100 protein-coding genes, 2 pseudogenes and 1 riboswitch (2 of these 103 cut by a window edge) are annotated in these 115,343 nt (G+C 71.0%); of the genes and pseudogenes, 30 read left to right on the forward strand and 72 right to left on the reverse strand.

What is annotated here, in order from left to right:
- The 8 genes from EDD93_RS01030 to EDD93_RS01065 all read right to left on the reverse strand — a co-directional run.
- Window positions 1-546, reverse strand: the 5' portion of a protein-coding gene (locus EDD93_RS01030; RefSeq protein WP_123523357.1) for a discoidin domain-containing protein. The gene continues 1,326 nt to the left of window position 1, outside the view; 546 of the gene's 1,872 nt are visible here — the first part of the coding sequence; its start codon is at window positions 544-546; its stop codon lies beyond the left edge, outside the window.
- 51 nt (window positions 547-597) lie between these two features.
- The gene (locus EDD93_RS01035) at window positions 598-2,016 is read right to left on the reverse strand and encodes a GH1 family beta-glucosidase (protein ID WP_123523358.1); all 1,419 of its coding nucleotides are present in this window, start codon (window positions 2,014-2,016) and stop codon (window positions 598-600) included.
- Between the two features lie 31 nt (window positions 2,017-2,047).
- Window positions 2,048-3,061 carry an ABC transporter ATP-binding protein gene (locus tag EDD93_RS01040; RefSeq protein WP_123523359.1) on the reverse strand — a complete coding sequence of 338 codons (1,014 nt, stop codon included), beginning with the start codon at window positions 3,059-3,061 and terminating at the stop codon, window positions 2,048-2,050.
- A complete protein-coding gene (locus EDD93_RS01045) occupies window positions 3,058-4,056 on the reverse strand; it encodes an ABC transporter permease (RefSeq protein WP_123523360.1) in 999 nt (332 codons plus the stop codon). The genes EDD93_RS01040 and EDD93_RS01045 overlap by 4 nt, the downstream gene beginning before the upstream one ends.
- Before the next feature lie 4 nt (window positions 4,057-4,060).
- Complete coding sequence (locus EDD93_RS01050) at window positions 4,061-5,041, reverse strand: ABC transporter permease (protein ID WP_123523361.1); 981 nt, start codon at window positions 5,039-5,041, stop codon at window positions 4,061-4,063.
- A complete protein-coding gene (locus EDD93_RS01055; protein WP_123523362.1) occupies window positions 5,038-6,096 on the reverse strand; it encodes an ABC transporter ATP-binding protein in 1,059 nt (352 codons plus the stop codon). Before EDD93_RS01055 ends, EDD93_RS01050 begins: the two co-directional genes overlap by 4 nt.
- 24 nt (window positions 6,097-6,120) lie before the next feature.
- On the reverse strand, window positions 6,121-7,794 hold the full coding sequence (locus tag EDD93_RS01060; RefSeq protein ID WP_123523363.1) for an ABC transporter substrate-binding protein: 1,674 nt from the start codon (window positions 7,792-7,794) through the stop codon (window positions 6,121-6,123).
- Between the two features lie 163 nt (window positions 7,795-7,957).
- The gene (locus EDD93_RS01065) at window positions 7,958-8,932 is read right to left on the reverse strand and encodes a LacI family DNA-binding transcriptional regulator (RefSeq protein WP_123523364.1); all 975 of its coding nucleotides are present in this window, start codon (window positions 8,930-8,932) and stop codon (window positions 7,958-7,960) included.
- A gap of 290 nt (window positions 8,933-9,222) precedes the next feature.
- Here EDD93_RS01065 and EDD93_RS01070 point away from each other — a divergent pair, with 290 nt between their 5' ends.
- A complete protein-coding gene (locus EDD93_RS01070) occupies window positions 9,223-10,683 on the forward strand; it encodes a glycoside hydrolase family 30 beta sandwich domain-containing protein (RefSeq protein WP_123523365.1) in 1,461 nt (486 codons plus the stop codon).
- Between the two features lie 95 nt (window positions 10,684-10,778).
- Here EDD93_RS01070 and cimA read toward each other — a convergent pair whose 3' ends face one another.
- From cimA to ureA, 6 genes are all read right to left on the reverse strand, one after another.
- Complete coding sequence (gene cimA / locus EDD93_RS01075; RefSeq protein ID WP_123523366.1) at window positions 10,779-12,386, reverse strand: citramalate synthase; 1,608 nt, start codon at window positions 12,384-12,386, stop codon at window positions 10,779-10,781.
- A gap of 277 nt (window positions 12,387-12,663) precedes the next feature.
- Window positions 12,664-13,998, reverse strand: a complete 1,335-nt coding sequence (locus tag EDD93_RS01080; protein WP_123523367.1) for an MFS transporter — start codon at window positions 13,996-13,998, stop codon at window positions 12,664-12,666.
- A gap of 81 nt (window positions 13,999-14,079) precedes the next feature.
- Window positions 14,080-14,685, reverse strand: coding sequence for a TetR/AcrR family transcriptional regulator (locus EDD93_RS01085; RefSeq protein ID WP_123523368.1), 606 nt, complete (start codon window positions 14,683-14,685; stop codon window positions 14,080-14,082).
- 57 nt (window positions 14,686-14,742) lie between these two features.
- Complete coding sequence (locus EDD93_RS01090) at window positions 14,743-15,768, reverse strand: agmatine/peptidylarginine deiminase (RefSeq protein WP_123523369.1); 1,026 nt, start codon at window positions 15,766-15,768, stop codon at window positions 14,743-14,745.
- Window positions 15,769-15,829: 61 nt separating this feature from the next.
- The gene (locus EDD93_RS01095) at window positions 15,830-17,512 is read right to left on the reverse strand and encodes an urease subunit alpha (protein ID WP_123523370.1); all 1,683 of its coding nucleotides are present in this window, start codon (window positions 17,510-17,512) and stop codon (window positions 15,830-15,832) included.
- Complete coding sequence (ureA, locus tag EDD93_RS01100; protein WP_123523371.1) at window positions 17,512-18,210, reverse strand: urease subunit gamma; 699 nt, start codon at window positions 18,208-18,210, stop codon at window positions 17,512-17,514. The genes EDD93_RS01095 and ureA overlap by 1 nt, the downstream gene beginning before the upstream one ends.
- A gap of 158 nt (window positions 18,211-18,368) precedes the next feature.
- On the opposite strand from ureA, the gene EDD93_RS01105 reads away from it, so the two are divergent.
- On the forward strand, window positions 18,369-19,805 hold the full coding sequence (locus EDD93_RS01105) for a cytosine permease (protein ID WP_123523372.1): 1,437 nt from the start codon (window positions 18,369-18,371) through the stop codon (window positions 19,803-19,805).
- Window positions 19,806-19,826: 21 nt separating this feature from the next.
- On the opposite strand, the gene EDD93_RS01110 is transcribed toward EDD93_RS01105, so the two are convergent.
- Window positions 19,827-20,915 (reverse strand): branched-chain amino acid aminotransferase, encoded by a 1,089-nt coding sequence (locus EDD93_RS01110; protein WP_123523373.1) that lies wholly within the window; start codon window positions 20,913-20,915, stop codon window positions 19,827-19,829.
- A gap of 241 nt (window positions 20,916-21,156) precedes the next feature.
- Window positions 21,157-22,197 (reverse strand): 3-isopropylmalate dehydrogenase, encoded by a 1,041-nt coding sequence (locus EDD93_RS01115; protein ID WP_123523374.1) that lies wholly within the window; start codon window positions 22,195-22,197, stop codon window positions 21,157-21,159.
- 130 nt (window positions 22,198-22,327) lie between these two features.
- Here EDD93_RS01115 and EDD93_RS01120 point away from each other — a divergent pair, with 130 nt between their 5' ends.
- Window positions 22,328-23,899 (forward strand): metallophosphoesterase family protein, encoded by a 1,572-nt coding sequence (locus tag EDD93_RS01120; protein WP_123523375.1) that lies wholly within the window; start codon window positions 22,328-22,330, stop codon window positions 23,897-23,899.
- Between the two features lie 34 nt (window positions 23,900-23,933).
- Here the strand turns inward: EDD93_RS01120 and EDD93_RS40020 are convergent, their stop codons facing one another.
- Together EDD93_RS40020 and EDD93_RS01125 are read right to left on the reverse strand one after the other, a co-directional pair.
- Entirely contained in the window at window positions 23,934-24,062 is a 129-nt protein-coding gene (locus EDD93_RS40020; protein WP_260255582.1) for a hypothetical protein, read from the reverse strand.
- Window positions 24,063-24,245: 183 nt separating this feature from the next.
- Window positions 24,246-24,554: pseudogene (locus tag EDD93_RS01125) on the reverse strand (LysR substrate-binding domain-containing protein); the annotation flags it as partial.
- A 226-nt stretch (window positions 24,555-24,780) separates the two neighbouring features.
- Between EDD93_RS01125 and EDD93_RS01130 the strand changes: the two are divergent.
- Genes EDD93_RS01130 through EDD93_RS01140 form a run of 3 tightly spaced genes read left to right on the forward strand, consistent with a single transcriptional unit; the run spans window position 24,781 to window position 27,415 of the window.
- Window positions 24,781-25,353, forward strand: coding sequence for a CDP-alcohol phosphatidyltransferase family protein (locus EDD93_RS01130; protein WP_123523376.1), 573 nt, complete (start codon window positions 24,781-24,783; stop codon window positions 25,351-25,353).
- On the forward strand, window positions 25,350-26,210 hold the full coding sequence (locus tag EDD93_RS01135) for a phosphatidate cytidylyltransferase (RefSeq protein ID WP_123523377.1): 861 nt from the start codon (window positions 25,350-25,352) through the stop codon (window positions 26,208-26,210). Before EDD93_RS01130 ends, EDD93_RS01135 begins: the two co-directional genes overlap by 4 nt.
- Window positions 26,210-27,415 carry a 1-acyl-sn-glycerol-3-phosphate acyltransferase gene (locus EDD93_RS01140; protein ID WP_123523378.1) on the forward strand — a complete coding sequence of 402 codons (1,206 nt, stop codon included), beginning with the start codon at window positions 26,210-26,212 and terminating at the stop codon, window positions 27,413-27,415. Before EDD93_RS01135 ends, EDD93_RS01140 begins: the two co-directional genes overlap by 1 nt.
- 145 nt (window positions 27,416-27,560) lie before the next feature.
- Here the strand turns inward: EDD93_RS01140 and pruA are convergent, their stop codons facing one another.
- Window positions 27,561-29,192 (reverse strand): L-glutamate gamma-semialdehyde dehydrogenase, encoded by a 1,632-nt coding sequence (gene pruA / locus EDD93_RS01145; protein ID WP_123523379.1) that lies wholly within the window; start codon window positions 29,190-29,192, stop codon window positions 27,561-27,563.
- 41 nt (window positions 29,193-29,233) lie between these two features.
- Window positions 29,234-30,160 (reverse strand): proline dehydrogenase family protein, encoded by a 927-nt coding sequence (locus EDD93_RS01150; RefSeq protein WP_123523380.1) that lies wholly within the window; start codon window positions 30,158-30,160, stop codon window positions 29,234-29,236.
- A 189-nt stretch (window positions 30,161-30,349) separates the two neighbouring features.
- Between EDD93_RS01150 and EDD93_RS01155 the strand changes: the two genes are divergently transcribed.
- The gene (locus EDD93_RS01155; protein WP_123523381.1) at window positions 30,350-31,492 is read left to right on the forward strand and encodes a CdaR family transcriptional regulator; all 1,143 of its coding nucleotides are present in this window, start codon (window positions 30,350-30,352) and stop codon (window positions 31,490-31,492) included.
- Window positions 31,493-31,523: 31 nt separating this feature from the next.
- Here the strand turns inward: EDD93_RS01155 and EDD93_RS01160 are convergent, their stop codons facing one another.
- The 7 genes from EDD93_RS01160 to EDD93_RS01190 form a co-directional block, all read right to left on the reverse strand.
- Window positions 31,524-32,144, reverse strand: coding sequence for a TetR/AcrR family transcriptional regulator (locus tag EDD93_RS01160; RefSeq protein WP_123523382.1), 621 nt, complete (start codon window positions 32,142-32,144; stop codon window positions 31,524-31,526).
- Window positions 32,145-32,243: 99 nt separating this feature from the next.
- Window positions 32,244-33,836, reverse strand: coding sequence for a phosphoglycerate dehydrogenase (gene serA / locus EDD93_RS01165; RefSeq protein WP_123523383.1), 1,593 nt, complete (start codon window positions 33,834-33,836; stop codon window positions 32,244-32,246).
- 275 nt (window positions 33,837-34,111) lie between these two features.
- Entirely contained in the window at window positions 34,112-35,113 is a 1,002-nt protein-coding gene (gene ilvC / locus EDD93_RS01170) for a ketol-acid reductoisomerase (RefSeq protein WP_123523384.1), read from the reverse strand.
- Between the two features lie 98 nt (window positions 35,114-35,211).
- Complete coding sequence (gene ilvN, locus EDD93_RS01175; RefSeq protein WP_073738667.1) at window positions 35,212-35,739, reverse strand: acetolactate synthase small subunit; 528 nt, start codon at window positions 35,737-35,739, stop codon at window positions 35,212-35,214.
- A gap of 23 nt (window positions 35,740-35,762) precedes the next feature.
- Window positions 35,763-37,619, reverse strand: a complete 1,857-nt coding sequence (locus tag EDD93_RS01180) for an acetolactate synthase large subunit (RefSeq protein ID WP_123523385.1) — start codon at window positions 37,617-37,619, stop codon at window positions 35,763-35,765.
- Between the two features lie 217 nt (window positions 37,620-37,836).
- Window positions 37,837-40,677, reverse strand: a complete 2,841-nt coding sequence (locus tag EDD93_RS01185; protein WP_123527526.1) for a bifunctional diguanylate cyclase/phosphodiesterase — start codon at window positions 40,675-40,677, stop codon at window positions 37,837-37,839.
- Between the two features lie 284 nt (window positions 40,678-40,961).
- Window positions 40,962-41,924: a 2-hydroxyacid dehydrogenase gene (locus tag EDD93_RS01190; protein WP_123523386.1), complete on the reverse strand. Its 963-nt coding sequence runs from the start codon at window positions 41,922-41,924 to the stop codon at window positions 40,962-40,964.
- A 134-nt stretch (window positions 41,925-42,058) separates the two neighbouring features.
- Here EDD93_RS01190 and EDD93_RS01195 point away from each other — a divergent pair, with 134 nt between their 5' ends.
- From EDD93_RS01195 to EDD93_RS01210, 4 genes are all read left to right on the forward strand, one after another.
- Window positions 42,059-43,015 (forward strand): aldo/keto reductase, encoded by a 957-nt coding sequence (locus EDD93_RS01195; protein ID WP_185092444.1) that lies wholly within the window; start codon window positions 42,059-42,061, stop codon window positions 43,013-43,015.
- 257 nt (window positions 43,016-43,272) lie between these two features.
- Window positions 43,273-44,472 carry a sorbosone dehydrogenase family protein gene (locus EDD93_RS01200; RefSeq protein ID WP_123523388.1) on the forward strand — a complete coding sequence of 400 codons (1,200 nt, stop codon included), beginning with the start codon at window positions 43,273-43,275 and terminating at the stop codon, window positions 44,470-44,472.
- 31 nt (window positions 44,473-44,503) lie between these two features.
- The gene (locus EDD93_RS01205; RefSeq protein WP_123523389.1) at window positions 44,504-44,752 is read left to right on the forward strand and encodes a DUF6191 domain-containing protein; all 249 of its coding nucleotides are present in this window, start codon (window positions 44,504-44,506) and stop codon (window positions 44,750-44,752) included.
- A 93-nt stretch (window positions 44,753-44,845) separates the two neighbouring features.
- On the forward strand, window positions 44,846-45,349 hold the full coding sequence (locus EDD93_RS01210) for a hypothetical protein (protein ID WP_123523390.1): 504 nt from the start codon (window positions 44,846-44,848) through the stop codon (window positions 45,347-45,349).
- 68 nt (window positions 45,350-45,417) lie between these two features.
- Here EDD93_RS01210 and EDD93_RS01215 read toward each other — a convergent pair whose 3' ends face one another.
- The 15 genes from EDD93_RS01215 to EDD93_RS01285 all read right to left on the reverse strand — a co-directional run bounded on the left by EDD93_RS01215 (window position 45,418) and on the right by EDD93_RS01285 (window position 65,473).
- Window positions 45,418-48,582 (reverse strand): helix-turn-helix transcriptional regulator, encoded by a 3,165-nt coding sequence (locus EDD93_RS01215; RefSeq protein WP_185092445.1) that lies wholly within the window; start codon window positions 48,580-48,582, stop codon window positions 45,418-45,420.
- A gap of 57 nt (window positions 48,583-48,639) precedes the next feature.
- Window positions 48,640-48,819: a hypothetical protein gene (locus EDD93_RS01220; RefSeq protein WP_123523391.1), complete on the reverse strand. Its 180-nt coding sequence runs from the start codon at window positions 48,817-48,819 to the stop codon at window positions 48,640-48,642.
- Window positions 48,820-49,053: 234 nt separating this feature from the next.
- Window positions 49,054-49,740 (reverse strand): hypothetical protein, encoded by a 687-nt coding sequence (locus EDD93_RS01225; RefSeq protein WP_123523392.1) that lies wholly within the window; start codon window positions 49,738-49,740, stop codon window positions 49,054-49,056.
- Window positions 49,741-49,822: 82 nt separating this feature from the next.
- Window positions 49,823-52,045 (reverse strand): MMPL family transporter, encoded by a 2,223-nt coding sequence (locus EDD93_RS01230; RefSeq protein WP_123523393.1) that lies wholly within the window; start codon window positions 52,043-52,045, stop codon window positions 49,823-49,825.
- A 222-nt stretch (window positions 52,046-52,267) separates the two neighbouring features.
- Window positions 52,268-53,059 carry a class I SAM-dependent methyltransferase gene (locus EDD93_RS01235; protein WP_123523394.1) on the reverse strand — a complete coding sequence of 264 codons (792 nt, stop codon included), beginning with the start codon at window positions 53,057-53,059 and terminating at the stop codon, window positions 52,268-52,270.
- A gap of 175 nt (window positions 53,060-53,234) precedes the next feature.
- Window positions 53,235-54,494 carry an SLC13 family permease gene (locus EDD93_RS01240; protein WP_123523395.1) on the reverse strand — a complete coding sequence of 420 codons (1,260 nt, stop codon included), beginning with the start codon at window positions 54,492-54,494 and terminating at the stop codon, window positions 53,235-53,237.
- An 82-nt stretch (window positions 54,495-54,576) separates the two neighbouring features.
- Entirely contained in the window at window positions 54,577-56,088 is a 1,512-nt protein-coding gene (gatB, locus tag EDD93_RS01245; protein ID WP_123523396.1) for an Asp-tRNA(Asn)/Glu-tRNA(Gln) amidotransferase subunit GatB, read from the reverse strand.
- A gap of 17 nt (window positions 56,089-56,105) precedes the next feature.
- Entirely contained in the window at window positions 56,106-56,339 is a 234-nt protein-coding gene (locus EDD93_RS01250; RefSeq protein WP_073738655.1) for a hypothetical protein, read from the reverse strand.
- Between the two features lie 5 nt (window positions 56,340-56,344).
- Complete coding sequence (gene gatA, locus EDD93_RS01255; protein ID WP_123523397.1) at window positions 56,345-57,847, reverse strand: Asp-tRNA(Asn)/Glu-tRNA(Gln) amidotransferase subunit GatA; 1,503 nt, start codon at window positions 57,845-57,847, stop codon at window positions 56,345-56,347.
- A 6-nt stretch (window positions 57,848-57,853) separates the two neighbouring features.
- A complete protein-coding gene (gene gatC, locus EDD93_RS01260) occupies window positions 57,854-58,150 on the reverse strand; it encodes an Asp-tRNA(Asn)/Glu-tRNA(Gln) amidotransferase subunit GatC (RefSeq protein ID WP_003966094.1) in 297 nt (98 codons plus the stop codon).
- Between the two features lie 251 nt (window positions 58,151-58,401).
- On the reverse strand, window positions 58,402-60,576 hold the full coding sequence (locus EDD93_RS01265) for a bifunctional diguanylate cyclase/phosphodiesterase (RefSeq protein WP_123523398.1): 2,175 nt from the start codon (window positions 60,574-60,576) through the stop codon (window positions 58,402-58,404).
- Between the two features lie 257 nt (window positions 60,577-60,833).
- Window positions 60,834-63,101, reverse strand: coding sequence for an NAD-dependent DNA ligase LigA (gene ligA / locus EDD93_RS01270; protein ID WP_260255583.1), 2,268 nt, complete (start codon window positions 63,099-63,101; stop codon window positions 60,834-60,836).
- Window positions 63,102-63,131: 30 nt separating this feature from the next.
- Window positions 63,132-64,157: a methionine synthase gene (locus EDD93_RS01275; RefSeq protein ID WP_123523399.1), complete on the reverse strand. Its 1,026-nt coding sequence runs from the start codon at window positions 64,155-64,157 to the stop codon at window positions 63,132-63,134.
- A gap of 34 nt (window positions 64,158-64,191) precedes the next feature.
- Complete coding sequence (locus EDD93_RS01280; protein WP_123523400.1) at window positions 64,192-64,881, reverse strand: SDR family oxidoreductase; 690 nt, start codon at window positions 64,879-64,881, stop codon at window positions 64,192-64,194.
- 52 nt (window positions 64,882-64,933) lie between these two features.
- The gene (locus EDD93_RS01285; RefSeq protein ID WP_123523401.1) at window positions 64,934-65,473 is read right to left on the reverse strand and encodes a TIGR00730 family Rossman fold protein; all 540 of its coding nucleotides are present in this window, start codon (window positions 65,471-65,473) and stop codon (window positions 64,934-64,936) included.
- A gap of 77 nt (window positions 65,474-65,550) precedes the next feature.
- Between EDD93_RS01285 and EDD93_RS01290 the strand changes: the two genes are divergently transcribed.
- The 4 genes from EDD93_RS01290 to EDD93_RS01305 all read left to right on the forward strand — a co-directional run bounded on the left by EDD93_RS01290 (window position 65,551) and on the right by EDD93_RS01305 (window position 67,640).
- Entirely contained in the window at window positions 65,551-65,886 is a 336-nt protein-coding gene (locus EDD93_RS01290; RefSeq protein ID WP_123523402.1) for a DUF427 domain-containing protein, read from the forward strand.
- 106 nt (window positions 65,887-65,992) lie between these two features.
- A complete protein-coding gene (locus EDD93_RS01295; protein WP_123523403.1) occupies window positions 65,993-66,793 on the forward strand; it encodes an alpha/beta fold hydrolase in 801 nt (266 codons plus the stop codon).
- 186 nt (window positions 66,794-66,979) lie between these two features.
- Window positions 66,980-67,423, forward strand: coding sequence for a hypothetical protein (locus EDD93_RS01300; protein WP_260255584.1), 444 nt, complete (start codon window positions 66,980-66,982; stop codon window positions 67,421-67,423).
- Window positions 67,424-67,451: 28 nt separating this feature from the next.
- A complete protein-coding gene (locus EDD93_RS01305) occupies window positions 67,452-67,640 on the forward strand; it encodes a DUF397 domain-containing protein (RefSeq protein WP_260255585.1) in 189 nt (62 codons plus the stop codon).
- A 465-nt stretch (window positions 67,641-68,105) separates the two neighbouring features.
- On the opposite strand, the gene EDD93_RS01310 is transcribed toward EDD93_RS01305, so the two are convergent.
- Both EDD93_RS01310 and mnmA read right to left on the reverse strand, forming a co-directional pair.
- Window positions 68,106-70,745: a KGGVGR-motif variant AAA ATPase gene (locus EDD93_RS01310; protein ID WP_123523404.1), complete on the reverse strand. Its 2,640-nt coding sequence runs from the start codon at window positions 70,743-70,745 to the stop codon at window positions 68,106-68,108.
- An 863-nt stretch (window positions 70,746-71,608) separates the two neighbouring features.
- Window positions 71,609-72,745: a tRNA 2-thiouridine(34) synthase MnmA gene (gene mnmA, locus EDD93_RS01320; protein WP_123523406.1), complete on the reverse strand. Its 1,137-nt coding sequence runs from the start codon at window positions 72,743-72,745 to the stop codon at window positions 71,609-71,611.
- Between the two features lie 61 nt (window positions 72,746-72,806).
- Between mnmA and EDD93_RS01325 the strand changes: the two genes are divergently transcribed.
- Entirely contained in the window at window positions 72,807-73,469 is a 663-nt protein-coding gene (locus tag EDD93_RS01325) for an N-acetylmuramoyl-L-alanine amidase (RefSeq protein ID WP_123523407.1), read from the forward strand.
- A 16-nt stretch (window positions 73,470-73,485) separates the two neighbouring features.
- Here EDD93_RS01325 and EDD93_RS01330 read toward each other — a convergent pair whose 3' ends face one another.
- The 3 genes from EDD93_RS01330 to EDD93_RS39495 all read right to left on the reverse strand — a co-directional run bounded on the left by EDD93_RS01330 (window position 73,486) and on the right by EDD93_RS39495 (window position 75,394).
- Window positions 73,486-74,655, reverse strand: coding sequence for a cysteine desulfurase family protein (locus tag EDD93_RS01330; RefSeq protein WP_123523408.1), 1,170 nt, complete (start codon window positions 74,653-74,655; stop codon window positions 73,486-73,488).
- Between the two features lie 152 nt (window positions 74,656-74,807).
- On the reverse strand, window positions 74,808-75,170 hold the full coding sequence (locus EDD93_RS01335; RefSeq protein ID WP_123523409.1) for a DUF4190 domain-containing protein: 363 nt from the start codon (window positions 75,168-75,170) through the stop codon (window positions 74,808-74,810).
- A 62-nt stretch (window positions 75,171-75,232) separates the two neighbouring features.
- Window positions 75,233-75,394, reverse strand: a complete 162-nt coding sequence (locus tag EDD93_RS39495) for a hypothetical protein (protein WP_185092185.1) — start codon at window positions 75,392-75,394, stop codon at window positions 75,233-75,235.
- A 101-nt stretch (window positions 75,395-75,495) separates the two neighbouring features.
- On the opposite strand from EDD93_RS39495, the gene EDD93_RS01340 reads away from it, so the two are divergent.
- Together EDD93_RS01340 and EDD93_RS01345 are read left to right on the forward strand one after the other, a co-directional pair.
- Window positions 75,496-76,137 carry a TetR family transcriptional regulator gene (locus tag EDD93_RS01340; protein WP_123523410.1) on the forward strand — a complete coding sequence of 214 codons (642 nt, stop codon included), beginning with the start codon at window positions 75,496-75,498 and terminating at the stop codon, window positions 76,135-76,137.
- A gap of 10 nt (window positions 76,138-76,147) precedes the next feature.
- Window positions 76,148-77,011: pseudogene (locus EDD93_RS01345) on the forward strand (alpha/beta fold hydrolase).
- Here the strand turns inward: EDD93_RS01345 and EDD93_RS01350 are convergent.
- From EDD93_RS01350 to EDD93_RS01400, 11 genes are all read right to left on the reverse strand, one after another.
- Window positions 76,959-77,951 carry a YafY family protein gene (locus EDD93_RS01350; protein WP_123523411.1) on the reverse strand — a complete coding sequence of 331 codons (993 nt, stop codon included), beginning with the start codon at window positions 77,949-77,951 and terminating at the stop codon, window positions 76,959-76,961. The pseudogene EDD93_RS01345 and the gene EDD93_RS01350 sit on opposite strands and share 53 nt — an antisense overlap.
- Window positions 77,952-77,988: 37 nt before the next feature.
- Window positions 77,989-78,855 (reverse strand): thioesterase family protein, encoded by an 867-nt coding sequence (locus EDD93_RS01355; RefSeq protein WP_123523412.1) that lies wholly within the window; start codon window positions 78,853-78,855, stop codon window positions 77,989-77,991.
- A 71-nt stretch (window positions 78,856-78,926) separates the two neighbouring features.
- Entirely contained in the window at window positions 78,927-79,586 is a 660-nt protein-coding gene (locus EDD93_RS01360) for a trimeric intracellular cation channel family protein (protein WP_123523413.1), read from the reverse strand.
- A gap of 18 nt (window positions 79,587-79,604) precedes the next feature.
- Complete coding sequence (locus tag EDD93_RS01365; protein ID WP_311318329.1) at window positions 79,605-80,813, reverse strand: dipeptide ABC transporter ATP-binding protein; 1,209 nt, start codon at window positions 80,811-80,813, stop codon at window positions 79,605-79,607.
- A 56-nt stretch (window positions 80,814-80,869) separates the two neighbouring features.
- On the reverse strand, window positions 80,870-81,958 hold the full coding sequence (locus EDD93_RS01370) for an ABC transporter ATP-binding protein (RefSeq protein WP_123523414.1): 1,089 nt from the start codon (window positions 81,956-81,958) through the stop codon (window positions 80,870-80,872).
- Window positions 81,955-82,965 carry an ABC transporter permease gene (locus EDD93_RS01375; RefSeq protein WP_123523415.1) on the reverse strand — a complete coding sequence of 337 codons (1,011 nt, stop codon included), beginning with the start codon at window positions 82,963-82,965 and terminating at the stop codon, window positions 81,955-81,957. Before EDD93_RS01375 ends, EDD93_RS01370 begins: the two co-directional genes overlap by 4 nt.
- A gap of 149 nt (window positions 82,966-83,114) precedes the next feature.
- Window positions 83,115-84,830, reverse strand: coding sequence for an ABC transporter substrate-binding protein (locus EDD93_RS01380; protein WP_260255874.1), 1,716 nt, complete (start codon window positions 84,828-84,830; stop codon window positions 83,115-83,117).
- A 117-nt stretch (window positions 84,831-84,947) separates the two neighbouring features.
- The gene (locus EDD93_RS01385; RefSeq protein WP_123523417.1) at window positions 84,948-85,946 is read right to left on the reverse strand and encodes an ABC transporter permease; all 999 of its coding nucleotides are present in this window, start codon (window positions 85,944-85,946) and stop codon (window positions 84,948-84,950) included.
- 443 nt (window positions 85,947-86,389) lie between these two features.
- The gene (locus EDD93_RS01390; RefSeq protein WP_123523418.1) at window positions 86,390-87,154 is read right to left on the reverse strand and encodes an enhanced serine sensitivity protein SseB C-terminal domain-containing protein; all 765 of its coding nucleotides are present in this window, start codon (window positions 87,152-87,154) and stop codon (window positions 86,390-86,392) included.
- 248 nt (window positions 87,155-87,402) lie between these two features.
- On the reverse strand, window positions 87,403-88,173 hold the full coding sequence (locus EDD93_RS01395) for an enhanced serine sensitivity protein SseB (protein WP_123523419.1): 771 nt from the start codon (window positions 88,171-88,173) through the stop codon (window positions 87,403-87,405).
- Window positions 88,174-88,230: 57 nt separating this feature from the next.
- On the reverse strand, window positions 88,231-88,911 hold the full coding sequence (locus EDD93_RS01400; protein WP_123527529.1) for an AAA family ATPase: 681 nt from the start codon (window positions 88,909-88,911) through the stop codon (window positions 88,231-88,233).
- 155 nt (window positions 88,912-89,066) lie between these two features.
- A riboswitch (glycine riboswitch) is annotated at window positions 89,067-89,159 on the forward strand.
- Between the two features lie 141 nt (window positions 89,160-89,300).
- Here EDD93_RS01400 and gcvT point away from each other — a divergent pair.
- The 4 genes from gcvT to EDD93_RS01420 all read left to right on the forward strand — a co-directional run bounded on the left by gcvT (window position 89,301) and on the right by EDD93_RS01420 (window position 93,703).
- A complete protein-coding gene (gcvT, locus tag EDD93_RS01405) occupies window positions 89,301-90,416 on the forward strand; it encodes a glycine cleavage system aminomethyltransferase GcvT (protein WP_123523420.1) in 1,116 nt (371 codons plus the stop codon).
- Window positions 90,417-90,508: 92 nt separating this feature from the next.
- Entirely contained in the window at window positions 90,509-90,886 is a 378-nt protein-coding gene (gcvH, locus tag EDD93_RS01410; protein WP_123523421.1) for a glycine cleavage system protein GcvH, read from the forward strand.
- Between the two features lie 20 nt (window positions 90,887-90,906).
- Entirely contained in the window at window positions 90,907-92,163 is a 1,257-nt protein-coding gene (gene glyA, locus EDD93_RS01415) for a serine hydroxymethyltransferase (protein WP_123523422.1), read from the forward strand.
- 157 nt (window positions 92,164-92,320) lie between these two features.
- Window positions 92,321-93,703: an L-serine ammonia-lyase gene (locus tag EDD93_RS01420; protein WP_123523423.1), complete on the forward strand. Its 1,383-nt coding sequence runs from the start codon at window positions 92,321-92,323 to the stop codon at window positions 93,701-93,703.
- On the opposite strand, the gene EDD93_RS01425 is transcribed toward EDD93_RS01420, so the two are convergent.
- The 5 genes from EDD93_RS01425 to EDD93_RS01450 form a co-directional block, all read right to left on the reverse strand.
- Window positions 93,700-94,656, reverse strand: coding sequence for an IS481 family transposase (locus EDD93_RS01425; RefSeq protein WP_123523424.1), 957 nt, complete (start codon window positions 94,654-94,656; stop codon window positions 93,700-93,702). The two genes, EDD93_RS01420 and EDD93_RS01425, sit on opposite strands and share 4 nt — an antisense overlap.
- 481 nt (window positions 94,657-95,137) lie before the next feature.
- Window positions 95,138-95,383, reverse strand: a complete 246-nt coding sequence (locus tag EDD93_RS01435; RefSeq protein WP_148083828.1) for a hypothetical protein — start codon at window positions 95,381-95,383, stop codon at window positions 95,138-95,140.
- A gap of 82 nt (window positions 95,384-95,465) precedes the next feature.
- Window positions 95,466-96,014, reverse strand: a complete 549-nt coding sequence (locus EDD93_RS01440) for a YciI family protein (protein ID WP_123523426.1) — start codon at window positions 96,012-96,014, stop codon at window positions 95,466-95,468.
- Window positions 96,015-96,157: 143 nt separating this feature from the next.
- A complete protein-coding gene (locus EDD93_RS01445; RefSeq protein WP_123523427.1) occupies window positions 96,158-96,421 on the reverse strand; it encodes a hypothetical protein in 264 nt (87 codons plus the stop codon).
- A 230-nt stretch (window positions 96,422-96,651) separates the two neighbouring features.
- Window positions 96,652-97,128 (reverse strand): MarR family winged helix-turn-helix transcriptional regulator, encoded by a 477-nt coding sequence (locus EDD93_RS01450; protein ID WP_123523428.1) that lies wholly within the window; start codon window positions 97,126-97,128, stop codon window positions 96,652-96,654.
- 85 nt (window positions 97,129-97,213) lie between these two features.
- Here EDD93_RS01450 and EDD93_RS01455 point away from each other — a divergent pair, with 85 nt between their 5' ends.
- The 5 genes from EDD93_RS01455 to EDD93_RS01475 all read left to right on the forward strand — a co-directional run bounded on the left by EDD93_RS01455 (window position 97,214) and on the right by EDD93_RS01475 (window position 104,403).
- Window positions 97,214-98,113, forward strand: coding sequence for an alpha/beta fold hydrolase (locus EDD93_RS01455; protein WP_260255587.1), 900 nt, complete (start codon window positions 97,214-97,216; stop codon window positions 98,111-98,113).
- Between the two features lie 284 nt (window positions 98,114-98,397).
- Window positions 98,398-99,729 (forward strand): amidohydrolase, encoded by a 1,332-nt coding sequence (locus EDD93_RS01460; RefSeq protein WP_123523429.1) that lies wholly within the window; start codon window positions 98,398-98,400, stop codon window positions 99,727-99,729.
- Between the two features lie 197 nt (window positions 99,730-99,926).
- Complete coding sequence (locus tag EDD93_RS01465; RefSeq protein WP_123523430.1) at window positions 99,927-100,913, forward strand: alpha/beta fold hydrolase; 987 nt, start codon at window positions 99,927-99,929, stop codon at window positions 100,911-100,913.
- Window positions 100,914-101,598: 685 nt separating this feature from the next.
- Window positions 101,599-102,579, forward strand: a complete 981-nt coding sequence (locus EDD93_RS01470; protein ID WP_123523431.1) for a terpene synthase family protein — start codon at window positions 101,599-101,601, stop codon at window positions 102,577-102,579.
- Between the two features lie 315 nt (window positions 102,580-102,894).
- On the forward strand, window positions 102,895-104,403 hold the full coding sequence (locus tag EDD93_RS01475; protein ID WP_123523432.1) for a carboxylesterase/lipase family protein: 1,509 nt from the start codon (window positions 102,895-102,897) through the stop codon (window positions 104,401-104,403).
- A gap of 9 nt (window positions 104,404-104,412) precedes the next feature.
- Here the strand turns inward: EDD93_RS01475 and EDD93_RS01480 are convergent, their stop codons facing one another.
- Window positions 104,413-105,381, reverse strand: coding sequence for a CopD family protein (locus EDD93_RS01480; protein ID WP_123523433.1), 969 nt, complete (start codon window positions 105,379-105,381; stop codon window positions 104,413-104,415).
- Between the two features lie 215 nt (window positions 105,382-105,596).
- Here EDD93_RS01480 and EDD93_RS01485 point away from each other — a divergent pair, with 215 nt between their 5' ends.
- Entirely contained in the window at window positions 105,597-105,998 is a 402-nt protein-coding gene (locus EDD93_RS01485; protein WP_123523434.1) for an STAS domain-containing protein, read from the forward strand.
- Between the two features lie 62 nt (window positions 105,999-106,060).
- Here the strand turns inward: EDD93_RS01485 and EDD93_RS01490 are convergent, their stop codons facing one another.
- Window positions 106,061-106,276, reverse strand: a complete 216-nt coding sequence (locus EDD93_RS01490; protein WP_123523435.1) for an EF-hand domain-containing protein — start codon at window positions 106,274-106,276, stop codon at window positions 106,061-106,063.
- Between the two features lie 144 nt (window positions 106,277-106,420).
- Between EDD93_RS01490 and EDD93_RS01495 the strand changes: the two genes are divergently transcribed.
- Window positions 106,421-107,101: a GNAT family N-acetyltransferase gene (locus EDD93_RS01495; protein ID WP_123523436.1), complete on the forward strand. Its 681-nt coding sequence runs from the start codon at window positions 106,421-106,423 to the stop codon at window positions 107,099-107,101.
- On the opposite strand, the gene EDD93_RS01500 is transcribed toward EDD93_RS01495, so the two are convergent.
- The 7 genes from EDD93_RS01500 to EDD93_RS01530 all read right to left on the reverse strand — a co-directional run bounded on the left by EDD93_RS01500 (window position 107,098) and on the right by EDD93_RS01530 (window position 114,639).
- A complete protein-coding gene (locus tag EDD93_RS01500) occupies window positions 107,098-108,288 on the reverse strand; it encodes a YncE family protein (protein WP_123523437.1) in 1,191 nt (396 codons plus the stop codon). The two genes, EDD93_RS01495 and EDD93_RS01500, sit on opposite strands and share 4 nt — an antisense overlap.
- Window positions 108,288-109,094 (reverse strand): polysaccharide deacetylase family protein, encoded by an 807-nt coding sequence (locus EDD93_RS01505; RefSeq protein WP_123523438.1) that lies wholly within the window; start codon window positions 109,092-109,094, stop codon window positions 108,288-108,290. Before EDD93_RS01505 ends, EDD93_RS01500 begins: the two co-directional genes overlap by 1 nt.
- Before the next feature lie 413 nt (window positions 109,095-109,507).
- Window positions 109,508-110,023: an ATP-binding protein gene (locus EDD93_RS01510; protein WP_123523439.1), complete on the reverse strand. Its 516-nt coding sequence runs from the start codon at window positions 110,021-110,023 to the stop codon at window positions 109,508-109,510.
- Between the two features lie 251 nt (window positions 110,024-110,274).
- Window positions 110,275-111,042, reverse strand: coding sequence for an enoyl-CoA hydratase/isomerase family protein (locus tag EDD93_RS01515; protein WP_123523440.1), 768 nt, complete (start codon window positions 111,040-111,042; stop codon window positions 110,275-110,277).
- Between the two features lie 105 nt (window positions 111,043-111,147).
- A complete protein-coding gene (locus EDD93_RS01520) occupies window positions 111,148-111,579 on the reverse strand; it encodes a cold-shock protein (RefSeq protein ID WP_123523441.1) in 432 nt (143 codons plus the stop codon).
- Window positions 111,580-111,875: 296 nt separating this feature from the next.
- Complete coding sequence (locus EDD93_RS01525) at window positions 111,876-113,129, reverse strand: Ig-like domain-containing protein (RefSeq protein ID WP_123523442.1); 1,254 nt, start codon at window positions 113,127-113,129, stop codon at window positions 111,876-111,878.
- A gap of 277 nt (window positions 113,130-113,406) precedes the next feature.
- The gene (locus EDD93_RS01530) at window positions 113,407-114,639 is read right to left on the reverse strand and encodes an Ig-like domain-containing protein (protein WP_123523443.1); all 1,233 of its coding nucleotides are present in this window, start codon (window positions 114,637-114,639) and stop codon (window positions 113,407-113,409) included.
- A gap of 153 nt (window positions 114,640-114,792) precedes the next feature.
- Between EDD93_RS01530 and glgX the strand changes: the two genes are divergently transcribed.
- Window positions 114,793-115,343 carry the 5' portion of a glycogen debranching protein GlgX gene (glgX, locus tag EDD93_RS01535; protein WP_398902678.1) on the forward strand. It continues 1,726 nt past the right edge of the window, so the window shows 551 of its 2,277 coding nt (coding positions 1-551); it begins with the start codon at window positions 114,793-114,795; its stop codon lies off the right edge, out of view.

A 115,343-nucleotide genomic window follows, 5' to 3' on the forward strand; every position in this document is an offset into this window, starting at 1 on the left:
GGTGGTGGAGGCGGGGGCGGGCTCTCCCCCGTACACCTTGAAGGAGTAGAGGGAGTAGCCCCAGGCGGTGGCGCGCTGGATGCCGCGCATCCGGACGTAGCGGCCGGCCACCTCCTGCGGGTAGGTGTGGGCGGTGACGCTGCCGCCGGTGCCGTCGTCCTCGGTGTAGAAGGTGGTCCAGTCGGTGCCGTTCTTCGACACCTCCAGGACGTACTTCTTGCCGTAGGCGGCCTCCCAGTCCAGGGTGACCTGGCTGATCCGGAGGGTGGCTCCGAGGTCGACCCTGACCCAGGCGTTGTCGGCGAAGTCGCTGGACCAGCGGGTGGTGCCGTTACCGTCGGTGGCGGCACCGGGTCCGGCCGCGCCGTTCTCGGAGCCGGACGCCGTGACGGCCCCGGGATTCGCGGTGTAGGCGGCGGCCGCCCGGTCGGTGTCCCAGGCCGATGCCTGCGCGGCGGCCCGGGGTGCGGGCGCCGCGAAGGCCACGGGTGCGGCGAGGGCGAGCAGGGCGGCGGTGGTGGCTGCCAGAGTCGTACGAGAGGGCACGGTGGGGCTCCCGTTCGTTTCCAGGGGATGCGCGGCCACGCGCGGACGCGGCTACGCGTTGCGGGTGTGGTGGATGGTGTCGCGGTACCACTTGGCGCTGTCCTTGAGCGTCCGCACCTGCGTGTCGTAGTCGACGCGGACGATGCCGAATCGCTTGTCGTAGCCGTAGGACCACTCGAAGTTGTCCATCAGCGACCAGGCGAAGTACCCCCGGACGTCGGCCCCCTGTGCGCGGGCGGCGGCGACGGCGGCGATGTGGTCGGCGAGATAGGTGGTGCGGTCGGCGTCGTGGATCTCGCCGTCCGCGGAGACGGTGTCGTCGAAGGCGGCGCCGTTCTCGGTGATGACCGTCGGGAGACCGTAGTCCTTCTCCAGGCGGACGAGCAGGTCGGTGAGGGCGGTGGGAGTGATCTCCCAGTCCATGGCGGTACGGGGCAGGTCGCGTTCGACGACGCGGGTGACGGGCAGGCCGTCGGCGTCGAGCACCGCGCCCTGTTCGGTCACGCCGGAGAAGAGCGAGCCCCGGTAGAAGTTCACACCGAGGACGTCCAGCGGGGTGGCGATGACCGCGAGGTCGCCGTCCTGGACCGGGAGTTCGATGCCCTGGACGGCGAGGTCGGTGACGATGTCCGCGGGGTAGGCGCCCTTGACGACCGGGTCCAGGTAGAGGCGGGCGCCGAGTCCGTCGGCGCGGCGGCAGGCCTCGGCGTCCTCGTGGCTGTCCGTCTCGGGGGTGGCGGTGCCCAGGTTGAGGGTGATGCCGAGTTCGAGTTCGTTGCCGCGGGCGGCGGCCTGCTCGCGCAGGTACTGCGAGGCGAGGCCGTGGCCCAGCAGCAGGTGGTGGACGGCGTGCATCGCCTCGCCGAAGTTCTGCCGGCCGGGGGCCTGGTTGCCGTAGGCGTAACCGAGCATCGCCGAGCACCAGGGCTCGTTCAGCGTGGTCCAGTGCTTCACCCGGTCGCCGAGGGCGTCGTAGGCGAGGGCGGCGTACTCCGCGAAGCGGTAGGCGGTGTCCCGGGCCGGCCAGCCGCCCGCGTCCTCCAGCTCCTGCGGCAGGTCCCAGTGGTAGAGGGTGACCCACGGGGTGATGCCCTTGGACTCCAGCTCGTCGAGCAGCCGCTGGTAGAAGTCGAGGCCCTTGGCGTTGGCGGGGCCCCGGCCGCCGGGCTGGATGCGCGGCCAGGCCAGCGAGAAGCGGTAGGTGTCGACGCCGAGGTCGGCGATGAGCGAGACGTCCTCGGGCATCCGGTGGTAGTGGTCGCAGGCCACGTCCCCGTTCTCGCCGCGGACGACCATGCCCGGCACCCCGCAGTACGTGTCCCAGATCGAGGGCGTCCGGCCGTCCTCGGCCGCCGCCCCCTCGATCTGGTAGGCGGCTGTGGCGACGCCCCAGCGGAAGTCGGCGGGCAGACCGGGAACGGCCTGGGCGGCGATCTCGCGGGCGTAGGCCTGAGGGGTGACGAGGTTCATGGTTCTCCTGTGGTGTGCGGTGCGTAGGTCGCTACGGGCGGGCGACTGCGGGGGCCGGGGCTTCCTTGTGGAGCCAGCAGGCCACCGAGCGGGAGCTGTCCCCGTCCGGTACGGCGAGCACCGGGACGTGGGTGTCGCAGCCCTCGACCTGCTTGGCGCAGCGGGGGTGGAAGGCGCAGCCGGCGGGCATCGCGGACAGGTGCGGGGGCGAGCCCGGGATGCCGCTGAGTTCGCGCCGGGGGCCGTGCAGCGCGGGGAAGGAGTGCAGCAGTCCGTCGCTGTAGGGGTGGCGGGGGTCGCGGTAGATGTCGGCCGACGCGGCCTCCTCGACGATCCGGCCGCCGTACATGATCGCGATCCGGTCGGAGAACTCGATCAGGAGCGAGATGTCGTGGGTGATGAAGACGACCGAGAAGCCGAGCTCCTCGCGGAGCTTGACCAGCTGGCGCAGGATCTGCCGCTGCATGACGACGTCCAGGGCCGTCGTGGGCTCGTCCATGATGACGATCTCGGGTTCCAGCGCGAGGGCCATCGCGATCATCACGCGCTGGCGCATTCCGCCGGAGAGCTGGTGCGGGTAGGCGCCGAGCCGGTCGGCGGAGATCCCGACGAGCTTGAGGAGCTCCCTGGCGCGTGCGGTGCGCTCCGCCCGCTTCATCTCCGGGCGGTGGGCCTGGAGTACGTCGGTGAGCTGGCTGTGGACCGTGTGCACCGGGTTGAGGGAGTTCATCGCGCCCTGGAAGACGATCGACAGCTCCTGCCAGCGGAAGGCCCGCAGTTCGGGGGCCGACAGGGTCAGCAGGTCGAGTGCCTGGCCGTCGCGCTGGTGGTAGCGCACCTCGCCGCCGGTGATGACGCCGGGCGGGGAGAGCAGCCGGGTGACGGCGTACGCCAGGGTGGACTTGCCGGAGCCGGACTCGCCCGCGAGGCCGAGCACCTCGCCGCGGTGCAGGGTGAGGTCGATGTCGCGCAGCGCGTGCACGGCGTCGTCCCCGGTCCCGTAGTCGACGTTGAGGCCGCTGATGCTGAGGACGGGCTCGCTCATGAGCGGGTCTCCTTGTGGTGCCTGCCGCGCGCCGCGGCGTTGTCCGTGGCGCGGGCCACGGGGGTGAAGCCGACCCGCATCCGGACCTTGCGGGAGCCACCGGTCTCGGTGCGCAGGCGCGGGTTGACGAATTCGTCGATGCCGAAGTTGATGAGGGCGAGGGACATGCCGAGCAGGGCGATGCAGAGCCCGGCCGGCACGAACCACCACCACGCGCCCTGGGCCAGGGCCTGGTTGGACTGGGCCCAGAACAGGACGGTCCCCCAGTTCCAGTTGGAGATGTCGGCGACGCCGATGAAGGCGAGGGTGATCTCGGAGAGGATCGCGAAGATGACCGTGCCGACGAAGCCGGAGGCGATGACGGCGGTCAGGTTGGGCATCACCTCGAAGAGGATGATGCGCCAGGTCGACTCGCCGGTGGCGCGGGCCGCCTCGACGTAGTCCCGGCGGCGCAGCGAGAGCGTCTGGGCGCGCAGCACCCGTGCTCCCCAGGCCCAGGAGGTCAGGGCGATGACGGTCGCGATGAGCAGGTCGCCCGCGTCGGAGACGAAGCTGGCGATGATGATGATCAGCGGCAGTCCGGGGATGACGAGGAAGACGTTGGAGAGCAGCGAGAGCACCTCGTCGGCGGTGCCGCCGAGGAAGCCGGCGCTGACGCCGATCAGCACGGACAGGATCGTGGCGAGGATGCCGGCGATGAACCCGACGACGAGGACGCCCCGGGTGCCGACGAGGATCTGTGAGAGCACGTCCTGACCGGTCTGTGTGGTGCCGAACCAGTGCGCCCCGGAGGGCGGCTGGAGCAGTTCCTTGCCCATGGTGTCGGGGTCGTAGGGGGCGATCCACGGGCCGATGATCGCGATCAGCACGAAGAAGAGCAGGATGCAGAGTCCGACGACGGTCTTGCGGCCGCGCAGGAACCGGAACTTGCGCTTGGTGGGCGCCGGGGTCTCGGCGGCGTCGAGTACGGCGACTTCGGTGGCGGTGACGGCCATGAACCTACGCCTCCCTTCGGGTACGGGGGTCGAGGATCATGTAGAGGACGTCGGCGAGGAGGTTCGCGGCCAGGACGGAGAGCGTGATGATGAGGAAGACGCCCTGCATCAGGGGGTAGTCCTTGGCGCCCACGCCCTGGAAGAGCTGGTAGCCGATGCCCGGGTAGGAGAAGACCATCTCCACCAGCAGGGTGCCGCCGACGATGAAGCCGAGCGAGAGCGCGAAGCCGGAGATGTTGGGCAGGATCGCGTTGCGGGCGGCGTACCCGAACATCACCCGGCGCTCGGAGAGTCCCTTGGCCTGGGCGACCATGACGTAGTCCTCGGAGGAGACCGTCACCATCATGTTGCGCATGCCGAGGATCCAGCCCGCCACCGCGCTGAGCACGATGGTGAGGCCGGGCAGTGCCCCGTGGTAGAGCGCGCTGGAGATGAACGGCCAGTCGAAGGCGGGGACCAGCGAGTTGTCGTAGCCTCCGGCGGCCGGGAAGAGCGGCCACTTCACGGCGAACAGCGAGATGGCGATCAGGCCGAGCCAGAAGTACGGGATCGCCGAGATGAAGGTGGTGACGGGCAGCAGGCTGTCCATCCAGGAGCCGCGCCGCCAGCCGGTGAAGACGCCGATCCCGGTGCCGAGCACGAAGCTGATCAGCGTCGTGATGCCGACGAGGGCCAGCGTCCACGGCAGCGACTGGGCGATCACCTCGCTCACCGGCGTCGGGAAGAAGGTGAACGACAGGCCGAGGTCGCCGTCGAGCAGGTGGCCCCAGTAGTCGGTGTACTGCTCCCAGATCGACTGGTGCTTGTCCAGGCCGAAGAGCGCCTTGAGGGAGGCGATGGCGCTGGTGTCCAGCTGTCCCTGGAAGCGGGCGATGAGCGCCTGCACCGGGTCGCCGGGCATCAGGCGCGGGATGAGGAAGTTGATGGTGATCGCGGCCCACGCGGTGACCAGGTAGAAGGCGAGCCTCTGCAGCAGGTACTTCACTTCGCGGCCTCCTTCTCGTGGTCGGCGGCGCGGCCGGCGCCGTCCGCGTACAGCCAGCAGGCCGCCCACTGGCCGTCGGCCAGGTCGAAGCGGGGCGGCAGCTCGGTGCGGCAGCGCTCCATCGCCTTGGGGCAGCGGGGGTGGAAGCGGCAGCCGGCCGGTGGCTCGATGAGCGAGGGGGGCTCGCCGCTGCCGGTCTCCTCCTGCTCCTCCTCGGCGACGACCCGGTCCGGGTCGGGTGCCGAGGCGATCAGCAGCTGGGTGTAGGGGTGTGCGGGGCGCTGGGTGACGGTCTCGCTGTCACCGCCCTCCACGATCCGGCCCGCGTACATCACCAGCGTGGAGTCCGCGAAGTAGCGGGCGGAGGCGATGTCGTGGGTGATGTAGAGGATCGCGAGGTGCATGCGGTCCTTGAGGTCCTTGAGCAGGTTGAGGACCCCGAGCCGGATGGAGACGTCCAGCATCGAGACGGGCTCGTCCGCGAGGAGGACCTGGGGGTCGGCGCCGAGCGCGCGGGCGATGGCCACGCGCTGGCGCTGACCTCCCGACAGCTCGTGCGGGAACTTGTCCAGGTACTGATGAGGAGGAGTCAGCTGGACGCGGTTCAGCAGAGCGGTCAGGTTCTGTTCCAGTTCCGCCTCGCCGTTCCCCGCCCGGCCGTGGATCTTCAGCGACCGGGTGAGGTGGTAGCGCACGGTGTGCACCGGGTTCAGCGAGGCGAACGGGTCCTGGAAGATGAGCTGGACCCGGCGTACGTAACTGCGGAAGGACCGGCCACGTCCGGCCTTCGCCGGCTGCCCGTCCAGGTGGATCTCGCCCTCGGTGAGCGGATACAGCTGGGCGAGCACTCTGGCGACGGTGGACTTCCCGGAGCCCGACTCCCCCACCAGTGCCGTGACGGTGCCGCGCCGCAGTTTCAGCGAGACGTCGTCGACGGCGTGGACGGTACGGCGCTTGCCCGCGAGGAGATCGCGGCCGGTGCGCCGTACGGCGAAGTGCTTGGTGACTCCGCGTGCTTCGAGCACGACGTGGTTCTTTTCGGACTGTTCAGACATGGCCGGTACCTGGATCCCTGCGTCCTACTTGGCGGGCTTGAGCTTCAGCACGATCTGCAGCGCCGAGCGCTGGGTGTGCTGCGGATCGGCGTACGGGTTGGCCTCGGTGGGCCAGCCCACCCAGTTCTTGGTGGAGTACTCCGCCCCGATGGGCGCGGCCGCCGTCGGGATCATCGGCGCCTGCTCGACCATGATCTTCTGCAGGGTGTTCATCGCGGTGATGCGGGTGGTGTCGCTGGTGGCGTTGGCGAAGTCCTTGAGCGCCTCGGTGGCCTCGGTGCTCTTGAAGCGGCCGAAGTTGCCCTGCTGGGAGGGCTTGCCGATGGGCTGGAGCAGCGCGCCGTCCATGATGTTCTGGTACATGTCGTACGGGGTGGCGCCGCTGTTGGTCCAGTGCAGGGTCGCGTCGAAGTTGCCGTTGGCGACGTCCGCGCCCCAGGCCTCGGCGGTCTGCGTCTTGACCTTGGCGTCGATGCCGAGCTGCTTGATGTTGTCCTTGATGATCGCGAGGCCGGTGATGTAGTCGTTCCAGCCGGCCGGGTCGGTGAAGGTGAGCTTCACGGCCTTGCCACCCGGGTCCTTCAGTACGCCGCCGCTGAGCGTGAAGCCGGCCTTCTCCAGGACCTTCTTGGCGCCCTCGACGTCGGGCTTCGTGGTGGCGTTCTTGTACTCGGGAGAGATGAAGGACTTGCCGGCGGGCAACGGGATGCCGGTCGGGTTGGTGATCTCCGGGTAGAGGGTCGCCTCGGCCTGGGTGTAGATCGCGTTGCGGTCGACGACCATCGCCATGGCCTTGCGCAGCGCCGGGTTGTCGAACGGCTTGCGGGCGGTGTTGAACCACAGTCCGTGGATGCCGAGCCCGGACGGGAACCACAGCTTGTGGTTCTTGGGGTCCTTGGAGATGTACAGCTGCTTGTAGTTCGGCATGAAGACGAACGACCACTCCAGCTTGCCGCTGGCCAGCGCGGTGGTGGCGGCGCTGTTGTCGTTGTAGGTGCTGTAGCGCAGCTCCTTGACCTTCGTCGCACCCTTCCAGTAGGTGGGCGTGGCGGTCAGGGTGGTGGTCTGCGGCGTGAACGTCTTGAGCTTGTACGGGCCCGAGCCGACGGGTGTGCGGTTGGGCCAGGTCTCCGGGTCCTTGACGCCTTCCCAGATGTGCTTGGGCACGATGAACTGCTGGATGATCTTGTTCTGGTTGACGTACTGCGAGTCGTCGAAGGTCAGCACGACCTTCTTGCCCTCGACCTTCACCCCGCCCCACGCGATGCCGTCCTGGTTGAGCGCCGGGTGCTTCTTCAGGAGGTTGAAGGTGAACGCGACGTCGTCGGCGGTCAGCGGCTTGCCGTCGGCCCACTTGGCCTTGTCGTCGAGGGTGAAGGTGACCTTGGTGAAGTTGAGGTCCCACTTCCACTCGGTCGCCAGCCACGGGTCGGCCTTTTCGGCGGGCCGGATCTGCCTGACCATCGCGAGCGGCTCGTAGATCATGTACCGGTAGCCGAGGGTGGCGCCCGCCGAGGTGTTCAGGAACGGGTTGCTGTTGTTCGTCTGCGGCCCGTCCGGCTTGCCGATGTTCAGGACGCCCGACGCGGCGCCGCCGCCCTTGTTGGCGTTCGAGTTGGCTGACGAGCATCCGGCGGCGAGCGCGACCACCGCGGTGGCGAGCGCGACCGCTCTGAGCGTGTGACGGCGTGCGGACATAACGACTCCAGGAGGGACTGGCGGGTCTGGGAGATCCGGAAACGGACAGCGCTCGGCGCGCCGGGTACGGGCGGGTGCTGATGCGGTGCGGTGCGGTGCGGGTGCGCGCAGCCGGCTGCTGCGCGGAGTACGGGAGCGGGGAGGCCGGGTCCGGCCCCGTCCGCTAGGGCGCCGAGTGGCGCACGACCAGTTCGGTGGGCAGCACGAGGGGTGCGTCGGGTACGGCCGTGCCGCCGAGGTGGGAGAGCAGCATCCGTGCGGCCGTCTCACCCATCTGCCGGGTGGGCTGGCGCACGGTGGTCAGTGGCGGTTCGGTGTGCTCGGCCATCGGGATGTCGTCGAAGCCGACCACCGCGATGTCGCCGGGAACGGAGCGTCCGGCGGCGCGCAGCGCCCGCAGCACGCCTGCCGCGGTGATGTCGTTGTGTGCGAAGACCGAGTCGAACTCCACCCCGGAGGCGAGGAGTTCCTCCACGGCGAGCCGGCCGCAGATCTCGGTGAAGTCTCCTCGGACGACGAGGTCGGTGGGCAGCACGGAGACGAATCCCGCGAGCCGGTCGCGTACGCAGCCGAAGTCGTGGGGTCCCGTGACGACCAGGGGTCTGGTGCGCCCGGCAGCCCGCAGATGACGGGCGGCCGACGCGCCTCCTTCGTAATTGGTGGTCACGACGGAGGGGAACTCGGGGTGGTGTCCGCGATCGTCGATCAGCACGATCGGCAGTCCTGCGTGGTGCAGTGCGGTGAGGTGGCCGAGGGTGTTCTCGGGTTCGACCACCACCAGCCCGTCGAAGGCCCGCGCGGACACCTGGCTGGTGAAGCGCTTTACGGACTCGGCCCCCCGGTTGCAGGTGAACAGCAGCAGCCCGTAGTCGGCGGCCTCGACGGTGTCGACGACGCCCTGAAGCACCTCGCCCATCCACGGCCAGGTGAGCGAGGGCACCAGCATGCCGACCGTGCGGCTGTTGCCGCGGGCCAGGCCGACGGCGCCCGAGCTGGGCACGTAACCGAGCTGTGCGATCACTTCACGAACACGGGCGGCCGTTGAGCCGTCCACTTCGCCCTTGGTGTTGATGACCCGGGACACGGTCGTCTTGCTGACGCCGGCCTCGCGGGCGACATCAGCGATGGTGACACGCATCGGGGGGCCTCCAGGACGCAACAGGGCAGAGAGAGCGACCGGTGGTGGAACCGGTACCGCAACCGGTTCCGGAACCGGTACCGGCGTTGGTGGCGTGAGTTAACCCCGCCGACACAGAGCCGTCAATACTTCACGCCGAGATTGGTCCGTACCCATCCTTCGAGCTGCGAGGAACGCCGATACGTTCAAGTCTTGAAGACCTACACCCTTGACGTGAGCACGTAATAGCAGTTCACTCACGCCTCGTTCGACGGCAAGTTCCCCACACTCCGCCGAGAGAGGTCTTGACCATGATCCGATCAGGAAGAGCCGTACGGGCGCTGCTCGCCGCAGCGCTGGCCACCGCCGGCCTCACCGGGCTCTCGTCCCCCACCGCCCAGGCCGCGGGCGAGACCGTGCACATCGCCCTGACCACCACCGACGACTCCGGCGGGCGACACGTCACCCGGGGCCTGGAGGCCCAGACCCCGATCGCCTTCGAGGCCGGCAGCGGCGGCGACGGCACGAGCATCACGGTCGACGAGAACACCGGGTACCAGACCTTCACCGGCGGCGGCGCCTCGTTCACCGACACGGCCGCGTACCTGATGAAGAGCAGCGGGGCGCTGAGCCAGGCGGCCCGGGACGCCACGATGAAGAAGCTGTTCTCCCCCACGGACGGCATCGGCCTCTCGTTCGTCCGCAACCCGATGGGCGGCTCCGACCTGGCCCGCACCGGCTACACGTACGACGACATCCCCGCCGGGCAGACCGACCCGTCGCTCGGGCAGTTCTCGATCGCACACGATCTGCAGGACGTGCTCCCGCTCACCAAGCAGGCCAGGGAACTGAACCCGGACCTGACGACGGTGGCGTCCCCCTGGACCGCCCCGGCGTGGATGAAGGACAGCGGGCAGCTCAACGGCGGCTGGCTGAAGGCGGAGAACTACGGCACCTACGCCGACTACTTCGTCAAGTACCTGAAGGCCTACCGGGATCAGGGCGTTCCGGTCGACTACGTGACCGCGCAGAACGAGCCGACCTGCTGCTCCGGCTACCCCTCGATGAGCTGGAACGGCTCCGGGCTCGCGTACTTCACCAAGAACGAGCTGCTGCCCGGACTCCAGTCGGCCGGCCTGTCCACCAAGGTGCTGGCGCACGACTGGAACTGGGACACCTACGACGAGTACGCGGCCGCCACCGTGGACGACGCCGAGGTGCGCGACCACCCCAACTTCGGCGGGATCGCCTGGCACGGGTACGGCGGTGACGTGGCGAAACAGAGCGCGGTGCACGACCGGTACCCCGCGCTGGACGCCTTCCAGACCGAGCACTCGGGCGGCACCTGGATCGCCGACCAGCAGCGCGAGGACATGATGAACATCATCGACTACACCCGCAACTGGGCGAAGTCGGTGACCAAGTGGTCCCTGGCGGTGGACCAGAACCGGGGCCCGCACAACGGCGGCTGCGGCACCTGCGACGGTCTGATCACCGTGCACAACGGCGACGGGAGCAGCGGACAGGTCGACTACAACATCGAGTACTACACGATGGGCCACCTGACCAAGTTCGTCCGCCCGGGAGCCACCCGGATCGCCTCCACGGCCAGCTCCACCGTGCCCAACGTGGCCTGGCGCAACCCGGACGGCTCGAAGGCGCTGATCGCGTACAACGGCAGCGGCTCGGCGCAGCCGGTCACCGTCAACTGGGGCGGGCAGAGGTTCACCTACTCCCTGCCGGCCCGCACCTCCGCGACGTTCACCTGGTAGGCGGGCCCACCGGGGCAGAGCTGCGGATGTACATCCGCAAAGGCCGCCGTGCCGCCGGGACACCACTTGTGTCCCGGCGGCACGGCGGCCCCGCACTACTCCGTCGGCTCGATCCCCGCGCGCAGCAGGCCGAAGGTGTACGCGTCCTCCAGCGCCTGCCAGGACGCCGCGATGATGTTCTCCGCGACGCCCACGGTCGACCAGTCGGCCGTGCCGTCACCCGTGGTGATCAGGACCCTGGTCGTGGAGTCGGAACCGGTGCGCCCCTCCAGGATGCGGACCTTGTAGTCCACCAGCTCCAGCTTGGCGAGCTGCGGGTAGATCCGTTCCAGCGCGACGCGCAGCGCCCGGTCGAGCGCGTTGACCGGGCCGTTGCCCTCGGCGGTGGCGACGATGCGCTCGCCCTTGGACCAGAGCTTCACGGTCGCCTCGTTGGCGTGCGTGCCGTCGGGGCGGTCCTCGACGATGGCGCGCCAGGACTCGGTACGGAAGTAGCGGCGCACCCGGCCCTCGGCCTCGGCCCGCAGCAGCAGCTCGAAGGAGGCGTCGGCCGCCTCGTAGGTGTAGCCCTTGAGCTCGCGCTCCTTGACCCGCTCCACGACGCGCTGGACGAGCGCCCGGTCGCCCCCGAGGTCGATGCCGAGCTCCTGGCTCTTGAGCTCGATGGAGGCGCGGCCGGCCATGTCCGACACGAGCATCCGCATGGAGTTGCCGACCAGCGCGGGATCGATGTGCTGGTACAGGTCGGGGTCGACCTTGATCGCGGAGGCGTGCAGCCCGGCCTTGTGCGCGAAGGCCGAGACACCGACGTAGGGCTGGTGGGTGGAGGGGGCGAGGTTGACGACCTCCGCGATGGCGTGCGAGACGCGGGTCATGTCGGCGAGCGCGCCCTCGGGCAGCACGGTCTTGCCGTACTTGAGCTCCAGCGCGGCGACGACGGGGAAGAGGTTGGCGTTGCCGACCCGCTCGCCGTAGCCGTTGGCGGTGCACTGGACGTGGGTGGCGCCCGCGTCGACCGCGGCCAGGGTGTTGGCGACGGCGCAGCCGGTGTCGTCCTGGGCGTGAATGCCCAGGCGGGCGCCGGTGTCCGCGAGGACGGTGGAGACGACGGCCTGGACCTGGGCCGGGAGCATCCCGCCGTTGGTGTCGCAGAGGATGACGACGTCCGCGCCGGCCTCGGACGCGCTGCGCACGACGGCCTTGGCGTACTCGGCGTTGGCGCGGTAGCCGTCGAAGAAGTGCTCGCAGTCGACGAAGACCCGGCGGCCCTGTTCGCGGAGGAAGGAGACGGTGTCGCGGACCATCTCCAGGTTCTCCTCCAGGGTGGTGCGCAGGGCCAGTTCCACATGGCGGTCGTGGGACTTGGCGACCAGCGTGATCACCGGTGCGCCCGATTCCAGCAGCGCCTTGACCTGGGGGTCTTCGGCCGCCCTGCCGCCCGCTCTGCGGGTCGCGCCGAAGGCGACCAGCTCGGCGTTGCGGAATTCGATCTCCTGCTGGGCGCGGGCGAAGAACTCGGTGTCACGTGGGTTGGCGCCCGGCCAGCCGCCTTCGATGAAGCCGACGCCGAAGTTGTCCAGGTGCCGGGCGATGGTGAGCTTGTCGGCGACCGTCAGGTTGATGCCTTCACGCTGCGCACCGTCGCGCAGGGTGGTGTCGAAGACGTGGAAACTGTCGTCGGTGGGCTTGGCCTTGGTGGTCATGCTGGTCTGACTCCTGTCGGATGAGTGGATCCGGACGATCTGGCTCCACTTGCCCCCATCATCCCGCGTGCCTCGCTCCGGCCGAGGTGAGGGCCGGAAAACAAAAAACCCCTCGCGGGTGCGAGAGGTCTGCGCGCGGGTCTGGGGCACGATGGCCGTGCCGTACATGGTGGTACGGGACGGTCACTGCGGACCGGCGCGCCTGTTGCCAATAATCATGACGAACGAGGACACGGAGGCAGTCTGGCACAGGACCGCCTCCGTGCCGTGCCCTGTCTCAGGATGCGGGCGTGACGCTCGTCGCTCCCGCCTGCCGCTGCTGCGCCTGCGGCTGCCCGGCCGCGGCGACCCGGTTCAGGTCGATGTCGCGGGTCTCGCGCATCGACAGGTAGACGACGAGCGAGACGGCGGCGCAGCCCGCCACGTACCAGTAGAAGCCGGATTCGGCGCCGGCGTTCTTGAACCAGAGCGCCACGTACTCGGCGGTGCCGCCGAACAGCGCGTTGGCGACGGCGTAGGAGAGGCCGACCCCCAGGGCGCGGATGCCGGTCGGGAAGAGCTCGGCCTTCACGCAGGCGTTGATGGAGGTGTAGCCGGTGACCACGACCAGGGCCAGGAGCGCCAGGCCGAGCGCGGGCCAGAAGGTGTCGGCGTGCTTGAGCATCGTCATGATCGGCACGGTCAGGAAGGTCGAGCCGACGGCGAAGGTGATCAGCAGCGGGCGGCGGCCGATCCGGTCGGAGAGCATGCCGGCCAGCGGCTGGATGCACATGAAGACGAACAGGGCGCAGAAGCTGACGAGGGAGGCGGTGGACTTGTCCATGCCGGCGCTCTTGGAGAGGAACTTGGTGAGGTAGGTGGTGTACGTGTAGTAGGCCACCGTCCCGCCCATGGTCAGCGCCATCACCAGGAACGCCTCGCGCCGGTGCTGCCAGAGCACCTTGAGCGTGCCCCGGTCCTCCTGCTCGGCGGCGCCGGAGCCGGCGTACACCTCCGTCTCCAGCATGGAGCGGCGCAGGTAGAAGACGATGAGGGCGCCCAGCGCGCCGACGACGAACGGGATGCGCCAGCCCCAGCTGTGCAGCGCGGCGTCGGACATGTTGCGCTGCAGGACGATCTGGAGCCCGAGGCCGACGAGCTGCCCGGCGGTCATCGAGACGTACTGGAAGCTGGAGGCGAAGCCGCGCTTCTCGGGGGCGGATGCCTCGGTGAGGTAGGTGGCGCTGGCGGCGTACTCGCCGCCGACGGACAGTCCCTGGAGCAGCCGGGCGAGCATCAGGACGGCGACGCCGCCGTACCCGGCGACGTCGTAGGTCGGCGCGATCGCGATGAGGATCGCGGAGGCCGACATCAGGGTGACGGTGAGGGTGAGCGCGGCCTTGCGGCCCTTGCGGTCACCGATCCGGCCGAGCAGCCAGCCGCCGACCGGTCTCATGAAGAAGCCGACCGCGAAGATCCCCATGGTGTTCATGAGGTTGGCGGTCTCGTTGCCCTCGGGGAAGAACGCGTCCGCGAAGTAGACCGCGAAGGTCGCGTACACGAACCAGTCGAACCACTCGACCATGTTGCCGGCGGAGCCGACCCAGATCTTCTTCCACTGCTCTCGTCCCATGGTTGGTCACCGTGCCCCAACGGCTGCGGGACTAACAAGGATTCAGCCGGCAACGATCGGGCGTACTTACGTGCGTTGTGTTCACCGCAGCAGTGAGTCCCGCAGGAACTCCCCCACGTGGGAGAGGACTTGCTCGCGGCCGGTGCCCGGGATGCCGACCGCGACATGGACGCTGAAGCCGTCCAGGAGGGCGCGCAGCCGGGTCGCGAAGCGGTCCGGGTCCACGGACCCGAACTCGCCGCGCGAGATGCCCTCGGCCAGCAGCGCCACCAGGTCCCGGTGCCAGGCCCCCTCGATCGCGGCCATCCGCCCCCGGGCGTCGGCGTCGGCGTTCTGCGAGCGGTTCCAGACCTCCAGCCAGAGCGTCCAGTGCGGATCGCGCGGCCCCTCGGGGACGTACAGGTGCACATACGCGTCGAGGCGTTCGGCGGCGGGCGCCTGCCGGGAGAGCAGGGCGCCGCGCTCGGCGCCGAGCCGCCCCTCGCTCCACTCCAGGGTCTGCAGCAGCAGTTCGTCCTTGGTCCGGAAGTAGTACAGCAGGTGCCCGCTGCTCATCCCGACCTCGCGGCCGAGCCCGGCCATGGTCAGCCCGTCGAGCCCGCGCTCGGCGATGGTGGCCATGGCGGCGACGAGCAGGGACTCGCGGGGCGGGGCCGTGTTGCGCCGCCTGACGGGGGGCGGGGTCATGGCGCGGCCGGTGCGCTGAGCGTCTCGTTCACCAGTACGTTCTACCGGATGCGCCGGTCAGCCGGGTACCGCGGGCTGCTGCTGGGTGATGCAGTGGATGCCGCCGCCGCCCGCGAAGATCGTGCGGGCGTCGACCAGGGTGACGGTGCGTCCGGGGTACAGGCGGCGGAAGATGCCCGCCGCGATCTCGTCCCGGGGGTCGCCGAAGCCGCACAGGACGACGCCGCCGTTGCAGACGTAGTGGTTGATGTAGGAGTAGTCGACCCAGTGGCCCTCCTCGTCCCGCACGGCGGCGGGCGCCGGGACCTCGACGACCCGCAGGGCGCGGCCCCGTGCGTCGGTCACGGAGCGGAGCAGCTCGACGTTGCGTGCGCAGAGCTCGTGGTCGGGGTGGGAGGGGTCCGGCTGGGTGTGGGCGACGACCACCCCGGGGCCGGCGAACGCGGCGACGATGTCCACGTGGCCCAGGGTCCCGAAGCCGTGCGGCGGGTAGTCGCCGGTCAGCCCGCGCTCCAGCCAGATCGCCTTCGTGGTGCCCAGCTTGCCGTGGATCTCGGCCTCGACGCGCTCCTTCGTCCAGCCCGGGTTCCGCTCGGGGCCGAGCTGCACGGTCTCGGTGAGCAGTACGGTGCCCTCGCCGTCGACGTGGATGCCGCCGCCCTCGTTGACCAGGGGCGAGCTGTGCACGGGGACTCCGGCGAGAGCGGCCACCTCGCGGGCGATCCGTGCGTCGTGCTCCCAGCTCGCCCAGTCCTGCGCGCCCCAGCCGTTGAAGACCCAGTCCACGGCGGCGAGCCGGCTGCCGTCGGTGACGAAGGTCGGCCCGATGTCGCGCATCCAGGCGTCGTCCAGATCGCGTTCGACCAGCTCGATGTCCGGGCCGAGGAGCGGGCGGGCCTCCTGGGACTGCCCGGTCGGCACGACCACGGTCACCGGCTCGAAGCGGCGCACGGCGCGGGCCACGGCGGCCCAGGCCTCGCGGGCGCGGCCGAGGTCGTCACCGGTGAACGTGGCGTTGGGTCCGGGCCAGGCCATCCAGGTGCGCTCGTGCGGGGCCCATTCGGGCGGCATACGGAAGGTCATGTCGTCGGACTCCTGAAGGCTGTGTGTCGTAGGGCGGAGCGGTGCTCGTGGAGTGCTGCGGCTACAAGAAGTAAAGGCGGTTGAGCGAGATCGAGTCGGCGGGCCCGGACCGCATCGGCGCCCCGTCCAGCGTCACCAGACCGCTGTCCCCGTTCACCCCGACCTCCCCGATCCGGGAGTTGAGACGCAGATCCGCCGGGCCGATCGAACGGGTGCCGCGCACCGCGACCCGGCGCCGCCGGGTGGGCATCAGGTCGGAGCCGAGATCGGCCGCCGCCTTCGCCACGAAGGCCACCGAGAGATCGGCCGGGGTCGCGCCGTGGCCGCCGAACAGCGGTCCCAGGACCAGCGGTTCACAGGTGTCGGTGGCCGCGTTGGGGTCGCCGGTCACGCCCCATGCGGGGAAGCCCGACTTCAGGACCAGCTGCGGCTTCGCGCCGAAGAACTGCGGCTTCCAGAGCACGATGTCGGCGAGCTTGCCCACCTCGATCGAGCCGATCTCGTCGCTCAGCCCGTGCGCGATCGCCGGGTTGATGGTCAGCTTGGCCACGTAGCGCAGCACCCGGGCGTTGTCGTCGTGCGGGCCGTCGCCCTCCAGGGGGCCCAGCTCGGCCTTCATCTTCCCGGCCATGGCGAAGGTGCGGCGTACGGTCTCGCCCGCGCGTCCCATGCCCTGCGCGTCGGAGGAGGTGATCCCGATCGCGCCGAGATCGTGCAGGACGTCCTCGGCGCCCATCGTCCCGGCCCGGATCCGGTCACGCGCCATGGCGGCGTCCCCGGGCAGATCCGTCTTCAGGTCATGGACGGAGACGATCATCCCGTAGTGCTCGGCCACCGCGTCCCGTCCGAACGGCAGCGTCGGGTTGGTGGAGGAGCCGATGACGTTGGGGACACCCGCCATCTTCAGCACGTTCGGTACGTGCCCGCCGCCGCAGCCCTCGATGTGGAAGGCGTGGATCGTCCGCCCGTCAAGGACGCTCAGGGTGTCCTCGACGGAGAGGCACTCGTTCAGCCCGTCGCTGTGCAGGGCCACCTGCACGTCGTGCTCCTCCGCGACCCGCAGTGCCGTGTCCAGGGCGCGGGTGTGCGCGCCCATGTCCTCGTGCACCTTGAAGCCGGACGCGCCGCCCTCGGCCAGCGCCTCCACCAGCGGTGCGTCGTCGGAGGACGAACCACGGGCCAGGAAACCGATGTTGACCGGCCAGGCGTCGAACGCGTTGAACGCGTGGCGCAGCGCCCAGGGCGAGTTGACGCCGACACCCCAGACCGGGCCGAACTCCTGGCCGATGACGGTGGTGACGCCGGAGGAGAGCGAGGCCTCCATGATGCGGGGCGAGAGCAGGTGGACATGGGTGTCGACGGCTCCCGCGGTGGCGATCAGCCCCTCGCCGGAGACGATGGTGGTGCCCGTCCCGACGACGACGTCCACGCCGTCGAGCGTGTCCGGGTTCCCGGCCCGGCCGATCGCGTGGATGCGCCCCTCCCGGATGCCGATGGAGACCTTCCGGATGCCCAGGACCGCGTCGATGACCAGCACGTTGCTGATGACGACGTCGCAGGTGTGGCGGACGGCGGCGGCCTTGAGGTGCAGCCCGTCGCGCGCGGTCTTGCCGAACCCGGCCAGGAACTCGTCGCCGTGGCGCTGCGCGTCCGATTCGACGCGCACGACGAGCCCGGAGTCGCCGAGGACGACCCGGTCCCCGGCGCGGGGTCCGTGGACCGACGCGTACTCGTAGGGGTCCATCAGGCGCCGCCCTCCGCTCCGAGATAACCGCAGGCCACCGCGCGTCGCAGGGCCTCCTCCTTCGCGCCCGGCGCGTCCAGCGGACCGTCGACGAGACCGGCGAAGCCGATCGCGATCCGCGCGCCGCCGATCGGCAGCAGCCCGACCTCGGCCGTGCCGCCCGGGTCGAACCGGACCGAGGATCCGGCCGGCACGCACAGCCGCATGCCGTACGCGGCCGTCCGGTCGAAGTCCAGCCGGGGGTTGGCCTCGAAGAAGTGGAAGTGCGAGGTGACGCTGACCGGGACCGTCGCGGTGTTGCGCACGGTCAGCCGCAGCGCCGGCTCCGGTTCGGCGTGCGGCGGGGCCGGCAGCACCGCGCCGGGGGCGCTGTCGCCCAGCCGCGTCCCGGTGCCGGCACCGATGGGGTCGCTCACCACGGCGAGCCGCGATCCGTCGTCGAAGACGGCCTCCACGTGCACCTCGGTGACCACGTCCGCCACTCCGGGGAGCACGTCGTCGGCCCCGAGCACGGCGCGGGCGGCCGCTATCGCCTCCGCGAGCCGCAGCCCGTCGCGGGCCGCCTCGCAGACGGTGTCCGCGACCAGGGCGGTCGCCTCGGGGACGTTGAGCCGCAGCCCGCGGGCCCGGCGGGCCCGCGCCAGTTCGGCGGCTCCGAAGAGCAGCAGCCGGTCACGCTCACTCGGGGTCAGTCGCACGTCACCACACCTCCTGTTTGAACGTCACTCTAATCATGACTCGCTCACGGTTCCAGTCACGATTCAACGAAATCCAGAATCCCTGGACCATTGACGGGTCCCACTGGATTACGTCAGATTGAGCAGCACTCAAATAGTCGAACGTCAGGGGCGGCCTCATGCCGATCGAACAGCACGGAGTCGACACCATCCCGGAGGCGGAGCGCACCAGCACCCCGCGCGACCTCGTCTCGATCCTGCTCGGATCGAACCTCTGCCTGGGCGTGATCGTCTTCGGCTGGCTGCCGGTCTCCTTCGGGCTCGGCCTGTGGCCCGCGGTGACCTCGGTCGTCGTCGGCACGGCCGTCGGGGTGGCGGTCACCGCGCCGCTCGCCCTGGTCTCGCTGCGCACGGCGACGAACCTGTCCACGTCCAGCGGCGCGGCCTTCGGCGTACGCGGCCGGCTGGTCGGCTCCGTCGTCGGGCTGCTGCTCGCGCTGGGGTACACCGCGCTGACCCTGTGGATCGGCGGCGACGTGATGGTGGGCACCCTGGCCCGCCTCGCCGGACTGCCCTCGGGCGGCCTCTCGCACACCCTGGTCTACGCGGTCCTGGCAGCCTGCACGGTCGTCGGCGCGGTGTACGGGTACCGGCTGCTGCTGCGCCTGAGCAAGATCCTCGCGGTCGGCATGACCGTGCTGCTGCTGATCGGGCTGATCGCCTATGCGCCGGACCTCACGACGGCGGCCCCGCCGGACACCCCGTACCTGCTCGGCTCGTTCTGGCCCACCTGGGCGCTGTCCGCCGTGGCCGCCGGGCTGAGCGGGCCGATCGCCTTCATCACCCTGCTCGGCGACTACACCCGGTACATCTCACCGGTCCGCCACCACCCGCGCCGGGTGCTGCGCGCCACCTGCGCCGGCCTGGTCGTCGGACTGCTGGTCCCGCAGCTCTTCGGTACGTACACCGCGCTCGCCGCCCGCGCCTCGCTCGACTACGCGGGTCCGCTGGTCGCCGCCGCACCCGCCTGGTACCTGCTGCCGCTGCTCCTCGCGGCGACCGCGGGCTCGGTGGGCAACGCCGGGCTGATGCTCTACTCCATGGGCCTGGACCTGGACGCGATCCTGCCGCGCGCCACCCGGGCACGGGCCACGCTGGTCGTCGCCGGGGTCGCCACCGCGTTCGTGTTCCTGGGCCACTTCGTGTGGAACGCCCAGTCGGCGATGACCTCGTTCGTGCTGCTGCTCACCGCGATCGGCACGCCCTGGGCGGTGATCACGATGATCTCGCACCGGCGCTGCCGGGGTGCGTACGACGCGGAGGCCCTTCAGGTCTACAACCGGGGCACCCGGGGCGGCGTCTACTGGTACCGGGCCGGCTGGCACCCGCACGCCACCCTCGCCTGGGCGCTCGGGGCCGCGGTGGGCCTGTGCGGCGTCTCCACCCCGCTCTACGAGGGCCCGCTGCTCGCGCTGACCGGCGGGGTGGACTGCAGCTTCGTGCTGTCGGGCCTGGTCGGCGGGGTGACGTACGCCGTCCTGACCGGGCCGGGCCGGTACGGCGCCGCCGGCCGGACCCGCGGACAGGCCCGGCCGGCGGCTCAGCACACGCCCTGAGGCCGATCCGGACGACAGGCCCTAGCCGAGCGGGTGCATCCAGCCGTGGGTGTCCTCGGCGGTGCCGCGCTGGATGTCCAGCAGGCGCTCGCGGAGCTTGAGGGTGACCGGGCCCGGCGTGCCGTCGCCCTGGACCCACTCGCCGCTCGCGCTCTTCACGGTGCCGACGGGGGTGATGACGGCGGCGGTGCCGCAGGCGAAGACCTCGGTGAGGGTGCCCGCCGCCGAGTCGTCGCGCCACTGGCCGATCGAGACCCGGCTCTCCTCGGGCTCGTAGCCGAGGTCCGCGGCGAGCGTCAGGAGCGAGTCGCGGGTGATACCGGCGAGCAGCGAGCCGGTCAGGGACGGGGTGACGATCTTGTTCCCGTACACGAAGTACAGGTTCATCCCGCCGAGCTCCTCGACCCACTTGTGCTCGACGGCGTCGAGGTAGGCGACCTGGTCGCAGCCCTTGGCGGCGGCCTCGGCCTGGGCGAGCAGGGACGCGGCGTAGTTGCCGCCGGTCTTGGCGTCGCCCATGCCGCCGGGGACGGCGCGGACGCGGTCCTCCGAGAGCCAGATGGAGACGGGCTTCACGCCGCCGGGGAAGTACGCGCCGGCGGGCGAGGCGATGACCAGGAACAGGTACTCGTTGGACGGCCGCACGCCGAGGCCGACCTCGGTCGCGATCATGAACGGGCGCAGGTACAGCGACTCCTCGCCGCCGTGGGCCGGGACCCAGGCCGCGTCCTGCTGGACCAGCGCGTCGCAGGCCGCGACGAAGGTCTCGACGGGCAGCTCCGGCATCGCGAGCCGGCGGGCGGAGGACTGGAAGCGCGCGGCGTTGGCCTCGGGGCGGAAGGTGGCGACCGTGCCGTCGGGCTGGCGGTAGGCCTTGAGGCCCTCGAAGATCTCCTGGCCGTAGTGGAGCGTCATGTTGGCCGGGTCGATCGACAGCGGCGCGTACGGGACGAGCTGGCCGTCGTGCCAGCCGCGGCCTTCGGTCCACTTGATCGTCACCATGTGGTCGGTGAAGTAGCGGCCGAATCCGGGCTCGGTCATGTTCGCCTCGCGCTCCGCGTCGGACAGCGGGTTCGAGGAGGGCTTGAGCTCGATCGTGGGCGTCGTCATGAGTACGTGTCCTTCACCGTTTTGTGTGTGTAGGACCGCACTCACGCCCACTCCCGCCGGACAGGTCGTAGGACGTCCGAGCTTCATGGCGAGCCACGGCCCCGTTCGATTATCTCTCGCGGGAGGCCGTGCACGAAATGACGTGTGCGCGGTCCAGGATTCGATGGTGACACCCGGGGCCGCACAGGAGAAGCCGCCGGGTGCGTGTGCGACCCGGCGGCTTCGTGGTGGAGTCGTCGGATCAGCCCGCTACGCGTACCGCGAGCGCGTCGCCGATCTCGTCGGTGCTGCGGGCACTGCCGTCGCGCTCCGCGAGGTCGGCGGAGACGGCCTCCTCGATGCGCACGGCCTGGGCCTCGTGGCCGAGGTGGCGCAGCAGGAGGGCGACGGAGAGGATCGTGGCGGTCGGGTCGGCCTTGCCCTGGCCCGCGATGTCGGGGGCCGAGCCGTGGACCGGCTCGAACATCGACGGGAAGGCGCCCGTCGGGTTGATGTTGCCCGAGGCGGCCAGGCCGATGCCGCCGGAGACGGCTGCGGCGAGGTCGGTCAGGATGTCACCGAAGAGGTTGTCGGTGACGATGACGTCGAAGCGCTCCGGCTGGGTGACGAAGAAGATCGTCGCGGCGTCGACGTGCAGGTAGTCGGTGGTGACCTGGGGGTACTCGGCCGCGACCTTGTCGAAGGTGTTCTTCCACAGGTGGCCCGCGTAGACGAGGACGTTGTTCTTGTGGACCAGCGTCAGCTTCTTGCGCGGGCGGGCGGCGGCCCGCTCGAAGGCGTCACGGACGACGCGCTCGACACCGAAGGCGGTGTTGAGGCTGACCTCGGTGGCGACCTCGTGCTCGGTACCGGTGCGCAGCGAACCGCCGTTGCCGGTGTACGGGCCCTCGGTACCCTCGCGGACGACGACGAAGTCGATGTCCGGACGGCCGGCCAGCGGGGTCTCGGTGTTCGGGAACAGCTTCGACGGCCGCAGGTTGATGAAGTGGTCGAAGGCGAAGCGCAGCTTCAGCAGCAGCCCGCGCTCCAGGACGCCGGACGGCACCGAGGGGTCACCGATCGCGCCGAGCAGGATGGCGTCGTGGCCCTTGAGGGCCTCCAGCTCCGCGTCCGGGAGGGTTTCACCGGTGCGGTGCCAGCGCTGGGCGCCGAGGTCGTACTCCTTGGTCTCCAGCTTCACATCCTGCGGGAGAACAGCGTTGAGGACCTTGAGGCCCTGGGCCACGACCTCCCGGCCGATACCGTCACCGGGGATCACTGCGAGATTGATGCTGCGAGACATGCCCAGCACCCTACTGCGCGTCCCACCCCATGACACGTCCCGTCCACCATACGGACACATGGGATGTTGTACGTGTACCGTTCACCTACCCGACGGGAGCACGTCAGCGAGTGGGTGGAGGTTGTCGCCCATGGACATCCCCCGCTTCGGAATCCCCGAGAAGCTCGCCGACCGCATGAGCATGGCCGAGCAGCACGACTACCTGCGCAGCCGGCTGACCCGTCGCGGTGTGCTGCGCACGAGCGTGGCGACCGCCGCGGTCGCCGGTGCCGGTCTCGGCACCTCGCTGACCACCTCCCCCGCGTACGCCGCACCGACGGTGCTCACCTCGCACAGCACCACCCGGGTGGACGGCTCGCTGGTCGCCCCGTTCGGCCGCCACCTGGCCTACGGCGCCGACCCGAGGACGCAGATGGCGGTCTCCTGGCAGGTCCCGTTCGCCGTGCGCCGCCCGTACATCCGGATCGGCCTCAAGCCGTGGGCACTGAGCCGGAAGATCGACGCCGAGGTGCGCCACCTCACCACGCCGCGGCTGAACGACGGCAAGATCGCGGCCGCCGAGCAGTTCTACGTACACGCGGGCCTGGAGCGGCTGAAGCCCGGCACGACGTACTACTACGGCGTCGGCCACGACGGCTTCGACCCGGCCGACACCCGCAACCTGGGCACCCTCGGCACCTTCACCACCGCGCCCTCGCGCGCCGGGAACTTCACCTTCACCGCCTTCGGCGACCAGGGCGTCAGCTACCACGCACTCGGCAACGACCAGCTGATCCTGGGCCAGAACCCCGCCTTCCACCTGCACGCGGGTGACATCTGCTACGCCGACCCCTCGGGCTCCGGGCAGACCAGCGACACCTACGACGCCCGCACCTGGGACCAGTTCCTGGCGCAGACGGAGACCGTGTCGAAGACCGTGCCGTGGATGGTGACCACCGGCAACCACGACATGGAGGCCTGGTACTCGCCCGACGGATACGGCGGCCAGAACGCCCGCTGGACGCTGCCCGACAACGGCCCGGACCCGGTGAACCAGCCCGGCGCCTACTCGTTCGTGCACGGGAACGTGGGCGTGATCGCGCTCGACGCCAACGACGTCTCCTACGAGATCCCCGCCAACTTCGGCATCAGCGGCGGCCGGCAGACACGCTGGCTGGACCGGCGCCTGGGCGAGCTGCGCGCCCGCCACGACATCGACTTCCTGGTGGTCTTCTTCCACCACTGCGCCTTCTCCACGACCAACGCACACGCCTCGGACGGCGGCGTGCGGGACGCCTGGGTGCCGCTCTTCGAGAAGCACCAGGTGGACCTGGTCATCAACGGCCACAACCACGTCTACGAGCGCACCGACGCGATCCTCAGGAACAGCGTCCAGCGCAAGGTGCCGATCGGCGAGCGCACCAACCCGAAGCGCGACGGCATCGTGTACGTCACCGCGGGCGGCGCGGGCAAGGCGCTCTACGACTTCCCGGCACCGGACAGCTACGAGGGACACGTCACGGACCTGGAGAGCGTGAACACCTACCACGCGGTCAAGGGCGGCGGAAAGGCCGCCGAGACCGTCGAGTGGTCCCGGGTGCGCTACACCGGCTTCTCGTTCCTCGCGGTGGAGGTGGAGGCCGGGCGGCACGCCCGGATGAAGGTCACCGCGCTCGCCGAGTCCGGCGAGCGCATCGACCACTTCGAGATCAGCAGGGGCTGATCAGCGGGTCACGGCCGGGCCGGGGCGGGCCCGGTCAGTGACCGGTGGAGCCGCCGTTGTCCCGGCGGTCGAGTGCGCGCTGCAGGGCGGCGGCGGCGTTCTGGCGCTCCGACTCGGTCGGGCGGTGGGCGTGACGGACGCGGCGGACAGTGGTCTCGGCCATGGTGGATCGACTCCTTGAGATCGCGAGGATTTCGAGATCGAACATCGTGAACGGTGATTTCGAGATCGGTGATTTCGAGGCGCCGGAAGGGGCGGGAGCGGATGCCGCAGGGGTTACCTGCATCGGGGCACGCACTCACAACGCCAGTCGCTGGTTCCAGCGAGACGTTCGGCTTCTACAAAGCTAGGGCAGCCGCGCCGTTCTGTCTCCACAATTACTCGGACTTCCTACTATCTGAGACGGGGCCTCGGCCCAGCCGGCCCGCAGCTCCCGGATGAGGGCCCGCGCGGCGAGCGATCGTGCCGGCTCAGGGGTGGTGACACAGCCCACCGACCGCGTCGGGCGCTCCGGTCCGAGAGCGGTGATCGCCACCGTGTCCGGTGCTCCTTCGAGGGACAGTCCGGGCATGACGGCCGTGCCGAGACCGCGGGACACCATCGAGAGCACCGCTCCGTCGTCCTCCGCCTCCGTCGTCGCGCGCGGGATCCGGTCGGCCGGCCGCCCGCAGCCCCGTACCGCATCTGCGCGGCGAGAACACCGGCAGGACGCTGATCCGCCTGCCGGACGCGTCCGGCAGCTGAGGCGGGTCCGGCAGCTGAGGCGGGTCCGGCAGCTGAGGCGGGTCCCCGGGCGCACCCGGGCACCCACCACGTACTCATCCCGCACTTGAGTACGCACCCCGTGTCGAAGCGCCGCACGGCGCACGACAGTTGGACCCATGAACGGCCTCTACGCTCTGAAGCCCTGGTACGCGAACCGGCTCTCCGGTGTGCGTGCCTCGCTGGTCCGCCACGAGGTGTCGCCCGACACCGTCACCGCGGCCGGCGTGCTCGCCGCGGCCTGCGCCGCCGCCGCACTGGCCTGGCTGCCCGCCGGCCCCGCCGCCCTGCCGGTCGCCCTGCTGCTCGCGGTCCGGCTCGCCTTCGCCAACCTGGACGGGGCGCTGGCCCGCGACACCGGCCGCACGACGCGGCGTGGCGCGATCCTGAACGAACTGGGCGACCGGGTGGCGGACCTCCTCGTGCTGGCCGGCTTCCTCACGCTCGCCCCGCTGTGGCTGGTGGCGCTCGCCGGGCTCGCGGCCACCCTGCCGTCCTGGGTCTCGCTGGCCGGGGCCTCGGCCGGAGCGCCCCGGCGCAACGGCGGCCCGGTCGGCAAGACCGAACGCTGCCTGCTGGCCGTGGTCGCGGCGGCGAGCGGCTGGGCCGTACCCGTACTGGCCGTGATCGCCGCCGGTTCGCTGCTCACCGCCGCGCTCCGGCTGGCCGGCCTGTGGCGGGAGACGGCATGAGCGCCCTGCTGATCGCCGAGGAGGCCGCCACGCGCGCCGTGCCGCTGGTCGCGGGCGTGCTGGGCGCGGGCGGCGCGGCCGTCGCCGTCCTCCCCTCGAAGGTGCGGATGCGGGCCGAGCTGCGCAGGCGGTGGCGGACCTGGGCGCTGGTGGCTCCCGTCTTCCTCGGGTCCTTCCTGCTGGGCGGCGGCGGTACGTTCGCGCTGGCCGCCGGGCTCGGAGTGGTCGCGGCGGGCGAGTTCGTCCGGATGGCGGGGCTGCGGCGCGGTGACCACGCGGTGCTGGTGGCGGCCGCGCTCGTGCTGCCCGCGCTGGCCTGGCTCGCGCCCCACCTGCTGGACCTGCGCGCCGCGGCGCTGCTGCCGGTCGCCGCCGCGCTGCCCCCGGTGCTGGGCGGCGACGACCGGACCGGCTTCACCCGCAGCGCCCGGACCGCCTTCGGGCTGCTGTGGATCCCGGTCGCGCTGACCGGTCTGGTGACCCTCGGCGCGGCCGCGGTCGCCGTGGGCCTCGCGGTGGCGCTGGGCGATGTCGGCGCCTGGTGCGGCGGTACGGCACTGGGCCGGCGCGGTCCGCTCGCCCGGCCGCTGTCGCCGCTCTCCCCCAGCAAGACCTGGGCGGGCGCGCTCGGCGCGGCCGCCGCGACGGCCGGACTCCTGCTGGTACTGGGCGAGTTCAGCCTGCCGCTGTGGGCGGCGGTGACCGGCGGCTGCGTCCTGGGCGACCTGGTCGAATCGATGGTCAAGCGCGAGTCGGGGGTGAAGGACGCGGGCAGCTGGCTGCCCGGTTTCGGCGGTCTCCTCGACCGGATCGACTCCCTGCTCGTGGCCCTTCTCCTGGCGATGGTGCTGACCTGATGAACACCCTCACGCGCACGCCCGGACGGGCCCTGCTCCCGGTACGGTCCCGCTTCGCCGCCTCGCTGAGGCGCGCCCTGTGGTGGACCGCCCTCAGCCTCACCGGCGGGGTCGAGCGGCGCGGCCGGCTGCCCCGGGGCGGCTGTGTGGTGGTCGCCAACCACTCCTCGCACGCCGATACGGCCGCGCTCCTCGCGGCCCTCGACGCCCGGCACAGCCCGGCGATCGGGGCGGCGGCCGACTACTGGTTCGCCTCCCCCTGGCGGCGCCGGATCTGCCGCAGGCTCGCGGCCGGGTTCCCGGTGCGGCGGGGCGGCGGCGGGATGGACGACCTGCTCTCGATGGCCGGCGAACTGCGCGCGGGCCGGGCGGTCGTGCTGTTCCCCGAGGGCACCCGGGGCAGGGACGGCGAACTGGGCTCCTTCCACCGGGGCGCCCTGGTGCTGGCCGAGGAGGCGGGGGTGCCGGTCGTGCCGGTGGGCATCGCCGGGACGGACCGGCTGCTGCCCAAGCACGGCCGGCTGCGGTCCGCCCCGGTACGGGTGACGGTCGGTGAACCGCTGCCGCCGGCGGCCACTCCCGGCCAGGCCCGTGACGCGGTGCGGGCGCTGCACGACCGGACGGCGGCCGAGCCGCTGCGGGACTCGGCGACCCGGCGTCGGGTGGCGGCCGTCGTGACCTCGCGGTGGGGGCTGCCGCTGGCGTTCTGCTGGGCGTTCGCGGAGGCGCTGAGCTGGCCGCTGATGCCGGAGCTGCTGCTGGGCGCCGTGTGCGTGGCGGCGCCCCGGGCGGCGCTGCGGATGTCGCTGGGCGCGCTCGCGGGGAGCCTGGCCGGCGGACTGCTCGCCCTGCAGCTCGCCTCGGCCGGGGTCCAGTTGCCCGCGCCACTGACCACGGACCGGATGCGCGCGGAGGTCCGGCACGAACTGGCGCTGGAGGGCGCGTCCGCAGTGCGCCACCAGCCGTGGAACGGCGTCCCGTTCAAGGTGTACGGCGCGGAGGCCGGGCGCGCCGGGGTCCCGGCGGCCGACTGGATCGGCGCGTCGGCGGCGGCCCGCGGCTCGCGCACACTCACCGTCGGTCTCGGCCTCGCCGGGTTCGGGCTGCTGATGCGCCGCCACCGCCGCCACTACGGCCGCTACCTCGCGGCTCTGGGCGGCGGCTTCGCGGTGGGACTCTCGCTGATCGTGCACGGCTGGAGCTGACCCGGCCGCGCTGCGACGGCCCCGCCGGACCGGTCCGCCGGAATGGAAACCGCCCCCCGGCCGGCAGGGGAACCGGTCGGGAGGCGGGATTCGTGGCGGGGCGCCGGGAGGGCGGCGCCCCGGAGGGGGTGAGCCCCGGTGAGGGTCAGCCCTGGTGGGGGTAGGTGTACTCGGTCGGCGGGACCAGCGTCTCCTTGATGGCCCGGGTCAGGGTCCAGCGCTGGAGGTTCTGCGGGGCGCCGGCCTTGTCGTTCGTACCCGAGGCACGGCCGCCACCGAAGGGCTGCTGGCCGACGACGGCACCGGTCGACTTGTCGTTGATGTAGAAGTTGCCCGCGGCGTACCGCAGCTTCTCCATCGTGTACGCGGCCGCGGCGCGGTCGTTCGAGATGACGGCACCGGTCAGGGCGTAGTCGGAGACCGACTCCATCTGCTCCAGCATGGCGTCGTACTTCTCGTCCTCGTAGACGTGGACGGCGAGGATCGGGCCGAAGTACTCGGTCGTGAAGACCTCGTTCGCCGGGTCGCTGCACTCGATGACGGTCGGACGCACGAAGTAGCCCACCGAGTCGTCGTACGTGCCGCCGGCGATGATCGTGCACGCCGGGTCGGCCGCGGCGCGGTCGATGGCCGCCTTGTTCTTCGCGAAGGAACGGTCGTCGATGACGGCGCCCATGAAGTGCGACAGCTCGGTGACGTCGCCCATGGTGATGGCGTCGACCTCGGCCGCGAACTTCTCCTTGAAACCGGAGTTCCAGATGGAGGCGGGGACGTAGGCACGCGAGGAGGCCGAGCACTTCTGGCCCTGGTACTCGAAGGAGCCCCGGGTCAGCGCGGTCTTCAGTACGGCCTGGTCGGCCGACGGGTGGGCGACGACGAAGTCCTTGCCACCGGTCTCACCGACGAGCCGCGGGTAGGTGCGGTAGTTGGCGATGTTGTTGCCGACCGTCTTCCACAGGTGCTGGAAGGTGGGGGTCGAGCCCGTGAAGTGGATACCGGCCAGGTCGCGGTGGTTCAGGGCCACCTCGGAGACGGCGATGCCGTCGCCGGTCACCAGGTTGATGACGCCCTTGGGGAGACCGGCCTCCTCCAGGAGCTGCATCAGCAGCACGGCGGCGTGGGTCTGCGTCGGGGACGGCTTCCACACCACGACGTTGCCCATCAGGGCGGGCGCGGTGGGCAGGTTGGCCGCGATGGCCGAGAAGTTGAACGGCGTGATCGCGTAGACGAAGCCCTCCAGCGGGCGGTGGTCCATGCGGTTCCACACGCCGGCGGAGTTGGCCGGGGGCTGCTCGGCCAGGATCTGGCGCGCGTAGTGCACGTTGAAGCGCCAGAAGTCGACGAGCTCGCAGGGGCAGTCGATCTCGGCCTGCTGGGCGGTCTTGCCCTGGCCGAGCATCGTGGAGGCGGCCAGCGTCTCGCGCCAGGGGCCGGAGAGCAGCTCGGCGGCGCGCAGGATGATGGCGGCGCGGTCGTCGAAGGACATCGCGCGCCAGGCCGGAGCAGCGGCGAGGGCGGCGTCGACCGCGTCCTTCGCGTCCTGCTCGGTGGCGCCCGCGAAGGTGCCGATGACGGCCTTGTGGTTGTGGGGCTGTACGACGTCGAAGCGCTCGCCGCCGCCCATCCGCTTCTCGCCGCCGATGGTCATCGGCAGGTCGATCGGGTTCTCGCTGAGCTCCTTGAGCTTCGCCTCCAGGCGGGCGCGCTCCGGGGAGCCCGGGGCGTAGGAGTGGACCGGCTCGTTGACCGGCGCGGGGACCTGGGTCACAGCGTCCATGGGTTCCGTTGCTCCTTCAGTAGAGGGGAGGGGGAGGGGGCTCAGCCCTTGGTGAGGATGGAGCGGCCGAAGAACAGCAGGTTGGCCGGCTTCTCCGCGAGGCGGCGCATGAAGTAGCCGTACCAGTCGGTGCCGTAGGCGGTGTAGACGCGCATGCGGTGACCCTCGGCCGCGAGCCGGATGTGCTCGTCGCTGCGGATGCCGTACAGCATCTGGAACTCGTACTCGTCGAGCTTGCGGCCGGCCTTGCGGCCCAGCTCCTGGGCGATGGCTATCAGACGCGGGTCGTGGGACCCGATCATCGGGTAGCCGTCGCCGTCCATCAGCGTCCGCAGGATGCGGACGTACGCCTTGTCGATCTCGGCCTTGACCTGGTACGCGACGGAGGCGGGCTCCTTGTAGGCGCCCTTCACGATACGGACGCGGCTGCCGGCGTCGGCCAGGCGGCGCGCGTCGTCCTCGGTGCGGAAGAGGTAGGCCTGGATGACGCATCCGGTCTGCGGGTGGTCCTTCCGCAGCTCCTCGTGGATGGCGAACATCGAGTCGAGGGTGGTGTGGTCCTCGGCGTCCAGCGTCACCGTGGTGCCGATCGCGGCGGCGGCCTCGACGACCGGGCGGACGTTGGCGAGGGCCAGCTCGTGCCCCCCGTCCAGCGCTTGGCCGAACATGGAGAGCTTCACGGACATCTCGGCCCGCGTGCCCAGACCGAGGTCCTTCAGGCGGCCGACGAGCTCCAGGTACGCGTCGCGCGCGGCGGCGGCCTGCGCGGGCGTGGTGATGTCCTCACCGACCACGTCCATGGTGACTTCGAGGCCCTTGCCGGCGGCGTCCTCGATGATCGGGACGACCTGCTCGACCGTCTCACCGGCGATGAACCGGCCGACGACCTGCTTGGTGCCCGGGGCTGCCGAGATGAAGCGGCGCATCTTGTCGCTGCGGGACGCGGCGAGAATCACGGGACCCAGCACGGGGCACCTCCACGGAAAGTACGGACGAAGGCCGTACCGCAACGGCCGAACGCGAGGTTCGGAAAGCGGTACAACACGGAGAACCACCGTGAAATCTATGGATCTCTCCGATCCTGGGCCATCGACAGCTGTCACGCATCCGTGCCCTGGATCTCAGACATATGTCTGAAGGGGTGCGAGAATGGCCGGGTGAAGGGCGATTACCAGGAGCTGGTCGACGAGATCTCCGGACTGCTCGGCGCTCCCGCGACGCTGGAGAACCGGGACTTCGGCCTGGTCGCCTTCGGCGCCCACGACAGCGACGACGACACGGCGATGGACCCGGTCCGCACCCGCTCGATCCTGACCCGCCGCTCGACCCCCGCGGTCCGCGCCTGGTTCGAGAACTTCGGCATCACCCGCGCCACCGGCCCCGTCCGCATCCCGGCCGCCCCGGAGGCGGGCGTCAACCGGGACCGGATCTGTCTTCCGGTACGCCATCGGGGTGTGGTGCTCGGCTACGTATGGCTGCTGGACGCCGACCCCGGGCCGACCGACCAGCAGCTGGACGCGGCGATGGAGGTGGCGGCCCGGATCGGGGCGCTGCTCTCCGACGAGGCGCGGGCGGGCACCGACCTGTCCCGGGAGTTCGGCGCGGTCATCACGGCGGCGCGCGGCTGGCAGCGCGACATGGCGGTGGCCGCGCTCAGCGAGGCGCTCGGCCCGGACGCGGAGGGGCTGCACACCGTGGTGTGCGTGACCCCGTGGCGGGACGACCCGCCCTCGGTGCGCACCCTGCCCTCGGCGGCCGCCCTGTCGCCGGCCCTGTCCGCGGACACGGCGGGCACCCCCGCCCTGGCCGCGCTGGTCCGGCTCCGCTCACCCGAGGTCCTGGACCCGGCGCTCACCGCCGCCGACCGGCTGCGCGCCACCGCGGGCGCCGCCGCCACCGCCGGGATCGCGGTGCCGCGCCGGGGTCTGGCGGAGCTGGCCGACGCCTGGCACGAGGCGTCCGCCGCGAACCGGGCGGCAGCGGCGGAGACCAGGTTCGGCCCCGTAGCCCAGTGGTCGGCCATCGGCCCGTACCGCCTGCTGACCGCCCTCGCCCCGGACACGCCGCCCGATCACACGGTCCGCCCGCTGCTCACCCCGGCGCACCGGGACCTGGCCCGTACGGCCGAGGTGTTCCTCGACTGCGCGGGCCAGGCGTCCCGGACCGCGGGTGAGCTGGGCATCCACCGCCAGACGCTCTACTACCGGCTCTCCCGGGTCCAGCAGCTCACCGGCCTCGACCTGAACGACGGCGAGGACCGGCTGCTGCTGCACATGGCGCTGAAGGCGTCCCGGCTCTGAAGGCGGCCCGGCCCCGGGCCTACGCGGGAGCCTATGCCGCACCGTCCTGGGCCGCACCGTCCTGCGGCGCCCGGCCCTCCAGTACGGCCTTCAGCCCGTCCGTCAGGTCCTGTGCGGAGGGCGCGGAGTCACTGTCCATCAGCCACTGGACCATGACGCCGGCGAGCAGCGCCTGGCAGAAGAGACCGGCCACGCGCGCCTTCTCGGGCTCGGTCTCCGGGTCGATGCCCAGCATGTTCTCGGCGAGCCCGTCGCGGCCCTCGCGCTGGGGGCCGGCGAGGGACTTCTGCAGCTCGGGGTCGGAGTCGATGCGCGAGACGACCTCCATCTGGAGCTGCCAGATGGCCCGGGTCTGCTCGTAGCTTCCGATCACCCGCTCCCAGGTCTCGCGGAACTGGTCGAGCGGTGCGGCCGGCACCTCGGGCCGGGCCTCCTGCTCAGCCTGTCCCTCCTTGGTCAGCACGTCGCCCCACTCCTCGGTCACCTTGAGGAAGGCGAGGTTGAGCAGGGCCTCCTTGGAGCCGTAGTGGTAGCCGATGGAGGCGAGGTTCGTCCCCGAGGCGGCCACGATGTCGCGGGCCGTCGTCCGGGCGTACCCCTTCTCCAGCAGGCAGCGCTTGGCGCCTTCGAGCAGATCCTCACGATGTCCCATGACAGCAGCGTACCCGGCATGCAGACGTTTGTGTAAGACGCACGTCTAGATGCCGGGTACGAGGGTTGCGGGACCGCTCAGTCGGTGTTGCGGGACCGCTCAGTCGGTGAGGTTGACCGAACGGGCCGAGGCCGCGCCGATCTCGGCCGAGATCTCGGCGAGCACCGACGGCGGGACGTCGTCGTCGACGGTGAGGACGACCAGCGCCTCGCCGCCCACGTCGGCCCGCGAGACCTGCATGCCGGCGATGTTCAGCCCGGCCTCACCGAGGATCTTGCCGACCGCGCCGACGACACCGGGGCGGTCGTCGTACCGCAGGACGACCATGTGGTCGGCCAGCGCCAGGTCCACGTCGTGGTCCCCGATCGCGACGATCTTCTGGTGGTGCTTGGGACCGGCCAGCGTGCCGGAGACCGCGATCTCCTCGCCACTGGCGAGGGTGCCGCGGACGGTGACCACGTTGCGGTGGTCGGGCGACTCGGAGCTGGTGGTGAGGCGGACCTCGACACCGCGCTCCTGCGCGAACAGCGGGGCGTTGACATAGCTGACGGTCTCGGCGACGACGTCCTCGAAGACGCCCTTGAGCGCGGAGAGTTCGAGCACCTTGACGTCGTGCTGGGTGATCTCGCCGTAGACCTCGACGTCGAGACGGGCCGCGACCTCGCCCGCGAGGGCGGTGAAGATCCGGCCGAGCTTCTCGGCGAGCGGCAGTCCGGGACGGACGTCCTCGGCGATGACGCCGCCCTGGACGTTGACCGCGTCGGGCACGAGCTCACCGGCGAGGGCCAGGCGGACGGACTTGGCGACGGCCACACCGGCCTTCTCCTGGGCCTCGTCGGTGGAGGCGCCGAGGTGCGGGGTGCAGACGACCTGGTCGAACTGGAACAGCGGGGAGTCCGTGCAGGGCTCCTTGGTGTACACGTCGAGCCCGGCGCCGGCGACGCGGCCCTCCTTGAGGGCGGAGGCGAGCGCCTCCTCGTCGACGATGCCACCGCGTGCGGCGTTGACGATCCGCACCGAGGGCTTCACCTTGTGCAGCGCCTCGTCACCGATCAGGCCGAGCGTCTCCGGGGTCTTGGGGAGGTGCACGGTGATGAAGTCGGAGACCTCGAGCAGCTCGTCCAGCGAGAGGAGCTTGACGCCCATCTGCGCGGCGCGCGCGGGCTGCACGTAGGGGTCGAACGCGACGATCTTCATGCCGAAGGCCGACATGCGCTGGGCGACCAGGACGCCGATGCGGCCGAGGCCGACGACACCGAGGGTCTTCTCGCTCAGCTCGACGCCGGTGTACTTGGAGCGCTTCCACTCGCCGTTCTTGAGGGCGGTGTTGGCCTGGGGGATGTTGCGCGCGGTGGCGACCAGCAGACCGCAGGCCAGCTCGGCGGCGGTGACGATGTTGGAGGTCGGCGCGTTCACGACCATCACACCGGCCTTGGTGGCCGAGGAAACATCGACGTTGTCCAGACCGACACCCGCGCGGGCGACGACCTTCAGCTTCTTCGCGGCGGCGATGGCCTCGGCGTCGACCTTGGTGGCGGAGCGCACCAGGATGGCGTCGACATCGACGATCGCGGGGAGGAGCTCGGCGCGGTCCGCGCCGTTGCAGTGCCGGATCTCGAAGTCCGGGCCCAGGGCGTCCACCGTGGCGGGCGACAGCTCTTCAGCGATGAGTACGACAGGTTTCGAGCTCACGTGAGTCCTCACAGGTCCAGTGCGGACGGCCGTCCCGACGGCCGCAGGCGGTGGAGGGGCTTGCCGCGTGGAAGACGCACGACACTGTGGGCCTGACGCGTGTATGTGTGGAGCAGTGTAGTCATGCGCGAGGACGCATACCGCGCCCCGTTGGAAGGATCACCCGCATGAGGCTGGACGACTTGTACACACGTACGACGCCGCCTCTTCCAGCGGTGAAGCGGGGCACAAGCCCGAAGGGGCGGACCCGGGGCCCGCCCCTTCGGGCTTCGGTGTTACGCGTCGTCGTCGTTGACCCAGCTCATGAGCTTGCGGAGCTCACGGCCCGTGGTCTCCAGCAGGTGGTCGCTGTCGGCCTTCTTGTACTCGTTGTACTTGGGCAGACCGTTGTGGTACTCCGCCATCCAGGCCTTGGCGAAGGTGCCGTCCTGGATCTCGGCGAGGACCTTCTTCATCTCGGCCTTGGTGGCGTCGGTGATGATGCGCGGGCCGGTGACGTAGTCGCCCCACTCGGCGGTCTCCGAGATGGACCAGCGCATCTTCTCCAGGCCGCCCTCGTACATGAGGTCCACGATGAGCTTCAGCTCGTGGAGGCACTCGAAGTACGCGATCTCCGGCTGGTAACCGGCCTCGGTCAGCGTCTCGAACCCGGCCTTCACCAGGGCGGCGGTGCCACCGCAGAGAACGGCCTGCTCGCCGAAGAGGTCGGTCTCGGTCTCCTCGGTGAACGTGGTCTTGATGACGCCGGCGCGGGTGCCGCCGATGCCCTTGGCGTACGAGAGCGCCAGCTCCAGGCCCTTGCCCGTGGCGTCCTGCTCGACGGCCACGATGCACGGAACGCCGCGGCCCTCCTCGTACTGGCGGCGGACCAGGTGACCCGGGCCCTTGGGGGCGACCATGCAGACGTCGACGCCCGCCGGCGGCTTGATGAAGCCGAAGCGGATGTTCAGGCCGTGGCCGAAGAACAGCGCGTCGCCGTCCTTGAGGTTGTCCTTGACGGACTCCTCGTAGACCTGGGCCTGGATCGGGTCAGGGACGAGGATCATGATGACGTCGGCCTCGGCGGACGCCTCGGCCGGGGTCACCACACGCAGGCCCTGCTCCTCGGCCTTCGCCTTGGACTTGGAACCCTCGTGCAGACCGACGCGGACGTCGACACCCGAGTCGCGCAGCGACAGCGCGTGGGCGTGGCCCTGGCTGCCGTAACCGAGGACCGCGACCTTGCGGCCCTGGATGATGGACAGGTCGGCATCGTCGTCGTAGAACAGCTCGGCCACTGGGTCTTCTCCTTGGTGTGCAGGTGTTGCGTCCCACCGTACGGCGGGGTGCGTCAGTTACGTTTTCGGGTCTCGCCATACGAGCGGCGAGGCGGCGGCTACGCCGTGCGGTCGAGGGCGCGCAGGGAACGGTCGGTGATCGAGCGCGCGCCACGTCCTATGGCGATGGTGCCGGACTGGACGAGCTCCTTGATGCCGTACTGCTCCAGCATCTTGAGCATCGCCTCCAGCTTGTCGGCTCCGCCGGTCGCCTCGATCGTGACGGCCTCCGGGGAGACGTCCACGGTCTTGGCGCGGAACAGCTGGACGATCTCGACGATCTGGGAACGGGTCTCGCTGTCGGCGCGGACCTTCACCAGGACGAGCTCGCGCTGGATCGCAGCGGCGGGCTCGAGTTCGACGATCTTCAGGACGTTGACCAGCTTGTTGAGCTGCTTGGTCACCTGCTCCAGGGGCAGGCCCTCGACATTGACCACAATGGTGATGCGGGAGATGTCGGGATGTTCGGTGGTACCGACCGCGAGCGAGTCGATGTTGAAGCCGCGGCGGGAGAACAGGGCGGTGATCCGGGCGAGGACACCGGGCTTGTTCTCGACCAGGACGGAGAGCGTGTGCTTGGTGGACATGGAAGTCGGTCTCTCTCTGTCTCTCAGTCGTCTTCGTTGTCGCCGAAGTCGGGGCGGACGCCCCGGGCGGCCATGACCTCGTCGTTGGAGGTGCCTGCGGCGACCATCGGCCACACCATGGCGTCCTCGTGGACGATGAAGTCGATGACGACCGGGCGGTCGTTGATCGAGTTGGCCTCGGCGATGACCTTGTCCAGGTCGGCCGGGTCCTCGCAGCGGATCGCGTAGCAGCCCATGGCCTCGGACAGCTTGACGAAGTCGGGCACCCGGGTGCCCTTCGCCGGAACGCCGTCCGTGTCGGTGCCGGAGTGCAGCACGGTGTTGGAGTAGCGCTGGTTGTAGAACAGGGTCTGCCACTGGCGGACCATCCCGAGCGCACCGTTGTTGATGATCGCGACCTTGATCGGGATGTTGTTGAGCGCGCAGGTGGTGAGTTCCTGATTGGTCATCTGGAAGCAGCCGTCGCCGTCAATCGCCCAGACCGTGCGGTCCGGCATGCCGGCCTTGGCACCCATCGCCGCCGGGACCGCGTACCCCATCGTCCCGGCGCCGCCGGAGTTCAGCCAGGTGGCGGGCTGCTCGTACTTGATGAAGTGCGAGGCCCACATCTGGTGCTGGCCGACGCCCGCCGCGAAGATCGTGTCCGGCGGGGCGAGCTCGCCCACGCGCTGGATGACCTGCTGCGGCGAGAGGCTGCCGTCCTCCGGCAGGTCGTAGCCGACCGGGTAGGTATCACGCCACCGGTTGAGGTCCTTCCACCAGGCTTCGTAGTCCCCGGTGTTGCCCTCGGTGTGCTCGGCCTGGACCGCCTGCACGAGATCGGCGATCACCTCGCGGGCGTCACCGACGATCGGCACGTCGGCGGCGCGGTTCTTGCCGATCTCCGCCGGGTCGATGTCGGCGTGCACGACCTTGGCGTACGGGGCGAAGCTGTCCAGCTTGCCGGTGACCCGGTCGTCGAACCGGGCACCGAGCGCGATGAGCAGATCGGCCTTCTGCAGCGCGGTGACGGCGGTGACCGCACCGTGCATACCGGGCATTCCCACGTGCAGCGGGTGGCTGTCGGGGAAGGAGCCGAGCGCCATCAGCGTGGTGGTGACGGGCGCTCCGGTCAGCTCGGCCAGCACCTTGAGTTCGGCGGTGGCCCCGGCCTTCATGACGCCGCCGCCGACATACAGCACGGGGCGCTTGGCCTGGACGATGAGCTTGGCGGCCTCGCGGATCTGCTTGGCGTGCGGCTTGGTGACGGGCCGGTAGCCGGGCAGGTCCTGGGTGGGCGGCCAGCTGAAGGTGGTCTTCGCCTGGAGCGCGTCCTTGGCGATGTCGACCAGGACCGGTCCCGGACGGCCGCTGGAGGCGATGTGGAAGGCCTCGGCGATCGTGTGCGGGATGTCCTCGGCCTTGGTGACCAGGAAGTTGTGCTTGGTGACCGGCATCGTGATGCCGACGATGTCCGCCTCCTGGAAGGCGTCGGTCCCGATGGCGGCGGAGGCCACCTGCCCGGTGATCGCGACGATCGGCACCGAGTCGAGGTAGGCGTCGGCGATCGGCGTGACCAGGTTGGTCGCGCCGGGGCCGCTCGTCGCCATGCAGACGCCGACCTTGCCGGTGGCCTGCGCGTAACCGGTGGCCGCGTGGCCGGCGCCCTGCTCGTGACGGACCAGCACGTGGCGGACCCGGGAGGAGTCCATCATCGGGTCGTACGCCGGAAGAATGGCGCCGCCGGGAATGCCGAATACCGTGTCGGCCCCCACCTCCTCGAGGGAGCGGATGAGGGACTGAGCGCCCGTGACGTGCTCAACGGTGGCGGACGACGATCCGCCGTTACGGGCGCGCGGCTGGGGATGGTGGGCCCCGGTGGCCTGCTCGGTCATCGGCATTCTCTTCTCGAAGCTGAGGGTTTTTGCGAGTGTTTTACGACGTTTTGCGTAGTACCGGTGCAACAAAAAACCCCTCGTGCCGTGAGGCAAGCGAGGGGAGCGCGCCGGTGCGGTCTGCAGAGTGTCAGTGAGGGACTCTGCTTCAGCCGACGCGCTTTCCAAGTACGAGAATTCGGGTGCGCATGGCATTGACCCTCTCTCCGACGCACTCGGCGTGTCAAGTGGGTGGGACGGGCGTCTCAGCATGTGAGCCGGTGAGGAGCGGGATCGAGCCGCCCGCCAGGACCGGCTGCGCGGGGCCGCCACCGGGCACCGGGAACTCGCCGCGGACCAGGGCGCGGCGCAGCCGGTACTCGTCCAGAGGCCCGGAGAAGGCCATTCCCTGGCCGTGCGTACAGCCCATGGCGCGCAGCGCGAGGACCTGCTCCGGTACGTCGACGCCGTCGGCCACGGACTGCATGCCGAGGTCGCACGCGATACGCAGCAGCCCGCTGGTGATCTTGTGCAGCCGGGCGGACTCGACGACGCCCTCGACCAGGCCCCGGTCCAGTTTCAGTACGTCGATGGGGAGCCGGCGCAGGGCGTTGATCGCGGCGTAGCCGCTGCCGAAGCCGTCGAGTGCGATGCGCACGCCGAGCCGGCGCAGGGCGACAAGCCGTTGTTCGAGTTCGTCGAAGGAGACTCTCGGGTCGCTGTCGGAGACCTCGATCATCAGCGCCCCCGACGGCAGCCCGTAGCGAGTGAGCAGTGCCTCGACGGAGCCGAAGGGCAGGCCCTTGTCGAGCAGCCTGCGGGCGGAGAGCCGGACGGCTACGGAGACCTGGTGTCCGGCGCGGGCCCGGTCGGCGGCCTGCTCGACGGCCTCTTCGAGGAGCCAGCGGCCCAGCTCGGCGGTGCGGTCGCTGTCCTCGGCGACGCGGAGGAACTCGGCGGGGGTGAAGAGGATGCCCTGGGCGGAGCGCCAGCGGGCCTGTGCGGCGACGGCGGCGACCGTACCGCTGGTCAGATGCACCACGGGCTGGTGGAGGAGCGCGAACTCGCCGTCGCGCAGGGCGGTGCGCAGCCGGGCTGCCAGTTCGGAGCGGCGTACCACCTCGGCCTGCATCTGCGGGGCGTACAGCTCGACGCGGTCCTTGCCGCCGGCCTTGGCGCGGTACATGGCGAGGTCGGCGTTGCGCATGAGGTCGTTGGGGGTGATGGCGGGCTCCGCGAAGGCGACGCCGATGGAGGCGGTGACCCGGACCTCGCCCGCGCCGATCCGGTAGGGCCGGGAGAGGGTGAGGCGCAGCCGGTCGGCGATCTCGTGGACCTGGTACTCGCGGGCGGTCTGCTCGCGGCTGCCGTCCCCCACGATGAGGGCGGCGAACTCGTCACCGCCGAGCCTGGCCGCGGTGTCCCCGGCGCGCACGGAGTCCTGGAGGCGGCGGGCGGCCTGGATGAGGAGCTCGTCGCCCGCCTGGTGGCCGAGCCGGTCGTTGGCGGCCTTGAAGCCGTCGAGGTCGATGAAGAGCACGGCGGTGCCCGCGTCGCCGGACCGGCGGCCGCTCAGGGTGCGGCGGACCCGGTCGGTGAACAGGGCGCGGTTCGGCAGGTCGGTGAGCGGGTCGTGCTCCGCGTTGTGCTGCAACTGGGCCTGCAGCCTGACCCGTTCGGTGACGTCGCGGCTGTTGAGGATCAGCCCGCCCTGGTGGCGGTTGACGGTGGACTCGACGTTCAGCCATTCGCCGCTGCCGGACCTGAAGCGGCACTCGATACGGGTGGTGGGCTCCTCGGCCGGCGGGGCGGCGAGGAAGCGGCGCACCTCGTGCACCACCGCGCCCAGGTCGTCGGGGTGGATGATCGAGGAGAGCTCGGCGCCGATCAGGTCGTCGGCCTCACGCCCGTAGACGCCGGAGGCGGCGGGGCTGACGTAGCGGAGTATGCCGGTGGGGGCGGCGATCATGATGACGTCGCTGGAGCCCTGCACCAGGGAGCGGAAGTGGTTCTCCTTCTGGGCCAGTTCCTGGGTGAGGGCGATGTTGTCGACGAGCATGATGCCCTGCCGGACGACCAGCGCCAGCACCACCGTGCACCCGGTGAAGACCACCACCCGGTCCACCCTGCGGCCCTCGATGACGTTGTAGAGGATGCCCAGGGTGCACACGGCGGCGGCGAGATAGGGCGTGAGCGCGGCCAGCGATCCGGCGATGGGGCGGCTGGTGGTACGGGGCGGTGCGGCCCGCTCCTGGACAGCGTTGTCCTCCTCGCGGCCGGCGCCCCAGGGCGCGTAGGCCAGGAGCAGCGAACCGGCGAACCAGCCCGCGTCGAGCAACTGGCCCGAGTGGTACGTCTGGCGCAGCAGCGGCGAGGTGAACAGGGCGTCGCACAGGACGGTCAGGGCGAGGGCGGCGATGGCGGTGTTCACCGCGGCGCGGTTGACGCTGGAGCGCCGGAAGTGCAGCGCCAGGACCATGGAGACCAGCACGATGTCCAGCAGCGGGTAGGCCAGCGAGAGCGCCGCCCGCGCCACGCTGGCGCCCTCGACGTCCGCCAGATGCGCTGTGTGGGCGAGGGCGAGGCTCCAGGAGAGTGTGAGGAGCGATCCGCCGATCAGCCAGGAGTCGAGTGCCAGGCAGACCCAGCCGGCCCGGGTGACGGGGCGCTTGGCGAGGACGAGCAGCCCGACGATCGCGGGCGGCGCGAAGCAGAGGTAGAAGAGATCCGCGAGGGAGGGGCTCGGCACGGGGAGCCCGCGCACGAACTCGTACCACCCCCAGACCGCGTTGCCCCCTGCGGCCATCAGCGAGGAGAGCGAGAACAGCAGCCAGGCGGGCCGGAAGCGGTTGTCCGCCGCGCGGGCGAACAGGAAGCAGGAGACGGCGGCCGCCAGGGCGGCGGTGCTGAGGCCGAAGTCGCCCATGAAGAGCGCCATCCGCGCCGAGCCCCAGCCCAGCCCGGCACCCACCGCGTATCCGGCGCAGGCGAGGCCGAGGAGGAGCTGGGGCAGGAGCGCGGGCGTCCTGCCGACGGCCGACCGCCGGGCCGGCAGGGCTCCGCGGGTGCTCGCCGGCGCGCTCACCGGGGTGCCCCCGCGGTCGCCGGGCGGAGGCGGCGCCGGCGCACCGGACGCGCCGCCGTCCGTCCGTGGCCACCCCGCCGTGTCGGATCGTTCGCCCATCGGCCGTACATCGCCCGTCGCCCCCTCGCGTGTGGCTTCCTCCCCGGCGCCGTCCCTTCCACGGCGCAGCCTCCCTTTCGGGACGATACACCAGACTCGTCACGCAGGGACATAGTTCCTCTACTCTCCGTGACGACCTGGGGAGTTGTCGCCCGCGAGGACCGCGGAGAGCGCCTGCGGCGCGGTCAGCCGGTGGTGCGCACGACGTTGTGGAGCGGCTCTCCGGCGGCGAACCGGCTGAGCTGTCCGGCGATCAGCCGCTCGGCCCGGGGCAGGAACGCCGAAGTGCTGCCGCCCACATGCGGAGTGATCAGGACGTTCGGAGCATGCCAGAGGGGATGGCCGGAAGGCAGTGGTTCCGGGTCGGTGACGTCGAGTGCGGCGTGCAGCCGGCCGGACTCGAGTTCGGAGAGCAGGGCCTTGGTGTCGACGACGCCGCCCCGGGCGACGTTCACCAGCAGTGCTCCGTCCCGCATCGCCGCGAGGAAGTCCGCGCTCACCAGCCCCTGTGTGGAGGGGTTCAGCGGGGTGGACAGAATCACGATGTCGGCCTCGGGCAGCAACGCGGGCAGGTCGTCGAGCGTATGTACGGGCCCGCGTGCGGTTGTCCGCGCAGAGCGTGCGACGCGCGCCACCCGCGCGCACTCGAAGGGTGCGAGCCGGTCCTCTATCGCGGAGCCGATCGATCCGTACCCCACGATCAGCACCGACTTGTCGGCCAGCGCCGGGTAGAACCCGGCCCGCCACTCCTCCTTGTCCTGGCCGCGCACGAACCCGGGGAAGCCGCGCAGGGAGGCGAGGATCAGGGCGAGGGTCAGTTCGGCGGTGGACGCCTCGTGAACCCCCTTGGCGTTGCACAGCCGTACACCGGCGGGCAGCAGGCCGAGCCCCGGCTCGACGTGGTCGATGCCCGCGGAGAGGGTCTGCACGACCTGTACCGAGCTCATCCCGGCGAGCGGACGGACCGCGACCTGGGGGCCCTTCATGTACGGAACGACGTAGAACGCGCAGTGCGCGGGATCGGCCGGGTAGTCCTGCTCACCGTTCCAGAAACGGTAGTTGAGACCCTCGGGGAGCCCCTCGATCCCGTCGGCCTCGATCGGCAGCCACACTTCGGGGGCGGCGGTGGAATTCGTGGTGGAAGTCATGGTCAGGAGGCTATGCGACGGCGCGCGGGGAGCAGAGGTTAGTTTGTGGGTGCGGAGTGTGGCCCCGTGCCGGCGGGGCCGAGGAAGGGTTCGGGGAGTTGGAGCGCAGGAGTCTGGGCGCGGCGGCGCTCGCCGTGGGCGCGGTCGGTCTCGGCTGCATGCCGATGAGCTGGGCCTACGGCGCCTCGCAGCAGCGGGGCGACGGCGCGTTGCGCACGGTGCACGCGGCGCTCGACGCGGGCGTCCAATTGCTCGACACGGCCGACATGTACGGCCCGTTCACCAATGAACTGCTGTTGGGGCGGGCGCTGAAGGGGCGCCGTTCGGAGGCCTTCGTCTCCACCAAGTGCGGGCTGCTGGTGGGTGATCAGCACATCGTGGCCGACGGCCGGCCCGGCTATGTGCGGCGGGCGTGCGACGCCTCGTTGCGCCGTCTGCAGACCGATGTGATCGATCTGTACCAACTGCACCGGGCCGACCCGGATGTGCCGGTCGAGGAGACCTGGGGCGCGATGGCGGAGCTGGTGGCGGCGGGGAAGGTCCGGGCGCTGGGGCTGTGCGCGGTGGGGGCGCGGGCCTCGCGCCGGCCGGGGGCGCGGATGCACGACGGAACGATCCGCCAGCTGGAACGAGTCCAGCAGGTCTTCCCGGTCAGCGCGGTGCAGGCGGAGCTCTCGGTGTGGTCGCCGCAGGCGCTGGACTCGCTGCTGCCGTGGTGTGCGGCACGGGGTGTGGGGTTCCTGGCGGCGATGCCGCTGGGGAACGGGTACCTGACGGGGACGCTCACGCCGGGGCAGGGCTTCGAGCCGGAGGATCTGCGGGCCAGGCATCCACGGTTCACCGCCGAGATGATGGCGGCGAACCAGCCGGTGCTGGTGGGCCTGCGGCGGGTGGCCGGCCGGCACGGGGCGACGCCCGCGCAGGTGGCGCTGGCCTGGGCGCTGCGGCAGGGCCCGCAGGTGGTTCCGGTGCCCGGGACCAGGCGGGAGCGCTGGGCGGTGGAGAACGCGGGGGCGGCCGGTCTGACGCTGACGGAGCGGGACCTGGCTGAGATGGACCGGCTGCCGCCGGCACGGGAGTCGTGGGACTGAGCGGGAGGCCCGTGGCCCCGGCCCCGGTCCCCGACCTCTCGTCCCCGATCTCTGATCTCTGATCTCTGATCGAGAAAGTCGGCCGTCATCGGGCACCTGGGGCCGGGCTGCGGTGTAAGAACAGTAGGCAGGCGGCCGTCGAAGGGATCGGTGCGGTGTTCGGATCTGAGCAGGACCCGGTGGGGCGTGACACGGCGTCTCACGGGAGTGGTCGCCTCACGCGGCTGAGTACGGCACGGCGGAGTACGGGGGCGGGAGTGCGGCGGGGTGCGGTCGCCCTGCTGGCGAGCGGTGCCCTGCTGCTGGCCGCGGGATGTTCGTCGCAAGAGGGGGCGGAGAGCACGGCGGGCCAGGGAGCGAGCTCACCGACCGGGTCGCCGAAGGCCGGATCGAGCAAGCCGGCCCCGCCCTCGCCGTCCGCCTCACGTCCTGCGGCCGATCTGCCGCCCGCGAAGGGCTCGGTGAAGGTGGTCTCGACCCTCACGAAGGGACTGGACTCCCCTTGGGGCCTCACGGCCCTGCCGGACGGTGACCTGCTGGTGTCCTCGCGCGACAAGGGGACGATCACCAGGGTGGACGCGAAGAGCGGGAAGAAGACGTTGCTGGGCACCGTGCCCGGGGTGGCCCCCGACGGGGAGGGCGGGCTCCTGGGTATCGCGGTCTCCCCCACCTTCGGCACGGACCACCTGGTGTACGCGTACTTCACCACAGCGTCGGACAACCGCATCGCCCGCATGCTCTACGACGAGAAGGGCACGACACCCGGTCAGCTGCTGGGCGCCCCCGACACGATTCTGCGGGGCATCCCGAAAGGCTCCATCCACAACGGGGGGCGGATCGCCTTCGGCCCGGACCACATGCTGTACGCGGGGACGGGCGAGACGGGGGACCACGGCTACGCGCAGGACAAGAACTCGCTTGCCGGCAAGATCCTCCGGATGACGCCGGACGGCGAGCCGCTGCACGGCAATCCGCAGGCCGACTCCGTGGTGTATTCCTACGGTCACCGCAATGTGCAGGGCCTCGCCTGGGACAGCCACAAGCAGCTGTGGGCCTCCGAATTCGGCCAGGACACCTGGGACGAGCTGAACCGGATCGTGCCAGGTGGGAACTACGGCTGGCCGGACGCCGAGGGCAAGACGGGCGAGAAGGGTTTCATCGACCCCGTGGCACAGTGGAAGACGTCCGAGGCGTCCCCGAGCGGTATCGCCTTCGCCAAGGGTTCCATCTGGATGGCCGGTCTGCGAGGTGAGCGGCTCTGGCGGATTCCGCTCTCCGGGGACGAGAGCAAGGAACCTCTGGCGGCCCCGCAGTCGTTCCTGAAGGGGAAGTACGGCCGTCTGCGCACAGTGCTGGCGGCGGGCGGAAACAAGCTCTATCTCGTCACGAGCGAGACGGACACCCGTGGCACCCCGAAGCCGGAAGACGACAGGATCCTGGTGCTGGAGGTGCGGTAGCGGCTACAGCAGGCGGAAGGGTGCGCGGCCCGTGTTCAACTTCTTCGAGGAACTCTTCGCACCCGGCCGCAAGCACGCTGCCGAGGAACAGCGGCGGCTGGAGCTGAGCCGGGTGGATCTCGGCATCGGTGACCCGGCGCGCGGCCCGATAGACCTCACCTCGGGCAAGGTGGTGGTCCGCCGGCCCGACACCGGGGACGCGGATGCCGACGCTGACGCCGATGGCGATGCCGATGCAGGGGGTGCGGCGGCGCCCCGGGGCGCCGGGGCCGGGGACTGATCGGGCGGCGCACGGTCCCCCGCAATCAGCCTCGCCCTCCGCTGCCCCCGCCGTTCAGTCCCCCGTTTCCGTACAACAGAAGGAGGTCAGCGCGTGTCCGCGCTGGAGTTCTACGCCCGGGTCGCGATCAGCTGCGACGTGCTCGGGGCAGGGGTCGGCGACAGCCCCGACAGCTGGGAAGCCGCTCTGGGGGACGATTGCCTCAACGTCCCCGGCCGGGGCATGCTGCGGCGGGACCACGGCCTGGTGGAGATCAACTTCGCACCGGACCAACTGGGCCGAATGTCCTGCGTGGGCTTCGGGGTAAAGACGCATCGGCTGCTGCGCGACCATTCCCCGCAGACCGTACCGGCACCGCTCTCGCAGAGGTACGGGACCTTCGCCCGCCGCCTCCGGTACGAGGAGCTCGAGGCGGCCGTCCTGGCCGCGGGGCGCGTGTTCGAGCTGGAGGACGAGTCCCGTGACGTGCGCCGGTACCGCGTGCCGGAGTCCCGTGCCCGCGTCACCGTCATCGTCGACCCCGATCCGTACGGCACGGGCGACCCCGATCCGCACAGTCATCGGGCGGGCGATGTCTGGTCCGTCGACGTGTGGTGACCGGCCCGGCCGCGAAGCCGGGAAGCGACGAATCCGCGAAGCCGCGAAGCCACGCGCCGCAAGAGCGTCTAGGAGCCCGTCGGTGTGCGGTAGAGGCGCAGGCGGTGGGCGAGCGCCGCTGCCTCGCCCCGGCTGGCCACCCCGAGCTTGGCCAGGATGTTGGAGACGTGCACGCTCGCGGTCTTGGGCGAGATGTACAGCTCCTCGGCGATCCTGCGGTTGGTGTGGCCGTCCGCGACGAGCCGGTGCACGTCCTGCTCGCGCCGGGTCAGCCCGAAGGACTCCACCGCGGCGGCGGCCGCGGCCCTGAGCTGCTCCTCGGAGTGGTCCCTGCCGGTGGTCTGCTCGCCGGCGCCGCCGTCCGGGACCGTGACGGCCTCCACGATCTCCGCCCCGGAGCCTGAGCGGAAGCCGGTGCCGTGGGGTCCGTCGGGGGCCACGAGCGTGATGCGGGCACGGCCGGCCAGCAGCTCGATGGTCTCGGTCAGCGGGCGCGCGCCCAGGCGCAGGGACGTGCCGTGGGCCTCGCGCAGCAGGGCGGTGGCCGTGGCGCGGTCGGCGGAGGCCACGAGGAGCGCCTCGGCCCAGCGGTGACGGACCTGGGCCAGTTCGTACGGGCGGTCCAGCGGCGCGAAGGCCTTGGCCGCGAGCGACCAGTGGTCAGGGGTGTCGAGGCCCTCGGCTCGGGCCAGTTCGGCATCGACGAGCACACCGTAGGCCGCCCATACCGGGACGAGCATCGGCAGCCGCTTGAGGTGGGTGCGGATCAGCGCGAGGTTCGCCGGCCGGCCCGGCTCGGTGGCGGGCAGGCCTCGGGCGTCGGCCTCGGCCGCCGCGACGACGTGCAGCAGGGGCAGCGCGTACCGCTGGGTGCCGGTGGGGAAGCCGGCCTCCGCCTGTGCCTCGAAGGCCGTCCGGGCCTCGCTGAGGCGGCCCTGCTGCACGGCGAGGGTGATGGTGTGGCGCACGGCGTTGATGAAGTGCTGGGGCTGCGGGTCGCGGGAGCCGAAGCTTCGCTTGTTCAGCGCGAGTTGCCGTTCGGCCTCGTCGAAGTCTCCGCGTGCCAGGGCCACTTCGGTGCGGCGGGCGGCGACCAGGCCCTGGGCCTTGCGGGACTGCGCGACCCGGGCGGCGGCCTCGGTCGTGGCCAGGGCCTCGTCCCAGTGGCCGAGCGAGTACAGGGACATCGCCTGGTTGGTGCGGACCCAGGCCTCCGTGTCGGCTATGCCGTGGCTGTGGCAGATCTCGATCCCGTGGTCGGCGGCGGCCACCGCTTCCAGGGAACGGCCCACGGCTTCGAGGGTCGAGGGGAGGTTGATGCTCGCGCGGCCCATGATGCCGACGAGGCACAGCTCGTCGGCCCGGTCACGGACGGCGTACATCTCCGCGATGCTGCCGTCGACGTCTCCGGCTTCGGCGGTCAGCCAGCCCCGGGTGAGCCGGGCGTGCAGCTCGATGTACTCGTCACCGACCAGCCGGGCGTACTCCACGGCCCGGTCCGCGGCGACCAGCGTGTCGGCGCCGGGGCGGTGCAGAGCGCCCCAGCCGGCCACCATCATCAGCACGTCGGCGTGCACGGCCGACGGGGGCAGCCCGCGGACGAGCTCCTCGGCGGTGGCCAGTTCCTCCCAGCCGTCGCCGCGGGCGAGATCCTGGACGAGCCGGGAGCGCTGGACCCAGAACCAGGCGGCGCGCAGCGCGTCGTTCTCGCCCTCCAGGATGCGCAGGGCCTTCTTGCAGAGGGTGAGGGCCCGTTCGCGGTCGCTGCCGAAGCGGGCGGCGACCGTGGCCTCCGCCATCAGGTCGATGTACCTCAGCGGGGTGGCGCTGTCGCAGCCGCAGGCCGGGTAGACCTCGGCGTAGTCGATGGGGCGCAGCGTGCCGCGTACCTCTTCGGGGGCGTCGTCCCACAGCTCCATGGCCCGTTCCAGCAGGCGCAGCTGCTCGGAGAAGGCGTTGCGGTGGCGGGCTTCGACCGAGGCCCTCAGTACGGCCGGCAGGGCCTTGGCCGCATCGTGTGCGCCGTACCAGTAGCTGGCCAGGCGGGTGGCGCGTTCCCCGTCGCGGACGAGGGTGGGGTCGGCCTCCAGGGCCTCGGCGTAACGGCGGTTGATGCGGGAGCGTTCGCCCGGCAGCAGGTCGTCGCTGACGGCCTCGCGGACCAGGGAGTGCCGGAAGCGGTAGCCGTTGCCCTCCGGGGTGGTGAGCAGCAGGTTGGCGCCGACCGCTCCGCGCAGGGCTTCGATGAGGTCGTCCTCGGTGAGGCCGGCGACGGCGGCCAGCAGCTCGTACTCGACGGTGGAACCGCCTTCGGCCACGACCCGCGCGACCCGTTGCGCGTCGTCGGTGAGCGTTTCGACCCGGACCAGGAGGAGGTCGCGCAGCGAGTCGGGGACTCCGGCGCCGTCACCGCACTCCAGGCTGCAGGCGAGCTCCTCGACGAAGAAGGCGTTGCCGTCGGATCGCTCGAACACCTCGTCCACCAGGGTGGGTTCGGGGGCGTCGGCGAGGATTCCGGCGAGCTGGCGGCGGACCTCGGCCCGGTTGAAGCGGGCGAGCTCGATGCGGCGGACGGTACGGAGGCGGTCCAGCTCGGCCAGGAGCGGGCGCAGCGGGTGGCGGCGGTGGATGTCGTCGGCCCGGTAGGTGCCGACGACGACGAGGCGGCCGGTGCGCAGCGTACGGAACAGGTAGGCGAGGAGGTGCCGGGTGGAGGCGTCGGACCAGTGCAGGTCCTCCAGGACCAGGACGACGGTCCGCTGCGCCGAGATGCGCTCCAGCAGCCGGCCGGTGAGCTCGAAGAGCCGGGCGGTGCCGTGCTCGTCGGCCGAGTCCAGGCCCGGTTCGCCGAGTTCGGGAAGGAGCCGGGCCAGTTCGCTCTCCTGACCGGCGCAGGCGGCGGCCATCTCGTCCGGGAGCGTGCGGCGCAGGGCGCGCAGGGCGGCGGAGAACGGGGCGTAGGGCAGGCCGTCCGCGCCGATCTCCACACAGCCGCCCACGGCGACGACGGCCCCGCGGCGGGCCGCCACGGCGAGGAACTCCTCGACCAGACGGGTCTTGCCGACGCCCGCCTCGCCGCCGACGAGCAACGCCTGCGGTTCCCCGCAGACGCAGCCGTCCGGGCCTGCGCCCCCGGCGGTGGCGCGGGCGAGCGCGTCGGTGAGTGAGGTGAGTTCACTTGCGCGGCCGACGAACACGGGACTGACTGACCTGGTCTCCACGGAGCCGAGCATCGCATACACGTCTGACAACTCGGATCCGGGAAGCCGCCTGGACATCGGTTTCGGCCCTTACGCGGCGTGCGCGAACCGTTGACGATCGCCCTCCGCACTCACCGTCCTCTCGCGCTCCTTGCGTGCCGAACTGCGGGCGGCCCGGTCGGCGCGACGTGCTTCGCGGGCGAGCCGCTCGGCGTCGGCGCGGCGGATCAGTTCGGCCTGCATGATCTTGTGGAGCTCGAACTCGTACATGTGATTCCCCTGGTGACGTGGGCCGTTGGGCCCGGTGGCGGCAGTTCGTCTGCCGTGCCTCCACTCTCGTCCCCCAGGGGGTGGTGCCGCATCGGGCGAGTTCCGCATCTCCGGCGGCCCGGTGCCTTAGGCGCGTGCCCTGCGCGCCGCACCCGGACGCCGAACGCCCCCGCGGATGCCTTAGGAGGCTCCGGGGGGCGCCGTACGCGCGGGTGTGAGTGCCTGTGCGCCGGGTCAGCTTCCCGCTGCGGGCGCCGCCGCCGTGGGCAGGGCGACGATGAGGTCGAAGTACATGCCCACGGCGACCAGCACGCCGATCACACCGAGTGCGATGCCGCCCTTGGCCACCGCGCGGACCCAGCCGGCCTGCGGGTGCGCGGACGGGGTGCCGAACGCGGGCCGGACCAGGACGTAGCAGCCGACCAGCAGGGCGACGACGCCGAAGATCCCGTTGACCAGGGCGGTGGCGTGCCAGGCGTCGCCGTAGATCTCGGAGATCTGCTGGGCGGCCGAGCCACCGGACGACGTCTTGATCTGCCCGATCAGGGTCTCGCGCTCGGCGGCGACCCGGCCGCTCCAGGCCCCGGTGAGCGAGACGATGCCGAGGCCGACGGAGACGACGGCCGCGGCGGCGGTGCCGAGACCGGCGGACTGCTTGTCGGTGTCGTCGTCCAGGTCGAGGTCCAGGTCGAGGTCGTGCTCCGCCGCGTCCGGGTCCGCGTCCGCCCCGTCGCCGTGGTCCGCGGGCTCCGCGGACTGCGTGGACTCCGTGGGTGCCTTGTCGAGCCGCCCCGCCGTCTCGGACCGGTCCGCCGCGTCCTTGGCGCCGGCGGTGTCGGTGACGGCGTTCTCGGCCGTCTTCTTCTCTCCGTCGCCCTCGGCGACGGGAGCTGTGGGAGTAGTGGGAGTGGTGGGGTTCATTTCCCGCACGCTAGGCGTCCCGGATGAGAACGTTCTTAACGTCCTGAGGCCCTGACGTCTCGCGGCGGCCGGCACGGCCTCGTCAGCGTCTCGCGGCGGCCGGCACGGCCTCCTCGTCCGGGCTCGCGCCCGCCGCCGGGATCCGCGCACGCGGCGTCCGGCATCCGGGCGGCTCGATGCTGAGGCGCGGCAGCCTGCGGTCCAGCCAGCCCGGCAGCCACCAGTTCGCCCCGCCCAGCAGGTGCATCAGCGCGGGAACCAGCAGCGTGCGCAGGACGAAGGCGTCCAGGGCGACGGCTGCGGCGAGCGCGATGCCGAACATCGCGATCACCCGGTCGCCGCTGAGCACGAAGGCGAGGAAGACCGAGATCATGATCACAGCGGCCGAGTTGATCACCCGGCTGGTCTCGGCGAGGCCGACCCGGACCGCCCGCCGGTTGTCGCCGGTCTCCAGCCACTCCTCGTACATCCGGCCGACCAGGAACACCTGGTAGTCCATGGAGAGGCCGAACAGCACGGACACCATGATGACCGGCAGGAAGGGTTCGATCGGGCCCGGACTGCCCAGACCCAGCAGCTCGCTCCCCCACCCCCACTGGAAGATCGCGACGACCACGCCGAACGAGGAGGCGACCGCCGCCACGTTCATCGCCGCCGCCTTCAACGGGATGCCGACCGACCGGAAGGCCATCAGCAGGAGCAGGCAGCCGAGCCCTATGACGACACCGATGAAGAGCGGGAGTTTCCCGATGATGATCTGCGCGAAGTCGTCGTAGCTGGCCGTCACGCCGCCCACATGGGTCTGGAGCGAGGTGTTGTCGGCCGCCTTCGGCAGTACGTCTGTGCGCAGCCGGTCGACGAGCGCGCTGGTCTGCCGGGACTGCGGCGCCGAATCGGGGACGACGGTGACGAACGCGGTGTCGCCGCTGGAGTTGTACGTGACGGGGTAGGCCCACGCGACTCCGTCGGTATGCCGCAGCGTCGCGGGCAGCGCGTCCATCGCCAGCCGGTCGTCCGCGCCGTCCAGCCGCGCGGCGATCGTCAGCGGGCCGTTGACGCCGGGGCCGAATCCGTCTCCCAGCAGGTCGTAGGCCTGCCGGGTGGTCGAGGACTTCGCGTTGTTGCCCTGGTCGGAGCTGCCCAGGTGCAGCGAGAAGGTGGGGAGCGCGAGGACGAGCATCACCGCCACCGCGATCCCGCCGAGCAGTTTGGGGTGCCGCTCCACGAAGGCGGACCAGCGCGCGGCGAAGCCGGTGGGCGGCTCCGGCTGCGGGCCGTACCGGGCGAGCCGGCCGCGCTCGCGTCTGCTCAGCGCCCGCATGCCGATGAGGGACAGCAGGGCGGGCAGCAGGGTCACCGCGGCCGCCACGGTCAGCACGACGGTGAGCGAGGCGGCGACGGCGACACCGTTGAGGAAGCTCAGCCGCAGGATCAGCATGCCCAGCAGCGCGATGCAGACCGTGGCCCCGGCGAAGACGACGGCGCGTCCGGTCGTGGCGACCGCGTACTGGGCCGCCTCGGGCACGGTCATGCCGCGCCTGAGCCCTCTGCGGTGCCGGGTGACGATGAAGAGCGCGTAGTCGATGCCGACGCCGAGCCCGACGAGCATGCCGAGCATGGGGGCGAAGTCGGCGACGGTCATCACGTGCCCGAGCAGCACGATGCCCGCGTACGCCGTTCCGACCGAGACGAGGGCGGTGGCGATGGGGAGCATGCTGGCGGCGAGCGAGCCGAAGGCGAGGAAGAGCACGACGGCCGCGACGACGACCCCGATGGCCTCGCTGAGGTGCACGGCGGGTGCCTCGGTGAGGGCTATGGCCGAGCCGCCCAGCTCGACCCGCAGGTGGTCGCCGGAGGCGGCCTTCGCGGTGTGGACGACCGCCTCGGCCTGCTCCGGCGGTACGTCGTCGGCCTGCCGGTCGAAGGTGACCGTGGCGTAGGCGGTACGCCCGTCCGAGCTGATCTGCCCGGCACCTGCCTGGCTGTAGGGCCCGCCGACGGCTCCGACGCCGGGCAGTTGTTCGACCGCGTGCAGGGTCCGGGTCATCACCTGCTCGACGTCGGCCGCCCGCACGGTGGAGTCGTCGGTGTGCCAGACGATGGTGTCGGTGTCCCCGCCGAGATTCGTGAAGCCGCTCTTCAGCAGCGCGGCGGCCTGACCGGATTCGGTGCCGGGTGCCTCGTAGTCGTTCGTGTAGGAACTGCCCGCGACGGCCGCGCCGGCGGCCGTGCCGCCGAGGGCGAGCAGCCAGATCAGGACGGCGACGAGGCGGTGTGCGATGCACCAGCGGGCGATGGCAGCCAAGGGACGAGCTCCCTGCGGGTTCGTGGTCTCTGCGGACGGCTCGACAGAACCGTCCGCAGGAGAACGCATGACCTTGAGAACCGTCACTCTGACAGCCAACTGTGATCTTTTGCCCGATTCGTGGCCTTACTCACAGGCGTCGGATCCGCATATGGGCGACATGGCTTCGGCCATCCGGGCTCGCCGCAGTGTGTGGAGGCGGGCCCGGTCACCCTGGCCGGGTCAGCCCGGCTTGACCGCCCGCGTCGCGAAGTAGTGCGACAGGTATGCGGCGGATGCGTCGGACTGGTGCGGCGCCTCCACGAAGCCGGTGAGGACGAATCCCGCAGCGAGTTGCCCGCCGATCTGGCCGGTGAGGGTGTGGCTGTACTCAAGAGCGGCATCCGCGCCGAACTTCGCGGCGCGCTCCTCGGCGGAGTACTGCGTGACATCGCTGTAGGGCAGCTTGTGCACGACGATCAGCTCGCCGCGCTCGTCGAGCGCCTCGTGGTCGAACAGGTACACATCAGGGTTGAGGAAGCCCACGAGGAGCGTTCCACCCGGTCGCAGGACGCGGAAGGACTCACGCCACACCGCTGCCAGGTCCGGTACGAACTGGTTGGAGACGGGATGGAACACGACGTCGAACTCGGCGTCGCCGAAGGCGCCGAGGTCGCGCATGTCGCCCAGGACGGTGCGCAGCTCCAGTCCGTCGCGCGCCGCGACCGCCCGGTCCTGGCCGAGCTGGCGGGGTGAGTTGTCGAACACGGTGACGCGCGCCCCCGCAGCGGCGAGGACCGGCCCCTGCTGGCCGCCGCCGGAGGCCAGGCACAGCACGTCCTTGCCGGTCAGGTCCGCCGGCAGCCAGGAGCGGTCGACCGGCTCGTGCCCGATGAGAACGATCGACCAGTCGCCCGTGCGGGCACGCTCGACCTCCTCGGTACTCACCGGCCTCGACCACTCGTTGCCCTCGTGCACGTACTTGTCCCAGGCGGCCCGGTTGTGGGCAACCGGGTCGACAACACTGTCCTGCACGTCTGACTCCCTGCTACGGGCGGGCGGTCACCTGCGTACTGCCGGTTCGGTGCCGCCAGGGGCTGTCCCGTAGCCAACACGATCGCGGGTGCGGGCTCAACGGGATTCGCCCCGGGCCGGCGGCCGGTGGTCCCGGTGCGCGGGCACGCAAGGCACTCCGGACACCGGGCAGGTGTCAGACCCCGATGACCCGCAGCGCCCCCCAGAGCGCGACCGTCGACACCGCCAGCGTCGCCGGTACGGTCAGCAGCCCGAGCCTGGTGAAGTGGCCGAGCTCCGGCGGCTCGTCGTGCGTGTGCAGGATGCGGCGCCACAGCAGGGTGGCGAGCGAGCCGACGTAGGTGAGGTTCGGCCCGAGGTTCACCCCGATCAGCGCGGCCAGCAGCGGCCCCGGACCGGCCGCCGCGACGACCGGGAGGAGGGCGAGGATCGCCGGCAGGTTGTTGATCAGGTTGGCGAGCACCGCCGCGACGGCGGCCACCGCCAGCAGCGCGCCCAGCGAGGAGCCCGCCGGCAGGAGCCGGGCGATACCGGTGCCCAGGCCGTGGTCGACGACCGCCTTGACGACGACGCCCAGCGCCAGCACGAACAGGCAGAACGGCACGTTGGCGGAGTGCACCAGGCGCTTCGCGGTGGTCTCCCGCCTCACCAGCGCCCGGACCGCAAGCACGACGGCGCCCGCCAGCGCCGCCCACAGCGGCTCCGCGCCCGCGAACGAGGTCACGACGAATCCGCACAGGGTCAGCACCAGGACGACCAGGGTGAAGACGGGCAGCCCCGGCCGGTCCTCGTCGGGATCCGGCGGGTGCGCGCCAGCCGCCAGGTCCGCCGCGAAGAACCGGCGCAGGATGACGTACTCGACGGCGATCGCCGCCAGCCACGGCAGCGCCATCAGGGCGGCGAAGCGGGTGAAGGAGAGGCCGCTGGCCGTGAACGCCAGGAGGTTGGTCAGATTGGAGACGGGGAGCAGCAGCGACGCGGAGTTGGCGAGGTGCGCGCAGGCGTACACGTACGGGCGCGGGCGGGCGCCGACGCGGGCGGCGGTCGCGAGGACGACGGGGGTCAGCAGGACCACGGTGGCGTCCAGGCTGAGCACCGCCGTGATCACCGACGCGACGACGAAGACGCCCGCGAGCAGTGGCCCGGTCCGCCCGCCGCAGGCGCGGGCGACCAGGTCGCCCGCCGCCGTGAAGAGCCCTTCGTCGGCGCAGAGCTGAGCCAGCACCAGGATCGCGGCGAGGAATCCGACGACCGGCAGCAGGTCGCCCACCTGGGCGCGGGCCTGCGGCCAGGAGACCGCGCCGAGCGCGATCACGAGCACCGCGGCGGGCACGGCGACGGTCGCCTCCGGCAGACCCCTGGGTCGTACGACGGCGAACGCCAGCACCCCCAGCAGGAGGGCGACGGAGACGATCTCGGCGGTGACGGTGTTCAGCGGACTCTCTCCGGAGCGGTGAAAGGGGCGGTGCGCCGGGCAGGACCCGGCGCACCGCCCCTTCGGGACGTACGGGAAGGACTCAGCCCGTCACGCCGAGCTTCTCCAGGATCAGCTCGCGCACCCGGGCCGCGTCCGCCTGGCCGCGGGTGGCCTTCATGACGGCGCCGACGAGCGCACCGGCGGCGGCGACCTTGCCGCCGCGGATCTTGTCCGCGACGGCCGCGTTGGCCGCGATGGCCTCGTCGACCGCCGTGGACAGCGCACCCTCGTCGGAGACGACCTTCAGGCCGCGCTTCTCGACGACGGTGTCCGGGTCGCCCTCGCCCGCGAGGACACCCTCCAGCACCTGACGGGCCAGCTTGTCGTTGAGGTCGCCCGATGCGACGAGCTCGGCCACCCGGGCGACCTGCACCGGGGTGACGGGCAGCTCGTCGAGGCCTCGGCCGGTCTCGTTGGCGTTACGGGCCAGCTCGCCCATCCACCACTTGCGGGCCTGGTCCGAGGGCGCGCCCGCCTCGGTCGTGGCGACGATCAGGTCGACCGCGCCCGCGTTGAGGATGGACTGCATGTCGTGCTCGGACGCGCCCCACTCCTCCTTGAGCCGGGCGCGGCGCAGCCGGGGCAGCTCGGGCAGCCCGCCCCGCAGCTCCTCGACCCATTCCCGGGCCGGGGCGACCGGCACCAGGTCGGGCTCGGGGAAGTAGCGGTAGTCCTCGGCGTTGTCCTTGATGCGGCCGGCCGTGGTGGAGCCGTCCTCCTCGTGGAAGTGCCGGGTCTCCTGCACGATCGTGCCGCCGGAGTTCAGCACCGCGGCGTGGCGCTGGATCTCGAAGCGGGCGGCCCGCTCGACGGAACGCAGCGAGTTCACGTTCTTCGTCTCGGAGCGGGTACCGAACGCCTCGCGGCCGTGCGGGCGCAGCGACAGGTTCACGTCGCAGCGCATCTGGCCCATCTCCATGCGGGCCTCCGAGACGCCGAGCGCCTTGATGAGCTCGCGGAGCTCGGCGACGTACGCCTTGGCGACCTCGGGTGCCCGTGCGCCCGCTCCCTCGATCGGCTTGGTGACGATCTCGATGAGCGGGATGCCCGCGCGGTTGTAGTCGAGCAGGGAGTGGGACGCGCCGTGGATACGGCCGGTGGCGCCGCCGACGTGGGTCGACTTGCCGGTGTCCTCCTCCATGTGGGCGCGCTCGATCTGCACCCGGAAGATCTCCCCGTCCTCCAGCTGGACGTCCAGATAGCCGTCGAAGGCGATCGGCTCGTCGTACTGGGAGGTCTGGAAGTTCTTCGGCATGTCCGGATAGAAGTAGTTCTTCCGGGCGAAGCGGCACCATTCGGCGATCTCGCAGTTCAGCGCGAGACCGATCTTGATGGCCGACTCGACGCCGATCTCGTTGACGACCGGCAGCGCGCCGGGCAGACCGAGGCAGACCGGGCAGGTCTGCGAGTTGGCGTCCTGCTTGAGCTCGGTGGAGCAGCCGCAGAACATCTTGGTCTTGGTGCCGAGCTCGACATGGACCTCGAGGCCCATGACGGGGTCGTACGTCGCGAGGGCGTCCTCGTACGACTCCAGGTCAATGACAGCAGTCACGGTGAAAACTTTCCCTCTCAGCCCAGCAGGACGTCATCGTCGCCGAGACGCTTCAGTTCGCGATAGAGGATCGCGAGGCCGGTGACGATGGCGGCGGCGGACACCGTCGCGTCGATGAGACGCAGGGTGTCGTTGTCGTTGCGCGCGAGCCTGATCTGCTTGGCAACACTGATCGCGCCGAACGCGGTGCTGCCGAGCGATACGTAGAGCCCGGTCTTGGACTTCTTGAAGTTCGTGGCCTTCTTTGCCATGGCACTCACAGCGACGGAGCCTCCTCAAGCAGTGGGTGTCCCCACTTTTCCACGAAGGCGGCCTCTACGGCAGCTCCGACCTTGTACAACCGGTCGTCCTTCATGGCGGGGGCGATGATCTGCAGCCCGACCGGCAGGCCGTCCTCCGGCGCCAGGCCGCAGGGCAGCGACATGGCGGCGTTGCCGGCCAGGTTGGTCGGAATGGTGCACAGGTCCGCGAGGTACATCGCCATCGGGTCGTCGGCGCGCTCGCCGATCGGGAAGGCGGTGGTGGGCGTCGTCGGGGAGACGATGACGTCGACCTGCTCGAAGGCCTTCTCGAAGTCCCGCGTGATCAGCGTGCGGACCTTCTGGGCGGAGCCGTAGTACGCGTCGTAGTAGCCGGAGCTGAGCGCGTACGTACCGAGGATGATGCGGCGCTTGACCTCGTCGCCGAAGCCGGCCTCACGGGTGAGCGCGGTGACGTCCTCGGCGGACTTCGTGCCGTCGTCCCCGACCCGCAGGCCGTAGCGCATGGCGTCGAAGCGGGCGAGGTTCGAGGAGCACTCGGACGGCGCGATCAGGTAGTACGCCGAAAGGCCGAGGTCGAAGGACGGGCAGTCCAGCTCGACGACCGTGGCGCCGAGCGACTTCAGCAGCTCGACCGACTCGTTGAAGCGCTGGACGACACCGGCCTGGTAGCCCTCGCCGGAGAACTGCTTGACGACTCCGACGCGCATGCCCTGTACGGAGCCGTTGCGCGCGGCCTCGACGACCGGCGGGACCGGGGCGTCGATGGAGGTCGAGTCGAGCGGGTCGTGTCCGGCGATCGCCTCGTGCAGCAGCGCCGCGTCCAGGACCGTGCGGGCGCAGGGGCCGCCCTGGTCGAGGGAGGAGGAGAAGGCCACCATGCCGTAGCGGGAGACGCCGCCGTAGGTGGGCTTGACGCCGACGGTGCCGGTGACGGCGGCGGGCTGGCGGATCGAGCCGCCGGTGTCCGTGCCGATCGCGAGCGGGGCCTCGAAGGAGGCGAGCGCGGCCGAGGAGCCGCCGCCGGAGCCGCCCGGGATGCGGGTGAGGTCCCACGGGTTGCCGGTCGGGCCGTAGGCGCTGTTCTCGGTGGAGGACCCCATGGCGAACTCGTCCATGTTGGTCTTGCCGAGGATGACGACGTCGGCGGCCTTGAGCCGCTTGGTGACGGTCGCGTCGTAGGGCGGGACCCAGCCTTCGAGGATCTTCGAGCCGACGGTGGTCGGCATGTCCTGCGTGGTGAAGATGTCCTTGAGCGCGAGCGGGACGCCGGCCAGCGGGCCGAGCTTCTCGCCCGCGGCCCGCTTCGCGTCGACGGCACGGGCCTGCGCGAGGGCGCCCTCGCGGTCGACGTGCAGGAAGGCGTGGACCTTCTCGTCGACGGCCTCGATCCGGGCCAGGTGGGCCTCGGTGACCTCGACGGCCGTGAGCTCCCCGGAAGCGATCTTCGCGGCGGTCTCGGCGGCGGTGAGCTTGATGATGGTGCTGATGTCCGTCATGGCTTTTTAGTCCTCCCCCAGGATCTGCGGCACCTTGAAACGCTGCTGCTCCTGGGCCGGGGCGCCGGAGAGCGCCTGCGCGGGGGTGAGCGAGGGACGGACCTCGTCCGCCCGCATGACGTTGGTCAGCGGCAGCGGATGGGAGGTCGGCGGTACGTCTTGGTCGGCGACCTCGGAGACGCGGGCGACCGCGCCGATGATGTCGTCGAGCTGACCGGCGAAGTGATCGAGCTCTTCGCCCTTCAGCTCCAGACGCGCCAGCCGGGCGAGGTGGGCGACCTCCTCGCGCGTGATGCCAGGCATGCAGCGATCCTCAGGGGTTGGTGTGCGGTTTTGGCTGGGCCGGCGGAACATTTCCACCGTCCGTCCGAAGGACGGGCCGCGCGGCGTCCGGTGCGTGCGATCGCAAGGCGTCGCGCGGCAGGTGCAAATGTGCCGTCGGCCCCCAATCCTATGGGGTCCACGGGTGGGCCAAATCAAGCCCGTCCGGCGATTGAGGACAAAGCGGCCGCCGGACGCCTCCGGCTCACGTCACCGAAGCGCCGCGCCGCGCCCTATGTCGTCGCGGGCCGCGAGCCCGCCGTCCGCCCGGACGGCAGCTGCTCCGGCTCGGGCGCCGCCGCGGCGGCGGCGACACTCGCTGCGGCTGCCGCGGCCGCAGCAGCCGCCGCCAGCTCTGCGGGCCGCCGCCACCCGTGCTCGCTGCGCGCCCGCAGCCAGGCAGTCGTCTCCTGCGGCGGCATCGCGGCCGCCACCAGCCAGCCCTGCACCGCGTCGCAGCGCAGGTCCCGCAGCCGCTCCCAGGTCTCGTCGTCCTCGACGCCCTCCGCGACGACCAGCAGACCGAGGGAATGCGCCAGGTCGATCGTGCAGCGGACGATCTCCGCGTCCTCGTGGTCGATGGCGAGCCGGGCCACGAAGGACCGGTCGATCTTGAGCTCGCTGACCGGCAGCCGGCGCAGGTGGACGAGGGAGGAGTATCCGGTGCCGAAGTCGTCCAGGGACATCTTCACGCCGTGCCCGGTCAGCCCGGCGAGCGTGTCCGCGGCGCGCTGCGGGTCCTCCAGCAGGACGTGTTCCGTTATCTCCAGCTGGAGGGCGCCGGCCGGGACGCCGTGCCGGGCCAGCCGGGCGGCGACGCCGCCGGCGAACCCGGGGGTGTGCACATCGCGCGGGGAGACGTTGACGGCGACCGGGACGAACAGCCCCTGCGCCCGCCATCTGGCGACCTGGGCGAGCGCCGTCTCCAGTACGTACTCCGTGAGGTGCGGCATCAGGCCGGACGACTCCGCGATGGCGATGAACTCGTCCGGAGGGACCCGGCCCCGCTCGGGGTGCACCCAGCGGACCAGCGCTTCGAGGCCGGCCACCTGTCCGTCGAAGCGGACCTTGGGCTGGTAGTGCAGCTCGACCTCGCCCGCGTCCAGCGCGCGCCGCAGGTCACCGAGGAGCCCGAGCCGGTCCGGGGTGTTGCTGTCGCGCTTCGACTCGTACACCTCGACGCCCGTGCGGTCGCGCTTGGCCTGGTACATGGCCACGTCCGCCCGGCGCAGCAGCCCCTCGGCATCCAGCGCGTGGTCGGGGTGGACGGCGACACCGGCGCTGGCCTCCAGCACCAGGGTGAGCCCGTCGAGGTCCAGCGGGGAGGAGAGCGCGGCGACCAGATGGCGGGCGACGCGCATCGCGCTGGTGGTGGAGTCGGCGGTCGGCAGCAGGACGGCGAACTCGTCGCCGCCGAGCCTGGCCGCCTCCGCCCCGCGCGGCAGGGCGAGGCGCAGCCGGTCCGCTATCTGCAGCAGCAGCCGGTCCCCGGCCAGGTGGCCGAGGGTGTCGTTGACCGCCCGGAAGCGGTCGAGGTCGATCAGCACCAGGCCCACCCGGCTGCCGACGCTCTCGGCCTCCTCCAGGGCCGTCCAGGTGCGTTCCAGCAGCCACTGGCGGTTCGGCAGTCCGGTCAGTGGGTCCCGCAGCTGCTCCTCGGCCCTGGCACGGGCGATCCAGAGCGTCGAGTCGAGCGCGATGAGCGGGACCGCGAAGAGCGGCAGCAGCACCGGCATGGCCATGGCGACGACGCAGATCAGCGGCGCGATGCCGAGCAGCGCGACCGCGACGAGGCCCTGGCGCAGCAGTGCCGTGCGGGCGGCCGTCGGCAGCCCGCCGCCCTGGGGCGAGCGGGCGTACCAGAGCAGTACCCGGGTGACGAGCAGATAGGTGGAGGCGGCGAGGAGGACTTCCGGGATGACGTCGATGCCCCAGTCGAGTGGCTGCCACGGCGACTCGACGGTCTGCACCTCACCGAACGCGGCCATGACCAGTGCCGCCGCGCCCACCCCCAGGATGTCCACCGCGCCGTGCAGCAGCCCCTGCCACCAGCGGTGCCTGCGGGCCATCCCGACGAGTACGACCACGACCAGGCTGACCAGTCCGGCGGGCACCCAGCCGTAGAGCAGCAGCACGGCGAGCGTGAGGGCGGCCCCGGAGCCGGTGCCGCCCCACCAGCGGTCGCGGCCGAGCGCGACGAGGTGGCCGACGACGATCCCGGTGAGCACGGCGAGCGACCAGCCGGCCTTCCCGTCGGGGAAGAGCGCGTGCCCGTTGCTCACCGTCCGGTAGAAGCCGGTCGCGAGCTGGACGGTGGCGAGGGCCACGACGACAGCGCCCACCTTGGGCGTGAGTCCGGCGAAACCCTGCAGCCGCGACACCGGTGCGGCGTTCTCGGTCGGTTTCATTCCGTCCCTCTCACAGCCGGCGGTGCCGATGTCACCTGATGGTTCCGTTCCCTGCCACCACGCGCTCGACACCCGGTGGCCGGGCGCCGCGGGCGCATCCCTCAACAGTAGGCCGCAGAGGGCTTCCAGGGGCAGCGGTCTACATCTCTTGCCCGAATGCGAACCGACCGTCCGTCAGCATCTGCTATGCGCCGACCGGGTGAATCCGGGCGTACGCCCACACTCCCCGCACCGGGCCCCGGCCCCGCTCCCCGCCGCTACTCCCCGACGTCCGTCGCGGACTCCGCGTCCGGCTCCGTCCCGGCCGGCACCGCCGCCTCGCGCGCCGCGTCGGGTCCGTCCGCGAGCAGTACGGCGAAGCCGTCCTCGTCCAGCACCGGCACCTTCAGCTGCACGGCCTTGTCGTACTTCGAGCCGGGGTTGTCGCCGACCACCACGAAGGAGGTCTTCTTCGAGACGGAGCCCGTGACCTTCGCCCCTCGGCTCTGGAGGGCCTCTTTCGCGCCATCCCTGGTGTGCGTGGCGAGCGTGCCTGTGACGACGACGGTGAGTCCTTCGAGCGGCCTCGGCCGCTCCTCCTCGCCGGCTCCCTCGTCCTCCATCCGGACCCCGGCCTCCCGCCACTTGCGCAGGATCTCGCGGTGCCAGTCCTCGGCGAACCAGGCCTTGACGGAGGCGGCGATGATCGGCCCGACACCGTCGGCGTCGGACAGCTCCTGCTCGGTGGCCTCGTCGATCCGGTCGATGGAACGGAACTGACGGGCCAGCTCCTGCGCGGCGACCGGCCCGACGTGCCGGATCGAGAGCCCGGTGAGGATGCGGGCCAGCGGGGCCTCCTTGGCGGCCGCGATGGCGTCCAGCATCGCGACGGCGTTCTTCTTCGGCTCGCCCTGCTGGTTGGCGAAGACCAGCGCGGTCTTCTCCTCCCCCGTCTTCGGGTCGCGCTTGGGCAGCCCGCTGTCCATGTCCAGGACGTAGGCGCGGATGGGCAGCAGCTGCTCGACGGTCAGCCCGAACAGATCGCCCTCGTCGCGCAGCGGCGGGTCGGCGGGCTCCAGCGGGCGGGTCAGCGCGGCGGCGGCGACATAGCCGAAGTGGTCGATGTCCAGGCACTTGCGGCCGGCGAGGTAGGCGACGCGCTCGCGCAACTGGGCGGGGCAGGAGCGGGCGTTGGGGCAGCGCACGTCGATGTCGGCCTCCTTCATGGGCCGCAGCTCCGTGCCGCACTCGGGGCACTCGGTGGGCATGACGAACGCCCGCTCGGTGCCGTCGCGGAGGTCGACGACCGGCCCGAGGATCTCGGGGATCACGTCGCCCGCCTTGCGGAGCACCACCGTGTCGCCGATCAGTACGCCCTTGCTCCGCACCACGTTCTGGTTGTGCAGGGTGGCGAACTCGACCTCGGAGCCCGCCACTTCGACCGGCTCGACCTGCGCGTACGGGGTGACGCGGCCGGTGCGGCCGACGCCGACGCGGATGTTGACCAGCTTGGTGTTGACCTCCTCCGGCGCGTACTTCCAGGCGATCGCCCAGCGCGGGGCGCGCGAGGTGGAGCCGAGCCGGCCCTGCAGCGGGATCTCGTCGAGCTTGACGACGACGCCGTCGATCTCGTGCTCCACCGAGTGCCGGTTCTCGCCGAAGTAGGCGATGAACTCCCTGACGCCTTCGAGGGAGTCGACCACCTTGTTGTACTTGGCCGTGGGCAGGCCCCAGGCCTGGAGCAGCTCGTAGGCGTGCGAGAGGCAGTCGATGTCGAAGCCCTCGCGGGCGCCGATGCCGTGGACGACCATGTGGAGCGGGCGGCTCGCGGTGACCTTGGGGTCCTTCTGGCGCAGCGAGCCGGCCGCCGCGTTGCGCGGGTTGGCGAAGGGCTTGTCGTCCGCCTCCACCAGCCGGGCGTTCAGCTCCTCGAAGCCCTCCATCGGGAAGAAGACCTCACCGCGGATCTCGACGAGCGCCGGCACGCGGTCGCCCTTCAGCCGGTGCGGGATCTCCGCGATCGTGCGGACGTTGGGCGTGATGTCCTCACCGGTGCGGCCGTCGCCGCGGGTCGCGGCCCGGGTCAGCAGGCCGTTCTCGTAGGTGAGGTTGACCGCCAGGCCGTCGATCTTCAGCTCGCACAGGTAGTGGTAGCCGGTGGCGCCCACGTCCCGGGCGACGCGCTCGTCCCAGGTGGCCAGCTCCTCGTCGTCGAAGGCGTTGTCCAGGGACAGCATCCGCTCGCGGTGCTCGACGGAGGTGAACTCCGTCCGGTAGGGCCCCGCGACCTTCTGCGACGGCGAGTCGGGCGTGCGCAGCGCCGGATACGTGTCCTCCAGCGCCTCCAGCTCACGCATCAGCCGGTCGAACTCGGCGTCGCTGACGACCGGCTGGTCGTTCACGTAGTAGCGGAAGCGGTGCTCCTCCAGCTGCTCGGCGAGGAGCGCGTGCCGCTCCCGCGGCTCTGCGGGCACCTCGGTACGTGCCTCCGGCGGCACCTCGGTACGTGCCTCCACCGGCCCTGCCGTCTGCTCTTCGCCGGCCATCGTCCCGTCCTCCCGTTACCCAGTGCCCCGTTACTCAGGGTTGTCTGCGAGCGATCTCGCCGCCCGGCCGCAGTGGGCGAGCGCGGCCCGTGCGTACGCGGGCGACGCACCCGCGAGGCCGCACGAGGGAGTGATCACCACGGACTCGGTCAGAGTCCCCGGATTCAGCCCCAGCCTGCGCCACAGCGTCCTGACACCCATGACGCTACCGCCCGGGTCCGACAATCCGTCCGAGGCCGGGTCGGTGCCCGGCACCACCCCGAGGAACAGCTGCGTACCGCCCTCGACGGCCTCCCCGATCGCCTCCTCCTCACGCTCGGTGAGCAGGGCGAAATCGAACGAGATGCCGTCCGCGCCGGCCCGGCGCAGCAGGGCGAACGGGACCTCGGGCGCGCAGGTGTGGACGAGCGTCGCATCCTCGCCGGCCGCGCCCAGCACCTCGCGCAGGGTGGATTCGACGAGCTGGCGGTCCACCGCCCGGTAGGTGCGGTAGCCGCTCGCCGTCCTGACCCGCCCGCGCAGGACGCCGGTCAGGGACGGTTCGTCGAGCTGGAGGAGCACCCTGGCTCCGGGCATCCGCCGCCGTACCTCGGCGAGGTGGTCGCGCAGCCCCTCCGTCAGCGATCCGGCCAGGTCGCGGCAGGCACCGGGGTCACCGAGCACGGCCTCGCCGCCCCGGCGCTCCAGGGCGGCGGCCAGCGTCCAGGGCCCGACGGCCTGGACCTTGAGCGGGCCCTCGTAGCCCTGGGTGAACTCCTCCAGCGCGTCGAGGTCCTCGCCCAGCCAGGAGCGGGCCCGGCGGGTGTCGCGCCCCGGCCGGTCGCTGATCCGCCAGCCGCTGGGCTCGACGTGCCCGTACATCTCGACGAGCAGCCCGATGGTCCGCCCGATCATGTCCGCGCCCGGCCCGCGTGCCGGCAGTTCCGCCAGGTAGGGCACGCCCTGGCCGTCCCCGAAGGAGCCGGTGACGGTCTTCGCCGCCTCCCGGGCGTCCCCTCCGGGCATCGAACCGATTCCGGTGGCCTGGCAGTCCCTGAACTTGCTCTTCTCGCTCACGCGGGAAGCCTACGGCCGTTCCCGGCCCGTGCCGTCAGCGGCCGGGGCGCACCGTGAGGTCGTTGACCTCGGCGTCGCGCGGCAGGTCGATCGCCATCAGGATCGTGGTGGCGATGGACTCCGGGTCGATCCAGCGCTCGGCGTCGTACTCCTTGCCCTCCTGCTGGTGGACCTTGGCCTGCATGGGGCTCGCGGTTCGCCCGGGGTAGACGGTGGTCACCCGGACCCCGTTGCCGTGCTCCTCGTGGCGCAGCGAGTCGGCGAGCGCCTTCAGGCCGTGCTTGCTCGCCGCGTAGGCGCTCCACTCGGCGTGGGCGGCGAGGCCGGCGCCGGAGTTGACGAAGAGGACGTGGCCCTCGGCGACGCGCAGCTGCGGCAGGAAGAGCCGGGTCAGCTCGGCCGGGGCGACCAGGTTGGCGTTGAGCTGCACGTGCCAGGCCTTGGGCGTGAGCTCCCCGACCCGGCCGAGCTCGACGACGCCAGCGATGTGCATCAGCGAGTCGAGCCGCTCCGGCACCTGCTGCTGGGCGAAGGCCCAGGAGAGCCGGTCCGGGTTGGAGAGGTCGCCGACGATCGTGCGGGCGCCGGGGTGCATCGCGGCGAGTTCCCTGGCGCGGCCCGCGTCCCGGGCCAGGAGTACGAGATCGTCGCCGCGCTCGGTGAGACGGCGGGCGACTGCTGCGCCGATGCCGGAACCGGCGCCGGTGATGAGGTGAGTGGACATGCCCCCATCGTCGCACCCGTCACATCACGCACTGCACGTCACCACCGGCACATCACTGCAGGCCGGACCACTCCTCCAGGTAGGCCAGCGCGCCCACGCCGTCCTTCGCGAAGAACACCAGGTCGGTAAGCGGGAGGGGCAGGAAGCCCTCGTCCTCCATGCGCTGGAACTGCTGGCGCAGGCCGTCGTAGAAGCCTGCGGTGTTGAGCAGCACGACCGGCTTGGTGTGCTTGCCGTGCTTCTTGAGCTCCAGGATCTCGGTGGCCTCGTCGAGCGTCCCGGTGCCACCCACCATGATCACGACGGCGTCGGACTTCTCCAGGAGGAGGGCCTTGCGCTCCGCGAGGTCGCCCGCGATCACCATCTCGTCGGCGTTGGTGCGGGCCTTGGCGGCCAGGAAGTCCACCGAGACCCCGACCAGCTTCCCGCCGGCCTCCTGCACCCCGTCGGCCACGACCTTCATCAGCCCGCTCTCGGAGCCGCCCCAGACCAGGGTGTGTCCGCCCCGGCCGATCAGTTCGGCGAACTCGCGGGCGGGACGGGTGTAGCGCTCGTCGAGGTCGGCGGCGGAGAGGAATACGCAGATCTTCATGGCCTCCACGGTAGAACCCGCCCCCGGCAGCCGTGCCGCCGGGGAAGAAACGGGCGTGCCGTACCGCTGAACCACACATGACTGCCACCCGAGGACACCTCATCACCGTGGAGCCCGCCGCCGAGCATGTTCGCGTGGTCCGCGACGGCGTACTGCTCGCGGAGAGCCGGCGCCCCCTCGTCCTGCGCGAGACGGGCTGTCCGGTGCGGTACTACCTGCCCCCCGAGGACGTCCGCACCGAGCTGCTGACGGCGTCGGACACCCGTACCCACTGCCCGTTCAAGGGGGACGCCTCCTACTGGTCGCTGCCGGGCGCGGCGGATCTCGTCTGGGCGTACCCGGAGCCGAAGGAGGAAGTCGCCGCGATCAAGGACCACTTCTGCTTCTACGACACCGAGGCCGTCCCGTCCTGAGCGCTGACCAGCCGTCAGCACCCGCTGTGAGCTGCGGTGAAGAGAAAGTTCAAAAGTTCTTCGCGTCCGGCGATGAGTTTCCGGGCGCCCCGCAGTCCACCTTCACATGGACAAGACTCTCTCCCGCGACGGCACCCTGATCGCGTACCGGTGCCGGGGTGAAGGACCGCCGGTGATCCTGGTGGGCGGGGCCCTGGCCACGGCCGCGACCGAGGCCCCGCTGGCGCGCCTGCTGGCGCCGCGCTTCCACGTCGTCACCTACGACAGGCGCGGCCGGGGCGACAGCGGGGACAGCGGGCCGTACGCGGTGGAGCGCGAGATCGAGGACCTGGGCGCGGTCGTCGCGGCGGTGGGCGGCCGCCCCTCGGTGTTCGGCGCCGGGGCCGGCGGCGCGCTGGCCCTGGAGGCGCAGGCGGCCGGGCTCCCCGTCGGCCTGCTCGCGGTCTACGAGCCGCCGTACACCCCCGGCCCGGCCGGGCTGCTGTTCAAGGCGGGCTGCACGGAGCGGCTGCACCGGCTGCTGTCCGCCGGGGACCGGGACGGGGCGGTGGAGCTCTTCCTGGCCACGACGGGCGTCCCGGCCGATCTGATCGCCAGGATGCGGAGTGCGCCGCTGTGGCGGAACCTTGAGTCGATGGCGCACACTCTGGCGTACGACGACGCGCTGCTCGGCGACGGCTCGGTGCCCGAGGAGCGGTTCGCCTCCGTCACGGCACGGACCCTCGTGGTCGTCGGCGGGTTCAGCACGGCCTCCGCGAGGGCGGCGACCCGGCTACTGGCGGACGCCCTCCCCCGGGGCCGCCACCGCACGCTGACGGGCCAGACCCGCGAGCTGGCCCCGCAGGTGGTCGCGCCGGTGCTGGCGGAGTTCTTCACCCGGAACGTGTACGCGGGCCGGGCGTTCTGATGGATACTGGACCGCCAGCCAGGGTCGCTGCAAGGCTGTGCAGCCATACGGGAGAGTATTCATGGCCCCACGGAGCAAACCCACTGGACGCCAGCGCCGCTTGGCCACCGAAGTCCGTCGCAGACGCGAGCGAGTTGGCATCTCGTTTTAGGAGGCCGCCGCCCGCTACTCGGATCAGACCGCACGATGATCTCCGATATCGAGGCCGGGCGCACCGGCCTCAGTGAGGCCAGCGTGCGGCAGATCGCCGGCCACCACGAATGCGACGACCCGGCACTGCTAGCCGCCCTCGTGGCGATGGCGGGCGGCCGCCGCGCCCGGCACTGGTGGGACGAGTACCGGGGCAAGGACCCCGACGGCCACCCAGACGTCTCCGAGATGCGGACGCGCCGAAAGCGCCCATGCGACCCGGCTGGTCACCCCGCTTCGCGCGGGCCCTACATGGCGCAGGCCAGTCGGATCCTTTACGCCGAGGGGCCGGTCGCCCAGCACCACGCCGTCCAGCTCGACACATCGTTCGGGGCTCATTTCATTGACGCGCCGACACCGTCGGGGATCTATCGTTCCCTTCTCAACCTGATGGAGGGTTCCGCGCTTCCTCCCGGCGAGTCCCGTGAGCTCATCCGGTAGATCGCCCGCAAGCCGTGAGGGCCCCAACGTGCCCGAACTTGGCTGGCAACGCTCGCCCTTCTGCGGAGGGGGAGGCAACAACTGTGTCGAGATCACCGCATCGACCGAGGACGGCCTCATCGCCCTGCGCAAGAGCGAGCCCGGCAGCCCTCCTGGTCACCGGAAGGAACGCCCTGTGCGCGCTGCTTGTCGTCGTGAAAGCTGGTCAGGTCCATGAACCGCCTCGCGCGATGTAGAGATCTCAGATCGTGGTGACGACCGAGGGTTCACCTCGGTCAGTAGTGAGTCCTTTCCATCTTGGTCAAGTGGCGAGTTGGTGGGCGCCGGCTCGGACGACGGCTGTGATCCGGGTAGTGCCCCAGCGGAGCTTCCGCAGGAGCCGCCAGGACTTGAGAATGGCCATGGCACATTCACCGAGGCTGCCGATCTTGGCGTGATCGCCGTTATGACGTCGGCGCCATCCGCGCAGGCGCTTGCTCCGGATCGGGACACGGATCGCGAGGTCAGCACCCTGGAGTTGGTATCAATGCGTCGTGCCCTTTCAGCTATTCATCGTGAGCGCGTTCCCATACCAACTGATCTCCACACTGGTCCCGAGCCAGTCGCGCCATGGTCCGCCTGCCCTGGCCGCCGACCGCCAGCGGAAGGGGCTGGACGCACCAGCCTGATGCGTATGAGTAGGTTAAGCCTGGCCCTTGCGCGTCATGTTGAGCGCCTTGCGGTACATCTCTGGAACGCGGTAGCGCTCCACCTTTTCTCGCGGGCCGGGCACTTCCTCCAACAATCCAACGTCGCGGGCAAGCTTGACGAGGTCGGGGGAGGTCTCCTCGAGTTGCTCGGTGGCAAAGGGCGTGGAACCGATCTGGCGCAGTCTGCGTAGCAGTGGATCGAGCTCGGGGAATTCGTCACGCTGAAGCGCGTCCAGGGCCGATTCGCTGACCTCGTCCAGGGACTCCACCAGTGCGCGGGGACGGATGATGGACCGAGAATAAGAATTTCCGGCCTCGAAGCCCCGCTCCAATCCGACTGCGGCTGTCATCATCTGGGCAAGCGCCCGGGGGGCATGGTCGCCGTTAGCGTCGGCGAGCCGTGACCAAACCCAGTTGTCGGTGTAGGCCGTGCGCCCGCCGGACACCCGCTCGCTCGCCAGGATCACCCAGGCATTGCGCACGAACTCCTCTGGCCAGTACTCGACCGGAGTCTTCTCCAACCTGAAGTCGGGCTTGTTCAGGCGTGCGGTAACCAACTGCCTGAACGGCTGGGACCGCCACGCCTGCTTGATCACGATGCGGAGGTAGTCCGTCTTGTTGGACCAACTCAAACGTGCCGAACGAGCACTCAGATGCGACTTGTTGGGCACCTTTGACTCACGCCAGATGTCCTCGCGCAACAGAATCTTGAAGTGCAGCTTGCGCAGCTGCGGCCCAAGCGAACCCACCGCTGTGAGTAGACCGGCCACCCCGTCGTTGCGGCGCCTGCGATCGTTGTCGCTGTTGCCGAAGCCGGTATCCAGGGCATCGAACAGCAGCACGTGGTCCCCGTCGAGACTACGGTCGATTTCCTGAAGCCATTCGCCGACCAGCAAAGGCGCTTGCGAGTCCGACAACAGGGCCCTTACGTCGTTGAGCAGGTCTGTCTTGAGATAGTCGCCACCTGCCGCGGGGACGCCGATGGGCGCCGACGCCCAGTTGGGCTGCGGCACGTTGGACAGGTATTGACGGATAGCGAGGCCGACAAGCACCGGCCACGCCTGACGCCACTCCAACCCCCGCTCCCGCAGGTCCGCCTCGAGCGTCCCATACACGTCCGCGTCCGGCGTCCAGCTCCGATGAGTGTCGAGTCCTGGCGGGCCGGTGACGACAACGGCCGTCGGCGTCTCGGCGAGCCTGCGGAACACGGCCGTCTTGCCGGTGCCTTTGCGCCCGATCACGACCACGGTGTCCAAGTCGAGCGCACGGCCCACGTCGGCGGTGCTCAGGAAGGTGCCGTTCAGTTCTTCCAGATCCTGATTTTCGGCTGTCTCTCCGGCAAATTGCAGCGAAGTCAGCACTTCCGCTTTGCTCGGTTCCGGGACCTCATGCTCACGCTCTCCGAGCGCGTCACGCGGTTCCACAAGCCCGGTGATCCAGTCCGCGACTACGGTGAAGTCTTCCGCACCCTGGACACGCATCACGGAGTCCGAGACGGCCAGCGTCTCCTGGTAGCCGATGACCTGAGTGATCTCTTCCAGCGCCTCGAAAGCCGGGCCGCCTGCGGTGTTTCGTGCTACGGACAACCAATCCTTGATCCACTCCTGGGCGCGCTCCGCATACAGAGCGCGAACCTCAGGGGTGGCTGGCACCGGGGACACCAGGAAGCGAATCTCCGGAGTGCACGGCTTTCCCTCCACCGAGCGACGGGAATTCGCTGCGAGCAGAGCACGGGTGAGCGCCCGAGTGCCAGCCTTGGCCTGTGGGTGCGGGTAGAAGGCAATCACGTTGATGTCGGAGACGTCGAACAGCAGGGGAGCCGCCAACGGACTGATGCCGGTTCGAGAATCGATAAGGACCACGTCCGGCTGCTCAGCGAGGCCAGACACTGCCTCCACCAACAATCGCAGGGGGTTAATTTCGTCTTCCCCGTACCAGGCCGAAGGATCGAGGTGGGAAAGCAGTCGGGCGTACTCCGCGCCGGGGCACCCCGCCGGAAGCAGAAACAGGCCAGCATCCTCGGTGACCTGTAGGACGTGTTCGTCCAGCCCGTAGATTTCACCGTTGACCTCAGCCGCTGCCAGCAACGGCACCACGCCCATGCCTTCGGTTACACGATCCTCGACATCGAAGAGCGACGCTAGACCGGGGGCTTCCAAGTCCATATCGATGCAAAGCACCTTGAGACCCTGCGCCGCAATAATGCGCGCCGCGTGCGCCAGGGCCGTGGATCGGCCGACGCCGCCACGCAGCGAGTAAAACGTCGAGACCACAGGGGACGGGAGCGTGCCGTAATCCTCGGACGGAAAACGCACTGTGATCTCGTCCGCTCGACCGTTCGCCAACGCCTCGGGCCACAGCGGCAATTCCGCGAGCACAGGCGGGATACCCAGTTCGTCCTTTTCTGCGAACCTCGCCTCATCCGGGGTCAGCAACTCAAAACGGACGACTTCCGCGCCCGGCACCAGGGCCTGGACGCGCTCGCGCCGAGCCCGCGGCGTCATCCTGGTGAACGCCTCCGAGACCACCGCAACCCGAATGCCAACGAAGGGATCTGCGGTGACCCGCACCTGCTCCCCAAAGGACTGTCGCAGGATTTCTTCGATACGACTGATTTCGTCCGGCTGTGTCACAGCGCGTTCCTCCTCTGAGCTTTCGTACCGTGCACTCCTGGCCGACGCCGCAACTGTCTGATGCACCAACTCACGAAGCGATTGGCCGCCACGATCTCGTCCTCGATCTCTACATCCTCTGGCAGCACGAGTTGATAGCGCAGACTGACGTCACGATCCGCTAGGAAGCTCCGCACCTCCTGTGGCAGCACCTGCGGGCTGAACCCCGCGTGCTCCAGGATCGCGAGTACGTCGTGCCCGCTGCGGTTCCGTGGCACGGGGCGGCCCCGAGCGACGCACAGAGCCTTGGCGAAGCACTCAGCAGTGAATCCTAGGTAGTAGACGCAGGCCACGTGACGTCCGGCTCGATGCAACTCAGCTGCGTCCGAGCGACGCTCCAGAGCCACGTCCTCCCACTCCTGTGACGTGCGCGGATCTTCGTACAAGCCCGTTGTCCCCCCTGCGGTGCCATCTGCTGCCACTCTAGGCTTCTTGTGGCCGCCGAGTGCTAACGAGTCCGCGTACGTGAGTGATGCTCGCTGGGTCACTCTTCATTTCCCCGCCAGAATTAACGCCTGGCTTGGACTGAATTGCAGGTGGAAGCGTCAACCCTGCGGCGTGCCGGCCTTCCGAATCTCGGCCATGCGGCCCACACGAATGCTGCCGCTCTCCGTCTCTGGGCGTCCCGCTGCGGTCGAACCAAACCTCGCGCTTCGCTTGGGACTAGGTGTCTACCTGACCTCCTTCAGACTCGCCGCCGCCCTCTGCTTCTACAAATGACTCGTCTGTCTCACCACATAGGACACAGTCCTTGCCCCGTTTTACGCACACCTCGTGCTGCCAGTCCGCTGGCGGGGCTAATATGACCCCGGTCGCATCAGCGGTCAGCAGGAAGTGGCCGCGGCCGTCTCGCGGCGCACCGTCGTCGCGATCGTCGCGGAGCCGACCACCCGGGTGCCGTCGTACAGCACGACCGCCTGGCCGGGCGCCACGCCGCGCACCGGCTCGGTGAACGAGACGTGGAGCGTGCCGTCGGTCAGCTCGGCGCTCACCTCCGTCTCGCCGCCGTGGGCGCGCAGCTGGGCGGTGTACGTGCCGGGACCGGACGGCGGGGTGCCGCACCAGCGGGGCTTGATCGCGGTCAGGGCGGTCACGTCGAGGGCCTCGACGGGGCCGACGGTCACCGTGTTGTTCACCGGGGAGATGTCCAGGACGTAGCGCGGCTTGCCGTCGGCCGCGGGGTGGCCGATGCGCAGGCCCTTGCGCTGGCCGATGGTGAAGCCGAAGGCGCCCTCGTGGGTGCCGAGCTTGGTGCCGGACTCGTCGAGGATGTCGCCCTGCGCCGTGCCGCCGAGGCGGTCGGCCAGGAAGCCCTGGGTGTCGCCGTCGGCGATGAAGCAGATGTCGTGGCTGTCGGGCTTCTTGGCGACGGCCAGGCCCCGGCGCTCGGCCTCGGCGCGGATCTCGTCCTTGGTGGTGAGGGTGTCGCCGAGCGGGAACATGGCGTGGGCGAGCTGGCGCTCGTCCAGGACGCCCAGCACATAGCTCTGGTCCTTGGCCATGTCGGAGGCGCGGTGCAGCTCACGGCTGCCGTCCGAGGCGAGCACGACCGTGGCGTAGTGGCCGGTGCAGACCGCGTCGAAGCCCAGCGCGAGCGCCTTGTCGAGCAGCGCCGCGAACTTGATCTTCTCGTTGCAGCGGAGGCACGGGTTGGGCGTGCGCCCGGCCTCGTACTCGGCGACGAAGTCCTCCACGACGTCCTCGCGGAAGCGTTCCGCCAGGTCCCAGACGTAGAAGGGGATGCCGATGACGTCCGCGGCGCGGCGGGCGTCGCGGGAGTCCTCGATCGTGCAACAGCCCCGGGCCCCGGTCCGGAAGGACTGCGGGTTCGCGGAGAGGGCGAGGTGCACGCCGGTCACGTCGTGGCCCGCCTCGGCGGCGCGGGCCGCGGCGACGGCGGAGTCGACACCGCCCGACATGGCGGCGAGGACACGGAGGGGGCGCTGGGAAGTCTGAGTCATAGCTCCACCAGGGTACGGGGCGACGGGAACCGAACGCTCCTGGATATGCGTTGTCGAACACATGGGGACCAAGGCCACGAATGGCACCGAGGGCTCGGGCACCGGCATCAGCCGCCGCTCGGTGCTGATCGGTGGCGTCGTCACGGCGGCCGGCACGGCGGCGCTCGCCCGCGATCAGCTGAAACGTGCCTGGTGGCGGCTGCCGGGCGTGGAGAAGCCCCGCACGCCGGGCGCGGTGGACTACGCGCGGGCCGAGTGGACGGCGGCGTCCCCGTCGAACTGGCGGCGGGCGGACCGCCCGGACGACTACGGCGTCGACCGGGTCGTCATCCATGTCACGCAGGGCAGTTTCCAGAGCGCCGTCAGGGTCTTCCAGGACCCCCGGCACGGGGCCGCGGCGCACTACGTGGTGCGCAAGGACGGCCATGTGACGCAGATGATCCGCGAGCTGGACGTGGCCTTCCACGCGGGCAACCGCTCCTACAACGAGCGCAGTGTCGGTATCGAGCACGAGGGCTTCGTGGACCGCCCGCAGGACTTCACGGCGGCGATGTACACGTCGTCCGCCCGGCTGACCGCCGCGATATGCGCGCGGTACGGGATACCGGTGGACCGGAAGCACATCATCGGGCACGTGGAGGTGCCGGGCACCGATCACACGGACCCCGGGAAGCACTGGGACTGGGACCGCTACCTGAAGCTGGTGCGGGCGGCGCGGCGCTGAGGCGCGCCGCCGGCGTTCAGCTGAGCCCGGCCGTCCTGGCCCGTTCCACCGCGGGTCCGATGGCCCGCGCCACCTCGTCGATGTCCTGCTTGGTCGTGGTGTGGCCGAGCGAGAAGCGCAGGGTGCCGCGTGCCAGGTCCGGGTCGGTGCCGGTGGCGAGCAGCACGTGGCTGGGCTGGGCGATCCCCGCCGTGCAGGCGGAGCCGGTCGAGCACTCGATGCCCTGGGCGTCCAGCAGCAGGAGGAGTGAGTCGCCCTCGCAGCCGGGGAACGTGAAGTGCGCGTTGGCCGGGAGCCGCCCGCCGGGGGCCGGGTCGCCGCCGAGTACGGCGTCCGGGACCCGCGCCAGCACGGCCGCCACCAGCTCGTCGCGCAGGCCGCCGATCTCCCGGGCGAAGTCCTCGCGCCCGTCGGCGGCGAGCCGTCCCGCGACGGCGAACGCCGCGACGCCGGGCACATCGAGGGTGCCGGAGCGCACATGGCGCTCCTGACCACCGCCGTGCAGTACGGGTACGGGGGTGAAGTCGCGGCCCAGCAGCAGTGCGCCGACCCCGAACGGGCCGCCGATCTTGTGTGCGCTGACGGTCATCGCGGCCAGTCCGGACCGGGCGAAGTCGACCTCCAGCTGGCCGAAGGCCTGCACCGCGTCGGCGTGCATCGGAACGTCGAACTCACGCGCCACGGAGGCCAGTTCACGGATCGGCATGATGGTGCCGATCTCGTTGTTGGCCCACATCACGGTGATCATCGCGACGTCGTCGGGGTTACGGACCAGGGCCTCGCGCAGCACGTCCGGGTGGACGCGCCCGTAGCGGTCGACGGGGAGGTACTCGACGGTCGCGCCCTCGTGCTCGGCCAGCCAGTCCACGGCGTCGAGCACCGCGTGGTGCTCGACGGGGCTGGCCAGCACCCGGGTACGGCGGGGGTCGGCGTCGCGGCGGGCCCAGTACAGGCCCTTCACCGCGAGGTTGTCCGCTTCGGTGCCGCCGGAGGTGAGGACCACCTCGCTGGGGCGTGCGCCGAGGGCGTCGGCGAGGGTCTCTCTGGACTCCTCGACGGTACGGCGGGCCCGGCGCCCGGCGGCGTGCAGGGAGGACGCGTTGCCGGTGACAGCGAGCTGGGCGGTCATCGCCGCGATCGCTTCCGGAAGCATCGGGGTGGTCGCGGCGTGGTCGAGGTAAGCCATGGTGGGCTCGATTCTACGAGCCTGCGGCGGGGCACAGAGCGGGCGCATGGCGCCTTCGTACCCGCGCACCGCGAAATCAGTGCCGCATGCACCGCGGAACCGGTGCCGGTTACACCGTGATTCCGGTGCCCGCGCACCGCGATCGCGCCCGGTCAGCCGCCGAAGCTCCAGCCGACGGCGCCGTCCCCGGTGACGAGGAGGGCCAGAACCACCAGGTCCGCGACGCCGAGCGCGAGTCCCAGCAGGGCGCGGCCGCGACGGGCGGTGGAGCGGGCCAGGGCGATGACCGCCATCACGATGGCCGCCGGGCCCAGCAGGACGTTCATCACCAGCAGTCCGACGAGGCCGAGGACGAACGAGGCGACCGCGAGGGCGTCGGCCTCCCGCGTCGACCGGCCCCGCGTGGACCGGCCGGAGCGGTCGGCGGCGGAGGCTTCGGTGTGGGCTTCGGTGTGGGCGTCCGGCCCGGCGCCGTCCGTCGTACCGGAGCGGCGGCCGAGTGTGGTGAGCGTCATGGTGCGGACTCCTTCGGGGTGGATACGGGCGACTGCGACAGGGCGGCGGGCGGCGGCGTCCGTCACCTGGAGCGGCGCTGCGCGCCCAGCCGCTCGCGTACGGCGAAGACCAGCAGCCAGCAGCCGATGAGGGCGCCGAGGACGAGCGTCAGCGGCAGCGGCAGGTGGGTCACCGCTCCCAGCACGATCCCCAGCAGGAGCAGGGCGACGACGAGGACGATCATGGCCGGCCTTTCCAAGTTGAGAGCACGAGTGTTCACTGACTTGTCAGTCTAGACCCGCACACCACTTCCCCGCCCCGGAGAACAGTTGTTTACTGAATGGCATGAGTCACACCGCCGGTATCCGCCAGGCCCAGAAACTGAAGACGCGTCAGGCGCTGCTCGACGCCGCCCTCGGGCTGCTGGAGGAGCAGAGCCTGAGCAGCCTGGGGCTGCGTGAGGTGACCCGCGCGGGCGGTGTCACGCCGACGGCCTTCTACCGGCACTTCGACGGCATCGCCGCGCTCGGGGTGGCCCTCGTCGAGCAGACGCTGGGCAGCCTGCACGGAATGATCGGCGCGATCCTGGCCGAGACCGGCGACAGCGAGGTACGGCTGGACCGCAGCGTCGGCCTGATAGCGCGCCACGTCCGTGAGCAGCCCGCGCACTTCCGGTTCATCGCCCGCGAGCAGCACGGCGGGGTCGGCCCGGTCCGCGAGGCCATCGCGGCCCAGCTGCGGCGGTTCACCGAGGAGGTGGCGGCGGCCCTCGCCGGGGAGCCGGAGTCGCGGGGCTGGAGCGAGGAGGACCTGCTGATGCTGGGCGGCCTCTACGTCGACCACATGGTCATCACCGCCTCGGCGCTGCTGGACGCGGGTCCGGACGGCGGGCGTGCGGTGGCCGAGGTGGCCCGGCGCCGGCTCCGCCTGGTCACCCTCGGCCGGCTGCACTGGCTGGACGGCAGTCCCTCCGCCGCCCGACCCTAGGCCGGCCCGCATGAGCGACGACACCTGGGTCCTGGACCGCACGTTCCGCAGCTCCGCGGGGGAGGTCCGCTGGGCCGCCCTGGGCCGGGCCGGGGCACCGCCCGTCGTCCTGGTGCACGGGATGCCCTTCTCCTCGTACGTCGGGCGCGGGGTGGCCCGCGCACTGGCCCAGGACCACCGGGTCTTCGTCTGGGACCTGCCCGGGTACGGCGCCTCCGCCCAGTACGAGGGCCAGGACGTCTCGCTCGGCTCCCAGGCCCGGGTGCTCACCGAGCTCCTCGGCCACTGGGAGCTCCCCGAACCCGCCGTGGCCGCCCACGACTTCGGCGGCTGCGTCGCCCTGCGCGCCCATCTGCTGCACGGCGCCCGCTACCGCCGGCTGGCCCTGGTGGACCCGGTGGCGCCGGCTCCCTGGGGCTCACCCGCCTACCGGCTGCTCGGCGGACACCCGGAGGTCTTCGGGCAGTTGCCCCCGGCGCTGCACCGTGCGCTGGTGCGCGAGTACGTGAGCTCCGCCAGTCACCCCGGTCTGCGGCCGGCGGTCCTGGACCGGCTGGTCGCGCCCTGGTGCACCGAGGCCGGACAGCCCGCCTTCTACCGGCAGATCAGCCAGAACGACCAGCGGTTCACCGATGAGATCCAGCACCGCTACGGCGAGATCGAGCCGCCGGTATTGATCTGCTGAGGCACCGAGGACACCTGGATCCCGGTCGGACGCGGCCATGAACTGGCCGCCCTCGTACCGGGCTCCGAGCTGCGGCTCATCGAGGGGGCCGGACACCTCGTGCAGGAGGACGCCCCGGCCGAGCTGACCGCCGCGCTCACCGGCTTCCTGCGGACGCCCCCGGCCCCGGCTCCCCGTACAGCGCCGTGACGGCGGCCGCGTGCGCGGCGACCACCGTGCGCGCGGCGGGCGGTGCGAGGACCTCGACGTTCGGGCCGAAGGAGAGCAGGGAGCGCGCCCACTCCACCGATTCCACGGCGAGTTCGGCCCGCAGCCACTCACCGTCCCGCTCCTCGGGCCGGGGCTCCCCGGTGAGCACGGCCGCGTTCAGCCGCAGGAACAGGTCCAGCCGGGAGCGGTGCACCCGTACCAGCAGGATCACCTCCCCCCGCCGTTCCTCGACCTGGCGGCGCAGCACCTCCCACACCTGGGCCAGTTCCACGCCGGGCCTGCGCACCACGGGCTCGTCGGTGAGGACGGCGCGCCGTACCCGGTCCGCGCGGAAGAGCCGGGGCTCCCCGTCCCGGTCCGCGACCAGGTACCAGACGCCCGCCTTCACCACCAGGCCGTACGGATCGACGGTGAGGGTGCGCGCGGCCCGCGTACCGCTGTGCCGGTAGCGCAGCCGCAGCCGCCGGTCGGTGAACACCGCGTCGTGCAGCTCGGCGATGTCGACGGGGCCGCGCGGACCGCTCATCCAGCGCACCGGGTCGACGAGGATCCGGCGGCTGGTCAGCTCGGCGGCGGGCCGGTGCGGGGCGGGCAGTGCCGCCATCACCTTGCGCAGCGCGGAGCCGATCGCCGCGTCGAGCCCGAGCGCCCGGTGGGTGCCGTCCGCCGCCGTGACGAACAGGGCGCGCGCCTCGTCGGCGGTCAGCCCGGTGACATCGGTGCGGAACCCGGGCAGCAGGGCGATACCGCCGTGCCTGCCGCGTTCCGCGTAGACGGGGACGCCGGACGCGGAGAGCGCCTCGGCGTCCCGGTAGATGGTGCGCACGGAGACGTCCAGGCGCTCCGCGAGCTCCGGCGCGGGGACCGGGCCACGGGTCTGGAGCAGCAGCAGGATGGAGAGCAACCGGTCGGCCTTCACCGCACCAGCATCTCCCGGCTCCGGCCCGCGCGGGGTGTCAGCTGCGCGGCGCCCTGGCGAGCTGACGGGACTGGGCGACCAGCCGGTTGGCGCTGTCCCAGACCTCGGCGTCCTCCTCCAGGTAGCCGCCCGCGAGGTTGCGGGTGGTGATGGAGACGCGGAGCGGGCCGGGAGCCGGGCGGCAGCGGACATGGGTGGTGAGTTCGACGGTCGGGGTCCAGCCCTTGAGCCCCAGCTCGAACGAGGTCGGCGGCAGTGCGTCGACGGTGAGCAGCAGCGAGAGCGGGTCGGCGTCGCGGCCGTCCGCGAGCCCGAACCAGCCGCGCATCTCGCCCTTGCCGGACGGCTGGCCCACGGCCCAGCCGATGGTCGCCGGGTCCAGTTTGATGTCGAGCCGGTCGGTGATCGCGGAGCTGCCGGGGATCGCGGCGGGTCCGTCACTGGGGCCCAGGCAGTGCTCGCGGGGCGCGATGGCGGGCGGCGCGGCGGCGGTGCGGATGTCGTCGCTCAGCGCGCCCAGGTCGCCGTAGGTGGCGAGGACCCGGATGCGCTCGACCTCGGTGCCGTCGTCCGCGTACTGGAAGAGGGAGGCCTCGCCGGTGGAGAGGGTGCGCCCGGGCCGGACGACCTGGGTGCGGATCACCGCGGGGCCCGGGACGGACGCGGTGAGGTAGTGCGCGGAGACCGAGAAGGGGTCCGGGTGCGGGAGCGCCTCGCTGAGGGCGCGGCCGAGCATGGCGAGCAGGTAGCCGCCGTTGACGGCGTGGATGATCGTCCAGCCGGGCGAGAGCTCGGCGTCGTAGACGCCTTCCTCGCGAAGGGTGACGGCGGTGTCCCGGTCGAACTCGCTGTCGCCGATGGTCGCCTGCGCGGTCTCTGCCGCCTGCGCTGCTGCCTGTGCCATGGACGCACCGTACCCCGATTGCATTACTGAGCGGTAGCTTTTCTCGGCCGGTGAGACGCCGGACACCTGGGCTATCCCTCGTCCGCAGCGGCCGAACGGCGGTTGTAGGCGCGCGGGGCCCGCCAGTGGAAGCGCAGCGCCAGCAGCCGGAGCACGAACGCCGTGATCACCGCCGCGCCGCTGGTGAAGGCGTTGAGCGCGTCGAAGCGGATGCAGAGCACGATCATCGCGGCCCCCACGATCGCGGGCACCGCGTACAGGTCGCGGTCCCAGCGCAGCAACGAGGGAACCTCGTTGGCGAGTACGTCCCGCAGCACACCACCGCCGACCGCGGTGGCCAGCCCGAGCGCCGCCGACGCGGTCAGCCCGAGGCCGTAGTCGTACGCCTTGACCGTGCCGGTGACGCAGAAGAGGCCGAGCCCGGCGGCGTCGAAGACGTTGATGCCGACCTGGATCCGTTCGACGTGCGGGTGCAGGAAGAAGACCAGACAGGCGGCGAGGAGCGGGGTGGTGAAGTACCCGAGGTCCGTGAACGCGGCGGGTGGCACCGCGCCGATGATCACGTCGCGGAACAGCCCCCCGCCCAGCGCGGTGACCTCGGCGAGTACCGCGATGCCGAAGACATCGAAGTTCTTGCGTACGGCGAGCAGAGCGCCGGAGATCGCGAAGACGAAGATCCCGACGATGTCGAGCGCATGCTGGACGGAGGGCGTGAACAGTTCGTTGAGCACCGGGCAATTGTGCCGGTACTACTCCTTCGGGCTGTCCTCCGCCGTCTCGGAGGGTGTTGCGGTGTCCTTCTTGCCGAGCGTGGCGGGCGCCTCGGACGGCGCCCCGGCGGAGCTCTCCTCGGCGGAGCTCTCCTTGGCGGGCGTGATCAGCTCGACCGCTTCCCTGGCCGCGGTCAGCACCTGCTGTCCCGGCACCTGGTCGGGCGCGTTCTCCGGGTGGTGGCAGGCGACCTGGTGGCCGGTCTTCAGCGCGATCAGCGGCGGCTCCTGCGTCTTGCAGACCTCCGTGGCCTTCCAGCACCGGGTGTGGAACCGGCAGCCGCTGGGCGGCGAGATCGGCGAGGGCACATCGCCCTTGAGCAGGATGCGCTCGCTCTTCGCCCCGCGCCGGCGGGGGTCCGGCACCGGCACGGCGGACATCAGGGCCTTGGTGTACGGGTGCATCGGCGCCGAGTACAGCGACTTGCGGTCCGCCAGCTCGACGATCTTGCCCAGGTACATGACCGCGATCCGGTCCGAGACATGGCGGATGACCGACAGGTCGTGCGCGATGATCACGTACGTGAGCCCGAGCTCGTCCTGGAGGTCGTCGAGCAGGTTGACCACCTGCGCCTGGATCGACACGTCGAGCGCGGAGACCGGCTCGTCGGCCACGACGAGCTTCGGGCGCAGGGCGAGGGCGCGGGCGATGCCGATGCGCTGGCGCTGGCCGCCGGAGAACTCGTGCGGGTAGCGGTTGTAGTGCTCGGGGCTGAGCCCGACCAGCGACAGCAGCTCCTGGACGTGGTTCTTCAGACCGCCCTCGGGCTCGACGCCCTGGAGCCTGAACGGCGCGCTGACGATCGTGCCGATCGTGTGCCTCGGGTTCAGCGAGGAGTACGGGTCCTGGAAGATCATCTGGACGTCGCGGCGCATCGGACGCAGCTTGCCCATGGACAGGTGCGTGATGTCGCGGCCCTCGAACTCGACCTTGCCGCCGGTCGGTTCGATCAGCCGGGTGATCAGCCGGCCCATCGTCGACTTGCCGCAGCCGGACTCGCCCACGACGCCCAGGGTCTCCCCCGGGTACACCTCGAAGTCGATGCCGTCGACGGCCTTGACCGCGGCGCTCTGCCGGCCGAACACCCCCTTGCGGATCGGGAAGTGCTTGGCCAGGCCCTCGACCCTGAGCAACGGCTCGCGGGAGGCGGTGGCCTGTTCCGGGATCGACACGTCCTTCTCCAGCACCGGGGTGTTCTTCTTCTGGCTCACGTCACTCACGTCGCTCACATCGCTCGGATCGCTCACAGCTTCGGCGCAATCTCTTCGGACCAGATCCGGGCCCGCTCCTGCGGTGACATGTGGCAGGCGGAGAAGTGCCCGTCACCGACCTGCTCCAGCTCGGGACGCGTCGTGCGGGTGAGGTTGTCCTTGGGGATGTCCGCGTACGGGCAGCGCGGGTTGAACGCGCAGCCGTCCGGGACGTTGATCAGCGACGGCGGCTGGCCCTTGACGGGGATCAGCCGGTCGGTCTCCTCGCGGTCGATGCGCGGCATCGAGGTGAGCAGTCCCCAGGTGTACGGGTGCTGGGGCTCGTAGAACACCTTCTCCGCGGAACCGCGCTCGATGCAACGGCCGCCGTACATCACCAGGAGCTCGTCGGCCATCTCCGCGACCACCCCGAGGTCATGGGTGATCATGATGACGGCGGAGCCGAACTCCTTCTGCAGGTCCCGGATCAGGTCCAGGATCTGCGCCTGGACGGTGACGTCCAGGGCGGTGGTCGGCTCGTCCGCGATGAGCAGTTCGGGGTTGTTGACCAGGGCCATCGCGATCATGGCGCGCTGGCGCATGCCGCCGGAGAACTCGTGCGGGTGGGAGTCGACGCGCTTGTGCGGCTCGGGGATGCCGACCCGGTCGAGCATCTCGATGGCGCGGGTGCGGGCGACCTTCTTGGTGACCTTGTTGTGGACCCGGTACGCCTCCACGATCTGCCCGCCGACCGTGAAGTACGGGTGCATCGCGGAGAGCGGGTCCTGGAAGATCATGGCCATCTTGCGGCCGCGCAGCTCGCGCACCCGGGCGTCGGAGGCGCCGATCAGCTCCTCGCCGTCCAGCCAGACCTCGCCGGAGATGCGGGCGTTGGGGGCCGTGCGGTGCAGGCCCAGCACGCCGAGCGAGGTGACGGACTTGCCGGAGCCGGACTCGCCCACGATGCCGAGGGTCTGTCCGGGCTTCACGTCAAAGCTCACGCCGTCGACCGACTTGACCAGGCCGTCGTCCGTCTTGAAGTGGATGCGCAGGTCCCGTACGGAGAGGAAGGCCTCGTCGCCGGCCCGCGCGGCGGCGGGCTTGCCGGCCGCCGCGGTCTGTGCCTTGGAAACCTCGGTCACGAGTACCTCACCCTGGGGTCGATGGCGGCGTACACCAGGTCCACCAGCAGATTGCAGACGACGATGAAGAAGGCCGCGATGAGCGTCACGCCCATCACGATGGGCAGGTCGTTGCCCCTGACCCCGTCGATGGCGTAGAAGCCGAGGCCCTGGAACGAGAACACCTGCTCGGTGATGACCGCGCCGCCGACCAGCAGGCCGAAGTCCATGCCGAAGATGGTGACGATCGGGGTGAGCGCGGCCCGCAGACCGTGCTTTCCGATGATCACGCTCTCCTTCAGGCCCTTGGCGCGGGCCGTGCGGATGTAGTCCTCCCCCATGGTCTCCAGCATCCCGGCTCTGGTGATGCGGGCGTAGAGCGCGGAGTAGAGGAAGGCCAGCGAGCACCACGGGATCAGCAGGTTCCAGGCCCAGTCCAGCGGGTTCTCCGTGAACGGGACGTAGGTGATGTTCTCCCAGACGGGCCACTGCACGGTGAAGACGCCCAGCGCGAGCATGCCGGTGAAGAAGATCGGCAGCGAGACGCCGGCGAGGGCGACGGCCATGAAGAAGCGGTCCAGGATCGAGCCCCGCTTGAGCGCGGAGACGACACCGATGGCCACACCGCTGAGCAGCCAGATCACCGCGGCACCGATGGCCAGCGAGAACGTGACCGGGATACGCGCGGTCAGCTCGGGCCAGACCTCGACGTGGTTCTTGAAGGAGAAGCCGAAGCACGGGGCACCGCAGTGCGAGACCTCGGGGCCGAACGTGTAGTCCGCGCCGACGAAGATCTGCTTGATGAAGTGCCAGAACTGCTCGTACAGCGGCTGGTCGAGGCCGAGGTTCTGTTTGACCGCGAGGATGGACTGCGGATTGGCGTCCTTGCCCACGTACTGGGCCGCCAGTTGGTCCATCGTCTGCCCGGCGAGCCGGGGGACGAGGAAGAAGATCGCGAAGGTGACTGCGCTGACGATCAACAGCAGCAGTACCGCGCCGAAGACGCGTCGGATGATGTACGCAGCCACAGCTATCCGGCGCCGGTATCTGTCTGCCGGGGGTAACCCGTGCGGTCGGACACCGTGCCTTCACCTGCCTTTCAGGACAATTCTGGGGGCCCGGGGGGCCGTTCCCCGGGCCGCGCGGTGTGCGCGCGGCCCGGGGAACGGGGCCGTACCTACTTGGCGGAACCCATCAGCACGTAGTCGTACATGCCGAGGTAGGCCTGGGTGACCGTGACGTTGGTCGCGGACTTCGGCCGGAGCAGCAGGTTCTTGCGGTAGATCAGCGGCACGGCGGTGGCGCCTTCGGCCACGGCCTTGTCGATGTCGCCCCACGCCTTCTCACGGGCGGCGGTGTCGGTGTTGGCGATGCCCTCGTTGAGCATCTTGTTGATCTTCGGGTCGTCCAGCTCCTGGACGTTGTTGCCACCGGACGGCTTGATGGCCGAGCCGTTGATGATCTGGTCCAGGAAGCCGAAGCCGGTCGGCCAGTCGGCACCCCAGGCGCTCATGATCATGCCGAGCTTGTTCGCGTGCACGTAGCTCGGGTTGCCCGCGAAGTTCGAGAAGTACTTGCCGGCCGGGAAGCTCTTGATCTCGGCGTTGACGCCGATCTTCTTGAGCGAGGCCTGCACCGCGGTGACCATGGCCATCTCGGCGGGGCGGTCGGAGCGGGCCGAGATCTTGGTGTCGAAGCCCTTCGGCTTGCCGCACTGCTTCAGCTCGTCCTTGGCCTTGGCCTCGTCGCCCTTGTGGCCGGCGGACTCGTACAGGTCGAACTTGCTGTAGCCGTTGACGGTCGGCGGCAGCAGGGTCGTCGCGACGTCACCCTTGGGGTCGCCACCCTGGGCGGCCTGGACCGACGCCTTGTCGATGCCCCACTGAACGGCCTTGCGGCAGTGGATGTTGTCGAACGGGGCCACGTGGACGTTCAGACCGATGTACGAGGTGGCGCCCGCGTACGAGTTGTCGGTCTGCTTCTTCAGGTCGGGCTTGGTGAGCACGTCCGGCTGGGTGGCCGGGGCGACACCGGTGCCGGCACCGTCGGCCGTGGTGTTGTCGGCGATCAGGTTGTTGTCGACCGTCTCCTGCTTGACCTTGAAGCGCACCGTCACCTTGTTCGGCAGGGCCGGGCGGTTCGGGTCGGTCTTCGGGTCCCAGTTCGAGTTGCGCACCAGGGTCGCGCCGCGGCCCTCGTCGTACGACTCGAACTTGTACGGGCCCGACGACACGATGTGCTTCACATAGTCGGCGCCCTTGTCCTTCGAGGCCGGCACGGGGGCCGTCTGCGAGAAGGTCGCCAGGTAGTCGAAGTCCGCGAAGGCGTCCTTCAGCTTGAAGACGATCGTGGTGTCGTCCGGCGTCTCGATGGAGGAGATGCCGCCCGCGCTCTTGTCCTTGTACGGACCCTTGTACTTGTCACCACCGAGCAGGTGGGCCTTGAAGTACGTCGGGCCGTTGGACAGGGCCTCCGGCGCGAAGTTGGACCGCTCGACGGCGTACTTGACGTCCTTCGAGGTGATCGGGGTCCCGTCCTCGAACTTGAGACCCTTCTTCAGCGTGTACGTCCAGGTCTTCGCGTCGGCGCTGGCCTTGCCGAGGCCCTCCGCGAGGTCCGGGACGATCTCCAGGCCGTCCTTGCCGGCGGCCGGCTTGAAGGACGTCAGGGTGCGGCCGTACAGGCGGGAGAAGTTCTGCACCCAGCCGTAGTACGTGTTACCGGGGTCGAGGGAGTCGGGCTCGTCGGAGAGCTCGATCTTGACGGTGCCGCCCTTCTTGTCCGACTTGTTGACGACCGACGTCAGTGCGGCGTCGGTGGCGCCGGAGCCCTTGCCGCTGCTGCCACCGCCGTTGTCGTCGTCGGAGCCGCTGCACGCGGACGCGGCCAGCATCAGGGCCACAGCTGTGGCAACCACCGCTGTAGTTTTTCTGGTCTTCACCTGAGGAAATTCCCCTCAATCGATGGTTGCCATGGCATGTCGCACGTCCTTGTGACGAGCACCCGGGCCCTACTTGCTACGGGGGTCGAGGGCATCACGCAGCCCGTCTCCCAGCAGGTTGAACGCCAGGACCGTGACGAAGATGGCCACGCCTGGCACGATCATGTACATCGGGTCGTTCCGGTAGAAGTCGATCGCGTTGGTGAGCATCCCGCCCCAGGAGGCCTGCGGCGGGGCGATACCGACCCCGAGGTAGCTGAGACCCGCCTCGAAGAGGATGTTCGACGGGATCAGCAGCGTGGAGTAGACCAGGATGGGCGCCACCAGGTTCGGCAGCAGCTCCCGGAAGAGGATGAAGGGGCCGCGGGCGCCCAACGACCGCGCCGCCTCGACGAATTCGCGGTTGCGCAGGCTCATCGTCTGGGCCCGGACGATACGGCCCATGTACGGCCAGCTGAAGAAGCCGATCACGAAGATCAGTACCGCGAGCCGCAGCGGCAGCCCCTCCAGGCCGAACGCGCCGTCCTGCAGCGCCGCCGAGATGGAGATCGCGAACAGCAGCAGCGGGAAGGCCAGGAAGGTGTCCATCATGCGGCTGATGACCGTGTCGACCCAGCCGCCGTAGAACCCCGAGACCACGCCGAAGAAGACGCCGATCACCACGGAGAGCAGGGTGGCGCCGACGGCGACGACGAGGGAGACCCAGGAGCCCTCGATGATCCGGGACAGGATGTCGCGCCCGTACTGCGGCTCGACGCCGAGCGGATGGCTCCAGCTCATGCCGCCCCAGTCGCCCTTGGGGGCGAGCAGCGCGGGGTCGATGAGGTCCTGGTGGAACTCGTTGGGGTCCAGACCGAAGACGGCCTGGATCGGCTTGGAGAGGACAGCGAGCAGGATCAGCAGGATGACAACGATGCCGCCGGCGACGGCCACCTTGTCCCGCTTGAAGCGGGACCAGGCGATCTGTCCGAGCGAACGGCCTTCGATCTGGCTCTGCTTGACTCCCGTGAGTACTGCCTCCGGCTGAGCCTCGGCAGCCGATCCGGTGGTCTCGATCGGTGCGGTCACAGTGCCTTTGACCCCTCCCGCCGGCGGTGGCCGGCCCTTGCTCGCCGCGGTAACGGCCTGGCGCGTGTCAGCCGCGCACGTTCATGCGGCTGAGGTGCTGGTGCTGAAAAACGTCTGATGCGTCTGATGCGTGCGATGTGTCGGAAGCGTCCACGGAATGTCCGCCGGGGCAACCTCGTACAAAGGGCCGACGATCCCCACTAGCCGGGAGTCTTCAACGCAGTTGCGATCACCCGCCAGACCTGACGGGGAATGTTTGCTCAAACGTGATGCGGTCAGTGAGCTTCCGTTATCCGGACAGGCGGATCGAGTGAGCGGACCACTCGCCCGCTAATCCACCAGAACGGACATGCCACCCAACAGGCCTTATTGAGTGGCGATTTGGGTGACGGCGGTGGTGGTCTTGTCCACCGGGGATACGTTTGTCCGCTCCGGTGAGCGGCCTAGTAACTGTGCGGGGCCGGGCCGGGGGCCTGTGGGTAGCCGTAACCGGGAGCGACGACGCCGCTGCGGGCGGCCGGGGCGTGCGACTCGCGGTCGTAGAACGGACGGGAGTTGCCCCGCAGCCACATCGCGACGGGGTCGTACTCGTCGGACATGGCGACGGTGGAGACCGGCAGCCCCTCCGGGACCGCGCCGATCGACTGCTGCATCATCGCGCGCACCGCGTCGACGGACGGCTGGCTGGTGTCGTACAGGTCGAGGCCGATGGCGAGGTAGGGCACGCCGAGCGCGGGCTGCACCCAGGCGCGGCGCAGCGAGCGGATCGCCGGGGTGTGGTGGGCGTTCTGCGTCAGCTGGGCGTAGAACTGCGGGGTCTCCAGGGCGGGGTCGCTGATCCGCAGCGGGCCGGCGGGCATCCGGTCGAGGCCGGTGGCGATCCGGCGCAGGTCGAGCCAGGGGATGCCGACGCCGCCGCCCGGGGCGTGCGGATTGAGCCAGATACCCCAGCGGTCGGGGAACAGGGCGCGGGCGATGTCGCGGCCGCCCACCACCTCGTGGGCCCGGTTCCAGCCGCTGGCGGCGAGCTCCTGGGCGGAGGTGACACAGGGGGCGTAGCCGAGGCCGTCGATCTCCATGTTGCCGTACTGGGCCTCCGGCGAACCGGCCCGGCCGTGCCAGAGCAGCATCCAGATCCGGTCGGCCGCCAGGGCCTGGAGCAGGGCCTCGTACGCGTCGTAGCGTCCGGGTGTCACCTGGCGCAGCATGTGCTCGAGGTTTCCCGGGGCGCCCGGTCCCGCCCGAACAGGGGAGATCCCATCGGCCGCCCCCATGCCTGACGCACTCACCCTGGGTCCCGCCCCTCTTCGATCAACTGTGTCGGCCTGCCGCTCCCGGGGCACACGGGCGCGGCGCGGTGCCGAGGCACCAGCCATCAAACCAGCTTAGGCGCCGGTCCTGACACCGACTTGACGCCATGGCCCGCCGCCGTCCCCCCGGGCGCCGCCGGTCCGCGCTACTCGGCCGGGCGCTGGAAGAACGGCCGGATCCGCGCGCGCATCCAGTCGGCGACCGGGTCCTGCGCCACGTCGAGCAGGACCAGGTTCACCGGCCACGGCGGTTCGACGCGGCCGAGCGCCCGGCCGAGGGCGTCCATGGGGGCGTTGCGCCCCGCGCCGTCCCAGGTCGAGAACTCGACGCCGACGAAGAGGACGGGGTCGCCGCCCTCGATGCTGGCGAGGGCCCTGCGGGCGCTGAGCACGACGCCGCTCTGCTCGAACTCGGCGGCGGCGGCCGCGAGGAAGTCGACGGGCTCCTCCTTCCAGTCCGGCTCGTACAGCCGCACCCGGCCGCCGCCGGCCGGCCCGTCGAGCAGGCTGCGTCCGGCCCGGCAGAGCTCGGCCACGGCGGGCGGCGGGAGCGGCATGCCGACGGCGCCGCCGGGGTTCACCGCCAGGCCGAGCTGCGGGGGCAGCCCCCGGGCGAACTCGACGGCGGGCGCCACGGTGAAGGACATATGGGTGCCGACGCAGCTGATGAACTGCTGCTCGGAACTGAACACGGGCACGTACACCCCGCCGTCGAGCTCCAGGGTCGGCAGGTCCAGGTCGGTGGCGTCCGGCCCGCCGCCGTTGGGCAGGGGCACCCAGAGATGGCTGCGGCCGAGCACCTCGACCAGCCGGCCGCCCGCCTCCGGGCTGCCGAGCGAGGCGCCCAGCACTTCCTCTAGCTCATTGGCCGGCCATCCGCCCTGCGGGGGGATACGGTCCTGTGCCGGAATGTCCACTGCTTCCCTCTCTGGGGGCCAGTCCGGCGGATCATGGCCGGATCGTGCAGCAAGAGGTTAGCCGTGCGCCTCCGCGAAGGTGATCCGGGTCAGCAGCGCCGCCGCCTCCCGGTCCAGCAGCACCGCCGATACGCAGCCGAGGGGCAGCAGTCCCGTCTCGGTGTCCCGCAGCAGCCTGCGCAGCGCCCCGCGGTGCCGGGCGAAGGCGTATCCGGAGACGCCCCGGCCCCGCTCGATCTGCCCGGCCCGCGCGGTCTGCGCGCTGACGTCGAGCAGGACGAGGTGCAGGACGCGGCCGCGCCGCCGGGCGTCACGGGCCAGCCAGCCGCGCACCCAGCCCTGGGTGCCGCAGTCGTGGACGACGACGGAGGCGCCGGAGCGCAGCACCCGCCACAGTCCCCAGTAGTGGGCGACGCGGACGAGCGGCCGGTAGAGGGCGTAGGGGACTAAGCGCGGCAGCAGGGCGGCCCAGCGGTCCCGGGTGTCCTGGGAGTCGATGACGCGGGCGGACACGGCCCGCCCGATCAGCGTCGACTTGCCGCTGCCCGGCAGCCCGGAGACCACCACCACGTCGCCCGCCGCGAAGTGCAGGGCGCGCGGGCTGCGCCCGGCCCGGCCGCGCAGGTCCCGGACGACGGGGCCGCACGGGCCCGACGCCTCCCGGGCCGGGGCGCCCTGCTGGGCGGGCAGTGCGCCACCCGCGACTCCCGCGGTCGTCGCGTACCGCTGCAACGTCATCGCCATCCCCCTGTCGGCCGACACACACCTGCCCAAGAAGTGTAAAGAAAAGGTAATGCGGCACAAGCTCACGACCCGCCGCATCCGGTGGGGTACCGGCGCCCCACAGACCGGCGATGCGTGCGATGATGGCGGCCAACTGCATAAAGGCCGCTCGAATCCGCGCGGGAGAGTTCCGGCCACCGGCCGGACGCCGAAGGAGCAAGATCCTCCCTTGAATCTCTCAGGCCCCGTACCGCGTGGATGAGGCAGATCTGAAAAGCGAGTCGCCCGGCGACTCCACCCAAGGTGCAAGCCGAACCCCTCCGGGGCCTCTCGGCGAACCTCTCAGGTTCCGATGACAGATGGGGAGGGATCGTCCACGTCGTCATGCCCTGGGAGTCATATCCATGAGCACCGCCCCGCGCCTCACTGCCCTCGATGCCCTGCACCGCAGCCTCGGTGCCACGATGACGGACTTCGCGGGCTGGGACATGCCCCTGCGGTACGCGAGCGAGCGCGACGAGCACCTCGCCGTGCGCACGAAGGCCGGCCTCTTCGACCTCTCCCACATGGGCGAGATCACCGTCACCGGCCCGGCCGCCGTGGACCTGCTGAACTACGCGCTGGTCGGCAACATCGCCACCGTCTCGGTGGGCCGGGCCCGCTACACGATGATCTGTGCCGAGGACGGCGGCATCCTGGACGACCTGATCGTGTACCGGCTGGGCGAGACCGAGTACATGGTCGTCGCCAACGCGGGCAACGCCCAGATCGTGCTGGACGCCCTGACCGCCCGCGCCGGGGGCTTCGACGCCGAGGTGCGCGACGACCGCGACACGTACGCGCTGCTGGCCGTGCAGGGCCCCGAGTCGCCCGCCATCCTGGCCGCCGTCACCGACGCCGACCTGGACGGGCTGAAGTACTACGCCGGGCTGCCCGGCACGGTCGCCGGGGTCCCCGCGCTGATCGCCCGTACCGGCTACACCGGCGAGGACGGCTTCGAGCTGTTCGTCGCCCCCGGGCACGCCGAGCAGCTGTGGCGGGCGCTGACCGAGGCGGGCGCCTCGCGCGGCCTGATCCCGTGCGGGCTCTCCTGCCGTGACACGCTGCGCCTGGAGGCGGGCATGCCGCTGTACGGGCACGAGCTGACCACGTCGCTCACCCCGTTCGACGCCGGGCTCGGCCGGGTCGTGAAGTTCGAGAAGGACGGCGACTTCGTGGGCCGCAAGGCCCTGGAGTCCGCCGCCGAGCGTGCCGAGACCGCCCCGCCCCGCAAGCTCGTCGGCCTGGTCGCCGAGGGCCGCCGGGTCCCGCGTGCCGGCTTCCCCGTCGTCGCCGGCGGCCAGGTCATCGGCGAGGTCACCTCCGGTGCCCCGTCCCCCACGCTCGGCAAGCCGATCGCCATGGCGTACGTCGACGCCGCGCACGCCACGCCCGGCACCGAGGGTGTCGCGGTGGACATCCGGGGCAGCCACGAGCCGTACGAGGTCGTGGCGCTGCCGTTCTACAAGCGCCGGAAGTGACGTCCGCGCGCGTCGAGAAGTGACGCAGTCGCGTCTCACACCGTAAGACCATCGTTCATCAGCACTCCCCCGCGTACAGGAGAATTCAGGTCATGAGCAACCCCCAGCAGCTGCGGTACAGCAAGGAGCACGAGTGGCTGTCGGCCCTCGAGGACGGCGTGGCCACGATCGGCATCACGGAGTTCGCGGCCAACGCTCTCGGTGACGTCGTCTACGCCCAGCTCCCCGAGGTCGGTGAGACGGTGACCGCGGGCGAGACCTGCGGCGAGCTGGAGTCGACCAAGTCGGTCAGCGACCTCTACTCGCCGGTGACCGGCGAGGTCACCGCCGCGAACCAGGACGTCGTGGACGACCCCTCGCTGGTGAACTCCGCACCGTTCGAAGGCGGCTGGCTGTTCAAGGTACGCGTCGCACAGGAGCCGGCCGATCTGCTCTCCGCCGACGAGTACACCGCGTTCTCCGGCAACTAAAGACCCCAAGGGACCACCTGATGTCGCTTCTGAACTCCTCCCTCCACGAGCTGGACCCGGACGTCGCCGCCGCTGTCGACGCCGAGCTCCACCGTCAGCAGTCCACCCTCGAAATGATCGCCTCGGAGAACTTCGCTCCGGTCGCGGTCATGGAGGCCCAGGGCTCCGTCCTGACCAACAAGTACGCCGAGGGCTACCCCGGCCGCCGCTACTACGGCGGCTGCGAGCACGTCGATGTGATCGAGCAGATCGCCATCGACCGCATCAAGGCACTCTTCGGGGCCGAGGCCGCGAACGTGCAGCCGCACTCCGGCGCGCAGGCCAACGCCGCCGCGATGTTCGCGCTGCTGAAGCCGGGCGACACGATCATGGGCCTGAACCTGGCGCACGGCGGTCACCTGACCCACGGCATGAAGATCAACTTCTCCGGCAAGCTCTACAACGTGGTCCCGTACCACGTCGACGACACCGGTGTCGTGGACATGGCCGAGGTCGAGCGCCTCGCCAAGGAGTCCAAGCCGAAGCTGATCGTGGCCGGCTGGTCCGCCTACCCCCGTCAGCTGGACTTCGCCGCCTTCCGCCGCATCGCGGACGAGGTCGGCGCGTACCTGATGGTCGACATGGCGCACTTCGCCGGTCTGGTCGCCGCGGGCCTGCACCCCAACCCGGTGCCGCACGCCCACGTCGTCACGACCACCACGCACAAGACCCTCGGCGGTCCGCGCGGTGGCGTGATCCTCTCCACCCAGGAGCTCGCCAAGAAGATCAACTCGGCGGTCTTCCCGGGTCAGCAGGGCGGCCCGCTGGAGCACGTGATCGCGGCCAAGGCGGTCTCGTTCAAGGTCGCGGCGGGCGAGGAGTTCAAGGAGCGCCAGCAGCGCACCCTGGACGGCGCCCGCATCCTCGCGGAGCGCCTGGTGCAGCCCGACGTCACCGAGGCCGGCGTCTCCGTCCTGTCCGGCGGCACGGACGTGCACCTGGTCCTGGTGGACCTGCGCAACTCCGAGCTGGACGGCCAGCAGGCCGAGGACCGGCTCCACGAGCTGGGCATCACGGTCAACCGGAACGCCATCCCGAACGACCCCCGGCCCCCGATGGTCACCTCGGGCCTGCGGATCGGCACGCCGGCGCTGGCCACCCGCGGTTTCCAGGCGGCGGACTTCACCGAGGTCGCGGAGATCATCGCGTCCGCCCTGAAGCCGTCCTACGACGCCGACGACCTGAAGGCCCGCGTCGTCGCGCTCGCCGAGAAGTTCCCGCTTTACCCCGGTCTGTAGTCCGGACCTGCGTATTTGCACATTGGGGAGGGGCACCGCGCACACTGAGGAGTGAGCGCGGTGCCCCATCCCTTGTCCCTTGCTCTCCGGGCCGACCCGGCCCGTACCGCACCACCCGGCAGACAACGGCGTCTACCAACGCTTTGAGGAGTCACCCGTGGCCATCTCGGTCTTCGACCTGTTCTCGATCGGCATCGGCCCGTCCAGCTCCCATACGGTCGGCCCGATGCGCGCGGCCCGTATGTTCGCGCGCCGGCTGAAGAACGAGGGCCTGCTCGCCCACACCGCCTCGATACGCGCCGAGCTGTTCGGCTCGCTCGGCGCCACCGGCCACGGCCACGGCACCCCCAAGGCCGTGCTGCTCGGCCTGGAGGGCGAGTCGCCCCGTACCGTCGACGTCGAGACGGCCGACGACCGGGTCGCCGAGATCCGCTCCACCGGCCGGATCAACCTGCTGGGCATGCACGAGATCGCCTTCGACGCCGACAAGCAGCTGGTCCTGCACCGCCGCAAGAGGCTGCCGTACCACGCCAACGGAATGACGGTCTTCGCCTACGACCACGAGGGCGCGCCGCTCCTGGAGAAGACGTACTACTCGGTCGGCGGCGGCTTCGTCGTCGACGAGGACGCGGTGGGCGAGGACCGGATCGTCCTCGACGACACCGTGCTGAAGCACCCCTTCCGCACCGGCGACGAGCTGCTGCGCCTGGCCCAGGACAGCGGCCTGTCGATCTCGTCGCTGATGCTGGAGAACGAGCGGGCCTGGCGCACCGAGGACGAGATCCGCTCCGGCCTCCTGGACATCTGGCGCTCCATGCAGGCCTGCGTGTCCCGGGGCATGTCCCGCGAGGGCATCCTGCCCGGCGGCCTCAAGGTCCGCCGCCGCGCCGCGAACACCGCCCGCCAGCTGCGCGCCGAGGGCGACCCGCAGACCCACGCGATGGAGTGGATCACCCTCTACGCGATGGCGGTCAACGAGGAGAACGCCGCGGGCGGCCGCGTCGTCACCGCCCCGACCAACGGCGCCGCGGGCATCATCCCGGCGGTGCTGCACTACTACATGAACTTCGCGGCGGGCGGCGCCACCGAGACGGAGAAGGACGACAGCATCGTCCGCTTCCTGCTGGCCGCCGGCGCCATCGGCATGCTGTTCAAGGAGAACGCCTCCATCTCCGGCGCCGAGGTCGGCTGCCAGGGCGAGGTGGGCTCCGCCTGCTCCATGGCCGCGGGCGCACTCGCGGAGGTCCTGGGCGGCACCCCCGAGCAGGTCGAGAACGCCGCCGAGATCGGCATGGAGCACAACCTGGGCCTGACCTGCGACCCCGTCGGCGGCCTCGTCCAGATCCCGTGCATCGAGCGCAACGGCATGGCGGCGGTCAAGGCGGTCACGGCCGCGAAGATGGCCCTGCGAGGCGACGGCAGCCACAAGGTCTCTCTCGACAAGGTCATCAAGACCATGAAGGAGACGGGCGCGGACATGTCCGTGAAGTACAAGGAGACGGCGCGGGGCGGGCTCGCGGTGAACATCATCGAGTGCTAGGTGTATTGACCCGCAGCGTTGTTGACACGGCTGATCGGGGGCTGGCCTCCGAGGGCGGTGTGGCAGCGGTGGTGGTTGTAGGTGTGGAGGAAGTCTGCCAGGGCGGCTGTTCGCTCGTCGTTGGAGGTGTAGGGCCGCAGGTAGGCCCACTCGTCGGCGAGGGTGCGGTTGAAGCGTTCGACTTTGCCGTTGGTCTGTGGTCGGTAGGGGCGGGTGAGTTTGCCGGTCGCGCCGATGTCGCCCAAGGCCTGTTTCCAGGCCAGCCCCTTGCGGTAGGCCCAGGCGTTGTCCGTCAGCACGCGTTCGATCCGGGTGATGCCCAGGTCGGCGAAGAACGCGGCGGCCCGGGTCAGGAAGGCTGCGCAGGTCGCGACCCTCTCGTCGCCATGGATTTCCGTGTAGGCGAGGCGGGAGTGGTCGTCGACCGCGGAGTGGAGGTAGTCGAAGCCCATGTTGCTGCGGGTGGCGCGGCCGGCCTGGCGGCCCAGGACCTTGTGGCCGCCGCCGTCGGGTATCCGGCCCAGTTTCTTGACGTCGACGTGGACGAGCTCACCGGGACGCTCGCGTTCGTAGCGGCGGATCACCGAGCCGGTTGGCCGGTCCATCCAGGCGAGGCGGTTCAGTCCGTGACGGGTCAGGATCCGGTGGACGGTTGAGGCGGGAAGGCCGAGGACCGGGCCGATCCGTGCGGGTCCGAGTTTGCGGGACCGGCGCAGGTCGCAGACGCGGGCCTCGATCGCGGCCGGAGTGCGGTGCGGTGTCGTCCCTGGCCTGCTGGAGCGGTCGGCCAGGCCCGCCTCGCCCTCGGCCCGCCACCGCCGCACCCACTTATGGGCGGTCGCCCTCGAGATGCCCATCTCGGCAGCGACATGGGCGACGGGACGGCCGGACGTGACTCGTTCGACCAGCAGACGCCTCCCGAAGACCGTCAGCCGGGCATTACGGTGGGACACGAAGACCTCCGTGTGGTGTGTTCCTAGACAGCTCCACCACACCGGAGGTCTTCGCCTTTGATCAAGACCCCCGTGTCAACAACGCTCGTGATCAATACAGCTAGGGCCTGTCTTCAAACTGCCGTCGTCGCCCGAAGGGCGGCCGGGCGGCGTCAGGTGCGTGCTCTCGGCGTGCCGGCCCCGGGCCCCTGTACTGGACGTACCGGGGTCTGGGGCCGGTGCGGCGAGTGTGCGTGCATGGCGCCGCCCGGCAGACGGCAGTTTGAAGACAGGCCCTAAAGGTTGTTGCACAACGGCGATCACGCCCGGATTCGGCCATCTCGGGCATGATCAACTGCCCGTTTGTGCACCGTTTTCCACCGGCCTGGGCGGCGACCGCAGGCTGGCCCTGGAGATCGTTCGGGCCTTGTGCAACAACCTTTAGGGCATCCCGCCCGCAGGAGGGTGGCCGCGCGGGGTCAGGTGCTGGTGGCGCCCCGGCTCAGTGCCCTCTCGGGACCTCGATGTCGTAGACCAGCGCGTACACGATGTCCCGGGCCTGGCGCAGGTCGTAGCCCGTCGCGTCCACAACCACCTTGACCGCCCGGATGGTGTCGCCGCCCCGCATGAACATGCGCGCGTCGGTCTGCGCCTGGGCCGGCACCGGCAGGGTGCGGGCCCGCCGCGGATCCACGCTCCGCGGGATCTTCGGCAGCCCGTTCTCCTCTTTCTTCTTGCCCCACAACACCTGCGGTCTCCAGCCCCTCACCCGTACGACCTGTCCGTGGAGGGCATCCTACGCAGGCGGGCCCCCGGGCAGCTTCGGCGTCCTACCGCCGCCCACCGAACTCCCAGTGGTGGACCTCGATGTCGGCGTAGCGGTCCTCGGTGAGGACGGCGCGTGCCGTGTCCGGGTCCGGGGCCCTGAGCAGCGCCGCCGTGCCCAGCCAGGTGTCGCCGTCGTCGGAGAGCAGTGGCCCGAACGCGATCAGCGCGTCCTGGTCGGGCGGCAGGACGAGGTCGGCCGGCTCGCCGGAGCCGAGGCCGAGCACCAGGTAGCGGTCCTCGCCGACCGGGCCGCCCTCGAAGTCCCACATGGTGCGTCCCAGCAGGTTGCGCCACCGGCGCAGCAGCACATCACGGTAGGCGCCGGCCTGGTGGTTGGGTTCGTCGAAGGCGAACGCGCGAGCGGCGGCGGGATCCGGCAGGTCGGCTATGTGCACGCTGCCGATGGGCGTTTCGCCGTCGGCCGCGAAGACCGGGCCCCGGGCGATCAGCTCCTTGGCGTAGCGGTCCATGTAGGACCAGTGCTCTTCCAGCAGTTCCTCGCGCAGGCTGAGGGAGTCGGAGCGGTCACGGTGGTAGCAGAAGAACTCCATGCCCTTGACCCTCTCCGACGGACGGCGGCAACTCAACCCCCGCCGGGGCGGACGGCCTTGCGGCGTCCTTCGCCCCAGGGGCCGCCGGGGAACGAGCGAGGGCCCGCCCCATGACGGGACGGGCCCTGCGCGGTGGGGGAAGGTCAGCCCCGGCTGAGGTACTCGGCGTAGAAGCTGCCGCCCTCGGCCTCGATCTCGGCCTTGTCCTGCTTGGCGTACGTGATGCCGTACGGGCCACCGACGTTGAAGAACTCCGTGTTCGTACGCGAAGCGTCGACCTCGTAGTAGCTGGCGCCGATCTTGCCGGCCTCCTCGCTGTTCCCACCGCCATTGGCGGCGGCCGGGGCGGCGGCCATGAATCCTGCGGCGGCAACGGTGGCCAGCGTGATCGCGATACGGCGAACCATGGGTCACTCCTTTTGCGGTACATCACAGTTTGTGCGGGCGATTCACCATGAACCGGATCGGACCGCGACCGGAGCAGGCACGCAGGCCGCCACCGGCAGATGCACCGAACGGATGCCTGCGTTGCCCCAACTGCCCGACGGCCGGATGGAGTGCGGGCCGGGCCGGGGGCGCCACAGCAGGGCGGGCCACAGCGGGGCGGGCCACGACGGGAGGGCCGGGGCGGGAGGGCCTACTCCGCGCCGGGGCCGCGTGCACCCCAGCCCGGTGAGTCGAGCCGGATCGCCCGGTCCCCGACCAGGGACCGGAGCGCCTCCTCGAGTGCCGCGACCTGCGCCGCACCCGCCTGGGCCTCCCACTGCTCGCGCAACTCGTCGAAGACCGCTTCGCCCTGCCGCATCATCCCGAGTCCGCGCTCGGTGACGTGAAGGCGTGTGCGCCTGCCGTCGGCCGGATCGGGCCGGCGCTCCACGAATCCGCGTTCCTCCAGTGCGGCGATCGTCTTCGCGGCCGCCTGCCGCGTCACCGACATCCGCTGGGCGAGCTCGGAGGCGCTGTCGGCGCCGGACAGGATCGAGTGGAGGGCGAAGTCGTGGGCCGAGCGCACGTCCTCGTACCCGCGCTCGGCGAGCTCCTCCGCAGCCCGGTCCGCCAGCGTGCGGAAGCCGGCGAGCAGGAGCAGCGCGAGATCGGCGCCTGATCTGGACATGTGGCCAGCATAAGGCCACCTTTGACAAGGGCAACCTGGTTGCCTATCGTGGTCGGCAACCTGGTTGCCTATTTGGGAGCTCCTCGTGACCACGACCATGCCCTACGGCGCAACCCTGCCCGGCGTCACGCATCACCTCGCCGACGTCAACGGGACGCGACTGCATTACGTCTCGGCCGGCACCGACGGTTCCTTGATCCTGCTGGTGTACGGCTGGCCGGAGACCTGGTGGGCGTTCCGCAGCCTGATTCCGCTGCTCGCGCGGTCCCACCGGGTCCTCGCTCTCGACCTGCGCGGGTTCGGCGACTCGGGCAACGCCGACACCGAGTACGGCGAGGCGGTCGCGGCCGAGGATCTGCACCACCTCGTCGCGCACATCGGCGCGGGTCCCGTCCACGTCCTCTGCCAGGACATCAGCGGCGGCACGGGCTTCCGCTTCACCGCGACGCACCCCGAGGACGTCCTCAGCTTCACCGGGGTCGAGACGGCCCTGGCCGGTTTCGGGTTCGAGGCCCTGGCCGACGTGAACAACCACGGCTCCTGGCACGTCGGTTTCCTGGGCACTCCGGGCATCCCCGCCATGCTGCTGCCGGGCCATGAGCGCGAACTGCTGGCCGACTGGGCCTTCCCCCTGATGAGCGGCACCAAGGACGCCATCGGCGAGGACGACATCGACGAGTTCGTCCGGAGCTACGCGCGCCCGAACGCCTGGCGGGGCACCGAGGGGCTCTACCGGAGCGTCCTCTCCGACGGCGGCGCGACCAGGGCCCTGGCCGAGTCGCACCCGATCGCCGTACCGGTGCTCACCGTCGAGGCGGCCGGCCATCGCGGGATCACCGAGACGACCTTCCGCCAGGTGAGCACGGGCGAGGTCACCGCGGTACATCTCGACGGGGTCGGCCACCTCATCGCGCAGGAGGCGCCCGAGCAACTCGCCGCCGCGCTTCTGGAGTTCACCGGGAGGGTCGACAGCGAGCGGGGCTGACCGCAGAACCGCGGCGTCAGGTGCGCCATCGCGCGCCCGTCCGGACCGAGGACGCGGCCCGTGCTCCTGGCCGTGCGCAGGGTGAGGGTGCTGGGCGCCGTGCCGGCCGGTGTCGCCTCCGTCGTCACCCCGCAGGGACACCGCGCCCTTCGGCCGGTCGCTGCGGCTGCCCGAGCCGGCCGACACCCTCCCGGTCCCCGGCCCGTTGAGCCCGTAACACCCGCAGCGCCCGTAACCGGCGCACCTCCCGTAGCGCCAGTAGCGCCCGTAGAAAGCGAGCAGTCATGACCAGCGACTCCCCCACCGAGACCACCGAAACCGCCGATGCCACCGACGCCACTGGCCCCGGCGATCTCACCGAAGGCCTCGACGCACTGCTGCCCTCGCTGCGTGAGCTGTACCGGGACCTGCACGCCCATCCCGAGCTCTCGCTCCAGGAGACCCGTACCGCCGCCAAGGTCGCCGCCCGGCTGCGCGAGCAGTCCGGCTGGGAGGTCACCGAGCACGTCGGCGGCACCGGCGTCGTCGGCGTGCTGCGCAACGGCGCGGGCCCGACCGTGCTGCTGCGCGCCGACATGGACGCCCTGCCGGTCCTGGAGGCGACGGGCCTGCCGTACGCGTCGGCGGACCGGGCCCCCGACCGCGACGGCAACGACGTGCCGGTGATGCACGCCTGCGGCCACGACATGCACGTCACCTGCCTGCTCGGGGTGACCGCCCTGCTCGCCGGGCACCGGGACGGCTGGCGCGGCACCGTCCTCGCCGTGTTCCAGCCCGCCGAGGAGACCGCCGAGGGCGCGCGGAACATGCTCGACGACGGGTTCCGGGACCGCTTCCCGAAGCCGGACATCTGCCTCGGCCAGCACGTGGGGCCGTTCCCGACGGGCGTCGCGTTGACCCGCCCCGGTCCGCTGATGGCGGCGTCCGACAGCTACCGGGTGCGGCTGTTCGGGCGCGGCGGGCACGGCTCCTCGCCCGAGTCGACGGTGGACCCGGTGGTGATGGCGGCGGCCGTGGTGCTGCGCCTGCAGACGATCGTCTCGCGCGAGGTCGGCGCCTCGCAGGCGGCCGTCGTGACGGTGGGTTCGATCCGGGCCGGCAGCAAGGAGAACATCATCCCGGACGAGGCGGAGCTGAAGCTCAACATCCGCTCCGTGGATCCCGTCGTACGCGAGAAGGTCATCGCGGCCGTACACCGGATCGTGCGCGCCGAGGCGGCCGCGTCCGGTGCGCCCCAGGAGCCGGAGATCACCCCGCTGAACTCCTTCCCGCTCACCGTGAACAGCGCGGACGCCACCGCGACCACGATCGACGGGCTGCGCGGTGCGCTCGGCGAGCAGGCCGTACTGACGCTGCCGCAGCCGATCAACGGCAGCGAGGACTTCGGCCTGTTCGGCACCGAACTGGACACACCGTCGGTGTTCTGGCACTTCGGCGGCGCCGACCCGGCCGCGTTCGAGGGACTCGACCCGGCGGCGCTCGCCTCGCGGGGGCTCCCGCCCGAGCTCCCCATGAACCACTCTCCGCGGTACGCGCCGCTCCAGGACCCGACCATCGAGCTGGGCGTACGGGCCCTGCTGGGCGCCGCCCGCAGCTGGCTGGGCGGCGGGGAGTGACCGGGTGGCCGGGGCCCGCGCGGGCCCCGGCCACGCGTTTGCCGAAGCGGCAACACGACTCGCGGCGGGCCCGGACCCCGTCGCATGATCGTGTCCGAAGCCGTCGGGCGGCCGCCGGGCGGTACGGGTAGCGGGGTGCGGCTGCGACACGGCTCGCACCCCGCACCGACGCAGAACCGAAGAGCCGCGGAGGATCCATGTCACATCAGCCCACCCCGTCGCCGGAGCTCACGCACCGCACCGTCCCCTCGCCGGCCGGCCGCGTCCACCTGGTGGAGCAGGGCACCGGCCCCCTGGTGCTGCTGCTGCACGGGTTCCCGGAGTCCTGGTACTCCTGGCGCCACCAGCTGCCCGCGCTGGCCGCCGCCGGATACCGGGCGGTCGCCGTCGACGTGCGCGGCTACGGGCGGTCCTCCCGGCCTGCGGACGCCGCCGCGTACCGGATGACCGAACTCGTCGAGGACAGCGCCGCCGTGGTGCACGCGCTCGGCGAGCACAACGCGGTGGTCGTCGGCCATGACTGGGGCGCGACGATCGCGGCGAACTCCGCGCTGATCAGGCCCGATGTCTTCCGTGCGGTGGGGCTGCTGAGCGTGCCGTACGCCCCGCGCGGCGGCCCGCGCCCCAGCGAGGTCTTCGCGGGGATGGGCGGGGGCGAGGAGTTCTACGTCTCCCGCTTCCAGGAGCCCGGCCGGGCCGAGGCCGAGATCGAGCCGGATGTACGCGGCTGGCTCGCGGGCTTCTACGCCGCGTTCTCCGCCGACACCATGCCCGCGCCCGACGCCCCGGACCCGCACTTCGCCGGGCCCGGCGGGACGCTGCGCGAGCGCTTCCCCGACCGGCGCCCCGACTGGCTCGGCGACGCCGAACTCGATTTCTACGCAGCCGAGTTCGAGCGGACCGGGGTGAGCGGGGCACTCAACCGCTACCGGAACATGGACCGGGACTGGGAGGATCTCGCGGACTTCGACGGCGCTCCCGTCACCCAGCCCTCCCTCTTCGTCGGCGGCTCCCTGGACGCCTCCACCACCTGGCTGGCCGACGCCATCGCGGCGTATCCGAAGACACTGCCCGCGCTGGTCTCGTCCCACATCCTGGAGGGCTGCGGCCACTGGATCCAGCAGGAGCGCCCCGAGGAGGTCAACCGGATCCTTACGGACTGGCTCGCCTCGCTGCCCGCCTGAACCGGCTCTACGGTGAGAGGGACCGGTGCGGCCAGAGACCGGTGAGCGGGACGGGGAGCCGGCACCGGACCCTCGAACCGGCCGGGCGCATGCCTGCCGCACCGCACCCCGATCGACACAGGAGTACCCCAACTGCTCATAACCGAGCAGGCGTTCATGGCGAACACACATTTTCAGTCACAAGCGGCTTCCCTCCCCCGCATACTGGGAGTTCACTGGTCGTGACGAGTGGTGACGCGATCGCCGTGCACGTCAGGCGGTCCGCTGCCGTGGACCCCACGGGGCCCGGCTCCGATGCCCATGCCCCGGCGGAGGAAAGAGGACAGCGATGACAGCCGCCCCTCCCGTGACGCTCCCACGACGGGATCCGGCCGTCCGGCCCGGTCGCGCCGTTTCGCGAAGCGCTCCGCGTCCCCCTCGTACCGACCAACCGCCCCGCCGCCGCTGATCCGTCCCTGCGGCGGTCCGCCGCAGCCGGCTCCACGGCCTCACCGCCCTTCTGCCGGGCCGGTGCGGACAGCAGTCCCCGGTGACGCGACCCCGGCGATGCGCCGATCGACAGGGCCACGTTCACCTCTCGCCGCTCCGGCCGCGCGTGCGCGGTTCGTTTCGCGCATCCCCCTTCCCTGTCCGTATCGTCTCGACGAGGTGCACAATGAGCCAGATCGCGCTTCCAGAATTCCACATGCCGTTCGAGAGCGCGGGATGTAATCCGGGAGTTGAGAAGACCAGGCAGGCTGCCTGGGAATGGGCCGAGTCCAGCAATCTCGTGCTGTCACCGGTGGCCCACAAGAAAATGATCCGGACCCGCCCAGAACTCTGGATATCCCTGATATTTCCGGAGGCGTCGCAGAAACACCTCGACCTGTTCTGCCAGTGGCTGTTCTGGGCCTTCCTCGTGGACGACGAGTTCGACGACGGGCCGGCCGGCCGCGACCCCAGGCTGTGCGAATCGGCGATCTCACATCTGGTGGACGTGCTCGACGGCGCCCGCGCACCGGTCGGCCCCATGGAGCACGCCCTGGACGAACTCTTGGTCCGGACCTGCACGGGCCGGCCGGCGCACTGGGTGCGGCAGTTCCGCAGGGACACGGCCGCGTGGCTGTGGACGTACTACGCCGAGGCCGTCGACCGGGCGGCGGGCCATGTGCCGAGCACCGCGGACTTCGTGAAGCACCGCCGCGACTCGGTGGCCATGCAGCCGTTCCTCGACCTGCACGAGATCACCGCCGGAATCGACCTTCCGGAATCCGCCCGGAGCCTCCCCGCCTATATCGCGCTGCGCAATGCGGTGACCGATCATTCAGGTCTCTGCAACGACATCTGCTCATTCGAGAAGGAGGCCCTGCTCGGTTACGAGCACAACACCGTCCGGCTGATCCAGCGGGACCGGGGAGGCACGCTCCAGGAAGCGGCGGACGAGGCCGGAATCCTGCTGGCCCGTATTGCCGACCGCGTGCAGCGGGCCGAGAAGGAACTCGTCGAGGAAATGGAGGCGGCGGGCATCGAGGGCCTCCCGCGAGCCGCCCTGGAACGCTGTATCCAGGACTACCGGGGGCTCGTCCGGGGAGACTTCGACTACCACGCGCGGGCCGAGCGCTACACCCGGCCCGACCTCGTGGAGATCGACGAACAGGACTCCATGTCCCGGAACTTCGCCGCCTGAGGCGAGGGCCGGCGGAGCACCCGGCGGGGTCCGGCGCCCCTGCCGGGCCCCGCCCCGGCGGCGCCCGGCACCGGAACGCGGGCACGCGACAGCGATTTTTGGACATTCCCTGTCCCCATGCGTCACCCGGCCCCGGCCGGGCCCGCACCTGACCGGAAACGCGCGCCGGTGACAGCGGCCGCTGTCCGGGCTCCACAGCTCCCACGAATGGTCCGCCGCCCCCTGCCGTGGTGTGCTGGTACGTACGCCCGGCGGCAGGCGGCAGTCCGGTCAACCGCACTCGCCGGCCGTACCGCAGAAGGGCTGGAGGCATCCATGACTGCCCTACCTCCTCCGATATCCGCCCACGACGACACCGCCGACGGCCGGACCGCCCCGCACGCGGACACCGTCCACGGCACCGTCCGGGGCGCGTACGAGCCGGGCGTCGCCGTGTTCCGCGGCATCCCGTACGCCGCGGCACCGGTGGGCGCCCACCGGTTCCGGGCCCCGGCGCCGCCGCAGCCCTGGGAAGGGGTACGGGACGCGGTGGCCTTCGGGCCGACCGCACCCAAGCGGCCGTACGCCCCGCCGCTCGACCGGCTGCTGCCCGACCCCGAGGTGCCCGGCGACGGCTGCCTCAACCTCAACGTGTGGACCCCGTCGCCCGCCCGCACCGGACTGCCCGTCCTCGTCTGGATCCACGGCGGCTCGCTGCTGCACGGCTCGTCCGCCGTTCCGCTGTACGACGGGGCCGCCTTCGCCCGCGACGGCGTGGTGCTCGTGTCGGTCAACTACCGCCTCGGCATGGAGGGGTTCGGGGTGTTCCCGGACGCGCCCGCCAACCGGGGGCTGCTCGACCAGCTCGCGGCGCTCGGCTGGGTGCGGGACAACATCACGGCGTTCGGCGGCGATCCGGACCTGGTGACGGTGTGCGGGGAGTCGGCCGGGGCCATCAGCATCGCCGCGCTGCTCGCCGCGCCTCGGTCCCGGGGCCTGTTCCGGCGCGCGGTGCTGCAGAGCGGGGCCCCGTCCGCACTCCCCGTGGACAAGGCCCGCCGTACCACCGGACTGATCGCGAAACGGCTCGGCGTCGCGCCCACCGCACGGGCCCTGGCCGCCGTGGACCCCGCCGCGCTGCTGGCGGCCCAGACCTCCGTGACGAGCGGTGGCTCCCCGCTGACCGGCGGGAACTCCTTCCAGATCGTGGTGGACGGCGAACTCCTGCCCCGGGAGCCGGCCGAGGCCCTGCGCGACGGCGCCGCATCCGGTGTCGATCTGCTGATGGGCTCCAACACCGAGGAGTACCGGCTCTGGTTCGTACCCAGCGGACTCACCGAACGGCTCACCCGCACGAAACTCCGTCTCGCCCTGCTGAAGTTCAGGGTGCCGGGCGCCACGGCCCGTACCTACCGCGCGGGCCGGCCCGACGCCACCCCCGGCGAACTCCTCGGCGCCCTGGCCACCGACCTGCTGCTGCGGGTACCGCTGAACCGGCTGGCCGACGCCCGCACCGGCGCCGCCGGCTCCACCCACCTCTACGAGTTCGACTGGCCCTCCCCCGTACAAGGGCTCGGCGCCTGCCACGGGCTGGAGATCGCCTTCGTGTTCGACAACCTGGACCGGCCGGACGCGGTGCTGCTCACCGGCCCGGACGCCCCCCGGGAGCTGGCCCGCGCGATGCACGCGGCGTGGGTGCGGTTCGCGGTCTCCGGCGATCCGGGCTGGCCCGGCTGGGACGCCTCGCGCCCGGTGATGCGCTTCGGCCCCGGTGCTCCGGGGACGGTGCACGCCCCGCGCGACGACGAGCTGCGCGGCTGGGCGCCGTACCGCGACGGGCGCTGAGCGCGGCGGTCAGCGGGTGCTGAGCCAGTGCGGGTCGGGCACGACGGTCAGCACCGCCGACACGAGCACGACGGCCGCCAGCGTGGCCAGTTCGCGGCGTGCCCGGCGCCGGACGACCGCCGGGTCACGGTCCGCCGCCAGGCCGCGGCGGGCGCCGAGCGCCAGCCCGCTGACGACGGCCACCAGCACCAGTTTGGCCAGCAGGGTGCGCCCGTACGCCGAGCTGAGGACGACATCGGGCGGCAGCCGGCGCAGGGCGCTGCAGGTCCCGGTCACCGCCAGGGCCGCGTAGAGCCAGCCGGCGAGCCGGGCGTAGCGGCCGAGCAGCGCGCGGGCGGCGCCGGGCGCGGTCCGCCGCCACAGCCGCATGGTGCGCAGCACGTGGAGCAGCCCGCCGCACCAGAGCGAGGCCGCGGTCAGGTGGACGACGGTGAGCAGGGCGCCCACCGCCGGGCTGTACGCCTCGGGGTGGGCGCGCCACGCCTCCCCGCCGACGACGAGCGCGAGCGGGGCGGCGGCCAGTGCCGGGCGGCGGCTCACGGCGCAGCAGGCGGCGAGGGCGAAGCCGTTGGCGGTGAGCAGGAGCAGCCCGCCCTCGCGGGTTCCATAGGTCTCGACGAGTCCGAGGTCGCTGACCCGGGCGAGCCGGACGAGCTGTCCCGCCGCCGCCAGTGCCCCGGCCACCGAGGCCGTCGCCGCCCAGCTGCGCGGCACTGATCCGGGCCGGCCGGGCAGGGTGCGGGTCAGTGCGGTGGCGGCGAGTGCGCCGAGGTGGACGGCGAGCGCGGCGAAGAGGACGGTGCGCAGCAGGGTGGCCGTTCCGGCGGCGGGTATGCGCAGTTCACCGGTGCCGTGGGTGGCGGCGGTGGCGCCCAGCAGGGCGGCCGCCGGGGTCAGTAGGCAGGCCCCCGCCGTGATGAGTACGGCCGGCGCCGGCCTGCGGCGGGCCGGTGCGGACACGCGTGAGGTGGGCGCCATCCGCCTCTCCTTCCTGACTGACAACCACACAAACGGGCCCCTGGCGTCCACGACACCATCGAACATTCACCCGGAAGGACGCATTACGGCAGGCGCGAACGTTTCTGCATCCCCACCCGGCGCGAGCCTCGGGTTAGGTTCACCGACTGTCACCTCACTGACAGCCACCAAGGCCCGGGTGCCTCAGCGGATTCGGCGCTGCGAGGAGAGGCATCATGACCGAGAGGCTGCCCCCCACGGCATCCGCCACGCTGGTCCCCCTGCCCGAGCCGTGCGGCCACGTGTACCGCAGGAACGGCCGGACGGTGGTGGCGCTGCGCGACGAGATCGACATCGCGACCGCGGCGCTCATCGCACCTGCTCTGGACGTCGCCACGTCGGACGGGTCACCACATCTGGTGGTGGACCTGACCGAGGTGAGTTTCCTCGACTGCTCGGGGCTGACACTGCTGTGCCGGGCCCGGCGCAGGGCGCTGGAGCGGGACGGGCGGTTCTGGCTCGTCTGTGACTGCCCGCGCATCCTGCGGCTGCTGCGCGCGGGCCGGCTGCACGATCTCTTCCGCCCGGTGGCGACGCCGGACGACGCCTTCGGCGCCGACGAGACGCCCGAGCCGTGACGGGGCCGGGGTGCGCGGCTCCCGGGACCCCGGCCCGCCCGCCGGGGGTCCTGGGCCGGCCGTCAGCCCTTGTTCTGCGCGGACCAGAACTCGTCGAACGTGAGCAGCCCGTCACCGTTGCCGTCGTGGGAGTTGATCACGGCCTGCGCGACCGGCTCGGTGACATAGGGGTCCCCCAGCTGAGCCATGACGCTCTTGTACTCGGCAGCCGAGATCAGCCCGTCGCCGTTCAGGTCGAACCGCTCGAACGCCTTGCGCGCCGACTCGATGTCCGCCACTGTTCCGCCCCTTCGTAATGCCTATATGACGGAGGTCAGATTAACGGGCGGGACGGAGGGCGATCGCGGCGGCCGGTCACCGATCATGGGTGGGACCCCCGCCGCCCGGCGGGCGGCGGCCCGGAGCGGGGAGGGAACGGCGCGATGGCCGAGGCACTGGCGGACATCCTGGAAGCTGCGGCGCAGGGCCGGTTCCCGCCGCCGGACGGGTCCACGACGGTGGTGCGACAGCCGAACGCACGGGATGCCGGGGTGCTGGCGTTCACCGCGCACTCGGTGGTGTTCACGGACGAGGACCCGCGGTGGGTGCGGGCGGCCCTGGCCGGCACCCCCGGTGACGCACTCGCCGCGACCATGAACCCGCACTTCCTGGGCGCGCTGATGGCGCGGACCGGACGGCACATGAACACCATCGACCTGCTCACGGTGGCGACGGCGCTGCCGGGCGCTCCGGAGCTGGAGCTGCGCGAGCTCCGGGACCCCGGGCACCCCCGGGTGGCGCGGGCGATGGGCTTCCGCGACGAGGTGCGGGTCTGGCGGGCGGCGGGCGGTGTGCTGATCCTCGGCCGCGGGGTCGCGGGGCGCTGGGAGGCCGCGATCGAGGTGGACGGGGAGGCGCGCGGGCGGCGGCTCGGCGAACGGCTGGCGCGGGCGGCCCGGCATCTGGTGCCGGGTCCGGTGGTGTGGGCGCAGCAGTCGCCGGGGAACGCCCGCAGTGTGCGGACGTTCCAGGCGGCGGGCTACCGGCCGGTGGGCTCGGAGGCGCTGCTGATCGGCCGGGCCCAGCGGAAGACGCCGGTGGGGCCGGGGGGCGGCAGCCCCTAGCGGAAAACGCCGGTGTGGCCGAGCGAGTAGCGGCCGGGCTGCGGGTAGACGGCGAGGCCGTGCGGTCCGCTGCCCACCGGGATCCGGGCGAGCTGCTTGCCGCTGGTGGTGTCGATCGCGTACACCTCCGAGTTGTAGCGCCCGGTCAGCCAGAGGACCTTGCCGTCGGCGGATACGCCGCCCATGTCGGGGCTGCCGCCGCCCGGCAGGTGCCACTTCTTCGCCAGCTTCTTCTTCGCGAAGTCGAAGACGGAGACGGAGCCCTCGCCCCGGTTGGAGATGTACATCTCCTTGGCGTCGCGGCTGACGTAGAGGCCGTGGCAGCCCTTGCCGGTGGGCAGCAGCTCCGGGGTGGTGAACTTCTTCCCGTCCAGCACCCACATGCCGTTCGCGATCATGTCCGCGATGTAGAACGTGCTGCCGTCGGGCGACAGCTTCACGTCCTGCGGCATGGCGCCCTTGAACGGCAGCTTCTGCTGGCCCACCACCTTCATCTTCGCCGTGTCGACCTTGAGGAGTTCGCCGGAGAACTCGCAGGAGACGATGAAGTACCGGCCGTAGGCGGAGAAGTCGGCGTGGTTCACGCCCGCGCAGCTGACCGGGACGGCCTTGGCCGTCTTCATGGTGTGCGCGTCGCGGAAGACCAGTTGACGGTCCATCGAAGCCATCACGATGGCGTACTTGCCGTTCGGCGTGAAGTAGAGGTTGTACGGGTCGGAGACGTCGACCGTCCGGCCCGCCTCGCCCGTCGCAGGGTCGATCGCCGTGAGGCTGTCGCCGACGTCGTTGTTGACCCAGAGGGTCTTCAGGTCCCAGGACGGCACGACGTGCTGCGGCTGGCGGCCGACCGGGATGGTCTTGATGACCTTGTAGGTGGCGGGGTCGATCACCGTCACGGTGTTGGAGTTGGTGTTGGGCACGTACACCCGGGACGGGAAGTCCTTGACGACCGGCGACAGCTTCCCGGCGGCGTCGGCGGCGTACACGTTCGCGGGGTCGAGCACCGGCGGCATCCCGGCCAGTCCGGGCGGCGCGGGCGGGGACACGTGCTTGGCCCTGGCGGGTGGGGCGGCGGCCTCGGTGGCGGTGTCGCCGGCCGCCTTGCCTGCGGGGGTGCCGCAGCCGGTGAGTGCGGCGAGCAGGACGCCCCCGAGCAGGGCCGCGGTGCGCGTGGTGGAGGGATGCATCAGGTCAACAGCTCCGTGGTCGTCACCGCGCGCAGTTGGCGGCGGTCGAGTTCGGTGAGAAGGAGGGGCAGCGCGGCGACCGTGTCCGCGTAGCCGAAGTGCATGCTCACCACCGATCCGTTACGGATCTCGCCGGCCACCTTGCGGGTGACGGCCGCGGCGCCGGGCGAGGTGAAGTCGAGGGAGTCCACGTCGTAGGAGAGGACGTGCGGGTAGCCCGCGCGGACGGCGAGCCGCTGGACGAGCGGGGTGGCGTACTGGGTGCGCGAGGGGCGGAACCAGGTGCCGATGGAGCCGGTGAGCCGGCGCAGCCGCTGGGCGCAGCCGGTGATCTCCGTGTACGCCCGGGTCTCGTCCATCGCGGAGATGTCGGTGTGGTGCTGGGTGTGGTTGCCGAGGTCGTGGCCGCCGTCGAGGATGCGGCGGGCCATCTCGGGGTGTTCGTCGAGCCAGCTGCCGACGGCGAGGACGGTGACCCGTGCCCCGGCCCGTTCGGCCTCGGCCAGCACGGTCCTGGCGATGGCCGGGTCGCCCTGGCCGTGGAAGGTGAGGGCGACGCGTGCCCGGTCGCGGGGGCCGTGGCCGATCTGCACCGGCTGCCCGGGGAAGCGGCGCGGGGCGGGCGCGGGGGCGTGCGCTCCGGCGGTGGCGGCCGGCTTCTTCGGGGCCGGGTGGGTGAGGGGGCCGGCCTGCGTGCCGGCGGTGTCCCGGTCCCCGCAACCGGTGGCGAGGCCTGCGGCGAGGGCGGCCCCGGCTCCCGCGCGCAGGGCGCTGCGGCGGTGCACCGGTGTGTCGGAGACGTTCATGCGCAGAACAGTAAGTGCGGAATGTCAGGAAAATAACAATTGACCGTTTTCGCCGCTTCCATTGATCACACGGATGCGCGACACCGGCGCCCGCGGCGATCAATGAATCAGCCGCGAAGCCCCGGCAACGTTCATAGATTTCCAGGCAAGTGACCCAACACACCTAGGATTCATCACTGAAATAGCCATATTCATACCGCTATGTGCGTTTTGCGGCTTTGGCGATGTAGTCGCCCGTCTGCCATAGTCGGTGACACGACCCGCACTGACCCGGGCCGGGTCGTCATAAGCGGCCGTGAACACACCCCCCATTTCACGGCCCCCACACAGCAGCCCCCGCAGCGCCTCACCACGGCCGAACCGGGGGCTTCTGTGCATACGGGAGCCCTCCGGGCCGGGCGGCCACCGGGGTCTCAGCGGTCGGAGATCCGCATCTCGAACCAGGTGATCTTGCCGCGCGGCAGCAGATCCACACCCCAGCGGTCGGAGAGCTTGTCGACGAGGAAGAGACCCCGCCCGCTGACGTCCATCTCCTGCACGGGCATGAGGCAGGGCAGTCCGCGCGAGGGGTCGCGCACCTCGATCCTGATCCAGCCGCGGCGGCGCAGCATCCGCAGGCCGAAGACCCTGGCACCGGTGTGGCGGACCGCGTTGCCGACGAGTTCGGATACGAGCAGGACGGCGTGCTCGCCGATCTGCGGGGAGAGCGCCCACTGGCGCAGCACCACACAGGAGGTGAGCCGGCGCGCGGTGGCCGCGGACTCCGGACGGGAGGGCAGCCGGACTTCGTCCTCCGTCGGATTTCCGAACAACTCAAGCGCTTTGAACGCCTGTTCGTCCTCGACGGCCGGCATACTCCGTGCCGCTGTCGCGCTGCTGCGCTGTCGCGGCTGCTCCACACCCTCCAGGCCCGCCATGGAAACCATCATGGCCGCAAGGCGGGCACTCCGGGGCCGTTCCAGGGGAATCCCCAACCCGGAATCAGCAATTCCGCAGCGGCCTCCCGGCATATGCCCCTGGCAGAATGCCCCCGCGCACACCCCCACCGACCTGCGTGAACGCCACGTCTGGACAGGTTCGAGGGGGCGAACGGCGCGCTGAGCCTTAAGGTTGCCTTAAGGCTCAGCTAATCCGCCCACACGGATGAACGCGCCGCGATCTGTTCCCAACTGGCGTTCGGTCAGAGGAATTTGGCCTTGCCCGGTCCCTCGTCCACAAAGCTCCGCATTCCGCGCTCCCGGTCCTCCGTGGCGAAGAGTCCGGCGAACCAGGTGCGTTCGATCGTGAGGCCCGTGTCGATGTCCGTCTCCAGCCCGGCGTCCACGGCCTCCTTGGCGGCGCGCAGCGCGAGGGCGGGGCCCTTCGCCAGCTTCGCGGCCCAGGCGTGCGCGTGCTCGTACACCTCGGCGGCGGGCACCACCCGGTCCACCAGGCCCATGGCGAGGGCCTCCTCGGCCTTCACGTGGCGGCCGGTGAAGATCAGGTCCTTGGCCTTGGCGGGGCCGATCAGCCGGGCGAGGCGCTGGGTGCCGCCGGCGCCCGGGATCAGTCCGAGCATGATCTCCGGCTGCCCGAGCTTGGCGTTGTCGCCGGCGATCCGGAAGTCGGCGCACAGGGCCAGTTCGCAGCCACCGCCGAGCGCGTAACCGGTGACGGCCGCGACAACGGGCTTGGGAATCCTGGCCACCGCGGTGAAGGACTCCTGCAGCGCCTTGGACCGGACCACCATCGCCGGGTGGTCCATCGCCTGCATCTCCTTGATGTCCGCGCCCGCCGCGAACACCTTCTCGCCGCCGTAGAGCACCACGGCGCGCACGTCGTCGCGCCCCGAGGCCTCCTCCGCCAGCTCGCGCAGCCGGTCCTGGGTGGCGATGTCCAGGGCGTTCATCGGCGGCCGGTCCAGCCGGATCGTGCCGACGCCGCCGCTTACTTCGAGGGTTACGGTCATGGGAGGCAGGTTAACCGGCGCTAACGCCGGGCCGGACAGGCCCGGGGCCGGTGCCGTTCGTCACAGCCGCCGGGCGGCGCCCGGCCCGCCCCGCCCCGGCCGTTCTCAGCCCTCGACCCAGCCGTGCTTCTTCGCGAAGTGCAGCAGCCCCTGGCGTGCCTGAAGGATGTGCGCCGCGGTGAGACCGGGCGCGGATTCCAGCAGCACCTCCGTGACGTCCCGCACGTACTCCTCCGAGTTGAGCACGTCGCACATCACGTCGTCGCCCTCCGCGATCTGCCTGGCCGGGGTCTCGGAACGCCCCGGGAACCCGGACCCCGGGGCCGCCGCGCCGCCGGGCGCGAGGCGCACCGAGGAGGCCTTCAGCCCCCGGTCGCCCTGCTCGACCTCGAACTCGACCAGCAGTCCGGGCCTGAGCGAGGCCTCGGGGATCCGGAGGTCGTTGACGTGCAGGAAGACGTCCTCACCCCCGTGATCCGGAGCGATGAACCCATAACCCTTGACACCGTCGAACCGCACCACACGACCGCTGACCATCAGAACCGACCTCTCAACGAAACCCCGGACCCGTGCCCGGGATACCCCTGTCGCAGCGGCCGGCCCGGACCTCGTACACCACTGCGGACACGCCGTGCGACTACCTGCCCCCACTGTGCCAGCAGTCGTCGGCCCGCAGCCACCGGGCAGGGGATTTCGGCCCCGGTCCGTGTCGTCGCGGGACGCCCTCCGTGCCGGTCCCGGGCCGCCGTGTGCGGAGCACCTCGCACGCCGGCCCCGGACCACAGGGTGGTCCGGGGCCGGCGTCGCTCGCGTCCGTGGTCAGTGCCGCAGGGCTACTTGGTCCACTCCGACCAGGCCATGTTCCAGCCGTTGAGGCCGTTGTCCGGCGGGATCGTCTTGTCGTGCGAGTTGGTCACGACGACGACGTCACCGATGAGCGAGCTGTTGAAGAACCAGGCCGCCGGGGTGCTCGGGTCACCGCCGCCGCGTGCGTCGAACATGCCGACACAGCCGTGGCTGGTGTTGGTGTTGCCGAAGACGCCCGAACCGCCCCAGTAGTTGCCGTGGATGAAGGTGCCCGACGTGGACAGGCGCATCGCGTGCGGCACGTCCTTGATGTCGTACTCGCCGCCGAAGCCGACGGTGTCACCGTTCATCCGGGTCACCCGGAGCTTCTCGCTGATGACCATCTTGCCGTTGTACGTGGTGGTCGCCGGGGCGCCCGCGGAGATCGCGATGTCCCTGATCTGCTTGCCGTCGCGGACGACCTTCATCCGGTGAGTGCTCGCGTCCACGGTGCTGACCTGCCGGCGGCCGACGGTGAACGACACCGTCTTGACCTGCTTGCCGTAGACCCCCGGGCGTCCCTCGACGCCGTCGAGGTTGAGCTTCAACGTCACCTTGGTGCCGGCGGCCCAGTAGTCCTGCGGCCGGAAGTCCAGCCGGTCGTTGCCGAACCAGTGGCCGGCGATCTCGACGGCCGGCTCGGCCGTCACCTTGATGGCCTTCTCGACGGCCTCCGGGTCGGTGATGCCCCGGGTGAAGTGGATCGAGACCGGCATGCCCACACCGACCGTGGAACCGGCCTCCGGGGTGTACTGCCCGATGAAGGTGTTCTTCGGGACCAGCGTGGTGAAGGCGGTGTCCTTGGCGGACTCACGGCCCTTCTCGTCCTTGGCCACGGCGTGGACCTTGTACTTGGTCGCCGATGCCAGGTGCTGGTCAGGCACCCAGCTCGTGCCGTCCGCCGCGATCTTCCCCTCGACCTCGGCCCCCTTGGGGTCGGAGACCTTGACCGTGGAGAGCTTTCCCTGCTCGGCCGAGATCTTCAGCGCCCCGCTGGTGGCGACGGAGTCGGCGCCGTCCTGCGGAGCGACCTTCACCACGGCCTGGGAGGCGCTGGTGTCACCGGTCTTCGTCCCGCCCTTGCCGGCGCCGCCCTTCGCGTCCCCGGTGTCCTCCCCGCCGCACGCCGTCACCAGCAGCAGCAACGCGCCCAGCACCAGGGCCAGCAGTCCGGTGGTCCCACGCCCCCGCCGCCCGCTGTCCGCCCTGACCGATGTCCCCGATATCGGCTGCCCGTTCAATGTGGTCGTCTCCCCTCGCACGGCCCGGCCCCGCCGATGCCGTCCCTGGGAGCTCACAGGCTCCCGCCCCCACGCGCTGCATATGCGCGCTCAGCGAAAGATAATCACACCGACTGCGGGCAGATCTCCCGCAGAATGTCACCGTTCCGTCCCAACTCGTTCAGCACTTGCCCTGGTCGGGGGCGTTGCCCGCGCGAGGGGCTGTACAGCACGACGGCCCGGCCCTCCCGGAGCTGTCCGGGAGGGCCGGGCCGCGCGGACGGGAGCCGGGCCGGGATCAGCGCACGGCGGAACCCGCCTTCCACCGCTTCCAGTTCAGATTCCAGCCGCTGAGCCCGTTGTCCGGGGCCACCTGCTTGTCCTTGGAGTTGACGACCTCGACGACATCCCCGATGAGCGTCCGGTCGAAGAACCAGCCGGCCGGGGTGGACCCGCTGCCGCCCTGCTCGTCACGGAGCCCGATGCAGCCGTGGCTGACGTTGGTCGAGCCGAAGATGTCTCCGTCCGACCAGTAGTTGCCGTGCAGGAAGGTGCCGGACTCGGTGAGCCGGATGGCGTGCGGCACGTCCTTGATGTCGTACTCGCCGCCGAAGCCGACCGTCCGCCCGTCCATCCGGGTCACCTCGTGCATCTCGCTGACCACCATCTTGCCGTTGTACGTGGTCGTCGTCGGGGAGCCCGCCGTGATCGGGACCGTGGAGACGAGCTGCCCGTCCCGGCGCACCTGCATGGTGTGCGCGGCCGAGTCCACCCGGGACACCTGCTCCCGGCCCACGGTGAACCGCACGGTCTTGCGCTGGCTGCCGTACACCTGCGGCGCCCCCTCCACATCGCGCAGCCCCACCTCGACGGTGACCTCCGTGCCCGGCTCCCAGTAAGCCGCCGGGCGGAAGTCCAGCCGGTCGGAGCCGAACCAGTGCCCGGCCACCTCCACCGGCGGATCACTGGTCACCCGGATCGCCCGCTGCACGGCCGCGCGGCGGGTGATCGGGCGGTTGAACTCGAAGGAGACGATCATGCCGGTGCCGACCGTGGACCGGTTCTCCGGCTTGAAGTAGCCGATGAAGCGGTGTTCGGGCACCACCGTGGTGAAGGTGGTGTGACGGGCCGAGCGGTGCCCCGAACCGTCCAGGGCCACCGCGTCGACGCTGTACTTGGCGGCGAGCCCGAGCCGGCCCGCCGCGCCCTGGGGAGCCCACGAGAGACCGTCCTTCGCGATCAGACCCCGCACCTCCTGCTGCCGCGCGTCCTCGATCCGGGTGACCTTGACGCTCTCCAGCCGCCCGTCGGGGACCTTCACCGAGACCTCGGAGTCCGCCCGCACGTCCTCGGCCCGGTCCTGCGGGGTGATCCGGATCGCCTCCTGCGGTGACCGGGACTTCCCGCCGATGATCGAACCGGCGCCCGAGCAGCCGGTCAGAACAGCCAGTACGACCAGTACGACGAGCAGTCCCGACCGTCTCAGTACGGTGACCGGGCTCGCGCCTGCCTTCTTCGCTACGTGGTTCACGTCCCCCCAACGACCGGGCGCGTCGGGGGAAACGTGAGTGCGGGGCCACTCGTGGGCAGAACAGAGGGGACGACCACACTCGGGGAGCCGCGGCCGGGACGCCGCGCGCTCCCTTTCGGTGCCGGTCCCCCACGAGCCGCGGGAGGCGAGCAGGTGTCGAGCGCAGCCGAGCAGGAGGCAGTGCCGAAGACGTTTCCGGGACGGTCCGGACGGGCGGTGGAACGGCCGGCCACCGCTCCGGCCGCCCCCGCGCCGCCGCCCGCCACCGGCCCCGGACAGCGGCCGCCGGCCGTGTGGCCGGGTACGCCGATGCCGCTCGGAGCCCGCTTCCGGGTGGGGCCCGACGGGGTGGCGGGCACCAACTTCGCGCTCTGGGCGGGCGGCGCCGAGGCCGTGGAGCTGTGCCTCTTCGAGGAGGACGGCACCGAGACCCGGCTGCCGCTGACCGAACTGACCCACGAGATCTGGCACGGCTTCGTACCCGGTGTGCGGGCCGGCCGGCGTTACGGCTACCGGGTGCACGGCCGCTGGGACCCGTGGACGGGCGCCCGCTGGAACGCGGCGAAACTGCTCCTCGATCCGTACGCACGGGCCGTGGACGGTGATTTCACCCTTCCGGCCGAGGTGTACGGCCATGTGAGGGACTGGCCCCAGCAGCAGATCGCGGACACCGTGCGCGACGAACGGGACTCCGCCCCGTACGT

This window comes from Streptomyces sp. 840.1 (assembly GCF_003751445.1).
Classification (GTDB): Bacteria; Actinomycetota; Actinomycetes; order Streptomycetales; family Streptomycetaceae; genus Streptomyces.

Coding starts and splice junctions, on each gene's coding strand:
- EDD93_RS01035 (WP_123523358.1), bottom strand. CDS start 2,016: ATGAACCTCGTCACCCCTCAGGCCTACGCCCGCGAGATCGCCGCCCAG.
- EDD93_RS01040 (WP_123523359.1), bottom strand. CDS start 3,061: ATGAGCGAGCCCGTCCTCAGCATCAGCGGCCTCAACGTCGACTACGGG.
- EDD93_RS01045 (WP_123523360.1), bottom strand. CDS start 4,056: ATGGCCGTCACCGCCACCGAAGTCGCCGTACTCGACGCCGCCGAGACC.
- EDD93_RS01055 (WP_123523362.1), bottom strand. CDS start 6,096: ATGTCTGAACAGTCCGAAAAGAACCACGTCGTGCTCGAAGCACGCGGA.
- EDD93_RS01060 (WP_123523363.1), bottom strand. CDS start 7,794: ATGTCCGCACGCCGTCACACGCTCAGAGCGGTCGCGCTCGCCACCGCG.
- EDD93_RS01065 (WP_123523364.1), bottom strand. CDS start 8,932: ATGCGTGTCACCATCGCTGATGTCGCCCGCGAGGCCGGCGTCAGCAAG.
- EDD93_RS01070 (WP_123523365.1), top strand. CDS start 9,223: ATGATCCGATCAGGAAGAGCCGTACGGGCGCTGCTCGCCGCAGCGCTG.
- cimA (WP_123523366.1), bottom strand. CDS start 12,386: ATGACCACCAAGGCCAAGCCCACCGACGACAGTTTCCACGTCTTCGAC.
- EDD93_RS01080 (WP_123523367.1), bottom strand. CDS start 13,998: ATGGGACGAGAGCAGTGGAAGAAGATCTGGGTCGGCTCCGCCGGCAAC.
- EDD93_RS01085 (WP_123523368.1), bottom strand. CDS start 14,685: ATGACCCCGCCCCCCGTCAGGCGGCGCAACACGGCCCCGCCCCGCGAG.
- EDD93_RS01090 (WP_123523369.1), bottom strand. CDS start 15,768: ATGACCTTCCGTATGCCGCCCGAATGGGCCCCGCACGAGCGCACCTGG.
- EDD93_RS01095 (WP_123523370.1), bottom strand. CDS start 17,512: ATGGACCCCTACGAGTACGCGTCGGTCCACGGACCCCGCGCCGGGGAC.
- EDD93_RS01105 (WP_123523372.1), top strand. CDS start 18,369: ATGCCGATCGAACAGCACGGAGTCGACACCATCCCGGAGGCGGAGCGC.
- EDD93_RS01110 (WP_123523373.1), bottom strand. CDS start 20,915: ATGACGACGCCCACGATCGAGCTCAAGCCCTCCTCGAACCCGCTGTCC.
- EDD93_RS01115 (WP_123523374.1), bottom strand. CDS start 22,197: ATGTCTCGCAGCATCAATCTCGCAGTGATCCCCGGTGACGGTATCGGC.
- EDD93_RS01120 (WP_123523375.1), top strand. CDS start 22,328: ATGGACATCCCCCGCTTCGGAATCCCCGAGAAGCTCGCCGACCGCATG.
- EDD93_RS40020 (WP_260255582.1), bottom strand. CDS start 24,062: ATGGCCGAGACCACTGTCCGCCGCGTCCGTCACGCCCACCGCCCGACC.
- EDD93_RS01130 (WP_123523376.1), top strand. CDS start 24,781: ATGAACGGCCTCTACGCTCTGAAGCCCTGGTACGCGAACCGGCTCTCC.
- EDD93_RS01135 (WP_123523377.1), top strand. CDS start 25,350: ATGAGCGCCCTGCTGATCGCCGAGGAGGCCGCCACGCGCGCCGTGCCG.
- EDD93_RS01140 (WP_123523378.1), top strand. CDS start 26,210: ATGAACACCCTCACGCGCACGCCCGGACGGGCCCTGCTCCCGGTACGG.
- pruA (WP_123523379.1), bottom strand. CDS start 29,192: ATGGACGCTGTGACCCAGGTCCCCGCGCCGGTCAACGAGCCGGTCCAC.
- EDD93_RS01160 (WP_123523382.1), bottom strand. CDS start 32,144: ATGGGACATCGTGAGGATCTGCTCGAAGGCGCCAAGCGCTGCCTGCTG.
- ilvN (WP_073738667.1), bottom strand. CDS start 35,739: ATGTCCACCAAGCACACGCTCTCCGTCCTGGTCGAGAACAAGCCCGGT.
- EDD93_RS01180 (WP_123523385.1), bottom strand. CDS start 37,619: ATGCCGATGACCGAGCAGGCCACCGGGGCCCACCATCCCCAGCCGCGC.
- EDD93_RS01190 (WP_123523386.1), bottom strand. CDS start 41,924: ATGACTTCCACCACGAATTCCACCGCCGCCCCCGAAGTGTGGCTGCCG.
- EDD93_RS01215 (WP_185092445.1), bottom strand. CDS start 48,582: ATGCTCGGCTCCGTGGAGACCAGGTCAGTCAGTCCCGTGTTCGTCGGC.
- EDD93_RS01220 (WP_123523391.1), bottom strand. CDS start 48,819: ATGTACGAGTTCGAGCTCCACAAGATCATGCAGGCCGAACTGATCCGC.
- EDD93_RS01225 (WP_123523392.1), bottom strand. CDS start 49,740: ATGAACCCCACCACTCCCACTACTCCCACAGCTCCCGTCGCCGAGGGC.
- EDD93_RS01250 (WP_073738655.1), bottom strand. CDS start 56,339: ATGGCAAAGAAGGCCACGAACTTCAAGAAGTCCAAGACCGGGCTCTAC.
- gatA (WP_123523397.1), bottom strand. CDS start 57,847: ATGACGGACATCAGCACCATCATCAAGCTCACCGCCGCCGAGACCGCC.
- gatC (WP_003966094.1), bottom strand. CDS start 58,150: ATGCCTGGCATCACGCGCGAGGAGGTCGCCCACCTCGCCCGGCTGGCG.
- EDD93_RS01265 (WP_123523398.1), bottom strand. CDS start 60,576: ATGAAACCGACCGAGAACGCCGCACCGGTGTCGCGGCTGCAGGGTTTC.
- ligA (WP_260255583.1), bottom strand. CDS start 63,101: ATGGCCGGCGAAGAGCAGACGGCAGGGCCGGTGGAGGCACGTACCGAG.
- EDD93_RS01280 (WP_123523400.1), bottom strand. CDS start 64,881: ATGTCCACTCACCTCATCACCGGCGCCGGTTCCGGCATCGGCGCAGCA.
- EDD93_RS01285 (WP_123523401.1), bottom strand. CDS start 65,473: ATGAAGATCTGCGTATTCCTCTCCGCCGCCGACCTCGACGAGCGCTAC.
- EDD93_RS01290 (WP_123523402.1), top strand. CDS start 65,551: ATGACTGCCACCCGAGGACACCTCATCACCGTGGAGCCCGCCGCCGAG.
- EDD93_RS01295 (WP_123523403.1), top strand. CDS start 65,993: ATGGACAAGACTCTCTCCCGCGACGGCACCCTGATCGCGTACCGGTGC.
- EDD93_RS01300 (WP_260255584.1), top strand. CDS start 66,980: ATGATCTCCGATATCGAGGCCGGGCGCACCGGCCTCAGTGAGGCCAGC.
- mnmA (WP_123523406.1), bottom strand. CDS start 72,745: ATGACTCAGACTTCCCAGCGCCCCCTCCGTGTCCTCGCCGCCATGTCG.
- EDD93_RS01325 (WP_123523407.1), top strand. CDS start 72,807: ATGGGGACCAAGGCCACGAATGGCACCGAGGGCTCGGGCACCGGCATC.
- EDD93_RS01330 (WP_123523408.1), bottom strand. CDS start 74,655: ATGGCTTACCTCGACCACGCCGCGACCACCCCGATGCTTCCGGAAGCG.
- EDD93_RS01335 (WP_123523409.1), bottom strand. CDS start 75,170: ATGACGCTCACCACACTCGGCCGCCGCTCCGGTACGACGGACGGCGCC.
- EDD93_RS39495 (WP_185092185.1), bottom strand. CDS start 75,394: ATGATCGTCCTCGTCGTCGCCCTGCTCCTGCTGGGGATCGTGCTGGGA.
- EDD93_RS01340 (WP_123523410.1), top strand. CDS start 75,496: ATGAGTCACACCGCCGGTATCCGCCAGGCCCAGAAACTGAAGACGCGT.
- EDD93_RS01355 (WP_123523412.1), bottom strand. CDS start 78,855: ATGGCACAGGCAGCAGCGCAGGCGGCAGAGACCGCGCAGGCGACCATC.
- EDD93_RS01380 (WP_260255874.1), bottom strand. CDS start 84,830: ATGCTGGCCGCGTCCGCGTGCAGCGGCTCCGACGACGACAACGGCGGT.
- EDD93_RS01390 (WP_123523418.1), bottom strand. CDS start 87,154: ATGCTGCGCCAGGTGACACCCGGACGCTACGACGCGTACGAGGCCCTG.
- EDD93_RS01400 (WP_123527529.1), bottom strand. CDS start 88,911: ATGACGTTGCAGCGGTACGCGACGACCGCGGGAGTCGCGGGTGGCGCA.
- gcvT (WP_123523420.1), top strand. CDS start 89,301: ATGAGCACCGCCCCGCGCCTCACTGCCCTCGATGCCCTGCACCGCAGC.
- gcvH (WP_123523421.1), top strand. CDS start 90,509: ATGAGCAACCCCCAGCAGCTGCGGTACAGCAAGGAGCACGAGTGGCTG.
- glyA (WP_123523422.1), top strand. CDS start 90,907: ATGTCGCTTCTGAACTCCTCCCTCCACGAGCTGGACCCGGACGTCGCC.
- EDD93_RS01440 (WP_123523426.1), bottom strand. CDS start 96,014: ATGGAGTTCTTCTGCTACCACCGTGACCGCTCCGACTCCCTCAGCCTG.
- EDD93_RS01445 (WP_123523427.1), bottom strand. CDS start 96,421: ATGGTTCGCCGTATCGCGATCACGCTGGCCACCGTTGCCGCCGCAGGA.
- EDD93_RS01450 (WP_123523428.1), bottom strand. CDS start 97,128: ATGTCCAGATCAGGCGCCGATCTCGCGCTGCTCCTGCTCGCCGGCTTC.
- EDD93_RS01460 (WP_123523429.1), top strand. CDS start 98,398: ATGACCAGCGACTCCCCCACCGAGACCACCGAAACCGCCGATGCCACC.
- EDD93_RS01465 (WP_123523430.1), top strand. CDS start 99,927: ATGTCACATCAGCCCACCCCGTCGCCGGAGCTCACGCACCGCACCGTC.
- EDD93_RS01470 (WP_123523431.1), top strand. CDS start 101,599: ATGCCGTTCGAGAGCGCGGGATGTAATCCGGGAGTTGAGAAGACCAGG.
- EDD93_RS01475 (WP_123523432.1), top strand. CDS start 102,895: ATGACTGCCCTACCTCCTCCGATATCCGCCCACGACGACACCGCCGAC.
- EDD93_RS01480 (WP_123523433.1), bottom strand. CDS start 105,381: ATGGCGCCCACCTCACGCGTGTCCGCACCGGCCCGCCGCAGGCCGGCG.
- EDD93_RS01485 (WP_123523434.1), top strand. CDS start 105,597: ATGACCGAGAGGCTGCCCCCCACGGCATCCGCCACGCTGGTCCCCCTG.
- EDD93_RS01495 (WP_123523436.1), top strand. CDS start 106,421: ATGGCCGAGGCACTGGCGGACATCCTGGAAGCTGCGGCGCAGGGCCGG.
- EDD93_RS01500 (WP_123523437.1), bottom strand. CDS start 108,288: ATGCATCCCTCCACCACGCGCACCGCGGCCCTGCTCGGGGGCGTCCTG.
- EDD93_RS01505 (WP_123523438.1), bottom strand. CDS start 109,094: ATGAACGTCTCCGACACACCGGTGCACCGCCGCAGCGCCCTGCGCGCG.
- EDD93_RS01510 (WP_123523439.1), bottom strand. CDS start 110,023: ATGATGGTTTCCATGGCGGGCCTGGAGGGTGTGGAGCAGCCGCGACAG.
- EDD93_RS01515 (WP_123523440.1), bottom strand. CDS start 111,042: ATGACCGTAACCCTCGAAGTAAGCGGCGGCGTCGGCACGATCCGGCTG.
- EDD93_RS01520 (WP_123523441.1), bottom strand. CDS start 111,579: ATGGTCAGCGGTCGTGTGGTGCGGTTCGACGGTGTCAAGGGTTATGGG.